The sequence below is a fragment of the Terrabacter sp. P2_E3 genome, from assembly GCF_056403915.1.
The window spans coordinates 1-101636 of record NZ_JBFUEN010000016.1 but is presented as its reverse complement, the minus strand read 5'-3'; the positions used below and the strand labels follow the sequence as shown (position 1 = coordinate 101636).

Here is a 101636-nt window from a genome sequence, read left to right as displayed (position 1 = left end):
GTGCACCTGGTGGCCTCACTGCTCAAGCGCTGGCTGATCGGCACCCTGCACTTCCGCGTCGAGGAGGCACACCTGCCCTACTACCTCGACGAGTACACCTTCCGGTTCAACCGCCGCAACGCGAAGTCACGAGGACTGCTCTTCTATCGGCTGCTCGAGCAAGCCGTCGACACCGACCCGCACCCGCTCAAGGGCCTGCTCAAGCCAGAAACCGGCATACCGGACTTCACCTAAGCAGATATGCAGAACTGGTGTTCGAATGACCAGACAAGAGTTGTCCACACCAAAGACATTGTGCTGCAGGCGAATTGGTCCTGCATCACCTGAAGCGTGACGCGAACTCGCCCGGCGTCATGCCGGTCGCCTTGCGGAAGTCCCGGGTGAAGTGCGCCTGGTCGGCATAGCCGAGTTCGGCCGCGATGCCGGCCAGCTCGGCGTCGGAGTCGCGCAGCCGGTCGGCCGCCTCCTGGAGCCTCCGGCGGCGGATCAGCCACTTGGGCCCGAGCCCGATCCGCTTGTGCAGCAGGCGCTGCAGCGTCCGCTCGCTGATGTCGAAGCGCGCACACAGGTCGTCGACCCGCAGGAGCTCGGGAGAGGTCTCGACGTCCTCGATGATGGCGTTGACGAGGAGTCCCTCGTCGTCGACCGGGAGGAGCGGCCGCAGTGCCTCCTCGACCACCTCCCGCGCCTCGGCCTGCGCCTCCGCCGAGGTCGGGTCGGGTCGCATCGCCGAGCGCACCCGCCGGCTGAGACCGGTGCCGTCGAGGGTCGCCAGCGTCGACAGGTCGACGTAGCGGTCGGTCATCCGGCGCACCGGCTCCCGCGTCATGAGATGGCCCGCGGCCGGCTGCAACATGACGCCGACGGCCCAGCCGCGTCCCGTCAGCATCTGGTGCGAGAGCCCGGACACGACGCCGTAGAAACGCGCGTAGCTGTCGGACACGACGACGAGGCAGACGGGGTACTGCAGGACCCGCTGCACCGAGTCGCGTCCCGCGGGCACGTCCCACACCGGGATCCAGAACCGGCGGGCGAGGCCTTCGAGGTCCGGCGAGACGGAGCTGCGGGCGATCGACCACGTGTGGTCGGTGGGGTCGACGAGATGGGCCCGTTCGATGTCGTCGCGGGCCGCTGTCCGTCCTGCCCCGGCAGACGTCGTCACGTGTCGGAAAGTATCAAGACCCACCGACGCGCGGTTTCCTATGGTGACGGCATGACCTCACCGAGCACTGACGTCCTGGCCTCCTACCTCCGTCTCGCCGACCCGTTCGCCTCCGTCGTCGACCGGGTGCCGAACCACGCCTGGGACGGCTCGAGCCCCTGCGCGGGCTGGAGCGCACGCGACGTGCTGACCCACGTCGTCACGACCCAGCGTGACTTCCTCGAGCAGCGCGGTGTCGATGCCGCGACCACGGCCGACCACGAGGACCCCACAGTCCTCTGGCGGGCTCACGACGAGCGGATGCGTGAGCTGCTCGCCGACCCGGACGTCGCCGGCCGGGAGTATGACGGCGTCTTCGGCCGCACGACCGTGGGCGCGTCGATCGTCACCTTCTACGGGTTCGACCTCGTCGTCCACCGCTGGGACATCGCCGTGGCCGCTGGGCTCGACGAGCACCTGTCGGACGAGGAGCTCGAGATGCTCGACAGGTCGGCCGACGGGTTCGGGGACCACCTCTACGACGACGGTGTCTGCAAGCCGGCCGTGCCCGTCCGGAACGGCGCCGACCGTCAGGAGCGCGTGCTCGCCCGGCTCGGTCGACCGACGCCGGCGAACGCCTGAGCCGTCACCGCGCCCAGAGGTACTCGACCTCGGGGCGGCCGGCGCCGGCATACCTCGACCGTCGCACGACGACCCGTGTCTCGCAGAGGTACTCGGCATACCGGCGCGCGGTGACGCGACTGACGCCGAGCTCGTCGCCGAGCTCGGACGCGGAGCGTCCGCCGTCCGCCTCGCGGAGCAGCCGTGAGACGCGGGCCAGCAGCTCCTCACCCATCCCCTTCGGGAGCCGTGCCTCGGCCGCGACACGGGCGCCGGCGAAGACCTCGTCGACCTCGGCCTGGGTGCCGACCTCGGCGCCGCTCGTCACCTGGTCGCGGTAGGCGCGGTAGGCGAGCAGCCGCTCCCGCAGGGTCGCGAAGACGAAGGGCTTGAGGACGTACTGCACGATCCCGAGCGACACCGCGGCACGGACGACGTCGAGGTCGCGCGCGGACGTGACGGCGATGACGTCGGCGCGGTGGCCGGCGGCACGCATGGCGCGCACGACGTCGAGCCCGTGCCGGTCGGGCAGGTTCATGTCGAGCAGGACCACGTCGATCTCCCTGTCCTGCAACGTCTTCAGCGCGGCCTGCGACGTGCCCACCGTCGCCACCACCTCGAACCCGTGGACCCGGCCGACGTAGGCCGTGTGGGCCTCCGCCGCGATCGGCTCGTCCTCGACGACGAGGACGCGCAGGACCTCAGTCATCGTCGCTCCCGCCGCCGTCGACCCCTTCATCGGCGGGCCCTTCACCGGCGGGCAGCCGCACGGTGAAGGTCGCACCCGGCGGCCCTGACACCGCGAGCGTCCCGCCGAGCCGGTCGACCGTCTGGCCCACGAGCGCCAGCCCGATGCCGCGGCGACCCGCGCTGCCCTGCTCCTTCGTCGACCACCCACGCCGGAAGGCGTCCTCGACCGCACCCGGCGGCAGACCCGGCCCGTCGTCGGCGACCTCGAGGACGGCATACGCCTCCTCGACCCTCGAGTCGAAGCGCACGTGCCGCTCGGGGCGCGGCGTGCCGGGCTCGTCGGCCACGGCATCGAGCGCGTTGTCGATGAGGTTGCCGACGATCGTCACGACGTCACGGGTGGGTGCGACGTCGCGCGGCCAGCGCGCGCCCGGCTCGATCTCGAAGGCGATGCCGCGCTCGTGCGCCTCGGCCGCCTTGCCGAGCAGCAGCGCCGTCAGGGCCGGCTCGTCGACCGAGCCGACGACGCGGTCGGTGAGCAGCTGCGAGACCTGCAGCTCGTCGGTGGCGAAGTCCAGCGCCCGGTCGCTGTGCCCGAGCTCGATGAGGCTGACGATCGTGTGGAGCCGGTTCGCCGACTCGTGGGCCTGCGAGCGGAGCGCCTCGGTCAGGCCTCGGGCCGAGTCGAGCTCTCCCGTCAGGGCTTCGAGGTCGGTGCGATCGCGCAGCGTCGCGACGTGGCCGAGCAGCCGTCCCTGCCAGCGGGCCGGTCCGCGGTTGAGCACGAGGACCCGCGCTGACGTCACGTGCAGCTCGTCCTCGTGCGCGGCGTCGTCGGTGAGCGCGGCCGTCAGGGCCGGCGTCAGCCCGAGCTCGGCGACCGGGCGTCCGACGGCGTCGGCGGGCAGGGCGAGCAGCCGGGTCGCCTCGTCGTTCGCCAGCCGGAGGTGACCGTCGAGGTCGGTGATGACGAGGCCCTCGGTGACGGCGTGCAGGACGGCGTCGTAGTACTCGTACATCTCGCGCAGCTGCTGCTCGCCGAGGCCGTGGGTCTGGCGCCTGATCCGGCGCGACACGAGGCCGGTCCCGAGGCCCGACAGCAGGGCGGCCACGAGACCCGCGAGAAGCAGTCCCGGCAGCTGGGCGCGCACCCGCTCGCCGACGGCCGACTTGCGGATGCCGACCGAGACGAGGGCGACGACCTTCCCCTGGTCGGTGACGGGCACGACGACGCGCGACGACGGCCCGAGCGTGCCCGTGTAGTCCTCCTCGACGACACCACCCGCGAGCGCCTCCTCCGTGTGTCCGAGGAACTTCTTCCCGATCTGCGTCGGGTCGGGGTGGGTGTAGCGGATCCCGTCGCGGCTCATGACGACGACGAAGTCGGTGCCCGACTCGACCCGCACGCGCTCGGCGTAGGGCTGGAGCACCGCCGACGGGTCGGGACCCTGGACGCCGGCGATGACGTCGGGCGTCGCCGCCATCGTCTCGGCGACCGCGAGGGCCCGGGCGATGGCCTCCTGGTCCCCTGCGCGCTGGGCCTGGCCGTACGCCCCGGCGAGCCCGGCGACGACGACGAGCACCGCGATGAGCACCTGGAGCGCGAAGGTCTGCCCCGCGACGCTCCATCGCCCCGGGGCCGTCAGCACCCGTCGCGAGAACTCAATGAACACAACCGTGACCCTAGTCACTGGCCGCGGGAGCCTCGTCACATTCACCGGTCCCACGCCCAGCGTGGGACCCAGCCAACGGAGGTCACCGTGAGTTCCACCGCCGACAGCGCCGTCGACGCCCAGCCGGGCTCGGCCCCCAAGCGCGACCGCACCCATTTCCTCTACATCGCCGTCATCGTCGCCATGGTGGCGGGCATCCTCGTGGGGTGGGCCTTCCCCGAGGTGGGCAAGAACCTCAAGCCGCTCGGCACCGGCTTCGTCAACCTCATCAAGATGATGATCACGCCGATCATCTTCTGCACGATCGTGCTCGGCATCGGCTCCGTCCGGAAGGCCGCCCAGGTCGGCAAGGTCGGTGGCCTCGCCCTCGGCTACTTCATCACGATGTCGACGGTCGCCCTCGCGATCGGTCTCGTCGTCGGCAACATCATCAAGCCCGGTGACAGCCTCAACCTCACGGCCGCGATCGCCGAGTCCGGCCAGTCGCAGATCGCCGCCGAGTCGGAGGGCACGGTCGACTTCATCCTCGGGCTCATCCCCGACACGCTCGTCTCCGCGCTGACGTCGGGCTCGGTGCTCCAGGCCCTGCTCATCGCGCTCCTCGTCGGCTTCGCGCTCCAGCAGATGGGCAAGACCGGCGAGCCGATCCTCCACGCCATCAAGTACCTCGAGCGCCTCGTCTTCCGCCTCATGGCGATGATCATGTGGGCTGCCCCGATCGGCGCGTTCGGCGCCATGGCCGCCCTCGTCGGCGCCACCGGCATCGGCTCGCTCAAGAGCCTCGGCCTGCTCATGCTCGCCTTCTACGCGACGTGCGCGATCTTCGTCTTCGCCTTCCTCGGCAGCATCCTCAAGGTCGTCACGGGGATGAACGTCTTCTCGCTCTTCCGCTACCTCGGCCGCGAGTTCCTCCTCATCCTGTCGACGTCGTCGTCGGAGTCGGCCCTGCCGCGCCTCATCGCCAAGATGGAGCACCTCGGCGTCTCCCGCCCGGTCGTCGGCATCACCGTCCCGACCGGCTACTCCTTCAACCTCGACGGCACCGCGATCTACCTGACGATGGCGAGCCTCTTCATCGCCGAGGCGATGGACAAGCCGTTCAGCATCGGCGAGCAGATCAGCCTCCTCGTCTTCATGATCATCGCGAGCAAGGGCGCGGCGGGCGTCAGCGGTGCGGGCCTCGCGACCCTCGCCGGTGGCCTCCAGTCGCACCGCCCCGACCTCGTGCCGGGCGTCGGCTTCATCGTGGGCATCGACCGCCTCATGAGCGAGGCCCGCGCGCTGACGAACTTCGCCGGCAACGCCATCGCGACCGTCCTCATCGGCACGTGGGTCGGCGAGATCGACCGCGACAAGGCGTCGCGCGTCCTCTCCGGCCAGGACCGCTTCGACGAGTCGAGCATGCTCGACCACGACGACGAGGTCCAGGACGACCTGGTCCCGGACGCCCGCGGTCACGAGCCGGAGCTCGTCGGCTCCAGCCGCTGACCCGTCCCTTCGAGGGGCCGTGAACCACCCGGTTCGCGGCCCCTCGTCGGCGTCGTGTCCCATCTCACGCCGCGCGTCGGAACTTACGGGAACCATTGGCATGCAAGAGGATTCATGCTCGCGTATGCCGCCCTACGCCTCCCGGCGGGAGGCTCGTTTTGCGCTCGTCCCCCCATCTTCGAGAGGGTGGTCGCTTCATCGAGACATCTGTGACACGTAACTGTGAGGAGACAGACGGCACCTCGTCGGGGTGCCGTCCATGACGTATGAGTGAACTGACCAAGAGTCCCGACGACGCGCTGCACCCGGCGCTCGAGCCACCACCGGTGAACCACGAGGAGGCCGCGCCCTCCCGGGTCGACAAGGTCGTCTTCGGCGTCGCCGCCGCCGTGGCGATCGCCTTCGTCCTCTGGGGCGCGCTCAGCACCGAGAGCCTCAGCACGAGCGCCTCCGCCGGCCTCGACTTCGTCGTGCACAACACCGGCTGGCTCTTCTCGCTCGTCGCCTCCGGCTTCGTCGTCTTCGTCATCTGGCTGGCGGCGAGCAAGTACGGCAACATCCCGCTCGGCGGTGACGGCGAGGCTCCCGAGTTCCGCACGTCGTCGTGGGTGGCGATGATGTTCTCCGCGGGCATGGGCATCGGCCTGATGTTCTACGGCGTGACCGAGCCGCTGACCCACCTCGTGAAGCCGCCGCCCGGCACCGGCGCAGCAGGCAACCCCGAGGCCGTGCAGACCGCGATGGCCACGACGATGTTCCACTGGTCGCTGCACCCCTGGGCCATCTACGCGGTCGTCGGCCTGGCCGTCGCGTACGGCGTCTTCCGCAAGGGCCGCTCGCTGCTCATCAGCTCGGCCTTCGCCCCGCTCTTCGGCGAGAAGCGCGCCAACGGGCCGGCCGGCAAGGTCATCGACATCTTCGCGATCTTCGCGACGCTCTTCGGCTCCGCCACGTCGCTCGGCCTCGGCGCCCTGCAGATCGGCTCCGGCCTCGAGATCGTCGGCGGCATCGGCAAGGTCGGCAACGGCGTGCTCATCGGCATCATCGCCGTGCTGACCGTCTGCTTCATCCTCTCGGCCGTCTCCGGCATCGAGAAGGGCATCCAGTGGCTGTCGAACATCAACATGGTGCTCGCGCTCGCCCTGGCGTTCTTCGTCTTCGTCGTCGGCCCGACGGTCTTCATCCTCAACCTCGTCCCGACGACCATCGGGTCCTACTTCAAGGACCTCGCGATGATGTCGGCCCGCACCGACGCCGCGGGTGGCGACGGCATGAAGGACTGGCTCGCGGGCTGGACGATCTTCTACTGGGCCTGGTGGGTCAGCTGGACCCCCTTCGTCGGCATGTTCATCGCTCGCATCTCGCGTGGCCGTACGATCCGCCAGTTCGTCTCGGGCGTGCTGCTCGTGCCGTCCGTCGTCTCGCTCATCTGGTTCGCCATCTTCGGTGGCGCCGGCATTAACCAGCAGCAGAACGGCCAGGACATCGCCGGCCAGTCGACCCCCGAGGGCTCGCTCTTCGCGATGCTCGGCAACCTGCCGTGGCCGACGGTGACCGCGATCGTCGTCATGCTCCTCGTCGCGATCTTCTTCGTCTCGGGCGCCGACGCCGCGTCGATCGTCATGGGCACGCTCTCCGAGAAGGGCACGCTCGAGCCGTCGAAGAAGACCGTGATCTTCTGGGGCGCCGCCACCGGCGCCGTGGCCGCGATCATGCTGCTCATCGGTGGTGAGGACGCCTTGTCGGGCCTCCAGAACGTCACGATCGTCGCGGCCCTGCCCTTCCTCGTCATCATGATCGGGCTGGCGGTCGCGCTCGTGAAGGACCTGTCGCGTGACCCGCAGGTCGTCCGTCGGCAGTATGCCGTCGCGGCCGTCGAGCACGCCGTCGTCGCGGGCGTCAGCGAGCACGGTGACGACTTCTCGCTCACGGTCCAGGAGACCGCGCCCGGCGAGGGTGTCGGCGAGATGGTCCAGACCGACCCCGTCGCGGAGCCGGTCGAGGCGAAGGACGTCGAGGTCGAGGACGGTCTCGGCGGCCACGTCGACGAGCAGACCGACAAGGTCGGCGCCTCGATGCGCCTCTGACCGAGGTCACGTCACACCGTCACCGCAGTCACCTCGAGCGCCGCGTCATCCGCCTGGTCGGATGATGCGGCGCTCGATCGCTGCCGCGACCGCCCCGGCGCGGGTGTCGACGCCGAGCTTGGTGTAGACGTGGCTGAGGTGGGACTTCACGGTCGCCTCGGAGACGAGCAGCTCGCGCGCCATCTCGCGGTTGCCGAGCCCGCGCGAGAGCAGCTCGAGCACCTCCACCTCGCGCTCGGTGACGACCGGCCCGGGTGAGGCCGCGCGCCGCACGAGCCGCGCCGCGACCGACGGGGCGAGCACCGTCTCGCCGCGGGCCGTGGCCCGGATGCCGGCGAAGAGCTGGTCGGCCGGGGCATCCTTGAGCAGGTAGCCGAGCGCGCCCGCGTCGAGGGCCCGCAGGATGTCGGCCTCCGTGTCGTAGGTCGTGAGGACGAGGACGTGCGGCGGCTCCGGCAGGGCGCGCAGCCGCGCCGTGACCTCGGCCCCTCCCGGCCCGTCCCCGAGGTTGAGGTCCATGAGGACGACGTCCGGCCGTTCCGTTGCGACGACGCGCTCGGCTCCCGCGAGGTCGCTCGCCTCACCGACGACCTCGATGCCGTCCTGGCCGTCGACGAGGGCGCGCAGTCCCGCGCGGACGACCGGGTGGTCGTCGACGAGGACGACCCGGACGGCGCCGGTGCCGTCAGCCACGGGAAACCCCCGCGGTGATCGGGAAGCGGACCGACACGGTCGTGCCCTCGCCGGGCGCGCTCTCGACGTCGGCGCTGCCCCCGAGGTCACCGGCCCGATGGCGTATGCCGTCCAGCCCGCGCCCGCGGTCCCCGCGCGCGTCCGGTCGGCCGGGTCGCGTCGGGTCGAAGCCGCGACCGTCGTCCCGGACGTCGAGCAGCACCTCGTCGGAGAGGTAGGTCAGGCTGATGTCGGCGCGGGTGGCGTGGGCGTGCTCGACGACGTTGGCCAGGGCTCCTCGGGTGGACCGGACGAGAGCGCTGGCGACGTCGGCCGGCACGGCGACGGGGTCGCCGTGGACGCGGACCCTGACGTCGAGGCCGTGGGAGGCAGCCGTGGCGCCCGCGCGTTCGAGCGCGGCCGGGAGGGCGTCACCTGTCGTGTCGTCCTCGAGGTCCGCCGGGGCGAGGTCGCGCACGACGCGGCGCACCTCGTCGAGTCCCTCGCGGGCTGCCGTCCCTGCAGCCACGACGTGCTGGCGGGCGACGAGCGGCCGTCGGTCCCAGTCCTGCTCGGCCGCGGCGAGGAGCAGGGTGATGCTGGAGAGCCCCTGACCGACGGAGTCGTGGATCTCGCGCGACAGGCGGGTCCGCTCGGCGAGGGCACCGGAGCGGTGCTGTGCGGCAGCGAGATCGGCCTGCGCGTCGGTCAGCTCGTCGATGAGCGCCTGCCGGGAGCGGGCCTCACGCTCGAGGGCTCGGTAGGACAGCACGGTGACGAGGGCGATGCCGACCGGTCCGATCAGCACCGTCGGGTCGAGGTCGTCGGTGATGCGGCTCCACGCCACGCTGACGACGGCGGTCATGACGACGACGACCGTGACGGCATACGCGAAGGGGAGCACCTGGAGCACGGCGAAGGCCACGGGCACGGCGGTCCACGCGAACGAGGGGGCGGCGAGCGTCAGCGCCACCCAGAGCACGACGACGACCGCGATCCACACGTAGGGCCACGCGGCACGGTCGGCGACGAGCCGACGCGTGAGGTAGGCGGCGCCGAGGAGGGTGGCACCCGCGAGGACGAGGAGCGCGGTGCCGTCGAGGTCGTGGCGCAGCAGGTAGCGCGCCGAGCACGTCACGAGGAGCACGACGAGGACGGCGTCGAGCCATCGGTCGAGTCGCGCCACCGGCGCGAGGATGCCCTCTTCCATGACCGGCAGCCTAGGGACGGGGCGGGCCGTCGGCATCATCCGATCGGCTAGTCCGGTGTGGCCGGTTGCCCGACGCGGTGGGTGGGCTGGATCGGCGACGGTGGTGGGGACCGCACGACCACCCTCGTCCTCACGATCACCTCACACCGGGAGACCCACCATGAAGCGCAGCCTCGCCGTCGTCCTCGTCCTCGCCGCCGCACCCCTGCTGGTGGGGGCGCCCGCACAGGCCGACCCGCCCGGCCACGGTCGGCCGGGCACCTATCGGCTGACCGGCGACGTCGGCGGCTCGAAGTTCGAGGGCATCGGTGCCGACGAGCGGCGCGGCGTCTTCTACGTCAGCGAGGTGACGGGCGGTGAGATCCACCGTGGCTCGGCCGGCACGGCCCAGACCGAGCAGTGGCTGGGCGGCGACGGCAGCGACGGTCGGTTCACGGCCCGCGGGATCACGACCGACGCGGCCGGTCGGGTCTACGTGGCCGGCGGCCCGAACGGCATCGGCACCGGTCGGCCCGACCTCTGGGTGTACGCGCCGGACGGCCGACTGCTGGCCGCGCTGCGTGCTCCGGGGGAGAACGTGTTCCTCAACGACGTCGCGATCGGTCCCGACGGGGCGGCCTACTTCACGAACTCGAACGCGCCGCAGGTCTTCCGGGTGGCGGTCGACGGGAGGGCCTGGGGATTGACCCGCTGGGCCGACGCGACCGGCACCGTCGAGCAGCGAGCCGGCTTCAACCTCGGAGGCATCGTCGTCAGTGCCGACCGCTCCGCCCTCGTCGTCGCCCAGGGCAATGCCGGTCTGCTCTGGCGCTTCGACCTGCGCACGGCCGCGGTGTCGCCCGTCGCGACCGGCGGGGCGTCGCTCACCGACGCCGACGGCCTCGTACGGCAGGGGTCGCGGCTCACCGTGGTGCGCAACTTCGCACGGCTGCTCGCCACGCTCGAGCTGCGGGCAGACGGCCGGGCCGCCCGGCTCGTGTCCCAGGTCGCCACGGACCCCGAGCGGGTGCTGACGACGGCCAAGGAGCTCCGGGGCCGGACGCTCTTCGTCGACAGCAAGTTCGACGAGCCGGTCGCGTCCGGGCCGTACGAGGTCGTGACCGATCCGCTGGCACGATGAGGACCATGCGACGGGGCAGCAGGACGAGCGCCGCGGTCGCGGCGGCCGCCGGTCTGGCCGCGGCGACCACCCTCGCCGCCTGCACCTCGAGTGGCCCCGCAACCACACCAGCCACTCCAGCCACCTCCGTCACCACGACGGGTGTGACGACGGGGCCACTCGACGGGGGAGAGGCCAGCACGGGAGGAGCCAGGATGGCGACGCCGTCGGCGGCCGAGCAGGCACGGCTCGACGCTGCGCTGCGGGATGCGGTGTGGAAGGACGACCTGCCGCGAGCGAGAGCTCTCGTCGGCCGGGGCGCGGACGTCAACGCCAAGGACGAGACCCAGCAGTCGGCATACCTCGTCGCCACGAGCGAGGGCCACCTCGGGCTGCTGCGCCTCGCACTCGCCCACGGCGCCCGCGTCGACGACAAGGACAGCTGGAACGGCACCGGCCTCATCCGGGCGGCCGAGCGCGGGCACGCGCTCGTCGTCGGCGAGCTGCTCCGCGCCGGGATCGACCGCGACCACGTCAACCGGATCGGCTACCAGGCGATCCACGAGGCCGTGTGGCTCGGACGCGACACGACCTCCTACGTCGACACCGTGCGCGTGCTCGTCGCCGGCGGTGTCCAGCTGACCCGACCCTCGCGCGACGAGGGGTTCACCCCGCTCCGGATGGCCCGTGAGCGCGGATTCGACCGACTGACAGGAGTTCTCGTGACTGCAACCACGGCCGACCGTGTGGACGACCCTGATGCGGCACTGCTCTCGGCCGCTCAGCGCGGCGACGCAGACGCCGTGTCGCTGGCCCTGCGCGCCGGAGCCGACATCGAGGCCCGCGACGCGAAGCGGCGGACCCCGTTGCTCCTCGCCGTCACCGGCGACCATGTCGACGCCGCAAGGGTGCTCGTCGCGATGGGTGCAGACCCCGACGCGCTCGACGATCGCCACGACACCCCGTGGCTCGTCACCGGGGTGACCGGCAGCGTCGCGATGCTCGAGACGCTGCTGCCCGCCGGTCCCGACCTCACGGTCCGCAACCGCTTCGGCGGGGTCTCGGTCATCCCGGCGAGCGAGCGCGGGCACGTCGACTACGTGCGTCGCGTCGTGCAGACCGGCATCGACGTGAACCACGTCAACGACCTCGGCTGGACGGCCCTGCTCGAGGCCGTGATCCTCGGCGACGGCGGCGAGCGACACCAGCAGATCGTGCGCCTCCTCCTCGATGCCGGCGCCGACCGGTCGATCGCCGACAAGGACGGCGTCACCGCGCTCGAGCACGCCCGCGAGAAGGGGTATGCCGCCATCGCCCGGATCCTGGAGCAGTTCTAGCTGCGGTCGGTGCGGCCGGGGCTGTCGCGCAGCGAGAGGACCATGCCGCGCAGGATGCGGAAGGCGTCCCTCTGCTCGGCCTCGGTCAGGCCGGCCAGCATCCTGACCTCGACGGACCGGACCGCCGCGCTCGCCGTCTCCAGGCTCCGTCGGCCGCGGGGTGTCAGCCGGGTCGGAAGGGCCTTCCCGACCGGCGCCTCTGCGGGGCGCGTCACGAAGCCGTCTCGTTCGAGGGCCCGGAGCAGCACGTTCATCGACTGCCGGGTCACGAAGGCCCCACGCGCCAGCTCGGAGTTCGACAGGCCCGGTCGCTGTGCCAGCAGCTCGAGGCACGAGTAGTGGGTCACCGTCATCCCGAGCGGCCGCAGCACGTCCTCCATGGCGGCGCGCAGAGCACTCGACGCCTCCTTCAGCAGGTAGCCCAGGGACGTCTCGAGGTCGACGCCGGCATCGTCTTGACTCATGTCAGTATTCTGACATACGGTCATTCGTGTCAGATAACTGACACGAACTCAAGGAGGCGATCGTGCCCGTCACCGGTCCCGACTTCATCTCGCTCCAGGCAACCGACCTCGACGCCTCGCGGGCGTTCTACGAGCAGTACCTCGGTCTCGTGCGGTCCCAGGCCGGGCCTCCGCACGCCGTCGTCTTCGAGACGACGCCGATCGCCTTCGCGCTGCGCGACGTGGTGACCGGCACCGATCTCGCATCAGCCGCCCAGCCGGGCATCGGTGCCGCGATCTGGCTCCACGCCACGGACGTCCAGGCCATCCACGACGCCCTGGCCGCAGACGGTCACACCATCGTCTCCGCGCCGATAGACGGTCCGTTCGGTCGGACCTTCACCTTCGCGGACCCCGACGGCTACCACGTCACCCTCCACGACCGCGCCTGATGCCGGCCGGCCCGGACTCCGGTCGATCGGCCGTGTGACACGATCTCCGGGTGCTACGACTGACCGATGTCATCATCGACTGCCCGGACGCGATGATGCTGGCGGCCTTCTATTCGGAGGTGACGGGTCTCCCCGTCAAGGCGGGCAGCCACGACAGCTGGGCCGGCATCCAGCTCGGTGAGATCGAGCTGGCCTTCACGCCGGTCGAGGACTACCGCGCCCCACAGTGGCCGGACGGTGACCACCCCAAGCAGTTCCATCTCGACTTCGAGGTCGATGACATCGAGGCCGAGCACCGCCGTGTCGTGGCCCTGGGCGCGACCCTGCACCAGGACTCCGTCGGCCGCGACGGCTTCGGCTGGCGCGTCTACACCGACCCCGTCGGTCACCCGTTCTGCCTCTGCCGCAACAAGGGCGTCACGTGGACCGACGAGGGCCCCGTCTGGCAGGCGGGCGACTAGCGCGAGCCGGACCTGCTCCCGAACCGCGGCGCGTTGCCGCTGGCCGTCAGTGGGCGGTGGTGGGCTCGACTCGATCCCTGGAGTCCACGCCGGCGCCGAGGTAGGTGAGGGCGACGGTGGCTGCCACCCACGCGGCGGCAGCCCAGACCCAGACACCGTGTACGGCCCACACGCACAGTGCGAGAGCCACGATCTGAACGGCCGTGAAGACATATCGGAAGTCGCGGTACCTACGGTGCAGACCGACGGCCACACCGAAGAACAGGGCCGCGACCGTGACGCCGAATCCGGCGACCAGCAGGGCCAGGGCCGTCCCGAGCCCGGCGAAGCCGCTCGTGCCGCCGGTGTTCGCGTTCGGGCCGAGCAGGACGGCGGCGATGACAGCTCCCGCCAGGAGTGCGGCAGCCCCTTGGAGCGCGGCGACCACGACGACCGCTCGCCCAGCGGCGAGGTTGCCACCGACCGTGCCAGGTCCCGAGGCCGTGGGTCCTGTGGGTCGGTGGAGCTGGAAGAGCGCGCGGACCAGCGCGACGAGAGCGAAGCCGAAGGGCAGCGCGAACAGCGACATCGGACCAGCGAACCGTGACGGTGCCGCGAGTACGGCGCAGGCGACGAGAACGGTCGCCGGGACCGCCCACCTGGCCCACGGCCTGGACCACGGCAGGACCGACGGCACGAGCAGGTACCCGAACGGGACGACCACGACGCCCAGCAGGCCGAGACCACCCCAGGCAGGTCCGACCAGGGCGGCGACGGTTGCGACGGGACCGGTGAGCAGCAGTGCAGCCTGTCCCGCGGTCGGGCGCCACACCGCGGCAGTCATGACGAGCGCGAGCGCGCACGTGGCCGCGACGAAGGGCCAGGCGTTCGTCATTTCGCGGATCCTCCTGGGTTCAGGTCGTGCGCTGCGTCCGCCGTGTCGGTCGCGGCCGTGTGGGTCGTGGGCGTCCGGCAGGGCCCGCCCGGATGCCCAGTGTCCCGCTGCCGACGCGCATCTGGATGAGTGTGCGAACCCACCTGACCCGAGCGGGCCACCACGGTGGCCCGAAGCCGTGACCATGCGTCCATCCGAGGGGCTACCTGACGGCCCTTCGGTGTCAGGCGAACTCGGCGACCAGGTCGGGGCTGACCTGGGCCAGGACGGCATACGCCATCTCGACCGGGAGGTCGACGACGTCGTAGTGCTGGGCTCCGGCAGCAGTGGTGGCGACGAGCGTCGCGACGCCGACGCGTCGCTGGAAGAAGGACTGCTCGACCTTCCAGCCGATGATGCCGTCGCGGTCGAGCACGACGCGCTGCCGGTCGAGCGAGCCGTGTCGCGTCACGAGGTGGTCGGGGGTCACGGCGTGCCCCAGCGCGCGGTAACGGTCGCGACCCAGGGCGACGGCACCGACGAGCAGGAGTGGCACGAGGACGAGCAGTGAGCCGTGCCAGTCCCACAGCAGCCGTGCCACGACGAGGAGCGCGGCGACGAGGAGCGCCGGCACGACGGCGCGCGTCAGGCGACGGCGCCGGGCGGCGGGGCCGTGTGGCGTGAGCGGCCCTGAGACCGCGGCCTCGTCGGGGCGGATGCGCAGCGCGAGGGGCGTCACGACGCCGGCCGGCGCGGGCGGGCACAGCCAGTCGGAGCCGCCCTGCTCGCGGAGCAGGCCCGACGTGACCACCTTGAGCCGGCTGGCCCCGGCCAGACGGAGCCCGAGCGGCTCGTCGAGCCGGACGCCGCGGACCCGGGCGGCGTCGATGCTCGTCTCCCGGTTCGTCAGCAGGCCGCGGCGCGTGTGCAGGGTGCCGAGCCGGTTGCGGGTCAGCCGGAAGCCCCAGAAGGTCAGGACGTAGGCGCCGACCGCGAGGAGCGACACGACACCGAGCAGGAGCAGCACGTCGACCCACCAGGCCAGACGCGACACGAAGGACGCGCCGTCCCGGAAGACCGACCGCTCCTGCGAGAAGCGCGAGAAGCCCTGCGACGCGAAGCCGACGATCGCCGCGGCGCTCGCGAGCCCCGTCACGGTGAGCGGCGCATAGCGGATCCATGACGGGTCGAGGCGCACGAGCACCTCGTCGTCGACGGGCGGTGGTGCTTCGTCGGGCACGTCGTCGACGGCCACCGGCGCGCCGGTCGGCGCGGGCAGACCGGTCACGGCCGGGTCGACGCGGTGCAGCAGCTCGGCCCGCAGGCGACGACCCGCGTCGACGCCCAGCGAGTCGAGGACGAGCCGGTCGTGCTGGCCGCCGGCGGTCGAGATCTCGACCTTGGCCAAGCCGAGGACGCGGTGGTAGACCCGCGCCGTCAGGTCGATGGTGCGCACCTTGTCGAGGCGCGCCGTCGTCGTCTGCTTCGTGAAGAGGCCGCGCCGCAGCTCGATCTGGCCGTCGGCGATGCGGTAGCGGGTCGTGACCCACCGCAGCACGCCGAACGCGACGATGAGCGGAACGGCATACAGCTCCCACCGGTCGTTGTCCTCGGAGCCGGCTCGGAAGACGACGAGCGCGAGCAGTGCGGGCAGGAAACGGATCAGCGTCTCGAGGGGGTGGACGAGGAGCATCCGGGCGTCGAGCCGGCGCCAGCCCTCCGCGTCCTCGGTCACGTCGCGTCGCCCGTCTCGGCCACGGCCGCAGCCGTCAGCGCGTCGACGAGCTCGTGGGCGACGGGCAGGTCGAGACCGTGGATGGTGACGGGCCCCGCGGCGGACGCCGTCGTGATCGTGACGGCGGCCAGGCCGAGCAGCTGGGCGACGGGACCGCGTTCGAGGTCGACGGTCTGCACGCGGCCGAGCGGCGCGATGCGACGCTCCTGCCACAGCCAGCCGCTCTGCGTGTAGATCGCGCGGGGGGTCGCCTCCCACCGGTGCACGCGGTAGCGCCACTGCGGCATCGCGACGGCGTACGCGGCGCCGGCGACGAGCCACACGGCTCCGACGACCCAGTGCGGAGTGCGCGACGGGGCGTCGTCGACGAGCCACCAGACGACCTGCCCCGCGAGCAGGAGGGCGAGGACGACGAGGGCCTGCAGCGTCCACATGAGGACGGCCCGGCGCGAGACCCGGTGGGCGGGTTCGCGGAGCACGGCACCGGGGGCGACCGGCACGTCGAGGGGTTCCACGGCCCCCACGGTGCCACACCGGTGCCGGGGGGCCGCATCCGACCGAGGTATGCCGCCCTGCCGACCTTCGTCGGGTCGTGCCCTCCGCTCGGGGTCAGGCCGCGAGCGCCTCACGGGCCGAGCCCTCGCGGGCCTGCACGAGCCGCGCGTAGCGGCCACCGCGGGCCATCAGGTCGTCGTGGTCGCCGAGCTCGGCGACCCGACCGTGGTCGAGCACGGCGATCTGCTCGGCGTCGCGGATCGTCGACAGGCGGTGCGCGATGGTCAAGGTCGTGCGGCCGGCCATGAGCCGGTCGATCGCGGCCTGCAGCTCGCGCTCGGTCTCGTTGTCCAGGGCGCTCGTCGCCTCGTCGAGCACGAGGACGCGCGGGTTGCGCAGGAGCGTGCGGGCGATCGCGAGGCGCTGCTTCTCCCCTCCGGAGAAGCGGTGGCCGCGGGCCCCGACGACGGTGTCGAGGCCGTCGGGAAGGCTCGCGACGAGGGGTGCGACCTGGGCCGCGGCGAGGGCCTGCCACAGCGCGTCGTCGGTGGCGCCGGGGGCGGCGAGCAGGAGGTTGTCGCGGATCGAGGCGTGCACGAGGTACGTGTCCTGCGAGACGACGCCCACGATCCGGGCGAGGTCTGCAGGGTCGAGGTCGCGCAGGTCGACGCCGTCGATCGTCACGCGCCCGGACTGCGGGTCGTGCAGCCGCGCGAGGAGACCGGCGAGGCTCGACTTGCCCGAGCCGGTCTCGCCGACGAGGGCCAGCGTCGTGCCTGCGGGCACGTGCAGCGTGACGTCGGAGACGGCATACGCCCTCTCGGTGGGGGAGGCGGTGGCGTCGTGGCTGAAGGTGACGCCCTCGAAGCGCACCTCGCCGCGCAGCCGGTCGTGCTGCACCGCAACGGGATCGGCGGGAGGCGCGACCTCGACGGGCAGGTCGAGGTAGCCGAAGATGCGGCTGAAGAGCGCCATCGAGGTGACCCACTGGGCTCCGACGTCGAGCAGTCCCATGAGCGGTCGGAAGATGCCGGCCTGCAGGGTCGTGAAGGCGATGAGCGTGCCGATGGTCATGCCGCCCGAGGTCGCGGGCAGTCCGGCGGCGAGGTAGATCAGCGCGGGGATCGCGGCGAAGATGATCTGCATCGTCGCCATCCGCCAGCGGCCGGCGAGCTGCGAGCGCAGCTCGAGGTCGATGAGGTCGGTGGACGTCTCGGCGAAGCGGTCGGCCGTGGCCTCCCCGGCGCCGAGCGTCTTGACGAGGGTGGCGCCGCTGACGGTGAGGCCCTCCTCGACCTGGCTGTGCAGGTCGGCGAGTCGACGCTGGCGCTGGGCGGTGATGTCGCGGCGCAGCAGGGCGACCTTGCGGGTCATGAGGACGGCCGGCGGGATGACGAGCAGGGAGAGCAGCGAGAGGCGCGGGCTCAGGGCCACCATGGCGATGGCCGTCGCGACGGCGGTCGTGAGGTTGCTCGCGATCGACGTCGCCGTCGACGTGATGACCGACTGCATGCCGCTGATGTCGTGGGTGAGGCGCGACTGCACCTCACCGCTGCGGGTGCGGGTGAAGAAGGCGACGGACTGGCGCTGCAGGTGGCGGAAGACGTCGGTGCGCAGCCCGTGCATGACGCGCTGGCCGACGGAGGTGGTGAGCCACGTCTGGACGACGCCGAGCAGCTGGCTCACGACGGTGACGGCGAGCATGCCGCCGACGGCCCAGAGCAGGAGGCGGACGTCCTGGTGGGGGAGGGCGTCGTCGATGACGGCGCGCAGCAGGAAGGGCTGGGCCATCGAGACGACCGAGATCGCCACGATGATCGCGGTGACGACGGCGACGGTGCGGGTGTGGGGGCGGAAGAGACCCGCGACCCGTCGCAGGGAGACGGGGGACTCGGCGAGCTGGGCGCGGTCCTGCGGGTCGATCTTCTCGGGCTGGCGGCCGCCGCGGTGGGTCGGCCTGAGGGTGGTCGTGGTGTCGGTCATGCGGTCACTCCATCTGTGGACTCCGGTTCATGATGCTGAGGTTACCTCACTATGAGGTCAGTCTACAAATCAGGCCGTATGCTGCTCCCCATGCGTGACGCCGACGAGCCCTCCCTCGACGAGCTGCTCATGGGCGCGGCGCGGGCGCTGCGGCGGCGCTGGGCCACCGGGCTCGGGTCCGACCTGTCGCCCCACGACGCGCGCGCGCTGCGCGTCATCGGGCACCACGGGCCCACGCGTCTCGGCGTCGTCGCCGACCACCTGCGCATCGCGCCGCGCTCGGCCACCGACGTCGTCGACCGGCTCGAGTCGCGGGGCCTCGTCCACCGCAGCCCCGACCCCGACGACCGCCGCGCCATGACCGTGGCCCTCACCGCGGTGGGGGAGTCGGTCCTCGCCGAGGTCGACGAGGCACGGCGCGAGGGTGCGGCCGACTTCTTCGGGTCGCTGAACGACCGCGAACGCACGTCGCTCGCGGCCCTCCTCGCGCGGCTCGACCCCCGAGAGGAGTGAGGTCGAAATGTCCGCTGACATACACTTCCCTGCCGGCAACCGACGGCACGTGAGGCCGGGGCGAGCGCCGGCGAGGAGCTGCTGGGTGGCTGACGTGAACGGGCTCGTCATGGTCGAGGGGCGCCCGGGGTCGGGCCGCACCTCGACCGCCGAGGACATCGTCGAATGGCTGGCCGGCGAGCACGTCGCCGTCGAGCACCGGGCCGAGGGGCAGGCCGACCACCCCGTCGACGTCGACCACGTCGTCGTGCTCGACACCGCGCAGCTCCTCGCACTTGCGGCCGAGTCGACCGAGACGTCCCGGGCCCTGCTCGGCGCCGCCGAGCAGCACGGGGACGCCTGGGTCGTGCGACCCGCGTCGCAGGCGGCCCTGCCCGAGCCGCTGCGTCAGCGGGTCCGCGAGGTCGCGAGCCGGGCGCGAGTCCCCGCCGAGCTCACCGCCTCCCTCGTCGCCGATGCGTGGGCCCGCTTCGGAGCGAACAGGCCCGGTGGCGTCCACGTCTGGGAGTCCGCCCTGCTGCGGTCGCCCGACGTCGCCCTCGTGCGCCGCCTCGTCGACGCCGTGCGCGCGCACCGACCGGTCGTCGTCTACCTCGACGACGACCGCGAGATCGGGTCGAGCCGGCAGGGCCAGCGGCGCGAGCTCGACCTCCTCGTCGTCGCCGGCCTCGACGTCCCGACGCTCGTGGTGCCGGTCGGTGACGGTCGCCGGGACGATCACTCGGCGGCCGTGCGCGACTTCGTCGCCGACCACCTCGGCCTCACCGGCCGGCGTGACTCGCAGCAGGTCGCCTGACCATGCCCCTGCACGCGGTCGAAGGCCTGCTCGACGCCACCTCCGACACGGAGGTCCGGCGTGAGTGGGCGGCCCTGGCCGCGGCGGGACTGCCGAGCCAGTCGCAGCACCAGGGTGCGACGAACGCGCCGCACATCACCCTGGCGCTCGCCGGGGTCGTCCCCGACTACGTCGAGGCCCGGATCGCCCGCGTCCTCGAGACGATGCGGCCCGTGCCGATCCGCCTCGGGTCACTCCTCGTCATGGGCTCGCGCCGCTACGTCCTCGCCCGGCTCGTCGTGCCCACGCCCGAGCTGCTCGACCTCCAGCGGTCGCTGGCCGCCGCGACGGTCGGAGCGCCCGACGTCCCCGACCAGGTGCGTCCGGGCCGCTGGACCCCGCACGTCACCATCGCCCGCGGGCTCGGCTCGCGCCAGGTCGGGGAGGCGCTCGCCGTCCTCGGCCGCGCCCGCCCCCTCGACGGCACGATCGAGTCGGTCCGACGCTGGGACCCCGACGCCGGGCGCACGTGGCAGGTGGGCGGCATACCTACGATGGGCGCATGAGCCTCGAACTCGGCCTCGACACGTTCGGCGACATCGCCAACGGCCCCGACGGTGCCCCGCTCCACCCCGCCACGGTGATCCGGGAGGTCCTGGCCGAGGGTGAGCTCGCCGACCGGCTCGGCCTCGACTTCTTCGGCGTCGGCGAGCACCACCGCGACGACTACGCCGTGAGCGCCCCCGACGTGCTGCTCGCCGGCCTCGCGGGGCGCACCGAGCACATCCGGCTCGGCACGTCGGTGACGGTCCTCTCCAGCGACGACCCGATCCGTGTCTTCCAGCGCTTCTCCACCGTCGACGCGATCAGCCGCGGCCGTGCCGAGATCACCGTCGGCAGAGGCTCGTTCATCGAGTCGTTCCCGCTCTTCGGTCTCGACCTCGGCGACTACGAGACGCTCTTCGAGGAGAAGCTCGACCTGCTCGCGGCCGTCGTGGCCGAGCGGCCGATCCGCTGGGAGGGTTCGATCCGCCCGCCCGTCCAGGTCGAGAAGGTCATGCCCGCGACGGAGTCCGGCCACCTTCCCGTGTGGGTCGGCGTCGGCGGCACCCCGCAGTCGGTCGTCCGCGCCGCGCACTACGGCTTCCCCGTCGTCATCGCCATCATCGGCGGCTCCGCGCGCCAGTTCGCACCGCTCGCCGACCTCTACCGGCGCGCGCTGTCCGAGATGGGCAGGCCCGAGCTGCCGATCGGGGTGCACTCGCCCGGCTATGTGGCCGCCACCGACGAGCAGGCGCGTGACGACTTCATGCCGCACTTCCTGCCCTACATGAACAAGCTCGGCCGCGAGCGTCGCTGGGCGCCCATGGGCAAGGACCAGGCCCTCCAGCAGCTCGGCCCCGAGGGGGCCGTCTACTGCGGGTCGCCCGACACCGTGGCCGCCAAGATCGTCGACACCGTCCGCGTGCTCGGCCTCTCCCGCTTCCAGCTGAAGTACTCGTTCGGCACGCTCCCGCACGACCAGCGGATGGAGTGCATCCGCCTCTACGCCGAGGAGGTCGTGCCGCGCGTGCGCGCGCAGCTCGACGAGGACTGACGGGGGCTGACGTGCGGATCCTCTTGATGGGCATGGGATCCCGTGGTGACGTCCAGCCGCTCGTCGCGCTCGGGCAGCGTCTCCGGCGGATGGGGTATGCCGTGTCGCTCGCTGCGCCGGCCGACCTCGGTCACGTCGTGGCGGGCAGCGGCGTCGACTTCGAGCCGTTGTCGTTCGACCTCGAGGGGCCGTTGCGCGAGGGGCTCGGGCGTGACGCACTGCGCGGGTCGGCGCGGACGCAGGTGCGTGAGGCCCGGCTCATGCGGCAGGTCATGGCCGACACCGCCTCGGCGCTGGCCGCGGACGTCGCGCGGCTCGTCGACGGTGCTGACGGCGTGCTGTCGGGGGCGCTGACCTTCGACCTCGTCGACGCGCTGCTGACTCCTGACGGCCGAGGTGGCCGTCCGACCAAGCCGCACCTCTACGCCGTCTTCGCGCCGGTCTGGCCGAGCGCGCACGGTGACTCGGTCGCACTGTCCCTGCGCCCCCGCGCGACATCGTGGGTCAACGACGCATGGAGCACCCTCGCGGGCCGGGTCGCACTCGACCTCTTCCGCCCTGCCGGTGACCTCGTCCGCGCGCGACGAGGCCTGCCACGACAGCGGTTCCGCCACTACACGGCCGCTGCGGAGCGCACGCCGACGCTGCTCGCCGCGAGCCCGCACGTCGTCCCGCCGGCCGCGGACTGGCCCCCGGCGCTGCGGCAGACCGGCTACTGGGTGCGCGACGACGTCGGCGGTGGCTCGCTGGACCCGGCTCTGGCGGCGTTCCTCGACGACGGGCCCGGCCCGGTCTTCGTCGGCTTCGGCTCGATGCCGACGCCCGACCCGGAGGGTGTCGTGCGTGATGCGGGCCGGGTGCTCGGCCGTCTCGGGCTGCGTGGTGTCGTCAGCGAGGGTCTGGCCGGTCTGTCGGTCGGCACGACCGCAACGACGATCGGGATCGGCGCTGCACCGCACGACCTGCTCTTTCCACGGTGCGCCGTCGTCGTCCACCACGGCGGAGCGGGCACGACCGCCGCTGCGGTCCGGGCCGGGGTGCCGCAGGTCGTGGTGCCGCACGCCGCCGACCAGCCCTACTGGGGCCGCCGGATGGCCGACCTGGGGGTCGCCGCACCGCCGATCGCCCGCAAGGACCTGACGGCGGCTCGGCTCGAGCGGGCGCTCGAGGTCGCTCTGTCCCCGGGAGCCCGCGCGGCGGCATACGCCCTCGGTGAGCGCGTCCGCGCAGAGGACGGCGCCGGCGACGCCGCGCGACTCGTCGACACCTACCTCAAGGGTGCCGGGCCGTCCTGACACACCGAGGTCGGCTGAGGCCGACCGCCCACGCTCCGGAGCCCACGGGACGGAGGACTTCGTGGGTCACGCGGTCACGCCTCCCGCGGCGTCGAGCAGGTAGGCGCTCATCGGGCCCTTGCTCTTGACGAGGATCGTCCCGCGAGGGCGGAGCGTGAACTCGGGCCCGAGTGCAGCGGCGACGCGGTCGGTCACGTGGATCTGCCCCGGCAGCCCGTGGGACTCCATCCGGCTCGCCGTGTTGACGGTGTCGCCCCAGAGGTCGTAGATGAACTTCCGCCGCCCGATGACCCCTGCGACGGCGGGTCCCGTGTCGACGCCGATGCGCACGGCGAGCCACTCACACCCCGGTTCACGCGCGATCGACGCGATTTCCTCGCGCATCGCGATCGCCACCCGGGCCACCGCCTGCACGTGGTCGGGCCGCCGCTCCGGCAGACCGCCCGCGACCATGTAGGCGTCGCCGATGGTCTTGATCTTCTCGACCTGCTGCGCGTCGGCCTCGCGGTCGAAGGCCGAGAAGATGCGGTCGAGGAGCGCGACGAGCTCGTCGGCGGGCATGACCTGGGTCCGCTCGGTGAAGCCGACGAGGTCGGCGAAGAGCACGGTGACGGCCTCGTAGTGCTCCGCGATCGTGCCGGGGCCGCGCTTGAGACGTTCGGCGATGGGGGCCGGCAACACGTTGAGCAGCAGGCGCTCCGACCTCGCCTGCTCGGCCTCGAGGGCGATGCGGGCCCGCTCGCGCTGCTCGACGAAGTAGCCGAGCATCGCGTAGGCGCTGACGGTCACCCCCATGACGTTGAGCACGAAGAAGGTGACGACGAAACCGGTCGGCAGGGCCGCCGGCTGCGCCGATAGCCGGGGGTCGAGCAGGGCCAGCGTCACGAGCGCGACGAAGAAGGCCAGGAGCCAGCCGACCGAGCGCCGCACCCCGAGCAGCGCCAGCGCGGCGAGCGGCACGAAGATCGCCCACAGGACCATCCCGCTCGAGGCGATGAAGCCGCCGAGCGACGCCTGGAGCAGGCACGGGAGGACGAGGAAGGCCACGAGCTGCGTCGTGCGGAACACGGCGAACCTGCCGGTGCGCGAGAGGACGAGCAGCCCCACCACGGTGATCACCTGGTAGGCAGCCGGGATCGCGGCCGACAGCGGGTGGCCGTACGCGAGGTAGGTGCCGACCCAGATGAAGGAGATGAGGGCGATGAGCACCGACGCGAAGATCAGCATGCCCTGGCGCAGACGCTCGTCCTGGGACCGGTCGGGCCGGGCGCCGATCTCGGCGAGGCGCTCGACGATGCGGACGACGGCCCCGCTGAGGCCGGTCCGGGGAAGGGTGAGCACGTCGGATGCGCCCATGCCGCGATGGTACGGCCGAGGACACGCCTCCCGCGGCCTAGATCGTCGCTGCGAGCTCGGTGCCCTGGCGGATGGCGCGCTTGGCGTCGAGCTCTGCCGCGACGTCTGCGCCGCCGATGACGTGCACCTTCACCCCGGCGGTGGCGAGCGCGGGACCGAGCGTGTTCACGGACTCCTGGCCGGTGCAGAGCACGATCGTGTCGACGGCGAGGACCTGCGGGTCGGAGTGGTCCTCGCCGTGGGTGATGTGGAGCCCCTCGTCGTCGATGCGCTCGTAGTTGACGCCGACGTGGTGATGGACTCCCTTGGCCTTCAAGGCCGCCCGGTGCACCCAACCGGTCGTCTTGCCGAGGCCCCTCCCGATGGAGGTGGCCTTGCGCTGGAGCAGGTGCACCTCCCGCGGCGAGGGTGACGGGTGCGCCTCGACGAGGCCGCCACGGGAGGCGTCGGGCTCGCCGACGCCCCACTCGGCCATCCACTGCTCGATCGTCATCGGCGACTCGACGTGGGTGAGGAACTCGCTGACGTCGACGCCGATGCCGCCCGCGCCCATGACGGCCACGCGCTGACCCAGCGGTGCCTCGCCGCGGACGGCGGCGGCATACGTCACGACCGTCGGGTGGTCGACGCCCGGGACGTCGGGCACGCGGGGCTCCACCCCGGTGGCGACGACGACCTCGTCGAAGTCGGTGAGGTCCCCGACGTCGGCGCGGCGACCGAGGTGGACCTTGACGCCGCTCAGCTCGAGTCGCCTCCGGTAGTAGCGGATCGTCTCGGCGAACTCCTCCTTGCCGGGGATCCGCATGGCGATGGCGAACTGGCCGCCGAGGTCGGCGGCCGCCTCGAAGAGCTCGACCCGGTGGCCGCGCTCGGTCAGCGCGACCGCGGTCGCGAGCCCGGCAGGACCTGCGCCGACGACGGCGACGTGCTTGCTGCGGCGGCTCGGGGCGAGCACGAGGGTCGTCTCACGGACGGCGCGCGGGTTGACGAGGCACGTCGCCGTCTTCTTGGCGAAGGTGTGGTCGAGGCAGGCCTGGTTGCAGGCGATGCAGGTGTTGATCTCGTCGGCCCGGTCGCCCGCCGCCTTGGCCACCCACTCGGGGTCGGCGAGGAAGGGGCGCGCCATCGAGACGAGGTCGGCGCTGCCGTCGGCGATGACCCGCTCGGCGAGGTCGGGCATCGAGATGCGGTTGGACGTGACGACGGGAACGGTGACCTCGGGGCGCAGCTTCGCGGTGACGCGGGTGAAGGCGCCGCGCGGCACCGACGTGACGATCGTGGGGACGCGGGCCTCGTGCCAGCCGATGCCGGTGTTGATGATCGTCGCGCCGGCCGCCTCGACCTCGTGGGCCAGTGCGACCACCTCGTCCCACGACTGCCCGTCGGGCACGAGGTCGAGCATCGAGAGGCGGTAGACGATGACGAAGTCGGGGCCGGCCGCCTCGCGCACGGCGCGGACGACCTCGACGGGCAGGCGGCGCCGGTTCTCCGGGGTGCCGCCCCACGCGTCGGTGCGCTGGTTGGTGCGTGGCGCGAGGAACTGGTTGAGCAGGTAGCCCTCCGAGCCCATGATCTCGACGCCGTCGTAGCCGGCCTCGCGGGCGAGGCGGGCGCAGCGGGCGTACGCGTCGACGGTGCTACGGATGCCGCGCGGGGTCAGCGCGCGGGGCGAGAAGGGGGAGATCGGGGACTTGAGCGCCGACGCCGACACGGCGAGCGGGTGGTAGGCGTAGCGGCCGGCGTGCAGGATCTGGAGGGCGATCGTGCCGCCCTCGCGGTGCACGGCGTTCGTGATGACCCGGTGGCGCCGGGCCTGCCGGCTCGTGACGAGGACGGAGCCACCCGGGTAGAGCGCGCCGGCGAGGTTGGGCGCGAAGCCGCCCGTGACGATGAGGCCGACGCCGCCGCGGGCGCGCTCGGCGTAGTAGGCCGCGAGCCGGTCGAAGTCCTTGGCGCGGTCCTCGAGGCCGGTGTGCATCGAGCCCATGACCACGCGGTTGCGCAGCGTGGTGAAGCCGAGGTCGAGGGGTTCGAGCAGGTGGGGGTATGCCGTCGTCACCCGCCCGAGGGTAGCCGCTGGTTACCGTCCGGTAGCCGATCGCGCGGCCTGCGTCACAGTGGGTGAGAATGGCCAGGTGAGCGATCTCGAGCACCTGGACGTCCTCGTCGTCGGAGCCGGCCTGTCCGGCATCGGCGCCGGCTACCGCCTGTCGACGATGAGCCCGACGCGCTCGTGGGCGATCCTCGAGGCCCGGGACTCGCTCGGTGGCACGTGGGACCTCTTCCGCTACCCGGGCGTCCGGTCCGACTCGGACATGATGACGCTCGGCTTCCCGTTCGAGCCGTGGACCGACCCCGACGCCATCGCCGGCGGGCCGAAGATCCTCGACTACCTGCGCCGGACGGCGGAGAAGCACGGGATCGCGGAGCGGATCCGTCTGGGCCACAGGGTCGTCGCGGCCGACTGGTCGAGCGAGGACGCGCGCTGGACGGTCACGGTCGAGCGCAGGGGCGGCGAGCGCGAGCAGCTGACCTGCGGATTCCTCTACCTCTGCAGCGGCTACTACGACTACGACCGGCCCCACGACCCGCAGCTGCCCGGCCTCGCCTCGTTCGAGGGCGACGTCGTGCACCCGCAGTTCTGGCCGGACGACCTCGACGTCTCCGGGCGCACGGTCGTCGTCATCGGGTCAGGCGCCACGGCGGTGACGCTCGTGCCCTCGCTCGCCGAGGCCGGTGCCGACGTGACGATGCTCCAACGGACGCCGACGTGGATCGCGTCCCTGCCCCGCCGCGACCGGTCCCGCGACGTGCTCCAGCGGGTGCTCCCGACGAAGGCCGCGGGGACGGCTGCTCGCTACAAGAACGTCCTCGGGACCATGGGCGTCTACGAGCTGAGCCGTCGGCGCCCTGCCGTGATGAGGTCGTTGCTGTCCAAGGGTGCGGCCAAGTCGCTCGGCTCGACCGACCTCGTCAGCGACCACTTCACGCCGACCTACGACCCGTGGGACCAGCGCCTCTGCGTCGTCCCGGACGGTGACCTCTTCGAGGCCGTCCGCAGTGGACGCGCCCACGTCGTCACCGACACGATCGAGACCTTCGTGCCACACGGCATACGGCTGCACTCGGGACGCGAGCTCGACGCCGACGTCGTCGTGACGGCGACGGGGCTGCGGATCAAGATCGCCGGCGGCATCGCGATCACCGTCGACGGGCAGGCCCGCCCCACCGGGGATCTCACGGTGTATCGCGGCCTGATGTTCGCCGACGTGCCCAACCTCGCCGTCTGCGTCGGGTACGTCAATGCGTCGTGGACGCTGCGGGCCGACCTCGCGAGTCGTTACGTGTGCCGGCTGCTCAACCACATGGAGCACCACGCCTGGCGGAGCGCGACGCCGCGGGCACCCGAGGGGATGGACGGACAGCCGCTGCTGCCGCTCGCGTCGGGCTACGTGCAGCGGGCGGCCGACGACCTGCCCCAGCAGGGCGACGGCGCGCCGTGGCTGATGCGCCAGAACTACCTGCTCGACCGACGCGACATGCTGGGCAGCGACGTCACCGAGGCGATGTCCTTCGCCCGCTGAGCGCGTGTCGAGGGTTGTGTCTGGCAGCGGCCGACCGGGTACGGACCCCCCATGAGCGAATCGAACACATCTTCGACCGACGACGTCATCGGCGCCACCACCCCCACGACTGCCGGAACCCCCGGCGACTCGACGGTCAAGGACCCCGAGGACTGGGTCACGGGCGACGAGGCCATGACCGGCGCCCAGCGCAGCTACCTCGAGACCCTGGCCCGTGAGGCCGGCGAGACGTTGCCCGGCGACCTCACCAAGGCCCAGGCGTCCGAGCACATCGACCGTCTCCAGTCCGTGACGGGCCGCGGAGTCACCGACGGGCGCACCGAGGGCCACGGCAGCGAGGTCTGACCCGAGCGGGCCGCTTCAGGGGATGTCGAGGCGGTCCGAGACGAGACCGTCCGCGGCGAGCAGCCGCAGCCGCGTGACGGTGCGCTCTCGCACTGCCCACGGGTCGATGGTGTTGACGTAGATCTTCGTGCCGCCCTCGAAGCCGGCCAGGGTCGACACCCGCCACTTGAGCACCACCCGGAGCGGCACGGGCAGGTCGAGCGACGGGGGGCCGTGGTGCCATTCCTCGTTGGTCGGCACGTCGGCGCCCGTCGCGGCGTGGCACGCGTGCACGAGGTCGGAGAAGTCGCGCACCTCGTCGTCCGAGAGCTCCCACGGCCGGCACGCCGTGTTCGACGTGTAGACGACGAGCGACGGGTACTGGTGGCCGATCCCGGCGAAGGCCATGGCCGTGGGGGTGCGCGCCACGACGAGACCCTGCGTCTCGGCGTACTGCGGCCCCCAGCGCGCGAAGAGGTCCGGCTCGGCCCGCACCCGCTCGGTCTCCCGCTCGAGGTCGACGCCCGGCTCGTCGATGGCGACGAGCTGCTTGTGCAGGTGGTCGAACGACGCGCCGGCCGGTCGCAGCCAGTTCTGGAACGCCGAGACGTAGCGGGCGTGCGGGTTGCTCCGGTAGAGGTCGCGGACCCCAGCGATCGTGAATCGCGTGTACTGCCAGTGCTCCTCGGGTGTGAGCGTGCCGGCGCCGGCACTCTGGGTGTCGTCCGTCGCGCCGTCGACGAAGTGCCGACGCGAGACGACGACCTGGTGGTTGCCGGCGAAGAGGCCGACGGCCTCGCGCTCGAGGTCGTCCTCGTCGAGCGGCTCGACCTCGGCACCAGCCGCACCGCGCGAGCGCATCCGGATGCGCGCCAGCGCGGTCACGTGTGCACGCCCTGCGGGCGTCGAGAGGTATGCCGCCCGGTGCGCGAGCGACTCGGGCGTCGGCTCGTAGCCGTGGGCGAGGTGCCAGTAGTCGTAGCTGAGGATCTCGAAGAGGTTCGGGAAGAGCCGCAGCTCCGGCACCGTGTCGTGGAGCTGCTCGGCGACGAGCCCGCGCACCTCGCGCCACGACGACCCGTCCCGGACGACCCGGGCGATCTCGGGAGTCGTCTCGATCATCCGGCCCCAGCAGAAGGCGCAGTGGCGCTCGTGCTCGGCCGGGTCGAGGGGCTTCGGGTCGGGCCGAGCGATGCCGAGAGGCCGGGCCGCGCGCCCCGGCAACGTCCACACCTTCGTGCCGGTGAAGGGGTTGACCTGCTTGATGGTCCCGTCGGGCAGTCGCGTCAGGGGCTCGATCACCCTGCCAGCCTAGGTCTGCCGGTCGGCTAGCGTCGGGACGTGCCCGACGATGCTGCCGCCGCTGCCCCCACCGACGCTCCCTACCGCGATCCGTCGCTCTCCGTGGAGGAGCGCCTCGACGACCTCATCGGTCGGATGACGCTGCCCGAGAAGGTCGGCCAGATGCTCCAGCTCGACGCGCGCGGCGACCTGACCGAGATCGTCCACACGAAGCTGGCCGGCTCGATCCTGCACACCTCCCCGGACGACCTGCCGCGCGCCATCGAGCTCGCGGCCCGGACGCGTCTGGGCATCCCGCTCCTCACCGCCGACGACTGCATCCACGGCCACTCCTTCTGGCCGGGTGCGACGATCTTCCCGACCCAGCTCGGGGTGGCCTGCTCGTGGGACCCCGACCTCGTCGAGCAGGCGGCACGAGTCACGGCCGTCGAGGTGTCGGCGACCGGCATCCACTGGACCTTCTCGCCCGTCCTCTGCATCACCCGCGACCTGCGCTGGGGCCGGGTCGGCGAGACCTTCGGCGAGGACCCGCACCTCATCGGTGAGCTCGGCGCGGCCATGATCCGGGGCTACCAGGGCGACGGCCTCACCGACCCGACGGCCGTCCTCGCGTGCGCCAAGCACTTCGCCGGCTACTCCGAGACCCAGGGCGGCCGCGACGCGAGCGAGGCCGACCTCAGCCGTCGCAAGCTGACGTCGTGGTTCCTGCCGCCCTTCGAGCGAGCCGTGCAGGAGGGCTGCCGCACCTTCATGCTCGGCTACCAGGCGATCGACGGCGTCCCCGTGACGGCGAACGGCTGGCTCCTCGACGAGGTGCTCAAGGGGGAGTGGGGCTTCACCGGCACCCTCGTCACCGACTGGGACAACGTCGGTCGGATGGTCTGGGAGCAGAAGGTCTGCGCCGACGACGTCGAGGCCGCGACGGTCGCGGTCCGCGCCGGCAACGACCTCGTCATGACGACCCCGGCCTTCTTCGAGGCCGCCCAGGAGGCCGTCGCGCGCGGCCTGCTCGACGAGCGCGCCATCGACGAGGCCGCCCGCCGGGTGCTGCGCGTCAAGCTCGAGCTCGGACTCTTCGAGAACCCGCGGCCGCCGGACGCCGAGCGCCAGCGCGTCGACATCGGCTCCGCCGAGCACGCCGCCCTCAACCTCGACGTCGCCCGCCGCTCGCTCGTGCTCCTCACCAACGACGGCACGCTTCCGTATGCCGTCACGGACGTCCCGCGCACCGTGGCCGTCCTCGGGCCGAACGCCGACGACCCGCAGGCCAATCTCGGCGACTGGGCCGGCGCCTCCGGCCAGGTCGACTGGATGCCCGACGGTCACCCGCGCGAGACGGTCGAGACCGTGCTCGACGGCTTCCGCGCCGTCGTCCCGTCGACCTGGGCCGTCACCCGTGCTCGGGGCGCCGAGATCGAGACCCTCGTGCCCGACCCCGAGGGGCCGCTCTTCCCCGACGGCCAGCCCCGTCCGCCGGTCTCAGCACCCGCGCCCGTCGACCCGGCCCAGCTCGCCGAGGCGGTGGCTGCAGCACGCGCCGCCGACCTCGCCGTCGTCGTCCTGGGTGACACGATCGCCCTGACGGGAGAAGGCTGCTCGACGGCGACGCTCGACCTTCAGGGCGGTCAGGTCGCCCTGCTCGACGCCCTCGTCGACCAGCTCGACGGCACCGGCGTCCCCGTCGTCGTCGTGCTGCTCCACTCCAAGCCCAACGTCCTGCCGCCCAGCGCGCTCCGGGCGGCCGCGGTCATCGAGGCCTTCAGCCCCGGCATGCGCGGCGGCCGTGCCGTCGCCGAGCTCGTCCTGGGCCACATCGAGCCCGCCGGGCGCCTGCCCGTCTCGATCCCGCGGCACATCGGGCAGCAGCCGACCTACTACAACCAGGTGCGCGGGCAGCACGGCCACCGCTACGCCGACCTCACCCAGGAGCCGCAGTTCGTCTTCGGGGAGGGCCTGACGTACACGACCGTCGAGTGGTCCGACCTGACCCTCGACGCCACCGACCTCTCGCCCGACGACGTCGTGGCCGCGGAGGTCACGCTCACCAACACGGGCGAGCGGACGGCATACGAGGTCGTGCAGGCCTACATCACCGACGTCGTCACGAGCGTCACGTGGGCAGCCAAGGAGCTCAAGGCGTTCCGCCGCGTCACCGTCCCGCCGGGTGAGTCGGTGACCACCCGCATCGAGGTCCCGGCCACAGCCTGCTCCATCGTCGACGCGTCCGGTCGACGCGTCGTCGAGCCGGGCGAGTTCGAGCTGCGCGTGGGACCGAGCTCGCGCGACACCGACCTGCTCAAGGCATCCTTCACGATCAGGGCGCCGCGGACGTCGGCGCTCGCGGGGTCAGCGCAGCCAACGGGATGACGCGCCCGGCGGCCTTGGCCTCGTAGCCGCCGAAGAACGGCGCGACCTCGAGCAGGCGACGCCACAAACGGTCGCGCTCGGCGCCGCGAGCGACCTCGACGTCCACCTCGATCCGCTCGTCGCCGACCTCGATGACGGCCGTGTCGGCGTGGCGGAGGTTGCGGAACCACTGCGGCTCCGCCGCCGCGCCGCCGGCGCTCCCGCAGACGACGTAGGCGCCGTCGTCGCGGAAGTAGCCGACCGGGCTGGTCCTCAGCGTGCCGGACGACCGACCGGCCACGGTGAGCAGGAGGACCGGCATCCCCCGGATGGAGCGGAGGAAGCCGACGTCGAAGCGACGGTAGAGCGCCACGTGCGCCGCGTTGGCCGCACGCATCATCCGGTTGGCCACGCCCATGGCCGCCTCCTGGGTCCCGCGGCACGCATCGGCCGACCCGTCCAGTGTGGCCCTGCGGGCGGCTAGGGTCGAGGTCCCCCGACGATGAGGAGCAGCATGCGCGCGGCACGAGTCACGAGCCTCGACGGGCCGTCGTCCGTCACGGTCGGCGAGGTCGACGAGCCTGCCCTGACCGCCGGCCACGTCCTCGTCGACGTCCACGAGGCGGGGGTCAGCTTCCCCGACGTCCTCATGAGCCGCGGGCTCTACCAGATGCGCCCGGACCTGCCCTTCGTCCCCGGCGCCGAGTGTGCGGGCGTCGTGCGCGAGGTCGGCGAGGGCAGCGCCTTCCGCGTCGGCGACCGCGTCGCGGCCTTCCCGGTGCTCGGCGGCTTCGCCGAGACGGTCGCCGTGCCCGAGGCGATGGTCTTCCCGCTGCCCGATGCCGTCTCGTTCGAGACCGGCGCCGCGCTGCCGATGAACTACCTCACCGTCCACTTCGCCCTGACCCGTCGCGGCCAGCTCGAGCGCGGCGAGACCGTGCTCGTCCACGGCGCCGCGGGCGGCATCGGCACCGCCGCCATCCAGCTGGCGCGCGCCATGGACGCCCGCGTCATCGCCGTCGTGTCGTCCGACGACAAGATCGGGACCGCCCGCTCGGCCGGCGCGCACCACGTCGTCCTCGCCGACGGCTTCCTCGCGGCCGCGAAGGAGCTCACCGACGGACGCGGCGTCGACGTCGTCGTCGACCCGGTGGGCGGCGACCGCTTCACCGACAGCCTCCGCAGCCTCGCGCCCGAGGGCCGCCTGCTCGTCATCGGCTTCACCGCCGGCCAGATCCCCGAGGTCAAGGTCAACCGGCTGCTCCTGAACAACATCAGCGTCGTCGGCGTCGGCTGGGGTGCCTTCTGGATGCCCGACCCGACCTACCTGCGCACCCAGTGGGACGCGATCCTCCCGCTCCTCGAGAGCGGCGCGCTCGCTCCGCCCATCGGCACGCGCCACCGGCTCGACGACGTCGCGGCGGCGCTCACGGAGATCGACGAGCGCCGCGCCCACGGCAAGGTGACCCTCACCGTCCGCCAGTAGGTTGGGGCGCATGCCGTCCCGCTCGCTCCGTGCCTCCGCTCCCACGTCCCCCCGCCGCGTCCTCGTCACCGGTGGTGCCTCAGGTCTCGGCCTCGCACTCGTCCGCGCCCTCGTCGCCCGCGGCGACCACGTGCTCGCGACCGACGTGCAGACCGACCGGCCCGATGCGCTCCCGGAGGCGGCGGCATACCTCCCGCTCGACGTGCGCAGCGACGAGGCGTGGGCTGCGGCGCTCGCCCACGTGCGCGGCACGTGGGGCGGGCTCGACCTGCTCGTCAACAACGCCGGCGTCGCCGCGGGTGGCCGCATCGACGTCGCGACGATGGACGAGTGGCGCTGGATCGTCGACATCAACCTGCTCGGCGTCGTCCGCGGCTGCCGCACGTTCACCCCGCTCCTCAAGGAGCAGGGCAGCGGCCACATCGTCAACACCGCCTCGCTCGCCGGACTCGTCCACGCCCCCGGCATGTCGGCGTACAACACCGTCAAGGCCGGCGTCGTCGCCCTGAGCGAGACGCTCTCGCACGAGCTCGCGCCGCACGGCATCGACGTGTCGGTCGTGTGCCCGTCGTTCTTCCGGACGAACCTCGGCTCGTCGTTCCAGGGTGCCGACACCGAGATGGAGGAGGCCGGCAAGAAGATGGTCAGCGGCTCGAAGCGCACCGCCGACGAGATCGCCTCCATCGTCGTGCGCGGCATCGACGCCCACCGCGACGTCATCCTCACCGACCGTGACGGGCACGTCGCCTGGCGCGCCAAGCGCTTCGCCCGACCGGCCTACACCGCGGTCATGAAGCGCGCGGCGAAGCGGGTCGCCGCCGGCCGCTGAGCGGAAACGGTGGAGCCGGGGCCGGGCCGCGATTGACTCGCTCGGGGCCGGGCGCGACATTGGGACGGTGAACCGGGCCCTGTCGGCGCTGGCCGTAGCAGCGTTGCTGGTGATGCTGCTCGAGGCCGCTCCCAGCGGCTCGGTCATGCCGGCCGGTGCCCTCGGGGTGGTGTTCGTCGCCTGGTCGGTGGTCGGCTACCGCTGGGCGCTCAGTCGGGGGCGCGCGGCCGCAGTCGCCTACCTGACGGTCGCCCTGGCGCTCGGGTTCGTCGTCTTCAACGTGGCCGGCGCAGGGGTCGGCAGCACCTTGCTCCTGGTGGTGGTGGTCGTCCAGGCCGTCATGCTGCTACCGCTCGGATGGGCGGTCGTCGTCGCGGTGCTCGTCCCGTTCGTCCACGTGGGGATGCCCATGCCCGACGCGGTGCGCCAGGTGGTCAGCACCGGACTCGCGTGTGCCTTCGCCTTCGTCCTCGCAGCGCTGCACCTGCGTGAGCAACAGGCACGGTCGGAGCTCGCCGACGCCAACCGCCGGCTGCGTGAGCTCGGCGAACAGGCCGAGGAGCTGGCCACCATGCGTGAACGCACGCGCGTCGCGCGCGACATCCATGACGGGCTGGGGCACCATCTCACGGTGGTCGGCATGCAGGTGCAGGCCGCAAGGGCGGTGCTGAGCAGCGACCCGGCGAGGGCCGACGGGCTGCTCAGCCAGGCGGAGGACCAGGCGCGCCGCGCGTTGGTGTCGGTCCGCGAGTCGGTGGCCGCCCTGCGGGAGGCGAGGCCCGAGCCGTGGCTCTCCGCGCAGCTGGAGAGCCTGGCCGCCGAGGGTGTGTCGTCCGGTCCGTCCACCTCCGTCGAGGTCCGAGGGCGCGAGCGCCGGCTCGACGACGAGGTCCAGGTGGCGCTCTTCCGCGCCGCTCAGGAGGGCCTCACCAACATCCGCAAGCACGCGAATGCCCACGCCGCCGTCATCCGGCTGACCTACCGCGCAGACGTGGTGAGCCTGGAGGTCCGCGACGACGGGCGTGGCCTCGACGGCACCGCCGGCGGGTTCGGCCTCGTCGGCATCCGTGAGCGCGTCGAGGATCTCGGCGGCTCCCTCAGTGTCGAGTCGGCACCGGGCAGCGGTGTGGCCGTCCGGGTCGAGATGCCGGGATGAGCCTCGATCGCCCGGTGCGGGTGCTTGTCGTCGATGACCAGACCTTGTTTCGTGAGGCCCTGACGACGCTCCTGGAGATGCGCGCAGAGGTCGAGGTCGTGGGCGCCGCGGAGGACGGGGTCGAGGCGCTGGAGCTCGTCGAGAGGCTCCGACCCGACGTCGTGCTCATGGACCTGCGGATGCCCGTGCTCGATGGCGTGGACACGACCCGGCGGCTGCGTGTCGAGCATCCCGAGGTTCGCGTGCTCGTGCTCACCACCTTCGACGGCGACGACGAGGTCTTTCCCGCCCTGCGTGCGGGTGCCGTCGGATACCTGCTCAAGGACGCCACCGCCCCGCGGCTGGTCGAGGCCGTGCTGGCGGCGGCCCGCGGCGAATCGGTTCTCCAGCCGTCAGTGGCCGCCAAGGTCCTGGCTCGGATGAGCCAGCTGCCCGAACTCCCGAGCGAGCCGCGTTCGCAGCCCCTCGTCGATCCGCTCACCCAGCGCGAGCTGGAGGTCCTACGGGCCGTCGCCGACGGGCTCAGCAACAGGGAGGCCGCCGAGCGTCTCTACCTGTCGGAGGGCACGGTCAAGAACCACGTCACCCACGTGCTGGGCAAGCTCGGCGTCCGCGACCGCACGCAAGCCGCGTTGAGGGCCCGCGCGCTCGGCCTGCTGTGAAGGTCATGCCCCACGCGTGACCCGGTTCGTGACCTCTGGCACGTCCGGGATCGGCCCTCTGGGATCGACCATCGTCGGCATGACCACCTTCACGACCCTGTATGCGGACCGCTCGCCTCGCGCGGCCGTCCGCCGGCTCCTGCGCTCCCGGCCCGCCCGCTTCCTCGTCGCCTACCTCGAGATGACCCTCTCGATGGTCGTCGGCATGGGGCTGTTCGGTGCGATCTGGGACGGCGTCTGGCCCGGCCTGACCGGCCGGCCGGACGCCATGGCCCTCACCATGGCCTTCGACATGACCCTCGGCATGGCGTCCTGGATGTGGGTGCGACGGCACCCAGCACGCCACATCGTCGAGATGTCGGTTGTCATGGCTCTGCCTTTCCTCGTCCTGTTGTGCCCCTACTGGCTCGGCGTTCTTCCCGGCGATGCACTGCTCACGTGGGGTCACGTCGCGATGTTCGCCCTCATGGGCATCCTCATGGCATGGCGACCGCACACCTCCACCGTCACTCCAGCTCTGAATCCGAGAGCTCACTCGCCCATGTCGCGTCCTGCCCTCCTCTCCTCCGCACTGCTCGTCGGCGGCGCAGGTCTGGCAGTCGCCGGAGGCATCCTTCACCCGCACGACCAGCCTCCGAACTCCCATGCGGCCGTGTTCGCCGAGTACGCCCACAGCACCGACTGGGTATGGGTCCACGACCTGCAGTTCCTGTCGGCAGGCCTGGTGGTCGCAGGGTTCGTCATCCTGGGTCGCACCCTGAAGCGGGTGGGGGCGTCCCCGGCGCTCGTTCGGCTCGGCGATGCGGCCGCCGCCGCCACCGTGGCCCTCATCGCGATCAACATGGCTGTGGACGGCGTCGCCCTCAAGCACGCTGTCGACTCCTGGGCCGCCGCTCCACCGGAGGACCGGGCGTCCCGGTTCGCCGCCGCGGAGGCAGTCCGCTGGGTGGAGTGGGGTGTGAACTCGTTCTTCACCATCCTGCTCGGAGTCACTCTGCTGATGTCCGCTGCAGCGATGTTGCGCCTCGGGCACCTCGGCAGTCGTGTCCGACTGGCCGGTGTCACCGGAACGCTGGGAGGCGTCCTCCTCGTCGTCAACGGCGTGGCCGTGGGCGCGCACGGCTTCGAGCCGAGCCCCGTGCCCCTCGTCGCCACCGGCCTCTACATCGTCATGGCGTTCGGCATCCCTTCCCTGGACCGAGCCGTCGTCGGGACGGCTCCGACCGAACTGTCCTCCGGCCAGGGCCAGCTCGCCGCGAGGTGATCTCTGGGCCGCAGCCGAACCACGTGCTTGGGCGGTGGTTCGGCTGCGCAGGCGCCGGCTCCGGGGTCACGGACGCGGCGCGCGCCGGAGGTCGACGTCGGCGGGCGTGGCGGCACCCAGCACCTGCGCGAGGCTCGCGCGGAGCAGCTCCGCCGCCTCGGCTGCGCGGTCGAACGCCCGGCTGAACTCCGGCTCGTCGCCGTCGCGCGTCCATCCGAGCCCCTCCAGTGCCTCCTGCGCCTCGCGCGTCAGGTCGGTCAGGCCCTCGAACTCCGTGTCGCCGATGCACTCGAGCGCGAGCACGCCCTCGAGCCGCCGCGCCTGGACGAAGACGTCAGGCACCCGTGCCCGAGGAGCCGGCCTCGCGCCGCCGCGGCGCCACGATCGGGGAGCCCGCTCGGCGGCATACGTGCTCGACGCCCGTGACGCCACGTGGACGGTGAAGGTCAGCCAGTCGTCGTCGGTGAGCGCGGCGAGGTCGGCGGCGACGCGGGAGGTCCACGACTCCCACGTCTCCTCGAGGGGGCCGTCGCTCATGCGGGGCTGCCCTCGTGCGACACCACCGCCGTCTCCATCAGGGCGCGGAGGTGGTCGGGGATGGGGGTCGGGCGGCGGGTCGCGGCGTCGATCTCGACGTGCACCCAGCCCCCCAGGGCCTTGATCGAGGGGTCGGCGACGGCGCTGCGCTCCGGGTCGACGAAGAGGCCGAGCTCGTAGGTGACGCTGCTGCGCCCCAGCCGGACGACGCGGACGCCCACGACGAGCGGCGCCGGGAACGCCACCTCGGCGTAGAAGGCGCACGACGACTCGGCCACGACGCCCTGGGTCGCGTCGGTCATCGGGTCGACCGTCACGTGTTCGGCCTGCCACCCGTTGATCGCCGAGTCGAACAGCTCGTAGTAGACGGCGTTGTTGAGGTGGCCGTACATGTCGTTGTCGCTCCACCGGGTCGTGACGGGACGGTGGACCGGGAAGTCGGCGAGCGTCAGCTCGCGGGGGTCGGGCGTGCTGGGCATGCGCCCATCCTGCCCGACCCTGTGGACGACGCCCGGCGGTGTCGGCGGGCGAACGTACAGTGCTCGGGTGGTGTGGAGCGTGGGGCGGGCGACGTGGGTGGGTGATGTCACCGACCCCGACATCGCCCAGCAGGTCGGCACGCGTACCTTCGAGCGCGGGCAGGCGTATGCCGCCGAGCGCCGGGTGCGCTCGCTCGCCACGCGCCCCGACGGGCTCATGCTGCTCGGCACGATCGAGGGCAGCGGCCACGAGACCTACCAGACCTTCATCGAGGCCCGGCCGCACCCGAAGGGGCGCTCGCACCTCTGGAGCGGCACGTGCAGCTGCCCGGTCCGCAGCGACTGCAAGCACGTCGTGGCGCTCATGCTCACGGCGCGCGACGTCGCTCAGGGCAAGGTCGTCGAGCCGCGGCCACTGGCCGAGGGCGAGGGCGTCGTCGAGCCGGCCGCAGCCGAGCCGGCGCCGCTCGTCGTGCCGCCGCACTGGTCCGACGTCTTCGGTCACGTCCGGCCGCGCGCCGTCGAGCCGTCCCCGGTCGCCGAGCGGCCCGAGCCCCGGGGCGACCTCATGCCGGCCGGCCTCTTCGTCGACACCGTCTACCGCGACCAGCGGGGGCGGAGAGGGGTGCCCGAGCTCAGCTACGGCCTCCGACCGACCCGCTGGACCCGCGCCGGCACGTGGCACCGCACCCTCTCGTGGCACGACGCGCTGCCCCAGTGGCGCGCCGGCATCCGCTTCCTGCCCGAGCACGAGCGCATCATGGGGCGCCTGCACGACGTCGCCCGGCACGGCTCGGGCGGCACGACGTACTTCTCCGCGACACCGCCGCTCTCGCTCGACGCGAGCCCCGAGGTCTGGCCGCTGCTGCGCGAGGCCCGTGCGGCCGGCATCGAGGTGCTGCCCGGCGAGGGCGTCACCGGTCCGGTCCACGTCGCCGACGACGCGGCCACCCTCGTGCTCCTCGTCAAGCGGGCCCCCGACGGCAGCGGTGACCTCGACCTCGACGTCGACATCGAGGGGATGCCGGCCGGCGCCACCGGCGAGCGGCTCTACCTCGGTGACCCGGTGCACGCCGTCGCCGTCGAGGGTGACGACGACTCGCTGACCTTCGTGCCCCTCGACCAGGACCTCGACCTCGGTCCCGACGCCCTCGCCTCGGCGCTCGCCGGCCTGCGGGTGCCGGCCGACGAACGGGGCCGCTTCCTGCGCTCCGTCGTCCCGGGCCTGCGCCAGCGGCTGCGGGTCCGCTCCGAGGTGCCCCTGCCGGCGCCCGAGCTGCCCGAGGACGTCCAGCCCGAGGTCGTCACCGTGCACGTCCGCGTCGTCAGCGACGTCCCCGGCGAGCTGCGCCTCGACCTGAGCCACGCCTACGACGGCACGCCGCGGCCCTTCACGACGGCGCGCTTCGGCACCGTCGGTGGCCGCGACCGGGACGCCGAGGCCGCCGCGGTGCAGGCCGCGACGTCGCTCCGCTCGGTCCCCGGCGCACTGCGTGCCGACCTCGGCGGTCACGCCTACCTCGTGCCGCGCGTCGTCCTCACCGGCATGGCGGCCGCGCGGTTCGTCGTCGACACGCTGCCCCTGCTCGAGGCCGACGAGCACGTCACCGTCGAGGTCGACGGCGACGTCCCGGCCTACGAGGAGGTCACGTCGGCTCCCGTCGTCCGGCTGGGCACCGGCGAGCGGCGCGAGCAGGCGGAGCCCGGCGACTGGTTCGACCTGCGGGTCTCCGTCGAGGTCGACGGTGAGGACGTGCCCTTCGAGCCGCTCTTCGGGGCGCTCGCGCGTGGCGACGAGATCATGCTCCTCGAGTCCGGCGCGTTCTTCCGGCTCGACCGGCCCGAGCTGCACCGGCTGCGCGACCTCATCGAGGAGGCCCGCGACATCGCCGACCCCGAGACCGGCGGACTGCGCCTCAGCGCCCACCACGCCGACCTCTGGGACGAGCTCGTCGCCCTCGGCGTCGTCGACGAGCAGAGCGCGCGCTGGGCGGCCAACGTCGAGGCGCTCGGCTCCCTCGAGTCCGGCCCGCTCGCCGAGGTGCCACCCGACCTCCGGGCGACCCTGCGTCCCTACCAGCTCGACGGCTACCGCTGGCTCGCGCGTCTCTGGGACGCCCGAATCGGCGGCATCCTCGCCGACGACATGGGACTCGGCAAGACGCTCCAGGTCATCGCGGCCCTCGTGCGCGCGCACGACCGCGGCGAGCTCGGCGACGCCGGTCCGGAGGCGCGTGGGCCGGTGCTCGTCGTCGCGCCGACGAGCGTCGTCGGCACGTGGATGGGCGAGCTCGAGACCTTCGCGCCGCACCTCGCGGCGGTCGCCGTCACGGCCACCGAGCGCAAGCGCGGGGTCACCCTCGCCGAGACCGTCGCAGGCGCCGAGGTCGTCATCACGTCGTATGCCGTCCTGCGCCTCGACGACGCCGCCTTCCACGGCGTGCGGTGGGGTGGGGTCGTGCTCGACGAGGCCCAGTTCGTCAAGAACCGCCAGGCCAAGACCCACGTCGCGGTCCGCCGGCTGGGGGCGCCCTTCACCGTCGCCGTCACGGGCACGCCGCTCGAGAACTCCCTCATGGACCTCTGGTCGCTGCTCTCCCTGACGGCCCCCGGGCTCTACCCGCGACCCGACGTCTTCACGAAGAGCTATCGCAAGCCCATCGAGTCCGGCGAGCGCCCGGAGCTGCTCGACCTGCTCCGCCGCCGGATCCGGCCCCTGATGTTGCGTCGCACCAAGGAGCAGGTCGCGATCGACCTGCCGCCCAAGCAGATCCAGGTCATGGCGCTCGATCCGCACCCGGTCCACCGGCACATCTACGACCAGCACCTCCAACGCGAACGCCAGCGCGTCCTGGGCCTGCTCGGCGACCCCGAGTCCAACCGTGTCGCGATCCTCGCCGCGCTGACCCGGCTGCGCCAGCTCGCGCTCGACCCGGTCCTCGTCGACGAGGTCCACGCGGGCAAGGCGACGGCCGCCAAGATCGAGTTCCTCGTCGACCAGCTGCGCGAGCTCGCCGCCGAGGGCCACCGCGCCCTCGTCTTCAGCCAGTTCACCGGCTTCCTGCGCCGCGTCGAGGCCGCGCTGACGCGCGCGGGGCTCGCGACGGCATACCTCGACGGGTCGACGACCGACCGGCAGGCGGTCGTCCGGGGCTTCCGCGAGGGCGATGCCGTCGCGTTCCTCATCAGCCTCAAGGCCGGCGGTTTCGGGCTCACGCTGACCGAGGCCGACTACGTCTACGTCCTCGACCCGTGGTGGAACCCGGCCGCCGAGGCGCAGGCGATCGACCGCGCCCACCGCATCGGGCAGAGCCGTCCCGTCACCGTCTACCGGCTCGTGTCGGCCGGCACCATCGAGGAGAAGGTCGTCGCCCTCCAGGAGCGCAAGCGTGACCTCTTCCAGCGCGTCGTCGACGAAGGCGGCTCGCTCTCGGGTGCCATCACGGCCGATGACGTGCGCGACCTGCTCGGACTCGCCTGACTCGAAGCGTGATTCGCATCCGGCCCCACGTCCGGGGATGAAGCCCTAGCGTGGAGGTGAGCCGCTTCGGATGGCGGCGCGTGCACGGCTCTGACAACTCACCCCTCGGAGGACTCACATGAGCACCGTCACCCCCACCACCAGCACCACGTCCAATCGACTCGGCTCCGTCGCCGTCATCGGGACGATCGTCATCGTCATCGGCGTCATCATGGTTCTGGCCGGCGGATTCACCTGGTACCAGGTGCAGTCCCAGCTCGCCAGCGAGAAGATCACCGTCTCGGAGGATGCGGCGAGGTTCGCCGGTCAGCCCGTGAACTCGCCGTGGACCGCGTACTCGGAGGCCGAGACCATCGAGAAGCACGCCCTCGCGGCGAGCGGCGGCAAGACGTACGCCGAGCTGCCCAAGGACGACCCGAACCGTCAGGTCGTCATGACCGGCTCGTTCCTGCGCGCCTCGCTCTTCACGTCGGTCCTGGCCTTCGGCGTCGCGTTCATGGCGTTCGGCGTCGGCATCGTCCTCGTCCTCGTCGGCATCGCGTTCCGGCGGGTGGCGCGCGCGTGACCGACCAGCCGACGCTGGAGCAGCTGGCGGACCAGGAGGCGCGGCTCGTCTTCGACCGCTTCGACGACGACACGGCCTGGGCGCTGGGCGTCGCGCTGCGTGACGCCGCGCGGGCCGCGCGCGCCCCGGTCGCGATCTCGATCCGTCGCAACGGGCAGCGCCTCTTCCACGCCGCGCTGCCCGGGGCGACGGCCGACAACGACGGCTGGCTCGAGCGCAAGAGCGCCGTCGTCGACCGCTACGGTCACTCGTCCCTCTACGTCGGCGAGGAGTTCCGTTCCGCCGGCAAGACGTTCGAGGACAGCTCACGCCTCGACCCGGGATCGTATGCCGCCCACGGTGGCGCCTTCCCCGTCATCGTCCGTGACGTCGGCTGCGTCGGCACCATCGCCGTCTCGGGCCTGCCTCAGCGGGAGGACCACCGGCTCGTCGTCGAGACCCTCGAGGCCTTCCTCGACCATCCCTGAGCCGTAACGGTTTGACCTCAAGTGGGGTTGACGTCGGAGGGTGGGTCAAGTGGGTACGTGACCCACACCCCGTGCTCACGGACACCCTGTCGACGCCGATCCGGTGCGGCATAGAGTGGTCGGAGCCGGACGGTCTCCAGAAAGGAACGACAAGTGGCTTACACGCTTCCCGAGCTCGACTACGACTACGCCGCCCTCGAGCCCCACATCAGCGCTCGCATCATGGAGCTGCACCACAGCAAGCACCACAAGGCCTACGTCGACGGCGCCAACGCTGCCGTCGCCAAGCTGGAGGAGCTGCGCGAGTCGGGTGACTACGCCTCCGTCAACGGTGTGGAGAAGAACCTCGCCTTCCACCTCGGTGGTCACACCAACCATTCCGTGTTCTGGAAGAACATGAGCCCCGACGGCGGTGGCCAGCCCGAGGGTGAGGTCGCCGCGGCGATCACCGAGTACTTCGGCGGCTTCGAGAAGTTCCAGGCGCACTTCAACGCCAACGCCAACGCGATCCAGGGCTCCGGCTGGTCGATCCTCGCGTGGGACACCATCGCCGAGCGGCCGCACATCATGCAGCTGTTCGACCAGCAGGGCAACATCCCTGTGGGCCAGATCCCGCTGCTCCAGCTCGACATGTGGGAGCACGCCTTCTACCTGCAGTACGAGAACGTCAAGGCCGACTACGTCAAGGCCTGGTGGAACCTCGTGAACTGGGAGGACGTCGCCGCACGCCTCGAGCGCGCCAAGGCCACCAAGGGACTCATCATCCCCGGCTGAGCGACATCGACACGACGAGGGCGGGCACCGCGAGGTGCCCGCCCTCTCGCGTACCCGGTCGCCGCCGTCGGTCAGGCCGGTGGGGTCGGGCGGGCGAGTCGGTCGACGACACCGAGGAGCAGCACCTCGCGCACGGCCGGCGGCAGCTCGTCGAGCAGGGCGTTGACCGGGGCCATCCGCTCGGGCAGCACGAGCCCCCCGTCGCCCCCGGCCAGCCCGGCCGCGGCGAGCAGTCCAGTGAACGTCGCCTCGTCGAGGGTGGTCGGGTCGAGGGCCGAGGCCATCGCGACGAGCTCGGCCGGGGCCGTGGCCGGCCCGGAGACGCGGGCCGCCGCCGTCGCGTCGGCGAGGTCGGTGGCGATGAGGTCGGACGACGCAGCCGTCGCCGCGCTGAACGTGAGGTGCAGGGTGGCCTGGAGGTCGCGGAAGCGCATCTGCGGCTGGACGAACCACCCGCGGTCCAGCATCTCGTCGCTGATCGTGAAGACGTCGCACGAGCCGTCGGCGACGAGGGAGAGCAGCGTCGAGTCCGGGGGAGCCGCCACCGACAGACCGGGTATGCCGTCCACCGCGGCCGCCAGGTCGAGAGTGGCCGTGCGCGCGTCCCGGGCGAGCGACGTGTAGCGCTCGGCGCCGATGTGGTGCACGACGGCCCAGGCGGCGGCCACCGGACCGCCGGACTTCGTCGACTGCGCCGTCGTGTTGAGCATCGTGTAGCCCGGCCAGCGGGCCGACGCGAAGAGGTGCGTCCGGCGCAGGTCGGCCGAGGCGTGGAGCAGCACCGACACGCCCTTGGGGGTGTAGGCGTACTTGTGCAGGTCGAGCGACAGGCTCGTCACGCCCGGGGCGGCGAACGTCCACGGAGGCTGCCCGGGCTCGGAGTCGCGCAGGTGGGGCAGCACCCAGCCGCCGATGCACGCGTCGACGTGGCAGCGCACCCCGGCGGCCGCGGCGGCTGCGGCGATCGGCGCGACGGGGTCGATGACGCCGTGCGCGTAGGACGGGGCCGAGGCGACGACGAGGACGGTCCGGTCGTCGATGGCGGCGGCCATGGCCTCGGGGTCGGCGCGCTTCGTCACGGGATCGACGTCGATGAGGACCGGCTCGACCCGCAGCCAGTGCGCGGCCTTGTGGAAGGCCGCGTGTGCCGTCGTCGGGAGGATCATCCTGGGAGCCACGATCTCGGGCCGCGCGTCACGGGCGGCCAGGACGGCGAGCAGGATCGACTCGGTGCCGCCCGACGTGACGGCACCCGCGAATCCCGCTGGGGCATCGACGAGCCGACCCGCGATGCCGACGAGGTCGTTCTCCATCTGGAGCAGGGACGGGAAGGCCGTGGGGTCGAGCCCGTTCGTCGACGCGAATGCCGCGAGGGCCTCCCGACCGATGGCGTCGGCCGAGGCCAGGCCGGAGTCGTAGACGTAGGCGAGGGTGCGCCCGCCATGGGTCGGCAGGTCCCGGGCGCGCATCGCCGTCAGCGCCTCACGGATCTCGTCGTGGTCCATCGTCATGGTGCGTCCTTTCGGGTCGACGGGAAGGCGCGCAGAGAGAAGAACGAGAGCGCGACGAGGGCGGCGGGCACGAGCGAGAAGCCGAGCGCGATCGCTGTCAGGGCCGAGTCCGACTGTGGCACGGTCGATCCCGTCGAGGAGACGTAGCCGCCGAGAGCCAGCACGGCGGCATACGTGGCCGGCCCGAGCGAGAGGCCCAGCGTCTCTCCCGCGGTCCACACGCCGGTGTAGAGCCCGACGCGCGTGCGCGCCTCGTCCGTGCGGCTCGCGACGTCGGCGAGCATGGCGAGCGGGAACATCTGCGCCCCCGCGTAGCCGACGCCGACGACGGCGACGCAGGCGTAGACGACACCGTCGGGCAGGGAACGCACGAGCACCAGGGCGAGCGCGCCACCGCCGAGGAGGAGTGACGCGACGAGGTAGCCGACCTTCTTGTCGCGAGCCGTGCCGAAGCGCTGCCACAGGGGCGTGACGACGAGGGCCGGGGCGACGAAGCAGACGAAGAGCAACGTCGCCGACAGCGGGGTCCCGATGACCCAGCGGGACACGTAGTCGACCCCCGCGAGCATCGCGCCGGTCGCGAGAGCCTGGAGCACGAAGGTGGTCAGCAGCAGCCGGAACGGCCGGTCGGAGCGGATGATCCGCAGCTGGTCACCGAAGGTGGCGCTCGTCGCGACGCCGGTCCGGACCGGCGCCGACCGGGTGCCCCGCCACGCACCGTAGGCCCCGAGGGCGATGAGGGCGGCGACGAAGAACCCGACGACGCGGTAGCCCCAGACGGGCCCGAACGCGTCACGGATGGCCGGCGACGCCCCACCGCTGACGAGGATCGCGAGGGCGAGGATCGCAACCCGCCACGTCATGAGCCGGGTGCGCTCGTCGTAGTCGTCGGTGATCTCGGCCGGCATCGCGACGTAGGGCACCTGGAAGAAGCTGTAGGCCGTCGCGCACGCGAGGTAGGCGACGGCCACCCAGCCGGCGGCGAGCCACTGCGGCGCGGTCGGCCCGAGGAAGAGGAGCGCGAAGGCTGCCGCGAGGAGCAGTCCGGCGCGGATGAGGAAGGGTCGCCTCCTCCCGTCCGGGTGCGTCGACCGGTCGCTGATGCGGCCCGCGATCGGGTTGAGCACGACGTCCCACGCCTTGGGCGCGAAGACGATGACGCCGGCAGCCGCGGCCGGCACGCCGAGCCGGTCGGTGAGGTAGGGCAGCAGGAGCAGGCCGGGCACCGTGCCGAACGACCCCGTGGCGACCGACCCGAGGCCGTAGCCCCGGCGCACGGCAGCGGGAAGGGTCGTGCCGGGGGCGGGCGGCGTCGCCGAGGTCATGGACGCACCCTAGTGAGCGCGGGGGGTCAGCGGTCGCGGTCGGCCGGACCGGACGCGGTCACCGTGAACGACACCGGGGCCGTGAAGCCCTCCGCCTCGAAGGTGGCCGCGATGGCCTCGGCCACCGCCTCGGCGTCGACGGCCCGGACGATCGCGATGCACGAGCCGCCGAAGCCACCTCCGGTCATCCGCGCGCCCAGGGCGCCGTGCGAGCGAGCCGTCGCCGTCGCGACGTCGAGCTCCTCGCAGGAGACCTCGTAGTCGTCGCGCAGCGAGGCGTGCGAGGCGTCGAAGAGCCGGCCGACCTCGTCGGGGTCACCCGCCTCGAGCGCCGTCACCGCGAGCGTCACGCGATCGATCTCGGTGACGACGTGGCGCACCCGGCGCCGCACCTCGTCGGAGCCGAGCTGACCGAGCGCGGCGTCGAGCCCGGCGGGATCGATCTCGCGGAGCGTCTCGACGCCGAGGTCGCGGGCGGCCGCCTCGCACGCGTCACGTCGGGCGGCGTACTGGCCGTCCACGAGGGCGTGCTCGGCTCTCGTGTCGGTGACGAGCAGGACGTAGCCGGCGGCGTCGAGGTCGAAGGGCACCTGCCGCGTCTCGCCGGACCGGCAGTCGAGCAGCAGGGCTGCGGCGTCGTCGCAGAGCAGCGAGGCCGACTGGTCCATGCCGCCCGTCGGGGCCCCGGCGATGACGTTCTCGGCCTCGACGCAGCGCGCGGCCAGCCGGGCCCGCCCCTCGGGCGAGGCGAGCAGGTCGAGGTCGAAGAGGTCGCTCGCGGCCGCGGCGACGGCGCACTCGAGGGCGGCCGAGCTCGACAGTCCGGCGCCGAGCGGCACGGTGGAGTCGACGAGCACGTCCAGGCCGTCGACGGCCAGGCCGTCACGGCGCAGGGCCCAGAGGACTCCCGCGACGTAGGAGGCCCAGCCGCCCGGCCGCTCCGGCGAGATGTCGTCGAGGGCCACCTCGACGACGCCGTCCTGCTGGACGGACGCCATCCGGAGGACACCGTCGTCGCGACGGGACGCGGCGGCATACGTCCGCTGCGGCAGCGCGATCGGCAGGCACAGGCCACCGTTGTAGTCGGTGTGCTCGCCGATGAGGTTGACCCGGCCCGGCGCCGACCACACGCCCGCCGGGGCGCTGCCGAACGTGCGCGCGAAGGCGTCCGAGACCGACTCGACGACCTCGTCGGGGGTGCGGTCGCTCACCGGGCGACCTCGCGCAGACGGGCAGCCGCCTTCTCGGGGGCGACGTCGTTGACCCAGCCGCCGACCCCGGACTCGGATCCGGCGAGGTACTTCAGGCGCCCCGGGCCGCGCAGGACCGACATGACCTGCAGGTGCAGCCGCGAGACGTCACGCCCGGTCTTCGCCGGGGCCTGCTGCCACGCCGCGATGTAGGGCAGCTTGACGGGTGACCCGTCCGCGTCGACGTAGTAGCGGTCGAGGCGCCCGAGCAGGTCGCGGTAGACGACGGCCAGCTCGTCGCGCTCGTCGTCGTCGAGGGCGGCGAGGTCGGGCACGTCGCGGTGCGGGGCGAGGTGCACCTCGACCGGCCAGCGTGCCGCGAAGGGGACGTATGCCGTCCAGTGCGTCCCCGACACGACGACCCGCGAGCCGTCGGCCCGCTCGGCAGCGAGGATGTCGGCGCCGAGGAGCCGACCGGTGCGCTCGTGGTGGCGTCGCGCGGCCTCGAGCAGGGCCTTGGTGCGGTCGGGCAGGTACGGGTAGGCGTAGATCTGGCCGTGCGGGTGCGGGAGCGTCACACCGATCTCGCGGCCGCGGTTCTCGAAGGCGAAGACGTGCTCGACCTCGGGCAGGGCGCCGAGGGCCTCGGTGCGCTGGGCCCACGTGTCGATGACGGTGCGCACCCGCTCGACGGGGAGGTCCGTGAACGACGACTCGTGGTCGCTCGTGAAGCACACGACCTCGCAGCGCCCGACGGCCGGGCGGGTGCCGAAGATCCCCCTCGGGTCGGGGACGTCGGCGCCGACGGAGGTGACGGCATACGACGGGAAGCGGTTCTCGAAGACGACGACCTGGTAGTCGCGCTCGGGGATCTCAGACGGCACCGACCCGTGGCCGGCGGGGCACAACGGGCACTCGTCCTTGGGCGGCATGAACGTGCGGTGCTGGCGGTGCGCGGCGACGGCGACCCAGTCGTCGACGAGCGCGTCATGGCGCAGCTCGCCCGACTGCACGCGCGGCTCGACGGGCCGCGGGTCCTCGGCCGTGCGCTCGGCCGTGCCCGGCTCGTCGACGTAGATGATCTCGCGCCCGTCGGCGAGGTGCCTCGTCGTGAAACGGGCTGCCGTCCGGCTCTCGGTGGGCATCAGGCCTCCACGATCTCGAGGGAGCCGACGCTCTCGCGGGCGGCCTCGCGGGCCCGCTCGGGGAAGGCGGCGTCGGTGACGAACAGGTCGACGTCGGCGAGGTCGGCGAAGGTGCTGAGGCCCACGGTGCCCCACTTGGAGGAGTCGGCGAGGAGGCAGACGTGGCGCGCCGAGGCGACGAGCGCGCGGTTCGTCTCGGACTCGACGAGGTTGGGCGTCGTGAGGCCCGTGCGACCGTCGACGCCGTGCGCGCCGAGGAAGAGCAGGTCGACGTGCAGCGAGCGCAGGGCCGACACGGCGACCGGGCCGACGAGGGCGTCGGACGGGGTGCGGACGCCGCCGGTCAGCACGACCGTCTGGCCGGGCGCCCCGGACTCGTGGAGCAGCTGGGCCACCGGGACCGAGTTGGTGACGACGGTCAGCTGCGGGATGTCCTTGACGGCGCGGGCCAGCTCGTAGGTCGTCGTCCCCGCGGAGATGCCGATGGCGCTGCCCGCCTCGACCCGCTGTGCGGCGGCCCGCGCGATGGCCTGCTTCTGGGCGAGCTGGAGCAGCGACTTGGCGGAGAAGCCGGGCTCCTCGCTGCTCCGGGTGCCGCCGAGGGCCAGGGCGCCGCCGTGCACGCGCTCGAGCAGCCCGTCGGTCGAGAGGCGCTCGATGTCGCGGCGGATCGTCATGTCGGAGACGCCGAGCCGCTCGACGAGGTCCGAGACCTTGACGGCCCCGGACTCCTCGACGAGCTCGAGGATGACGGAGCGCCGCTGGCTGGCGAGCATCGTCAGTCCTCCCTGAGCACGGCCACGCCACCGGGGGCGAGGCGGACGCTGCCGTCGACAGGGGCGTCCGCGACGAGGTCGTACCCAGTTGCGGCGATGGTCTGCTCGGCATCGGTGTGGTTGAGCAGGAAGAGCCACGAGCCGTCGCCGTCGCTGCGCCGACGCGTCGTCTCCACGCCGCGGGGCAGGCCCGCGACGGTCGGCTCGACGCCGGCGGCGGAGAGGACGTCGTCGAGGAGCGCCCCGAGGGTGGTGTCGTCGGGGAGCGTGCTGACGTACCAAGCGGATCCGGCGCTGTCGGTGCCCGCCCGACGCGTGACCGCGGGGCGTCCGGTGAGCGGCCCGGCGGCATACGTCGACAGCACCTCGGTGCCGGGCAGGGCGGTCACGTCCTCGCTCCACCACGTCCCGGTGCCATCGGCGAGCGCGACCGTGTCGTCGGGGCCGAGCGGGAAGAACTCCTCGACGCGGACGCCGAGCAGGTCGCGGAACGCACCAGGGTAGCCGCCGAGGCGCACGTGGTCGTTCTCGTCGCTGATGCCGGAGAAGTACGTGACAAGCACCTCGGCGCCCGCCTCGGCGGCCGCGGCGACGGCGGCCGCGTGCTCGTCGGTGACGAGGTAGAGCTGCGGCACGACGACGAGGGCGTATGCCGTGAGGTCTGCCGAGGGGTGCACGACGTCCGCCGTGACCCCGCGGTCGTGGAGGGCACGGTGGATCGCCTGCGCCGCGGTCAGGGCGTCGAGCTCGGAGCTCGGCATGCACGGACCCTCGGCGGCCCAGATCGCCTGGTAGTCATGGAGGATCGCGACCCGGGACTCGACGCGGCTGCCGACGAGCTCGCCGAGGCGGCCGGCGATCCGGCCGAGCTCCTCGACCTCGCGGAAGCGCGCGCTGTCCGCACCGGCGTGCGGCACGAGGGCGCTGTGGAACTTCTCCGAGCCGGCGCGGGACTGGCGCCACTGGAACCACCCGATCGTGTCGGCGCCGCGGGCCACGTGGGCCAGGGCGTCGCGGATCGTCTGGCCGAAGTCCTTGGCGTGGTTGGTCGGCTGCCAGTTGACCGCACTCGTCGAGTGCTCCATGAGCATCCACGGCGCGCCGCCCGCGAGGCCGCGGGTCAGGTCGCCGCTGTAGGCGAGCTCGGCGCGCGGGTGCGCGAGCGTGTCGACGATGTAGTGGTCGGTGCTGACGACGTCGACGGTGGGCGTCCACTGCGAGTAGTCGAGGTGGCGGAAGTGGTCGAGCGTCATGAAGTTCGTCGTCACGGGGACGCCGGGGGAGAGCTCGTCGAGGACGGCCCGCTCGGCGCGCATGTGGTCGAGGAGCGCGTCGGAGCTGAACCGCTTGTAGTCGAGCACGTGGGTCGGGTTGTTGAACGTCGTCGACCGGCGCGGCGGCAGGATCTGGTCCCAGTCCGTGTAGCGCTGGCTCCAGAAGGCGGTGCCCCACGCGTCGTTGAGCGTCTCGAGGGCGGTGTAGCGGCGCTGCAGCCAGGTGCGGAAGTGCCGCGCGCACTCGTCGCAGTAGCAGGGCAGGTTGTGGCACGCGTACTCGTTGGAGACGTGCCACATCGCGACGGCCGGGTGCTCGTGGTAGCGCGTCGCCAGCTGCCGGGTGAGCGCGACGGCGTACTCGCGGAAGACGGGCGACGTCGGGCACCACGTCTGGCGGCTGCCGGGCCAGAGCGTGTGGCCGTCGACGTCGACGGGGAGGATCTCCGGGTGGGCGGCCGAGAGCCACGGGGGCGGGGTGGCGGTGGCCGTGGCGAGGTCGACGGCGATGCCGCCGGCGTGGAGCTTGTCGAGGATCGTGTCGAGCCACTCGAACTCGTACTCGCCCTTGGCCGGCTCGAGCCAGCTCCACGAGAAGATGCCGAGGCTGACGAACGACACGTTGGCGCGCCGCATCAGCTCGATGTCCTCGTCCCAGACGGGGCGGGGCCACTGCTCGGGGTTGTAGTCGCCACCGAGTGCCAGGGTCTTCGTCGGCCATGAGCGCATGGGACACAGGGTGTCGCTTTGCTCGCCGCGATGTCAACATTTTCAAACACATCGGACGTGGCGAAGTGCGGATGTTCGTCAACGGTCTCGGCCCGTGGGACGCCGCCGGCGCTGTCGGGACGGGTCGCTGGACCGGCTCCCCATGCGGCGCGAATCGCGTTACAACGGTGTAAAGCCGGAGGTCAGCGCCCTGTGAAGGTCTCGGTTCGGTCGCAGACGGCTGTGGGTCTCGACGAATCCCTTGACAGCGCCACCGGGCGCCGACATCCTCTGTTTGTTGTTGAAGGTTTCTGGTGGCAGATGTTCGACTCTGTCGCTTCCTATCGACAACGAACCCGGCACAGCGTCAAAGGAGACCGCAATGACCCGCCCCTCGAGCGAGGCCGAGTACCTGGCCCGCATGGTTCCCCCCTCCGTCCGCGGCGTCGACCGTCGGACCCTGCTGCGCGGCGCCCTCGGCGTCGGCACCCTGCTCGGAGCGGGCGGCCTCGCCGCGTGCAGCTCCGGCAGCACGGGCAGCACCGGCGTCCCGACGGGGGCCGTCACCGGCACCGTCACCGTCGGCTCCAACCAGTCGGACGCCGTGCCGAAGGCCGCCGTCCAGTCCTACATGGACGCGTTCGCCAAGGCCAACCCCGGCACGACGGTCAAGATCAACACCGTCGACCACAACTCCTTCCAGGAGAACATCAACAACTACCTGCAGGGCTCGCCCGACGACGTCTTCACGTGGTTCGCCGGCTACCGCATGCAGTTCTTCGCTGAGAAGGGCCTCGTCGGCGACGTCTCCGACGTGTGGAAGAACATCACCGGCATGTCCGACGCCCTCAAGAAGGCCTCGACCGCCGCCGACGGCAAGCAGTACTTCGTGCCGATCACGAACTACCCGTGGGCGGTCTTCTACCGCAAGAGCGTCTTCCAGGAGAAGGGCTACGAGGTCCCCAAGACCCTTGACGACCTCAACGCCCTCGGCGCCCAGATGAAGAAGGACGGCCTTTCGCCGATCGCCTTCGGCGACAAGGACGGCTGGCCCGCGATGGGCACGTTCGACCAGATCAACCTGCGCGTCAACGGCTACGACTTCCACGTCAGCCTGATGGCCGGCAAGGAGGCCTGGACCGACCCCAAGGTCAAGAAGGTCTTCGACACCTGGGCCGGCATCCTCCCCCTGCACCAGGCCGACTCGCTCGGTCGCACGTGGCAGGAGGCGGCACAGTCGCTGCAGCAGAAGAAGTCCGGCATGTACGTCCTCGGCTCGTTCCTCGCCCAGCAGTTCACCAAGGGTGCCGAGCAGGACGACCTCGACTTCTTCACCTTCCCGGAGATCGACTCGACGATCGGCACCGACGCCATCGAGGCACCCATCGACGGCTACATGATGAGCGCCAAGCCGAAGAACGAGGGCGGCGCCAAGAAGCTGCTCCAGTACATCTCCCAGCCCGAGGCGCAGCTGCTCGCGCTCAAGGCCGACCCGAGCGTCATCGCCACCAACCAGACGGCTGACACGAGCGGCTACACGGCCCTGCAGAAGAAGTCGCTGGAGTACGTCAAGTCGGCCAAGTCGATCGCGCAGTTCATGGACCGCGACACGCGCCCCGACTTCGCCTCGACGGTGATGATCCCGGCGATCCAGAGCTTCATCAAGAACCCCAAGGACATCGACGGTCTCCTCACGAGCATCGAGGCCCAGAAGAAGAGCATCTTCGGTTCCTGACGGGAGGCGAGCCGCCATGGCGAGCAAGCGCAAGTACAGAGGTATCGACCAGCTGTCGACACGCGACAAGGTCGTCGTGTCGCTGATGGTCATCGTGCCGACCCTCATCGTCCTGTGGCTCGTCTGGCTGCCGGCGATCGGCTCGGTCCTGCTCTCCTTCACCAACTGGGACGGGATCGGGCCGCTCTCCGGCATCAAGTCGGTGGGGCTGCAGAACTACCGGGACATCGCGACGATCTACCCGCCGTTCTGGCCGGCCATCCAGCACAACCTGATCTGGCTCGCCGTGATGTTCCTCGTCGCGACGCCGCTCGGCATGCTCTTCGCCGTGCTCGTCGACCGTGGCGTGGCGGGCACGCGGTTCTACCAGACGAGCATCTACCTGCCGGTCGTGCTGTCGCTGGCCCTCATCGGCTTCATCTGGCAGCTCATCTACTCGCGCGACCAGGGACTGATCAACGCGATCACGGGTGGCACGACCGACTGGTACGGCGACCCGAACGTCAACCTGTGGGCCGCGCTCGTGGCCGCGAGCTGGCGCCACGCGGGCTACATCATGCTGCTCTACCTGGCCGGTCTCAAGGGCGTCGACCCGTCGCTGCGCGAGGCGGCCAAGATCGACGGTGCGAGCGAGTCGCAGACGTTCTTCAAGGTCGTCTTCCCGGTGATGCGGCCGATCAACATCATCGTCCTCGTCGTCACCTTCATCGAGTCGCTGCGCGCCTTCGACCTCGTGTGGGTCATCAACAAGGGCCGCAACGGCCTCGAGCTGATCTCGACGCTCGTGACCCAGAACGTCGTCGGCGAGGCGAGCCGCATCGGCTTCGGGTCAGCGCTCGCGACGATCATGCTGCTCATCTCGAGCGTGCTCGTCTTCATCTACCTGCGCATCGCCATGAAGGAGGACTGACATGTCCCTCGCCGCCGACCCGGTGGAGGAGCGCAGCCAGGCGCTCCTCAAGCCGCACGAGGGGGGCCCGCAGTCCGGCCGCCGCTGGCTGCTGCCGGTCATGCTCACCCTGATCTCGCTGATCTGGCTCTTCCCGCTGCTCCTCGCGCTCGTCAACTCGTTCCGCGACTACGCCTTCACGGCGAAGAACGGCTACGTCTCGTGGGGCGGGTTCACGTTCGACAACTACACGAACGCGTGGCAGCAGGCCGACTTCGGGCTGCACTTCGCGAACTCGGCGATCATCACGATCCCCGCCGTCATCCTCACGCTCTTCCTGTCGTGCTGCGTGGCCTTCGTCGTCGCGCGCTTCTCGTTCAAGTTCAACCTCGCGCTGCTCGGCTTCTTCCTCGCAGCGAACCTGCTGCCGCCCCAGGCGCTGCTCATCCCGGTCTACCGGATGTTCCGCGCCATCGAGGTGCCCCTGTGGATCAGCGACTCGGGCACCCTGCTCAACAGCTTCGTCGGCCTGATCCTCGTCAACATGGCCTTCCAGATCGGCTTCTGCGCCTTCGTGCTCAGCAACTACATGAAGGCGCTGCCGAAGGAGCTCTACGAGTCCGCCGTCATCGACGGTGCGAGCGTGACGCGGCAGTTCTTCCAGATCACGCTGCCGCTGTGCCGGCCGGCCCTCGCCGCGCTCGCGGTGCTCCAGACGACGTGGATCTACAACGAGTTCTTCTGGGCCACCGTGCTGCTCCAGCAGGGCGACAAGTTCCCGGTGACGAGCTCGCTCAACAACCTGCGGGGCCAGTTCTTCACGGACAACAACCTCGTGGCCGCCGGGTCGATGATCGTCGCGATCCCGACCCTCGTGATCTTCTTCGTGCTCCAACGACACTTCGTGGCCGGCCTGACGCTCGGCGCGACCAAGGGATGACGTGACCGACCTGACCGACCAGTCCACCCAGTCCACCGTCCACCTGGAGTCCGCCGGGACCGCGCTCGTGCTCGAGCCGCGCCCCGGCGGCTCGGGGTTGCCCGAGGTCATCCACTGGGGGCCCGCGCTCGAGGGCGGGGCGAGCACGTATGCCGCCCTTCCCGCGCTGACGCTCGCTCCTGTCGGCCACAGCGCGCTCGACGTGCCGTGGCCCCTCACCGTGCTGCCCGGCGAGGCCGACGGTTGGTCGGGCACGCCCGGCTGGGCCGGCCACCGCGCCGGCTCCGCGGGTGCCGTGCGCTGGCACGACGTGACCTGCGAGCCCGACGGCACGACTCTCGTGACCCGCGCGAGCTCGCCGGACGGCATACGCCTCGAGCTGCGGCACGCGCTCGACGAGCACGGCGTGCTCCGCGTCGACGCGTCGGTGACCAACACGGGCGAGGACACCGCTCCGCTCGACGTCTCGGCGCTGCGCGCGATCCTGCCGCTGCCGCTGCGCGCCGACGAGGTGCTCGACCTCACCGGCCGCTGGTGTCGCGAGCGCTCGCCGCAGCGCAGCCGCCTCGACCACGGCACCCACCTGCGCGCCAGCCGCCGCGGCCGCACCGGCCACGACGCGACGCTGCTCATGATGGCCGGCACGGCCGGGTTCGACTGGCGCTCGGGCGAGGTCTGGGCCGTGCACACCGCGTGGAGCGGCAACCACGAGCACCTCGTCGAGGCGCTGCCCGAGGGTGCCGGCCGCCACCACGCCGTCATCGGCGGGGCCGAGCTGCTCGCTCCCGGCGAGGTGCGCCTCGCACCCGGGGAGTCGTATGCCGCCCCGACGGTCGTCTTCGTGCACTCGACCGAGGGGCTCGACGGCCTCTCGCGCCGCCTCCACCGCAGCCTTCGTGCCCGCGCCGGCCACCCGTCGCGGCCGCGTCCCGTCGTGCTCAACACGTGGGAGGCCGTCTACTTCGAGACCGACCTCGAGCACCTCCGAGCCCTGGCCGACACGGCCTCCCGGATCGGCGTCGAACGCTTCGTCCTCGACGACGGCTGGTTCGGCGGGCGTCGCCACGACCGCGCCGGTCTCGGCGACTGGGTCGTCTCCAGCGACGTGTGGCCCGAGGGGATGGGCGCGCTCGTCGACCACGTCAAGGGCCTCGGCCTCGAGTTCGGGCTGTGGTTCGAGCCCGAGATGGTCAACGAGGACAGCGACCTCGTGCGGGAGCACCCCGAGTGGGTGCTGCGCCCGGCCGCCGGCTCACCGCGCGAGTGGCGTTGGCAGCAGCTGCTCGACCTGACGCACGACGCCGCGCGCGAGCAGCTGCTCGAGCGGATCAGCGGGCTCGTCACCGACATCGGCATCGACTACATCAAATGGGACCACAACCGCGACCTGCTCGAGGCGGTGCACACCGTCGACGGCTCGTCCGGGCGCCTCGTCGACGTCCCGGCCGTCCACGCGCACACGCTGGCCTTCTACCGCCTGCTCGACGACCTCCGGGCGCGTCACCCGCAGCTCGAGATCGAGTCCTGCAGCAGTGGTGGGGCGCGCGTCGACCTGGCCGTGCTCGACCGCACCGACCGCATCTGGACGAGCGACTGCAACGACGCGCTCGAGCGGGCGAACATCCAGCGCTGGACGAGCCTGCTCGTGCCGGCCGAGCTCATGGGCACGCACGTCGGCCCGGCCACGGCCCACACGACGCACCGCACGGTCGAGTTCGGCTTCCGCACGCTCATGGCGCTCCAGGGTCACGCCGGTCTCGAGTGGGACATCACGGAGTGCTCCGACGAGGAGCTCGAGGCGCTGACGGGGTGGACCGCGCTCGCGCGCGAGCTGCGGCCGTTGCTCCACACCGGCGACCTCGTGCGCTCCGACAGCCCCGACGGCACGGTCATCGTCACGGGCACCGTCGACGGCGACCGCAGCCGGGCGGCCTACACCGTGGCCCGTCTCGTGACCGGCCGCGACGCCGCGACCGGCGCGCTGCCCCTTCCGGGCCTCGACCCGAGCAGGTCGTATGCCGTCCGGGTGCGTCCCGAGGCCGGCCTGCCCGCCGTCGTGCAGAACACCCCGCCGGGCTGGTGGGAGCCGGCCCTCGGCGAGGACGGCGTCGTCGTCCCGGGGTCGGTCCTGACGACCGTCGGCCTGCCGGTCCCGATCATGGGCCCGGCCCAGGGCTACCTCCTCGACCTCCGCGCCCTCTGACCCGCGGTCAGGGCGTCGCGCAGTCGCCGCAGGTGCCGAGCAGGGCCGCGTGACCGGTGTCGAGGGTGAAGTCGAGGTCGGCTCGCAGCCGCGCGGCCACCTCGTCGAACACGTCCGGTGCCACGTCGAGCACACGCCCGCAGACGTGGCACTGGACATGGGCGTGTCCGTGGTCGTGGGCGGCGTGCTCGTGCTGCTCGGTGGGCGACGGCTCGGTGAGGTGGTAGACCGTCGCCGTCCCGCCGAGGTGCACGTGCGAGAGGACGCCGGTCTCGACGAGCGAGGTCAGCGTGCGGTAGACGGTGGCCCGGTGCACGCTCGGCTCGACGTCGGCCACGCGGGTGCCGATCTGCTCGGCGGTGAGGTGCTCGTCGGCGAGGTCGGCGGCGTCGACGACGTGCAGGACGGAATACCTCGCCGGGGTGACGCGCTCACCGGCAGACCGCAGCCGCGCGACGGCGGCGGCCACCCGGGGGCTCGGGGCGGGGCTCTCGGCAGAGGGGGGCACGCTCCCATTATCGGCAGTGGCAGACTCTCCCCGTGCGCGCACTCACCAAGCTGACCGCAGGCCCCGGCCTCTCGCTCGTCGACCGTCCCGAGCCCGAGTGCGGGCCCGCCGACGTCAAGATCCGCGTCCTGCGGGCGGGCCTCTGCGGCACCGACCTGCACCTCGCCGGCTGGGACGACTGGGCCGCCTCGACGGTCACGCCGCCTCTCGTCATCGGCCACGAGTTCTACGGCGAGGTCGTCGAGATCGGCGAGGACGTCACGGGCATCTCCGTCGGTGACCGTGCCTCCGGCGAGGGCCACATCGTGTGCGGCCGCTGCCGCAACTGCCGCGCCGGCCGCCGCCACCTCTGCATCCGCACCGAGGGCATCGGCGTCAACCGCGACGGCGCCTTCGCCGACTACGTCGTCACCCCGGCGAGCAACGCGTGGATCCAGCCCGCAGACCTCGACCCCGACCTCGGCGCCGTCTTCGACCCGCTCGGCAACGCGACCCACACGGCCCTGCAGTGGCCGATGGTCGGCGAGGACGTCGTCATCACCGGCGCCGGCCCGATCGGCGTCATGGCCGCCGCGATCGCACGGCACGCGGGTGCCCGCTACGTCGTCGTCACCGACGCGAGCGACTACCGCCTCGCGCTCGCCGAGCACGCCGGTGCCGACCTGACGATCAACGTGACGCGCGAGAGCCTCGCCGACGCTCAGGCCCACCTCGGCATGAAGGAGGGCTTCGACATCGGGCTCGAGATGTCCGGTGCTGCGCCGGCCGTCACCGACATGATCGCCAACATGAACCACGGCGGGCGCATCGCGCTCCTCGGCCTGCCGCACCAGTCCTACGAGCTCGACTGGGGCAAGGTCATCACCCACATGATCACGCTCAAGGGCATCTACGGCCGCGAGATGTACGACACGTGGTACGCCATGTCGCAGATGATCGCGACGTCCGAGCGCTTCCGGTCCGCGGTCGCCCAGGTCATCACCCACCGCTTCCCGGCCGAGCAGTGGGAGGAGGCCTTCGAGACCGCCCGGTCCGGCCAGTGCGGCAAGGTCGTCCTCGACTGGAGCTGACGTGGCCCCTCGCCCGCTCGTCCTGCTGCACGGTCTCGGCCAGTCGCCGATCGCGTGGCAGGACTTCGTGTCGGCCTACGGCGCCGGCCGCCCGATGACGGCCCCCTGGATGAAGGGGCTCAAGCCCAAGGACCCCGTCGGCTTCGACCTCGGAGACGCGGCGTCGGGCGTCGCGGACGAGCTCGAGCTCCAGGGCGTCAAGCAGGCCGACTTCGTCGGGGTCTCGGTGGGTGCGAGCGTCGCGCTGCGCCTCGCCGTCGAGCGGCCCGAGCTCGTCGGGCGTCTCGTCCTCGGCGGTGCGCTCGTGCGCCCGGGCCGGGGGGCCCTGCGGATGCAGCGCCTCGCGATGCGTCTCGTGCCGGAGAGCAGGCTCGTCGACGGGGGGGTCTCGCGCCCGCGGATGCTCGCGGTCCTGGACGCGCTCAAGGGCTTCGACGGCACGGAGTCGCTGCGTGCCGTCGCGGCGCCGGTGCTCCTCGTCGCCGGGTCGAGGGACAAGGCCGGGATCGTCGCGGCGCAGGAGCTCTCGCAGCACCTGCCGACCGCACGTCTGCAGGTCGTCGACGGGGCCGGAGCGCTCGTCAACACCGAGTCGGCGCGCGAGCTCGCTGACCTCACGCACGCCTTCCTCGACGAGCCGGACCCGTGACCGCGCGCTCCGTCGCCGGCGTCAACGCCAATGACGTCATCGCCTTCGGCGTCGAGGTGCTGGCCGTCGTCCTGCTCGCGGTCTGGGGAGCCGGGCTCGGGACCACCACCGCCGCCCACGTGCTCGGCGGCGTCCTCGTCCCCGCGGCCGCCGTCACCCTCTGGGGACTCTTCGCGGCGCCCAGGGCGGTCGTGCAGGTGCCCGTGCTCGGCGTCCTGACGAAGGTGGTCGTGCTCGGAGGCGCTGCGGTCGCAGCCTTCGCGGTCCTGCCGCGCGCGTGGGCCGTCGTCGTCGCCGTGGTGATCGTCGTCAACACGGTGCTGACGTGGTTCGGTCCCTTCGCCCGCCGGGACGCGGCTCCTTCGTCGTCCTGAGCTGCGGGGTGGGCGGGCTCAGCAGAGGTTGATGCCGCCGGCGTCGAGCAGCTTGGCCACGACCTTCTCGTCCGTGACGGCGGGGACCATCCAGTTCTTGCCGGCCACGGACTTCACGCCGTTCGTGCACTCGAACGTGCTGACCCGCCGGTCGAGCTCGACGGCCTGGTCGTAGAAGGCCGCCTCGAGCGGCTTGCCCTGCGCTCCCGTGCACGTGATCTTGTGCTCGGCCAGCGACCCCTGGGTGTCGCCGCTCGACGGGCAGACGAGCTCGGCGACGGCGGCCCAGTCGGGATGCGCGGCGGCCTCGGGGGACGAGGCGGGCGAGCTGCCACTGCAGGCCGCGAGGGGGAGGGCGAGGGCGGCCGTGGCGCAGGCGAGGGTGAGGCGTCGGAGCACGAGAGCGTTCCCTGAGGGTGGGGGATGGAGGGGGATCGGCCCGGGGTGGCCGGGCGCAAACCCCGGTAATGCTAGACCTCGGGCAGGCGCAGGACCCACTCGAACGAGGTGCCCTGAGCGTGCGTGAGTGACAGAGTCAACACATGGCCCGCCTCATCTACACGACCATCGCCTCGCTCGACGGCTACGTGAACGACGACGCCGGCGGCTTCCGGTGGGCCGCACCCGACCGGGAGGTGCACTCGTTCGTCAACGACCTCGAGCGCGACGTCGGCACCTATCTCACCGGACGCCGCCTCCACGACGTGATGGTCTACTGGCAGACGGTGCCCACCGAGGACTCCGACGATCCGGACGACGCCGTCGAGCACGACTACGCCCGCATCTGGCAGGCGGCCGAGAAGGTCGTCTACTCGCGCACCCTCGAGGCCGTGTCGGGGCCGAGGACGCGGCTCGAGCGCGACTTCGACCCCGCCGCCGTCGCCACGCTCGTGGCCTCGGCCGACCGCGACGTCAGCATCGGCGGCCCCGCCCTCGCGGCCGAGGCCCTGCGCGCCGGCATCGTCGACGAGCTGCGCCTGCTGACGGTGCCCGTCGTCGTCGGTGGCGGCACGCGGACCCTGCCGGACGGCATACGCCTCGACCTCGAGCTGCTCGAGCACCGCCGCTTCGCCGGCGGCACGACCTACGCGAGGTATGCCGTCACGCGGTGACCGTGCCGTCCGTGTCGTCCGTGCCGGGCGGAGGAGCGTCGAGGGCCACGAGACCGTCGCGCAGGGTCTGGAGGAACTCGGCGCGGCGCTGCGCCTCCGTGCCGGCCATGACGATGAGGAAGTCCACCTGGTCGCGCACCTGGCGCAGCTGCTCCTCGCTGCCGAGATCGCTCGCCCGGCGGTAGAGGTCGAGGGCCTGCTGGGCCTCCGCGTCGGTGGCGCGGGGGCTCCACAGCGCGTCGAGGACGAGCAGGTCGCCGTAGACCGCGACCGTCCAGAAGGTCGGCGCGAGGTAGGCCTCCTCGCGGGCGGCACCGATCGACTCGTCGATGAGCCGGCGCGCCTCGGAGCGGTCGAGGCCGGTGCGTCCCTCGACCGGTCGCCAGCGCAGGGCCAGCTCGGCGGCGAGCCAGTTGGCGAGCGCGCCGTGGCGACGTCGGTCGGTCGCTCCCGAGGCGGTCCGGGCCGCGGCGTACCAGTCGGACATCTTCGTCAGCGCGTCGTGCGTGCGCGTCCAGTCGCCGCTGCGGGTCGAGCCGGGGCGCTCGGGACACGCGACGAGGGCGAGCCGCTTGTAGGCGCTCGCGACCCGCCACAGCCGATCGATGCCGACGCCGCCCGACGCCCCGGGGGCGTCGCCCGGGAGGAAGCCGACCCGTTCGGGTGCGTGCGACCCGAGCACGAGGGACGCGGGGTTGTCGAGGAGCGTGCGCAGGCGGTCGATGGCCGACTCGATCGTCGCGACCGCGTCGTCGACCGGGTCGTCGCTCGCCGCCGCCGCCCGGACGACCTGGTCGATCCAGACCTCGAAGTCGCGCACCGTCAGGGCCGTCCCGCCCCGCTCGAGGGTCTGCTCGAAGTACTGCGTCGCGTGCCCGAAGTCGCCGAACTTGTTGTACGTCCGGGCGATGAGCACCTGGAGCGCGTCGTCCTCGCGGTCCTCGGGCGAGAGGGCCTCGTAGAGCTCGCTCAGCCGGTCGAGCCCGAAGCGGGTGTTGCGGCTGACGTCGACCGACTGCCCGAGGTTCTCGATCTCGACCCTGGCCTGCTCGGCGCTCGCGGGTGCCCGCCGCACCGTCGTCGCGCGATGCACGACCGCGTCCGGTGCCAGGCGGTAGTCGGGGTCGCCGTAGCACTGGTAGGCGCCCCACGTGTTGACGGCCGGGTGGTCGTTCCACGTCTGCCAGCGGGCCGCGGCGATCGCCTCGCCGAACGTCAGCCCGGAGAGCAGCCGGTCGTAGAGCGTCGCCGCGAAGGTCGAGGCCGCGGCGTCGTCGACGGCCCAGCCGCACGCGACGACGGCCCGCACGCCGATGTCGATGAGCTCGGTCGCGAAGCTCGCGGCGAGCCGGTGGTAGTTGCCGGCGCGCTCGGTCGGCATGCCCGGAGCACCCGGGACTGCCGGGCCGACGGGAGTGCTCGGCCCCATCGACCCGAGGTGGCAGCAGTTGACGACGACGAGCTCGGGCACCTGCCGCATCTGGCCGACCTCACCTGCCGTGAGGTACATCCCGTTGCCGAGCACCATGCCGGTGACCGTGGCGTCCGTCCCGTCGCCGAGCGGCCACTCGAAGACACCGTGACCGGCGAGGTGGACGACGCGGTAGGACGTCGCGAAGAGGGCCTGGATGACCTTGGTGCCGCTCTCGGCGATGAGCGGCTCGGCCTCGAAACCGCTCTGTCGCAAGGCATCTGCGACCCCGCGGGCCTCTCTCTGGGCGGCGGGGAGGGCGCTCAGACCGCTCGCGGTGTCGCCGACGACCAGGGCTCGGCTGCTCGTGGCCGAGAGCACGTGGCTTCGCATCGAGGAGCCCTCGAGCTGGCGGACGAGCCCGCGCCGGACGCCGAGCGGCTCGCGGTCCTCCTCGGTGCCGTGGTCGTCGAGCAGCTCCCACGGGTAGTGCGCCGAGCCCCGGTCGACGAGCAGCACGAGGTTGTCGGTGTCGGGCGCCTGCGCCTTGAGGTCGTTGGGGAAGAGCAGCTCGAAGAGCGTCCGGGCCGCCGACGGGTCGGGTGACGGGGAGTCGACGAGCGACTCGACGAGCCGGTCGACGAGGGCCCGCTGCGTCGGGACGGTGCGCGTCGGCGTGCCCGCCCGTCGCATCGACGCCTCGAACGACAGACCCCCGTCGGGCTCGCTGCGCACCCGCACCTGCTGCCACCAGCCGGTCGGCTCCTGGAAGAGCAGCCGACGCTGGCGGCCCGGGCGCTCCTCGAGGCGCAGGTCGGCCGTGAAGGAGTCGGCGAGCTCGCCGCTCGTCAGCGACGACCCGAGGGCCTCGACCGCCTGGAGCGCGCGGTCCTGCCACAGCTCGATGATCTCGAGCTCGGCGATGTGCACCCCGAGGTCGGTGTCGGCGAGCCGGTCGTTGGCTCGCTGCACCCCGGTCAGCAGGGCCTGCACGCTGTCGCGGACCGGGAGTCCGCCCTGACCGGTGCCGATGAGCAGGCTGGAGAGCCTCAGCTGTCGCACCTCGGTGCTCGTCGCCGACGCCCCGGCCGTGAGGTGGCCGAGGGCCGACGTCAGCACCGCGTGGGCGGTCGCCCGCGCCAGCGACGCGGCGCTCAGGCCGCCGATGGGGCCGAGCCCGGCCACGACCGCCCCCGGCGGGCGGGTCCACTCGTCGGGGTCGGTGAACACCTGGCACGTCTCGATCGGCCCGGGGTAGATGCCGAGCAGGGCGGCCCGCGAGAGCCGGCCGTCGAGCAGCTCGTCGAGGGCGCCCTCGCCGCCGACCAGGGTGCTGCCCGGGTAGTGCCCGACGAGGACGTGGTGGCGGGCGAAGCGCAGGTCGCCGTGCGAGATGCGGACCCGGGTCAGCGGCCGCGACGGGTCGGCGTCGGGGTCGGCGTCGGGGGCCGGGGTGGGGACGGCATCGGCGGCCGGCTTCGGCTCGGGTGGCGGGGTGACCACGTGCTGGGGTGCCGGCTCCGTGGCCTCGGCGCTCGGCGGGTCGGGCAGCGGCTGCTCGGGAAGGACAGGCGCATGCGCGCCGGTCGGGACGGCATACGGCTCGTGGTCTGCGGGGGGCGTGGCGCCCACGAGGGTCGACACGGCTCAGCCCACCCCCGACAGGAAGGTCTGGTCGAGGCGCGGGGCGCGCCCCTCGAGCTGCGGCACCTGGTCGTAGTTGCCGCGCAGACCGGCGAGCGTGCGGGCGTGGAGGGCCCGGTAGGTCGACTGCGGGTCCTCGCGCATGGCCCGGACGAGGTAGTAGGTCAGGGCGCCGTTGTAGTCGCCGTCGATGTGCGCATCGGCGGAGGTCTGGTCGTCGCGGCACCCGCTGACGAGGGTCTCGGCGATGTCGACGACGTGCACGTTCTCGGCGCGGCGACGGCGGCGGACGCGTCGTGGCGTCCCCGTGAAGCCGCCGCCGCGGGCCTCGTCGTCGGGGTTGGGCAGGAAGCGCGACACGACCTCCGGCGCTGGGCCGCCGAGGAGCACCGGCTCGCGGGTGTTGCTGCCGGAGTGGCAGCAGTCCATGACGACGGTGAGCGACGCGCCCGGGTCGAGCCGGTCGAACGTCGTGCGGAGCCAGTCGTCGGTGAGCGGGTCGTTCCAGTCGAGGTCGTGCGGGCAGAGGATCTCGTCGCGGTGGTCGGTCGTCTCGTCCCCGCTGGTGTCGGGGACGTTCGAGCCGTGGCCCGAGTAATGGAGGTAGAGGACGTCACCGGGCCGGGCCGTGTCGACGAGGTCGGCGATGCCCTGCGTCATCGCGGCCTTGGTCGCGGCGCCGTCGAGGAGCATCGTGATGTCGGACTCGGCGAAGCCGTAGAGGTCCGTCAGCGCGCCGGCGACGGCATGGACGTCGTTGACGCAGCCCCGGAGGTTCGCCCCCGGGATCGCGTACTCGTTGACCCCGATGAGCAGCGCGCGCTTGGACATGGTGGACTCCTTCGACCCGGGCCGCGCAGTGGGCGCGACGGCCCCTGCGATCCAGTGTTCTCCTGAGGGGCTGCTGATACAGCCGGTTCAGGAGGAACGGTTGGGGCCGGTCGACGGGGTCTGCAGGCTCAGGCCGTGACCGTGATCTCGTGGATCTCGTCCGCCGGGTGACCGGTGCGCTCGTGGATGCGCCTCACGGCGTCGGCGCTCGGTCCCTCGGACAGGCAGAACACATGGCCGCTCGTGGGGTCGGCCCAGGCGTGCTTGAACACGACGCCCTCGTCGTCCTGGATGTCGAGGTCGGCCTGGTGGGCCTCCATCAGTGCTTCCGATGTCACACCCGGCATGTTGGTGTGAACGTCCATGAACTCTGGCATGTGATCGCCTCGCTAGGTCGTCGATCCCCCGATGAACGGTGGCTCCACGCTACGCCGCGTCGCGTGCGCCGGTAGGGACTTCGGCGTGAGACCTTCAGGCGCTCGCCGCCTCCTCCATGGCCCGCTCGATCGCACTCGGGAAACGGGTCTCGAAGTCGAGGATCGCGACCCACTCGGGCGTGACGAAGACGCGGCTCATGTGGGTGGTGATGGCCCGGAGGTTCGTGAGCCACGCGCGCCCCTGCTCCTCGCCGAGCATGCGGACCGTCGTCTCCTCGTACTCGGGGGCGATCCCCTCGACCGTGTCGGTGCGCACCCGCCCGCGGATCTGCAGCACCTTGTAGGGCATCTCGTCCGTGTCGATGGACACGGCCGCGCGGTCACCGTCCTTGAGAGCCCTCATCTTGGGCGCATCGGGCGGCGTCCCGAACACGAGCTCCTTCCCGTTCCAGTGGAAACCGATCGGCACCACCCGTGGTGACCCGTCGGTCCACGAGTACGCCAGCCGCGCGGGCAGCGGAGACCGCAACAGCCGCTGCGCCACCTCGTCCTCGAGCAGTGCGAGGCTTCCCTGTCGTGTCGTCATGACCTCACTCCTTCCTCCGGCCCGCGGACGCGGGCGTCCTTCCAGCGTCCTCCGCTGTCGCCCAGGACGTCAGCGGTTCCGCGAACACGGCCGGGCATACGCTGGGTGGCGCCACACGCCCCACCGACCCGCGAAGGACACCGATGTACGGCTCAGTCAAGGACGAGATCGCCGCGACGCTGCAGGAGATCAAGGACGCCGGCCTCTACAAGAACGAGCGGGAGCTGACGTCGCCGCAGTCGGCGCACGTGACGACCCTCAAGGCGGAGGCGCTCAACTTCTGCGCCAACAACTACCTCGGTCTCGCGAACGACCCGGGCGTCGTCGAGGCGTCGAAGAAGGCGCTCGACGAGTGGGGCTTCGGCATGGCCTCGGTGCGCTTCATCTGCGGCACCCAGACGCTGCACACCTCCCTCGAGCACAAGATCAGCGAGTTCCTCGGCACGGAGGCGACGATCCTCTACTCGTCGTGCTTCGACGCGAACGGCGGCGTCTTCGAGGTGCTCTTCGGCGCCGAGGACGCGATCATCAGCGACGAGCTCAACCACGCCTCGATCATCGACGGCGTGCGACTGTCCAAGGCGATGCGCTACCGCTACAAGAACGCCGACATGACCGACCTGCGGGCCCAGCTCGAGGCGGCCCGGGTGGCCGACGCGAGGCGGACCGTCGTCGTCACGGACGGCGTCTTCTCGATGGACGGGTCGTATGCCCCGCTCGACGAGATCTGCGACCTGGCCGACGAGTTCGGCGCGCTCGTCTTCGTCGACGACTCCCACGCCGTGGGCTTCGTCGGTGACGGCGGTCGGGGCACGCCCGAGCTCTTCGGTGTGATGGACCGCGTCGACATCATCACGGGCACGCTCGGCAAGGCGCTCGGCGGTGCGTCCGGCGGCTACGTGAGCTCGCGACAGGAGATCGTCGACCTGCTCCGCCAGCGCTCGCGTCCCTACCTCTTCAGCAACTCCGTCGCGCCGTCCGTCGTCGCCGGCTCCATGGCCGCCCTCGAGCTCGTCGAGAGCTCGGCCGAGAAGCGCGAGACGCTCAAGGCCAACACGGCGCTCTTCCACACGCTCATGACAGAGGCCGGCTTCGAGCTGCTCCCGGGCACGCACCCGATCCGTCCCGTCATGTTCCCCGGCGAGGACGGCGCCCGTCAGGCCGCGCAGATCGCCGACCACATGCTCGGCAACGGCGTCTACGTCATCGCCTTCAGCTTCCCGGTCGTCCCGCGGGGCAAGGCCCGCATCCGCGTGCAGCTCTCGGCCGCGCACTCGGAGGCCGACGTGCGCGCGTGCGTCGACGCCTTCGTCGCGGCCCGCGACGCCGTCGGCTGAGCGCTCGGGCGGGTGCGCGCCCGTGCCAGAGGTGCGGGTTCCCGCGAGGAGTGCGCGCTGCACCGCGCACTCCTGCGGGGACCGGGCACCTCTGGGGTGAGCGTGCACCTGTCGTGACCGCTACCGGTCGGCGGTGTTGAACGCCTGGCGCAGGCGCGGCACTCGCCGGATGACGACGCGGTCGAGCAGCAGCACGACGACGAGTGACGCCCCGAAGACCGGCAGCAGGACCGCCAGCCCCACGACGAGCACGGCGAGCAGCGGCGAGGAGGCGAGCGGCATACGCCCTCGGGGTGCGCCGACGGCACCCGAGCCGCGCGGACGGCGGCGCCACCACATGACCGGCCCGGTCACGCACGACACGACGACGGCCACGCAGAAGAGCGCGGTGAGCCAGAAGTTCAGCGTGCCGAAGCGGCGCCCCTCGTGGACGGCGATGCCCTGGCTGACGACCTTTGCGAGCGCCGGGTAGTCGTCGTAGCCGTACGTGCTCACGACCTGGCCGCCGAAGCGGTCGACGTGCACGGTCCGCTCGGCCCCGGGGTCCTCGAAGGCGTAGCCGATGACCGAGTAGACGCCGCGGTCGTCCGACGGCAGCGCGACCGTCACCGGGTGCGCCAGCCCCGAACGGTCACCCACCTCCACTGCGGTGTCGAGGTTCGCGACGCTGACCTCGTCTCCGGCCGAGACCGGATCCGACTGCGGCACAAGGCTCTTGCCCTGTGCCCATGGGACGGCGTGGTGACTGTGCGGTAGCGACTCGTCCAAGGTCGAGGTCGGGTTGGACAGGGCGCCCGGGTCCTCGGCCCACATCGACGTGCCGCGGTCGGTGGCCAGCTTCTGCACCTGCTCGCCCCAGATGCCGGTCCACGGCAGGCCCGAGACGACGAGGAGCAGCAGCCCGGCGCCGACGAACGCTCCGGTGCGGGCGTGGGTCGTCCGCAGGCAGGCGCCGGGTGCATCGACCTCACGCTGCCGACGCCGCGCCCGCCGACCGCGGACGAAGAGGTAGTAGCCGGTGACGGCCATGACGATCGCCCAGCACGCGCCGAGCTCGATGACGGTGTCGCCGATCCGGCCGGCCATGAGGTCGGCGTGCAGGCGCACGGCGGTGCCGCTGATCGTCGAGTCCGGGTCGAGCGAGCCGAGCACCCGCACCGTATAGGGGTCGACGAAGACATCGCGGGTCAGGCCCTCGGCCGTCTCGACGGTGAAGCGGGCGCTGGCGTCGGCGCCGGTCGGCTCCGTGAACGAGACGACGGTGGCCCCCGGAGACGCCTCCTGGACCGCCTCGAGCTGGGTCTGCCACGGCTGCGTCAGCTGACCCTCCGCGTGGTCGACGCGCATGAGGTCCGGGTGGACGAGCGGCTCGATCTGGAAACGGAAGAGGTAGACGAGGCCGGTGACGGCGAGGACGAGCAGGACCGGGACGACGACGACGGAGGCGTAGAAGTGCCACCGCCAGAAGGCGCGGAACAGGCCGGTGGTCGGGCGGGCACCCTTGCGGGCGAGGGGTTTCGGACGTGCGGGATCGATGACGGACATGGTGCTCCTCGGGCATGACGGTAGGGGGCAGCGGCCGGGTGGTGGCCGGCGCTGCGAGGTGGTGTCAGGTGAGGAGGAAGGCGGGCGGGCCGCGACGCACCGGGGTGCGGGCGCGCCACACGTCGGCCGGGACTCGCACGTCCGACGGCCGAGGTCGCGGGTCGCGGAGTCCCGCACACCTGGCAACGACAGCGTGGATCAGGGCACCGGCGCCGTGGGCGAGTGACAGCACCGCACGGGTCAGCGCGACGCCGACCGTGGCCACGAGTGCGCAGGCGACCCGCCACGACTCCTCGCTGCGGGTCAGCAGGACGCCGATCGTGACCGCAGCCGCGACGTGCGCGAGCAGCATCGTCGGGGAGGGGAGCAGGTCGGTGAGCGCGCTCGTCGCGACCGCGCCACCCGGGTCAGCCGCGCCGGCGACCGTGCCGCTGCCCGTGTCGATGCGACCGAGGGGGCGTATGCCGTGTGCCGCGTGGGAGGGGCCGCCGCCGGTCCCGTGGACGGGGGAGCCCACGGCCATCGCCGCGAGGCCGTGCACGACGTGCGCAGCCACCTGGAGGGCGGCGAGCAGGACCGCGGACCGGACGGCCGTCAGGCCGAAGCGCACGAACGGCAGGGTGGCGCCGGTCAGGAGGGCCGTCGCCACGAGGACGCCGACGCCCGAGACGAGGTGGCCGCCACCGACCGCGTGCGCGGCCGTGGCTCCGCCGGAGGCGACGAGCGCCAGCACGAGCGCGCGCAGGGCCTGCGCGCGCGGGCTCCGGGCGGACGTGGGCACGCGCCAAGGGTAGACGAGGGCGCGTGCCTGCCCAGCGGTCAGGCGGTCAGGCGGTCAGCCCGTGGGCAGGTCCCGCAGCCACGGCCTCGTGAGGTCGAAGCGGCGTCCGGAGATCTCGTCGACCTCGATCGCGACGACGACGGACTTCGGGGTGTCGACCCACGGCCGCACGGGGAGGCGCTCGACGACGTAGGCGGCCTGTCCCTCCAGGGTGCGCGCCCGGCCCCGGCAGATGACGCTCGTGGCGCGCTCACCGACGATCTCGTCGACCTCGAAGGCGACGTCGGGGTTGGCCGTCACGCCGAAGAGCTTGCTGCCCTCGGCCGTCATGAAGACGATGCGCTCGCCGTCGAGGGCGTAGTTGATCGGCGTCAGGTGCACCTCACCGACGAGGTGGAAGGCCAGGCGGCCGAACTCGTGGGCGCGGAGGAAGCCCCAGGACTCCTCCGGGTGAAGGACGTGGACCGGGTTCTGGTCCGACATGGTGACCTCCTCGGTTGCTCGTCGGGCGAGTGTCCGACTACTACTGATGGTAGTAAAGATGGTCCCGGACACGCCCGCGCTCGCGGCGAGTCCCGCGTCACACGCACTGCCCGCACGGCGTGCGATTGACTGTGCCCATGGACTTCTACAGCTCCTGGGCCCAGGGCTTCGCCCGCGTTGCCGCGTGCACCCTGCCGATCGTGGCGGTCGACCCCGAGCGCAACGCCGACGCCGTCATCACGCAGCTGCGCGAGCTCGACGACGAGGGTGTCGGCCTCGTGCTCTTCCCGGAGCTGTGCCTGTCGGGCTACGCCATCGACGACCTGCTCCTGCAGGACCCGCTCCTCGACGCCGTCGACGACGCCCTGGCCCGCATCGCCGAGGCCACCGCTGACCTCCGCCCCGTCGTCATCGTCGGCGCGCCGCTGGAGAAGGGCTCGCGCGTCTACAACTGCGGCGTCGTCATCCACGGCGGTCGCATCCTCGGTGTCGCGCCGAAGTCCTACCTGCCGAACTACCGCGAGTTCTACGAGCGGCGGCACTTCGCGCCCGGCGACGACCAGCGCGGCCAGACGATCGACGTCGCGGGCGACCGGGTGCCGTTCGGCCCCGACCTGCTCTTCCGGGCCACCGACGTGCCGGGCTTCGTCCTGCACGTCGAGGTCTGCGAGGACATGTGGGTCCCCGTCCCGCCGAGCCACGAGGCGGCGCTCGCCGGCGCGACGATCCTCACCAACCTCTCCGGCTCGCCGATCACCGTCTCGCGCGCCGAGGACCGTCACCTGCTCGCCCGCAGCGCGTCGGGCCGCTGCCTCGCCGCCTACCTCTACGCCGCGGCCGGCGAGGGCGAGAGCTCGACCGACCTGTCGTGGGACGGCATGACGATGGTCTACGAGAACGGCGCCCTCCTCGCCGAGAGCGAGCGCTTCCCCGAGGGTGCCCGCGCCTCCGTCGCCGACATCGACCTCGACCTGCTGCGCCAGGAACGCCAGCGGCAGGGCACCTTCGACGACAACCGCCGCACCCACGCCGCGCGCACCGACGGCTTCCGCACCGTCGAGCTCGAGCTCGACCCGCCGGCCGGCGACCTCGGCCTGCTCCGCAAGGTCGACCGCTTCCCCTTCGTGCCCGACGACGAGGACCGCCTCGCGCTCGACTGCTACGAGGCGTACAACATCCAGGTCTCCGGTCTCGAGCAGCGCCTGCGCGCCATCGGCCAGCCCAAGGTCGTCATCGGCGTGAGCGGCGGCCTCGACTCCACCCACGCGCTCATCGTCGCGGCCAAGGCCATGGACCGGCTCGACCGGCCCCGCAGCGACATCCTCGCCTTCACGATGCCCGGCTTCGCGACGAGCGACCACACGAAGAGCAACGGCATCGCGCTCATGGAGTCGCTCGAGGTCACGTGGGAGGAGCTCGACATCCGACCGGCGGCGACCCAGATGCTCGAGGCGATGGGCCACCCGTTCGGCCGGGGCGAGGAGCTCTACGACGTCACCTTCGAGAACGTCCAGGCCGGCCTGCGCACCGACTACCTCTTCCGCATCGCCAACCAGCGCGGCGGCATCGTCCTCGGCACCGGCGACCTGTCCGAGCTCGCCCTCGGCTGGTGCACCTACGGCGTCGGCGACCAGATGAGCCACTACGGCGTCAACACCGGCGTGCCCAAGACCCTGATGCAGCACCTCATCCGCTGGGTCGTGTCGTCGAGCCAGTTCGACGAGGAGGTCGCCGGCACGCTGACCTCGATCCTCGACACCGAGATCACGCCCGAGCTCGTGCCGGCCAAGGAGGGCGAGAAGCCGCAGAGCACGGAGGCGATGATCGGGCCCTACGCCCTGCAGGACTTCACGCTCTTCCACGTGCTGCGCCGCGGCTACCGCCCGTCCAAGATCGCCTACCTCGCGTGGAACGCGTGGCGGGACAGCGAGGCGGGGGAGTGGCCCGCGGGCTACCCCGAGGCCGACCGGACGGCATACGACCTCGCGACGATCCGGCACTGGCTCGAGGTCTTCGTCAAGCGCTACTTCGCCAACCAGTTCAAGCGCTCCGCGCTGCCCAACGGGCCCAAGGTCGTGGCGGGAGGCTCGCTGTCGCCGCGGGGTGACTGGCGTATGCCGTCCGACGCGACGTCGGTGGCGTGGCTGAGTGAACTGGACGCGAATGTTCCTGAGAAGTAGGGCGATTCGAGTGGCTTCCACCATCACTGTCCGGGATTTCGACGAGGCCGACTGGCCGCTCGTGTGGCCCGTCATCGAGCAGGTCGTCCGCGCGGGCGACACCTTCCCCTTCCCGACCGACCTCACCGAGACGGAGGCGCGCGGCATCTGGCTCGAGAACGGTCCCGGGGGGCGTGTCACCGTCGCGGTCGACGGCGACCGCGTCCTCGGCACGGCGAAGATGGGGCGCAACCGTCCCGGCCCCGGGTCGCACGTCGCGACGGCGAGCTACATGGTGTCGGCCGAGGCCCGAGGTCTCGGCGCCGGGCGCGCGCTCGTCGTCGACTCCCTCGACTGGGCCCGCGAGTCCGGTTATGCCGCCATGCAGTTCAACGCCGTCGTCGCCACCAACACCGGCGCGGTGCGGCTCTACGAGAGCCTCGGCTTCACGGTCGTCGGCACCGTGCCGCGGGCCCACGAGCTCCCGACCGGGGAGCGCGTGGGCCTGCGGATCATGCACGTCGACCTCTGACGTCGCGTGCCCCTCAGCGCGTCAGCACCACCTTGAGGGCTCCGGTGTCCGCCGCGCGGGCGAACGTGTCGTAGGCGTCGAGGAAGTCGGCCATCGGGAAGCGGTGCGTCACGAACTGCGCCAGGTCGATGTGGTGGGTGGCCAGGAGCCGGAGCAGGGTCGGCGTCGAGTAAGTGTCGACGAGACCCGTCGTGATGGTGACGTTCTTGATCCAGAGGTCCTCCAGGTGCAGGGTGGCCGGGCCGCCGTGCACGCCCACGTTGGCGACGGTGCCACCGGGGCGCACCAGAGCCGCGCACTGCTCGAACGTCGATGCCACCCCCACCGCCTCGATGGCGACGTCGGCGCCGAGACCCTGCGTCAGGTCCCGGACGATCGTGACGGCGTCCTCGCGGGAGGGGTTCACCGTGATGTCGGCCCCGAACTGCTTGGCCGCCTCGAGTCGGGCATCGGCCAGGTCGATGGCCACGACGTGCGCCGGACTGAAGAGCTTGGCACCCATGATGGCGGAGAGCCCGACCGGGCCGGCGCCCACCACCGCTACGACGTCACCGGGACGGACCCGGCCGTTCAGCACACCGACCTCGTAGCCCGTGGGCCCGATGTCGGCGAGCATGAGTACTTCCTCGTCAGTCACTCCTTCGGGGACGGCATACGTCGACGTGTCCGCGAAGGGGACGCGGACGTACTCCGCCTGTGTGCCGTCGATCGTGTGGCCGAGGATCCAGCCCCCGCCGCCGATGCACTGGCCGTAGCTGCTCTCACGGCAGTAGCGGCACGCGCCGCAGGCGGTGATGCAGGAGACGAGCACGCGGTCGCCGGGCTTGACGTTCTTGACACCCGGGCCGACCTCCTCGACGGTGCCGACCGCCTCGTGGCCGAGGATCCGACCCTCGGTGACGGCCGCGACGTCACCCTTGAGGATGTGCAGGTCGGTGCCGCAGATGGTCACGCTGTCGACCCGGACGACGGCGTCGGTGTCGGCCTGGACCGTCGGCTTCGGGACCTCGTCCCAGGTCTTCCGGCCGGGGCCGTGGTAGACGATCGCGTGCATGGTGCTCATGTCTCCTCCTCGGGCCGCAGGTCAGCGGCGCGGGTCCAGTCCATCGCGGGGACCGGTGAGGAGGTAGGGCCATACGTCCCGCCCCGGGGCTGCCGGGACGGGACCAGGGTCCCGAGTCAGCTGGGCGTCAGGGCTCGACGAGGGCCTGGCGCAGCAGCTCGACGAGGGCGTCGAGCTGGAGCGTGTCGCCCGACGTGATGTCCTCGTCGCTGCCGTCGAGGGCGCGCGCGGCGAGCCCCTGCTTGGCGTCGATGAGCTCGGCGATCTTCGAGTCGATGGTGCCGGACGCGAGGATGCGCCAGGCCGTCACGGGCTCGTCCTGGCCGATGCGGTGCACCCGGTCGATCGCCTGCTGCTGCTCGGCCGCGGTCCACGACAGCTCGGCGAGCACGACGTTGGAGGCGGCGTGCAGGTTGAGCCCGACGCCGGCGGCGGTGAGTGAGCAGACCGCGACGGCGACCTCGGGGTCCTTCTGGAAGGCGTCGATCGCCTCCTGGCGCTGCTTCGAGGTCTGCTCGCCGCGCACCGACACGGTGCGCAGGCCGGCCGAGGCGAGGACGCGCTCGGCGGCGTCCATGACGTCGATGTGCTTGGCGAAGAAGACGACCTTGCCCACCGAGTGCGACAGCTGCACGGCGTAGTCGGCGGCGAGCGTCGACTTGGCCTGGCCGATGCGGCGCACGAGCGAGAAGACGTTGTCGGTGCCCTTCTCGGCCGACGCGGCACGCAGCTCCGCGGCGGCGACCCGACGCATGAGGGCGGTGTCGGGCTCGCCGTCCTCCTCGCGACCGTCGCCGGCAGCCAGGAGGGACTGGTAGCGCTGGGCCAGACGGCGACCCAGGGCGCGCTCGGCCTCGCGGATCGACCGACCGAGGTCGTCGTCGAGCTCGACGGTGATGTCGGCGATGCGCTTGTCGGGCAGGTCCTTGGCGACGTCGACCTTGCGGCGGCGCACGATGCCCATGTCGATGACCGCGCGACGGGCCTCCGGGTAGAAGGCGCGGTCGGCGGGCGTGTGCCCGGTGTCGTCGAGGCGCCGCGTGATCTCGGCGGTCGGCTTGCCGTCCTTGATCCAGCCCAGGAAGCGCCAGATCGCGTCGAAGTCCTTGACGTCGTTGATGAGCGGCGTGCCGGTGAGGGCCATGAGGAGCGGGTCGCCGCCGGGCGTCGTCGACCGCAGCCGGTCGCCGAGCGCCAGGACCTGCTGGGAGCGCTGCGACTGGAGGTTCTTGATGAAGTGGGCCTCGTCGACGACCATCGAGCGGAAGCCGAAGCTCGAGAGCCACCCGAAGTGCCGGTCGAGGATCTCGTAGTTGACGACGAAGACGTCGGCAAAGGCGTCGACGTCGTTGCCGTCGCCGTGGATGACGGTGACCCGGCGCTGCGGCGTCCACCGCTCGACCTCACGGGCCCAGTTGATCTTCACGACGTTCGGCACGACGGCGAGCATCGGGTAGGCGCCGGCGATCGAGGCGGCCATGACCGACTGGGCCGTCTTGCCGAGACCGGGCTCGTCGGCGAGCAGGAAGGTGCGGTGGCCCTCCTGGACGCTCTGGAGGAAGCGGGACTGGTGGACCATGAGCTGCGACCCGGGTGGGGAGAAGCGGTCGATCTGCGGCGTCGGCGGCAGGTCCATCGACGCTGCCTCTCCGCCGGCGCCCTGCTCGAAGGCGCGGTACAGCGGGCTGAGCAGGTCCCACCCGGCGAGCCGGTTGGGGAGGTAGTCGCTCTGGGCGCGACCGACGTCGGGCGTCAGGAACGGGTTGGCGAGCGCCCGCGACGGCACCGACTGCGGCATCACCTGGCGGGCCGCGATCTGCGGCGGGACGACCGGCCGCGGGGGCTCGGGCGCCTGGATGACGAGGTCCTCCTCGGCGAGCTCGGCGCCCGACTCGAGGAGCCAGTCGCGCCGCATCTGCTGGGCCGCGGGGCCGGGCTTGGCGTTCGCGTCGAGCAGCGTGAGCAGGCTCGTGTCACGGGCCGCGATCTGCGCGAGGATCGTCGCGATGCCGTCGAGGCGCTTGAGCAGGTCGGCTCGCGTGGCCGACGGGATCGACGCGTCCTCGCGGACCCGGGCGCGCTCGGACCGCATGAGTGTGGCCACGACGAGGAACTTGGTCCGGTTCGTCGGGCTGGCCTTGCCCTTGCTCGAGACGCGGGACTCGACCTCGCGGACCCGCCGTGCGAGCACGGGGATGAGCGGCGCAGGGTCGTCCTTGCGCTGGGTGGCCTTCCGCTGACCCTGGTTCTGGCCGTTCTGCCCCTGCTTGGGGCCCTGGCCGTCGGTCGGTCGGCGGCGGACGCGCGTTGCCATGTTCCTCCTGATGACGCGGAGGACGTCGAGCGGGCTGGGCCCCCGGACGACACCGTGCCTGACTGGGTCGGTGTCGGCGGCGGACTCGGCTCGAGTCCCGGTGGACGCGCATCGCGCGCCCTGTGCCCCGAGCGCCGGACCGGCGGTTGCGCCACGGACGGGCGCTTGGGACACCTCGACTCTACAGCCCGCTGGGCGCTGATCGGGTCGTATGCCGCGTGCAGGCCGTGAAGTGGCCGCGCGCTCAGCCGATGTTGACCCCGACGACCGCGCCGATGGCATACGTCACGCCCATGGCGAGCAGGCCGCCGGCGACGTTGCGCAGGACCGCCCGGGTGGCCGGGCTGCGTCCGAGGCGGGCGCTGACCGCGCCGGTGAGGGCGAGGGCCGCGGCGACGCTGACGACGGTGACGTGGATCCGGATCGAGGCCGGGCTGAAGGTGATGGTGAGCATCGGCAGGATGGCGCCGACGACGAAGGCGAGCATCGAGGCGCCGGCGGCGTGCCACGGGTTGGTCAGGTCGGTCGGGTCGATGCCGAGCTCGGCCTCGGCATGCGCGGTCAGCGCGTCGTGGGCCGTGAGCTCGCGCGCGACCTCGGCGGCCAGCTCGCGTCGCATCCCCTTGGCCTGGTAGAGCTGGGTCAGCTCCTCGAGCTCGCCCTCGGGGTCCTCGTGCAGCTCCTTGCGCTCGAGCGTCAGGAGCGCCCGCTCCGAGTCACGCTGGGTGCTGACCGAGACGTACTCGCCGGCAGCCATCGACATGGCACCCGCGGACAGGGCGGCGATGCCCGCGAGGATGATCGCGGCCTTGTCGGCGGTCGCACCCGCGACGCCGACGACGACGCCGGCGGTCGACACGATGCCGTCGTTTGCGCCGAGGACGCCGGCCCGGAGCCAGTTGAGGCGCGCGCCGACGTTGGCGTCGTGCGGCTCCTCCCGGTCGTGGCCGTTGTCGAGGGGCGTGGGCTCGTCGGACGCTCGCACGTCGGACATGGGTGGTGCTCCGATCGACGGTGGGGCGGTGCCCGTCGATCGTGGCACCCGCCGGGGACGCTGTCACCGAAGGCGAGGCTCACCTGCGCCTCGCCCGGCCTCCCGGGCCGAAAAGAGCGCGCCATCCGGGCGCCGCGGCCCCACATGCGCGAGGATCGGGACATGTCGGGCATTGCGGGCGGTCGCGAGTCGGCGGGGGACGACCTCTTCCGCTGGATGGTCGCCGCCTCGCCCGACGGGTTGTGGGTCTTCGACGGGGAGGGGCGCACCCTCTTCGCGAACGCCCGGATGGCCGAGCTGCTCGGTCGTGACCCCGACGACATGGTCGGTTTCTCGGTCTTCGACGCCGTCGACGACATCGGCAAGGAGCAGTTCCGCCACCACCTCGGGGAGCTCGCGGCCCGGGGCGAACCCGGCGACAACATCGAGTGCAGCCTCCTCGACGCCCACGGCAACCGCTTCTGGGCGCTCGTGTCGCACACGCCGCTCGTCGACGACTCGGGCGCGCGGTGGGGCTGGATGCACCGGGTCAGCGAGCACAGCGCGCAGCGCAAGCTGCTCGACCAGCTCGCCGAGGCGCAGTCGATCGCCAAGATCGGCAGCTGGGAGTGGGACGTCACGGCCGACCGCGTGTCGTGGTCCGACGAGCTCTACCGCATCTACGGGCTGGACCGCACCGACCTCACCCCCACCTACGAGGGCTTCCTCGCCCGCATCCACGCCGACGACCGGGCCCACGTGTCCGAGGTCGTCGGCGCGGCGCTCGTCGCCACGGACTCGTTCGAGTTCGACGCCCGCGTGGTCCGCACGTCCGGTGACATCGCCTGGATCCGCGGTCGAGGGCTCGTCACGCGCGATCCCGAGGGTCGTGCGATCCGGATGGGCGGCACGACCCAGGACATCACGGAGAAGAAGGACGCCGAGCAGGCACTCGGCCTCGTCACGGCGATGGCGACCGCCGCCAACGAGGCCGCGACGCTGGACGAGGCATTGCCCGCCGTGCTCGTCGAGGTGGCCCGCCACACGACGTGGCGCCCCGTGCTCGCAACCGTCGTCGACGCCGAGGGAGCCCTCGGCGAGCCGGTCCGGGCCCCTGAGGGCACCGAGTCGAGCCGGCTGCCGGTCGAGGTCGGCCTGGACTTCGCCGCCCGTGCCGCCCAGAGCCGCGCCGTCGTGGCCGAACCGTCGCCGGAGGGCTCGACGATCGTCGCCGTGCCGATCGTCCACGAGGGCCGGGTGGCGGGCGTCGTCGTGCTCGACATGCGCAGCGCGGCGCCGCCGGTCGAGTCCGACGCCGTGACGATCACGCAGATCACCGCGCTCTTCGCCCGGGTCGCCGACCGCGAGTGGACCGCCGAGCACCTCGCCGCGGCCCGCGACGCCGCCATGGAGGCCTCCCGGGCCAAGTCGGAGTTCCTCGCGACGATGAGCCACGAGATCCGCACCCCGCTCAACGGCGTCATCGGCCTGAGCGAGCTGCTCGGACGCACCGAGCTGACCCCGCACCAGCGACGGCTCTCCGACGGCATCGACCAGGCGGGCCACGTGCTGCTCGAGCTCGTCAACGACATCCTCGACCTGTCCAAGATCGAGGCCGGCCGGCTCGAGCTCGAGTCGGTCGACTTCGACCCGGCCGCGGTGCTCGAACGCGGCGTCGCGCTGCTCGCCGAGCGGGCCCGGGCCAAGTCGCTCGACCTCTCGGTGACCCACGGTCCGGACGTGCCGTTCATGGTCTCGGGCGACCCGGTGCGCTTCGGGCAGGTCGTCGCCAACCTCACGACCAACGCCGTGAAGTTCACCGACTCGGGAAGCGTCGTCATCCACCTCACGCTCGACCACGTGACCGACACCGGACCCGTGCTGCGGGTCGAGGTCACCGACACCGGGGCGGGCATCGCACCCGAGGTGCGGTCCCGGCTCTTCGAGTCCTTCTCCCAGGGCGACTCGTCGACGACCCGCGAGTACGGCGGCACCGGGCTCGGCCTGGCCATCAGCCGGCAGATCGTCACGGCGTTCGGCGGTGAGATCGGCGTCGAGAGCGAGCCGGGGGAGGGCAGCACCTTCTGGTTCACCGCGGCGTTCGAGCCGGCCTCGGCCCGCAGCCTCGGCCGCTCCGAGTCGCAGGCCGCGGCCGTGTCGGGGCTCCGAGCGCTCGTCGTCGGCTCCAACGTGCCGCACCGCGCCCGCGTCGAGGAGCAGCTCTCCGCGTGGTCGATGTCGGTGACGTCGGCCGGCTCCGGCGTCGACGGTCTCGTCCAGCTCGACCGGGCCGACCGCGGTGGCACCCCGCTCGACGTCGTCGTGCTCGACGACCCCGGCTCGGGCGCAGGCGGGCTGCAGGTCGCGCGGATGATCCGTTCCGACGAACGCTTCGCGGGCGTACGCGTCGTGCTCGTGTGCGCGCACGTCCCGCCTCCTGACGTGGCGACGCTCAAGGAGGCCGGCGTCGACGCGACGCTGACGGCGCCCGTCATGCCGTCCTCGCTCTTCGACGCCATGGCCGACGTCGCCGGTCGCCACCTCGTGCCCGAGCCCCCGACGGCCAGGTCCGTCGTCGCGCCGCCGGGTCCCGACGGGCACCTCGGCACGGTCCTCGTCGTCGAGGACAACGAGGTCAACCAGCTGGTGGCGCAGGGTGTCCTCGAGAGCCTGGGCTACGCCGTCGTGCTCGCCGGCAACGGTGTCGAGGGGGTCGCGGCCCATGCCGCCCGGGGTGACGACGTCGTCGCGGTCCTCATGGACTGCCAGATGCCCCAGATGGACGGCTACGAGGCGACCCGGGCGATCCGGGCCCAGGAGGAGCCGGGTCATCGCCTCCCGGTCATCGCGATGACCGCCTCGGCCATCGCCGGCGAGCGGGAGCGGTGCCTGCAGGCGGGCATGGACGACTTCCTGACCAAGCCCATCGACGTCGCGCTGCTCGCCTCGACCCTGCAGCGCTGGACCGGCTCGGGACCCGCGCCGCGCCCGCGTTCCGGGGCGGCTGCTGCGCCGGCGGCCGGCGCCGAGGTGCTCGACCTGAGCCGCCTCGACGAGCTGCGCGACCTCGACCCCGGAGACCCCTCGATGCTGCTGCGCTTCATCGATCGCTTCGGCTCGGGTGCGCGTCAGCGGTTGTCCGACCTCGTCGACGCGCGCGCCGAGGGCGACGCCCAGATGCAGGGCCGGATCGCGCACGGGCTCAAGGGGACCGCCTCCAACCTCGGGGCCTCGGCCCTCGCCGACCTGTGCCACCAGGTCGAGGACCTCGGGGCGGCGGGACGCCTGGCCGACGAAGCCCTCGTCGCCCGGGTCGAGGACGAGGTCGACCGGGCGGCGAGGGCGCTCGAGGAGTACGCGGCAGCGCTGCGTGGCTGATCAGGTCGTCGTGGTGCTTCCCGACGAGCTCGAGTCGTCCTGGCCCGGGTCCTGGCCCGGGTCCTGGCTCGGGTCCTGGCTGGGGTCCTGGCCGGAGAACGGGTCGATGCCCTGACCGAGCTGCTGGAGCAGGTCCTGCGGGTCGAGCTGGCCCAGCTGGTTCGGGTCGATGCCGCTCAGTCCGCCACCCGGCACGCCGTTCTGCAGGTTGGGCAGCTGCTGCGGGGTCGTGCCCTGCTGGTTGGGGTTCTGGTTCGTCAGGCCCTGCTGACCCTGTTGACCCTGTAGGCCTTGCAGGCCCTGCTGGCCCCCGGGGAACTGGAAGCCGCGGCCGCCGCCCGGGCCGCGGAAGCCCGTGTCCCCGCCCGTCGACCCGGCCGGCATGGCGGCTGCAGCACCGATGGCGCCCGCAGACGTCAGCACGAGCGCGAGCCCGGCGGTCACCGCGGTCTTCTTCGCGTTCCAGCGAGGACCGTCACCGGTCCCCGCGACGCCGGCCGGGTTCTCGCGGACCGCCTTCTCGCGGACCGCCCTCTCGCGGACGGGCAGGCCGGTGGGTGAGAGCGGCACGTCGGGACCGGCGAGGGGGGTCGCGGCCCCCGGCGACACGGCATACGCGTACGGCGTGGCCGGCGGGGTCACCGGCATCTCGGTCGTCGTCGCCGACGGGAGCTGCTGGGTGTCGTCGGTGTGGTGGGCGGCCGGCGCGTTCGGGTCGAACTGCGGCAGCGCGGGCGTCGGCTGCGACGCCGGGACCTGTGGCGTGGACTCGTTGCTCATGGGGCCAACGGTCGGGCGGCTGCCTGTGCGGGTGCTGTGGCGCAGCCATCGAGCCGCTGGGACTTCGGGACAGTCACTCCACAGGATTCGCACAGGAAGGTACTGGTCACGGCACAGGCCCAGGGGTTTCACTGGATGACATGAGCGAGAAGACCAAGCCTGCAGCGGCCCGACTCCAGCGACTCGACGGATCCCCGGTGCGGGTGCTCGTCGTCGACGACGAGGCCAACCTCACCGAGCTGCTCGGCATGGCCCTGCGCTACGAGGGCTGGGAGGTGCGCGCCGCCGGCACCGGCATGGAGGCCGTGCGCGCGGCCCGCGAGTTCGACCCCGACGCCGTCGTGCTCGACATGATGCTCCCCGACTTCGACGGCCTCGAGGTGCTGCGACGCATGCGTGCCGACAACAGCAACGTGCCCGTCCTCTTCCTCACCGCCAAGGACGCCGTCGAGGACCGCGTCTCGGGCCTCACCGCCGGCGGGGACGACTACGTCACGAAGCCGTTCTCGCTCGAGGAGGTCGTCGCACGCGTCCGTGCCCTCATGCGCCGCACGACCATCGCCGTGTCGGCGTCCGACTCGGTGCTGGTCGTCGGTGACCTCACCCTCGACGAGGACAGCCACGAGGTGATGCGCGGCAGCGAGGAGATCCACCTGACCGCAACGGAGTTCGAGCTGCTGCGCTACCTCATGCGCAACCCCAAGCGGGTCCTCTCGAAGGCGCAGATCCTCGACCGCGTGTGGAACTACGACTTCGGCGGCCAGGCCAACGTCGTCGAGCTCTACATCTCCTACCTGCGCAAGAAGATCGACGCGGGTCGCGAGCCGATGATCCACACCATGCGAGGAGCCGGGTATGTCCTCAAGCCGGCCGCCTGAGGCAGGCACCGAGCTGCCGGACCGCGCGGACCTGCCCGACGACGACGGTGCGGGCGCGCCCGACATCTTCCCCGAGGGCGTCGGCTTCCGTGACGAGACCGACGACCCGATGACGTATGCCGTCTCGGCACCCTCCGGGGCCACGCCGCGTCCCGAGGACGGCGTGGACGGCGTGAACGGCGTGGACGGCGTGGACGGCGACGCCGACGCCCGGGTGCCGCTGGGCCGGCGGCTCGCTGACGCGCGTGGCCAGGCGCGGCCGTGGTCGGCCTGGACGCTGCGCGCCAAGCTCGTCGCCTCGATGCTCGCACTCTTCACCGTCCTCAGTCTCGCGACCGGAGCCTTCACCGTCGTCGCCCTCGACCGCCAGCTGACCGGACAGGTCGACGACCAGCTCCACGAGTCGTTCTCGCGCATCCTGAGCGGGGGCCCCCTCCCTGACTTCAGCGTGAGCGGGGACGATGAGCGGCGCTTCGGGGGGCCGGGCGACGAAGGGCTCAACGCCTTCCTCCCCACGAAACCGACGGGTCTGTTCCCGACGGACATCGGGAAGGCAACGTCCCTGGACAAGCAGCCGACCAACCTCACCGCAGCCCAGCTGCAGGTCCTTGCCGGGGCGGGACTCGGTCCCAACGCCACGGACATCGACCTCGGTGGAAACCTCGGGACGTACCGCGTCATCGCGACCTACCAGACTCTCCGGCCGAGGGGGAGCCTTCCAACGTCACCTGATGCGTCGCCGGGTGTCCTCGTGGTCGGACTACCGATGGCGCAGCAGCAGCGCACCGTCCAGCAGATGGTGGTCCTCGCGATCAGCACGGTCGCGGCGGGCCTCATCCTCGTGGCCCTGATCGGGACGTGGCTGGTGCGACGCAACCTCGAGCCGCTCCGTCGGCTCGCCGCGACGGCGACGAAGGTCTCGCAGACCCCGCTCGACTCCGGCCAGGTCGCGCTCGCCGAGCGGGTCGACCCCGCCGACACCGACACCCGAACCGAGGTGGGCCAGGTGGGCGCCGCCTTCAACGAGATGCTCGACCACGTCGACGAGGCGCTCAACGCGCGCCACCAGAGCGAGCAGCGGGTGCGGCAGTTCGTCGCCGACGCCTCGCACGAGCTGCGCACGCCGCTGGCCTCGATCAAGGGCTACGCCGAGCTGTCGCGCCGCGAGCCCGACCCCGTCCCGCCGACGGTGACCCACGCGATGGGCCGCATCGAGTCGGAGGCCGACCGGATGAGCTCGCTCGTCGAGGACCTGCTCCTGCTCGCGCGCCTCGACGCCGGCCGCCCCCTCGAGGAGACCACGGTCGACATGTCGATGCTCGTCATCAACGCCGTGAGCGACGCGCACGCAGCATCGCCGGGCCACCGCTGGGACCTCGACCTGCCGCCCGAGCCCGTCGAGGTGACGGGTGACGGTGCCCGCCTGCACCAGGTCGTGGCCAACCTGCTCGCCAACGCGCGTACGCACACCCCGGACGGCACCCGCGTCACGACGTCGGTGCGCCCCGAGGGTGAGTGGGTGCGGGTCGCCGTCCACGACGACGGCCCGGGTGTGCCGGATGCCTTGCAGCCCAACGTGTTCGAGCGCTTCGCCCGTGGCGATGACGCCCGCGTGCGAGCCGGTGGCAGCACCGGTCTGGGTCTCTCGATCGTGGCCGCCGTCAGCAAGGCGCACGGCGGTCACGTCGAGCTCGACAGCCGCCCCGGCGACACGACCTTCAGCCTGCTCCTCCCCGCCGCCCCCTGACCGCGCCCCGGGGGACCCTCCCGGCCGACCAGCGCCGTGGCGCACTTCCCGCTGTCATCCCGACCTCGACGCCGCCGGACGTGCGCCATGGCGCGCTTCCGGCGTGAGCCCGGAGTGCGACCCGGACCTCATGCCGGCACCAAAGTCGGGTCATAGGAACGGCACAGCCGCCCGCCCGAACGTTGAGCCATGGACACGATGACCCTCACCACCACGGGCGCGACCGGCACAGCGGGCAGCACCGCGCCGGCGCCCGTCGGGCCGGCGGACGCCCGCCCCCAGACCACGCATCCCGCCAGCCGTGCGGGTCGTCCCGGCCGACTCCAGCGTCTGTGGCGCGGAGCCGACGCCGACCCGTCGTGGGCGCGCCCCGCGCTCCTCGGCCTCCTGCTCGTCACGCTCGTGCTCTACATGTGGAACCTCACGGCGAGCGGCTACGCGAACTCCTTCTACTCCGCGGCCGTCCAGGCCGGCAGCGACAGCTGGAAGGCCTTCTTCTTCGGCAGCTCCGACGCCGCGAGCTCGATCACCGTCGACAAGCCGCCGGCCTCCCTCTGGGTGATGGCCCTCTCGGTGCGGCTCCTCGGCCTCAGCTCCTTCGCGATCCTGCTGCCGCAGGCGCTCATGGGCGTCGCGACCGTCGGCGTCGTCTACACGACGGTCAAGCGCCACTTCGGTGCGGCGGCCGGACTCATCGCCGGTGTCGTCCTCGCGCTGACACCCGTCGCGGCCCTGATGTTCACCTTCAACAACCCCGACGCGCTCCTGACGCTCCTCATGGCGCTCGGCGCCTGGGCCACGATCAAGGCGATCGAGCAGGCCTCGCCGAAGTGGATGATGATCGTCGGCGTCTTCATCGGCCTCGGCTTCCTGACCAAGACCCTCCAGGTCCTGCTCGTCGTGCCCTTCTTCGGGCTCGCCTACCTCATCGCCGCCCCGACGACGCTGCGCAAGCGGATCGTCCACTCGCTGCTCGCCGTCGGCACGATGGTGCTCTCGGCCGGCTGGTGGGTCGCGATCGTCGAGCTCGTCCCGGCCTCGGCCCGTCCCTACATCGGTGGCAGCCAGACCAACTCGTTCCTCGAGCTGACCTTCGGCTACAACGGCCTCGGTCGCCTCAGCGGTGACGAGACCGGCTCGGTCGGCGGCGGCGGCGCGACCGCGGGTGGCGGCATGTGGGGCTCGACCGGTCTCTTCCGGATGTTCTCCTCGAGTGTCGGCGACCAGATCTCGTGGCTCATCCCGAGCGCGCTGATCCTCCTCGCGGCCGGCCTGTGGCTGCGGGGCCGTCGCCCGCGCACCGACCTGCGCCGCGCCGCCTACCTCGTCTGGGGAGGCTGGCTCGTCGTCACGATGCTCGTCTTCTCCTTCATGGCCGGCATCTTCCACGAGTACTACACCGTGGCCCTGGCCCCCGCGATCGGTGCCGTCGTCGGCATGGGTGCGGTCGAGGCCTGGCAGCGCCGCTCGAGCGCGGTCGGCACCATCGCCCTCGCCGCCGCGACCGCGGCCGCCGCGACGTGGAGCTTCATCCTCCTGTCGCGGACGACGGCCTACGGCGACTGGCTGCGCATCTCGGTCCTCGCGGTCGGCATGGCTGCCGCCCTGCTCATCCTCGCGACCCGCTGGATGCACGCCCGCGCCGTCCCGTTCGTCCTCGCCGCCGCGCTCGTCGCCGGCCTGGCCGGCTCGGGGGCGTATGCCGTCTCGACCACCGCCCAGGGCCACAGCGGCTCCATCGTGACGGCCGGTCCCGCCGGGTCGAGCCGGGGCCCCGGTGGCGGCGGCATGGGTGGCACGCCGCCGCAGCTGCCGGGCCAGACCGGCACGACCCAGCAGGGCGCCAACGGCACGACGCAGGGCGGTCCGCAGACGGGTGGAACCGGTGGCGGCATGGGCGGTCTGCTCGACGCCTCGACGCCGAGCACCGCAGTCGTCGCGGCCCTCTCGGCCGATGCCGGAAGCTACACGTGGGTCGCCGCAGCAGTCGGATCCCAGACGGCGGCCGGTCTCCAGCTCGGCACGCAGCTGCCCGTCATGGCGATCGGCGGCTTCAACGGCTCCGACCCCAGCCCCACGCTCGCGCAGTTCCAGCAGTACGTCGTGAACGGCCAGATCCACTACTTCGCCGGTGGCGGAAGGGGATTCGGCAACCAGAACGGTGGCAGCAGCGCCTCGTCGGAGATCAGCTCGTGGGTGCAGGCGAACTTCACCTCGGTGACGATCGACGGCTCGACGTTCTACGACCTGACCCAGCCCCTCCAGTGACGACGGCGACGACGGTGACGAGGGTGACGAGCATGTCGGACTCCACGTCGGTGTCCCGAGCCCGCCTCTCGCAGCAGGTCATCCGCTTCGCCGGCGTCGGAGTCATCTCCACCGCCCTGCACCTCGGCCTCTTCGCGGCCCTGGTGCGGGGCGGTGCCCCGTCCCAGCTGGCCAACGGCATCGCCCTCGTCATCGCCACCGTCGTCAACACCGGACTCAACCGGGCCTGGACCTTCGGGGTGTCGGGACGCCGCAACCTTGTGACGCACCACGGCCAGGCGCTCGTCATCTTCGCCATCACGTATGCCGCCACGACCGTCGCGCTCGCCGTGCTCGGCACGGTGGCCCCCTCCGCGGGGACGCTCGTCCAGACCCTCGTCGTCGCCGTGGCCAACGTGCTGTCGACAGCGGCGAGGTTCCTGGCGATGCGCCGGTGGATCTTCCGCGCGCCGGGCGAGCCGACGGACCGTCACGACCCGGCATACGCGAGCGGTGGCGTGCTCGAGAGCCCGCAGGGCGAGCGCTGACGGCGCTCCGTCGGAGCGGATGGGCTCCTAGTCGTGGTCCTCGGGGTCGGCGCACGACTCCCACCACGGGTCTTGGTGCGCGGCGACGACCTCGTCGATGTCGTTGTCGCTCAGCTGGATCCGCGTCCCGACGCGAGGGGAGACCATCCGCACTCCACGCTCGGCGGCAGCCCGTCGCGCCCAGCGGATCGGCTCGCTCCACCAGTGGGTCGCGAGGTTGAAGGTGGCCCAGTGGATGGGCAGCAGGACCGCGTCGGTCTCGCCCTTGTTGACGTCGAGGTGCGCGTCGATCGCCTCTGCGGGGTTGAGGTGGATGTCGGGCCAGTGCACGCTGTAGGCGCCGATCGGGATGATCGTGAGGTCGAACGGACCGAGGTCGGCACCGATGTCGGCGTAGCGGTGGGTCGGCCCCGAGTCGCCCCCGAAGAAGACCGCGTGGCGTGGCCCGCGCAGCGACCAGGCCGCCCAGAGCGTCTGGTTGCGCACGAAGCCGCGGCCCGAGAAGTGCCGGGCCTCGGAGCACGTGATGCGGATGCCCGCGATCTCGGTCTCCTCGCGCCAGTCGAGGCTCGTGATGCGCCCGATGGGCACGCCCCACGCCAGCAGGTGCGCGTCGACCCCGAGCGGCACGACGTAGTGCGGGCGGTGGGTGCGTTCGAGCTGCCGGATCGACGGCTCGTCGAGGTGGTCGTAGTGGTCGTGGCTGATGACGACCGCGTCGAGGTGCGGGATCTCGGCGATGCGGCCCGGGACCGGGTGCAGACGCTTGGGCCCCGCGACGAGCGACGGCGAGGCCCGCTTGCCGAAGACGGGGTCGAGCAGGAAGCGTCGCCCGTCGAGCTCGACGACGCTCGTCGCGTGGCCGTACCACGTGACCGCCAGGTCGGCGGGCTCGTGCGGGTGCCGGGGCGTCACGAGCGGGACGGTGCCCCGGGGTCGGCCGCGGCCGAACTCGCGGACCATCGTCGTCAGGATGCTGCCCGGGCCCTCGGCCTCGGACGTCGCGACGACGTGCGTGGGCTCGTGGGAGCGGAACTCGCCCTCACGGTAGTTCGGCGACGCGCTCGCGCGCTGACGCTGGGTCGCGGTCGACGCGCCCATCCGTCGGAGGATCGGGAGCTGCACGGGCTTCTCCTGCCTGTCGTGCCTCACGGCTCGGGCGGCCACGCGAGTGCGGGCTGCCGTCATTCTCGTCCAGCGTCGGGCGGGCCGCCCGAGTTCCCGACCCTCAGTCGCGGTCCTCGGGCGCCGCGCAGTCCTCCCACCACGGCTCGGCGTGGGCGGCCGCGACGCTGACGGCGTCACCGGTCGTGAGGTCGACGCGCTCGCCGACGCGGGGGAAGGCGACGGGGACCCGCGCCTCGACCGCGGCCCGGCGGATGCGGCGTACGGGCTCGGCCCACCAGTGCATCGAGAGGTTGAAGGTGGCCCAGTGGATCGGGATGAGGAGCGACTCTCGTGCGGCGGTCTGCACGGTGCGGGTCGTCTCGGTGGGATCGCCCTCCTCGTGGGTGCCGCCCGGCGTGTCGATGCGCTGGTCGCCCTCGATGAAGTCGTCGGCCACGCCTGCGGCGTCCTCGGTGAGGGCGTGGGCCTCGTCGCCGATGCGGTTGACGTCGCGGTGCGCGGCGAGGGCCTGCTCCGGGTCCATGTGGATGTCGGGCCAGAACGAGTCGTAGGCCCCGACCGGCATCAGGGTGACGTCGAACGGGCCGAGGTCCGCGCCGATCGCCGCGAAGCGCTTCGACGTGCCCGAGTCCCCGGCGAAGTAGGCCGTGTGGCGCGGGCCGTGCAGGGCCCAGCCCGCCCACAGCGTCTGGCTGTCGACGAGCCCGCGGCCGGAGTTGTGCCGCGCCTCGGTGCACGTGAGCCGGATGCCGGCGACCTCGGTCTGGCCGCGCCAGTCGAGCGCGGTGATGCGCGACTCGGGCACGCCCCAGGCGAGCAGGTGGGCGTTGACGCCGAGGGGCACGACGTAGTGCGGCCGGTGCGTCTCCTCGAGCCGGACGATCGACGGCTGGTCGAGGTGGTCGTAGTGGTCGTGGCTGATGAGGACGGCGTCGATGCTCGGGAGGTCGGCGATCGACCCGGGGACCGGGTGCATCCGTTTCGGCCCGGAGTGCCGGATCGGCGAGACGCGCTCGCTGAAGACGGGGTCGATGAGGAAGCGGGCACCGTCGATCTCGAGGACGCTCGTGGCGTGGCCGTACCACGTGACGGCGAGATCGCCCGGCTGGCGGGGCGGCTTCGCGGTGACGACCGGCACGGTGCTCGCCGGCTGGCCGCGGCCGCTGACCCGGATCGCCGCGAGCAGGGCGCTGGTCTGGGCCTTGACCCGCGGACGCAGGGACGGCTCCTCGCCCTCGAAGCGGCGGTTCGTGAAGTTCGGGGAGTCCTGGACGAACGGCAGGATCGCCGCGGGCGACGCGCCCATCCGGTTCATGACCCGCACGAACTGGCGCGCCCGGGTGCGCGAGGAGACCTTCTCGATGGCGGACGAGACGGCGCGGACGGACGGGCGGTCGGAGGTTCCGAGGCTGCGCATCGGGCACCTTTCAACGAGGGGCGAGGAGTGGGGTGAACGTACCCCGCGACACGTCGGCGTCATCATGGTGTTGACGTGACACCACAGTGGTGTCATAGTGATGCACATGGACATCACCGAGTACGTCGACGCACTGCGTCGGGATCTCGCCCAGGCGGCCAGGGCGATGGGTCCGGAGACCGAGCAGGCCGCCGAGCGGATCGGCTTCGCGCTCGACTCGTCAGCACGCCTGGCTCTCATGGACGCCCTCTCGCACGCTGCGGCCGAGATCACCAACGAGCTCGACGGCACGTCCGTCGAGGTCCGCCTGCAGGGCCGCGAGCCCGTCTTCGTCGTCGTCGGGGGCGGCCCGTCGGCCCTCGCCGACGACACCCAGGCGATCGACACGGCTGACACCACCGTGGTGTCACCCGAGGACGAGGGCGCCGAGACGTCGCGGATCACGCTCCGACTGCCCGAGGCCCTCAAGGTCCGGGCCGAGGAGCTCGCGACGAGCCGCGGCCAGTCGCTCAACACGTGGATCGTCAACGCGGTCCGCGCCGCCACGGGGAGCGGCGTGCCGCCGATGCCCGGCTTCCCGCCGATGCCGCCCGGCCCGCAGTTCGGGCCCGGCGCCCCCGGCCGCAACCGTTCCTCCAACAAGCGCGTGCAGGGCTGGGTCCGATGACCGGCACCGAGACGCCTCACGGCCAGCGCACCGACAGCACGACCGCCACCCTCACGACCACAGAGCAAAGGGGATTTCCCATGGGCACCACCCTCGAGACCCGCTTCGACACGACGGGTCCCATCACCCTCAAGGCCGAGCTCCTCGTCGGCGACCTGACGCTGACCGTCGGCACCGGTCCGACGACGACCGTCCGCCTGAACCCGCACGGCAAGCACGGCGCCGAGATCGCCGAGAAGTTCACGGTCGAGGCCCACGGCAACGACGTGTCCGTCCTGGCGCCGAAGCTGCGCGACAGCTTCTTCTCGCTCGGCACCAAGGGCTCGGTCGACGTCGAGGTCGAGCTGCCCGCCTCGAGCACGGTCGATGCCAAGACGGGGGCCGGCGACATCACGGCGGCCGGGCTGCTCGGCGAGGTCCGCGCGGCCACCGGGGCCGGTGACCTCACCTTCCACGAGGTCGGCTCGGCCCGGCTCAAGTCCGGCTCCGGCGACATCACGCTCCAGTCGGCGAGCGGCGACCTCGACGCCAAGACCGGCTCGGGCGACATCACCGTCGGCACGGGCGGGGGGCGCCTCGACCTGACGTCCGGCAGCGGCGACATCTCCCTCCGCCGTTCCGACGCGGCGGTCAAGGCCAAGACGGGCTCGGGCGACCTGCACATCGGCGCCTCGACCGGCGACCTCGAGCTGACGACCGGCACGGGCGACGTCCGCCTCGACGGTGTGCACGGCGGCGAGGTCCGGGCCAGGACCGGCACGGGCGACGTCACCATCGCCGTCGCCCACGGGGTCGCGGCCTACCTCGACCTCAACACCGTCACCGGCGACGTCGACATCGACCTCGAGGAGACCTCGGGACCGGGGGACTCCGAGGCCCAGGCGCGCCTCGTCGTGCACTCGGGCAGCGGCGACATCCGGGTCAAGCGGGCGCAGGTGAGCCTCGCATGAGCACCGGGACCCTGAGCCTGTCGCCCCAGGAGGCGATCGCCCGCGACCGCATCGTCGAGCGCGTCGCCGCCCGTCACCACGCCCCCAAGGTGGGTCGCACCCGCCGGCACGTCCGGGCCGCGCTCCTGCTGCGCAGCCTCGCCGAGCGGCTCGACCCCTCCGCCGAGCGTCCCGGGCGCGCCGACCTGCACGTCGTGCCCGCGCCGCACGCCGGCAGCCCGCGTCCCTGGACCGCAGCACCCCGCCGGGCCCCGCACCGGCACGGCTGAAGTCCATCCCTCCCCACGGAGCCCGTCGACCCCCGTCGGCGGGCTCCGTGCATCTCCGCCCACCGGGCGCGTGGCACCATCGGAGGATGTACGTGCCCACGGCGAACGCCATGGCCGGACCCGACGTCACGGCCTTCCTCGCGACCCATCCGGCCGCCCGCCTCGTGACCGTCGGGCCCGACGGTCGTCCGGACTCCACCCTGCTGCCCGTCATCGTCGACGGCGACCGCGTCGTCGGCCACCTCGCCCGGGCGAACGAGCACTGGGCGCGCATCGCGCCGGGGTCGCCGGGACTCGTCGTCGTGGGCGGTGCCGACGCCTACGTCTCCCCGGGGTGGTACGCCAGCAAGGCCGAGCACGGACGCGTCGTGCCGACGTGGAACTACACCGAGGTCCAGCTGCGTGGCGCCGTCACCGTCCACGACGACCCCGACTGGGTGCTCGACGTCGTCACCCGGCTCACCGAGCGGCACGAGTCCGGGCGCGAGCTGCCGTGGTCCGTCACCGATGCCCCGTCGAAGTACGTCCGCGGGCGGTTGCGGGCCATCGTCGGCATCGAGGTCGTCGTCGAGTCGGTCGAGGGCAAGGCCAAGCTGAGCCAGAACCGGTCGGACGCCGACCGCGAGGGAGCGATCGCGGGGATGCGTGCCGAGGGCTCCGGTGCCGCGCTCGTGGTGGCCGACGAGATGGAACGCACCCTCCGGGGCTGAACGCCGCTGCGGCACAAGGCCGCCCAGCCCATGCCGAACGCATCACCTGGGCACAGACGCCCCACAGGCGCCGGCGCGAACGTGGGGACATGGACACGACACCCCGCCCCGGAAATGCTCCCTCGACCTTCCGTGCCACGCTCCGTCGCGGCCTCGGCGCAGCCGGCGCTGCCGTCGCCGTCGCCTTCGTCGGCACCACGGCCCTGGGGGCCGGGGAGGCACACGCCGCAGGGGTCTCCGGCGGTCTGACGCCCGTCCGCACGGCGTCCGCGCCGACGCCGCACCCGCACCGCAACCACGCGGCTCACCCGGCCAACCTGCCGGCGGCGACGACGACGGCCTGCCGCTACTCGTTCCGCGACGGCCAGCTCATCCGCCTCTGACCACTCGTCCCCGTCCCGGTCGTCAGTGCGACGGGTCGAGCCAGGCGTGCACGAGCGGCACGACCGAGGCGCCCTCGCCGCTCGCCGACGCCACGCGCTTCATCGAGCCCGCGCGGATGTCCCCGGCCGCGAAGACGCCCGGCACCGTCGTCTCGAGGCTCTCGGGCGGCAGCCCGTCGCGCCAGCGGTCCTGCGGCACGTCGCGGCCGGTCAGGACGAAGCCCCGTTCGTCCCGGACCACCTCGTCGGGCAGCCAGTCGCAGTGCGGCGCCGCGCCGATGAGCAGGAAGAGGCCGCGGCACTCGCGCCGCTCCTGCGTGCCGTCGGCGGTGTTGCGCACGGTGACCCATCCGAGCCGGCCGTCCTCGCCGGGCCCACCCTCGAGGACCTCGGAGCAGGCGAGGACGGAGATCCGAGGGTTGTAGGCGATCTCGCCGACGAGGTAGCTCGACATCGTCTCGGCGAGCGATGCGCGCCGCACGAGGATCGTCACCGTGCGGGCGAAGCGGGCCAGGTGGATCGCCGCCTGCCCCGCCGAGTTGCCGCCACCGACGACGACGACGTCGGCCCCCTCCATCTCGCGGGCCGCCGTCATGGCGCTGCCGTAGTGCACGCCGAGCCCGACGAGGCGCTCGATGCCCGGCGCGTCGAGACGGCGGTACTTCACCCCGGCCGACACGACGACCGCGCGGGCGAGCAGGTCGCCGCCCTCGGTGCGGAGGCGGTGCGGCGCGAGGACGCCCTCGGCGTCCACCTCGCCGGGCACGAGTGACGTCACCGGCCAGCCGGAGAAGAACTGCGTGCCGAAGCGGATCGCCTGGTTGCGCGCCCGCTGGGCGAGCCGCATACCGCTGATGCCCCTCGGGAAGCCGAGGTAGTTGCGGATCATCGACGACGTGCCCGCCTGTCCGCCGACGGCCTCGGCCTCGAGCACGACGGTGCTCAGTCCCTCGGACGAGGCGTAGACGGCGGCCGCGAGACCCGCCGGGCCGGCTCCGACGATGGCGACGTCGACGACGCGGTCGACATCGACGTCGGCCGGGCGGCCGTAGATGGCGGACGCGACGTCGCGCACGCTCCTGGCACTGCCGACGCGCTGGTTGAGGTCCATGAAGAGCGGGAACTCCGCCTCGCCGCCCTCGGCAGCGACGAGCGCGAGGACGTGCCGGCCCTTCTCGCTCTCGGGCGCGTAGACGCGGTTGGGCAGGCCCATCCGGTCGAGGTAGTCGCGGATGCTCAGGGTCAGGGCATCCTCGACGGGCGAGACGAGGGCAACCGCCACGACCTCGGGCTCGGCCACCGTCGAGCCCCAGTCGGACAGCAGCTCGCAGATGGCGGTGTGGAACTCCTCGTCGCGGGCGCCCCGCGGCGCGAGCAGGTAGGCGTCGTACTTGCCCTTGGCCATGCCACCGCGGAGGCGCTCGGCGTCCTCCCTGAAGGTCGACACGTGCGCGGCGATGACCCGGCGGGCGGTCGGCACCGTCTGGCGCCACCAGTGGAAGGCCTCGTGCACGTCGGCGTCGGGCAGGCGGGACTCGGTGACGAACATCGCCACCTGGCCGCCTTCGGCGACGACGCGCTTCGCGGCCAGCTTGGCCTCGTGCGCGGAGGTGGCGGTGGGCAGTTCGTAGTCGCGGGCGTAGCGCCCGAACTCGTCGAGCAGCTCGTCGCAGCGGTTCTCGGACACGAGGATGATCGCCGGCTTCACCCTGCCGATCCTAGGAGCCCAGGCTCCCCGGGAACATGACGTGGAGTATGCCGTCGCCTCAGTCGGTGACGACCGTGACCTCGTCGGGTGCGCTGAGCACCTCGACGTCACCGTCGGCCGAGACGGCGAGGTCGACGCGCCCGCCGCAGAAGCGCAGTCCCTCGACGCGCAGCGCCCCGTAGGGGGCGGGGCGCACGGGGGAGAGGCGCAGCGTGCGGGTGGCCGCGTCGGGTCGGGGACGCAGCGCCACCGTGAGGAGCGCGACGGCGGAGGCCGCCGACCACGCCTGCGGCCGGCACGACGCAGGGTAGGGCGTCGGCGCACCGGCCAGCGCGAGACCGGAGTAGAGCTCGGGCCAGCGGTAGGAGAAGGCCTCGGCCGACGCGAGCAGCGTCCGCGCGACCTCGCTCGCCTCGACGCCGAATCCCTCACGGGACAGGCCGATCGCCGTGATCGCGGTGTCGTGGGTCCAGATCGAGCCGGTGTGGTAGCCGATGGGGTTGAAGCCGCCGTTGCCGGTGCCGAAGGTGCGCACGCCGAAGTCGTCGAGCAGCTCGCGGCCGGTGACGGTGGCCGCCACCCGGGCGGCCTCGTCGGGGGACAGGGCGCTCGTGCCGAGCACGTGGCCCATGTTGGAGCCGAGCCCGTCGACCGCTCGGCCCGCGCCGTCGAGCGCGATGGCGAGGTGGTGGCCCGCGTCGGTGTCGACCCAGAAGCGGGCGCGCAACCGGCCCTCGAGAGCGGTCGCCGCGGCGTCCGCGGCGTCGGCCTCGGTGGCTCCCGCGGTGTCGTCACCGAGCGACCGGTGGAGGCGTGCGGCGGCGCGGAGGGCCTCGACGGCATACGCCTGCGCCTCGACGAGCGCGATGGGGGCGTCGGCGACGGTGCCGTCGCGCCAGCGGATCGAGTCGCCGGAGTCCTTCCAGCCCTGGTTGGCGAGGCCGGTGCCGGACGTGTCGAGGTACTTGAGCAGGCCGTCGTCGTCGGGCTGCCCGTCGCCCGTGAGCCAGGCGACTGCTGCCCGCAGGGCCGGCAGCAGGGGGCGGGCGCGCTCGAGCGGGAGGCCCCAGTCGCACGCGTCGGCGAGGAGGCAGACCCAGAGGGCGGTCGCGTCGACGGTGCCGTAGTAGACCTGCGGCAGCGTCATGCCGGTGGTCGTGTCCCGGTGCACGTGGCGCCGCAGCTCGTGTGGGATCTTGCCGGGCGCCTCGCCCGTGACGGGGTCGTGCGTGGTGCCCTGGCGTCGGGCGAGGGTGTGCAGCGTGCCCTCGGCGAGTTCGGTGCCGAACGGCAGCAGCATGCGTGCCGTCCAGATGGAGTCGCGGCCGAAAAGCGTGAGGTACCAGGGGGTTCCGGCGGCCGCGAAGACGTGCTCGGGCGATGCCGGGTCGCGCAGGACGAGGTGGCGCAGGTCGTCGAGGCCGCGTTCGACGGTGCGGGCGAGCCGGTGGTCCTGGGCGGTGACGCGCACGTCGTCCCACGCCAGCGCGTCGGAGCCGGGGTCGGCGTCGAAGGCGGAGGCCTGCAGCCGCTCCGTCGTGATGCGCAGGCAGGCCGAGGCGGTGAGTCCGGGCTCGACGACGAGCGTCGTCTCGAGAGCGACGGAACCGTCGTCACCCGGACGCACGGCCACGGTGGCGCCCGGGGGGAGCTCCTCGAGGGCGACGGTCGTGCGGTGCCAGTCGTCGGTGAGGACGAGACCGTCGGCCGTCGCGGTGGCCGCGGTGGCGGGCCCGCTGAGGTGGCCGGACTTCACGGCGCCGATGTCGAGGCCGTCGCCGGCGACGACGAGGCGAAGGGGAGCGTGCACGGTCTGCGCGGCCCGCGAGGTGATGGCGACGTGCTCGGTGAGGGTGCGGGTGCCCGACCCGAGCAGGCGCCTGCTGCGGAGCACCTCGACGGTCGGGTCGGGGCCGGGGTTGCCCAGCGCGCGCGCGGCCGCGGCGTAGTCGGCGGCGGCGCCCGACGCGCGCTCGGCCACGAAGGCCGGCGTCTCGCCGGCGATCTCGAGGCGCAGCGTGCCGAGGATGCGCCGGTCGTCGACGTAGAGCCCCTGGCTCGTGCCGGGGAGCACGTCACCCGAGCGGTCCGAGAGCACCGTCGCGTTCCCGTCGACGACGATGGACAGCTCGTGCAGCCAGGGCTGGCGAGGGGGGAGCGGCGCGTCGCGCTCGGACACCGAGGGGCCTTCCGTCGGGAGCAGGGGTCGTTGCCGGAGAGGTGCTGGGGGACGCCGAGGGCGCCCGACCAACCTGTCACGGAATGGTCAAGCACGCTTGACCATCGGGGCAGACAAGAGCATGCTCCCTCACGTATGAACGTTCAAGTCTGTTCCGTTTTGAACGATCAACACGGCCCGTGGCGGGCCGCGACCAAGCGCAAGGGAGCGTGACGGGTGAGCACCGACGAGAGCCGAGAGGCCCGGCGAGACGCTGTCGCCGCCCCGTCGCGCCCGACGATCGTCGACGTCGCCGAGGCCGCGGGCGTGTCGCGCCAGACGGTGAGCAACGCCCTCAACCGACCGCACAAGGTCGCCCCCGACACCCTCGAGCGGGTGCTCCGGGAGATCGAGCGGCTGAGCTTCACCCCGCACGTGTCCGCGCAGCAGCTGCGCCGTCAGCGTGCCTCGGCCTACGGCTTCGAGGTCAACCCGTCGGGCCACCGCCGCCTCGGCCACATCCTCGACGAGTTCCTCGTCGAGCTCACCGTGTCGGCGCCCTCGCACGCCAGCCACCTCGTGGCCTTCGCACCCGACCCCGATGACGTCATCGCCGGCTACCGGCAGACCCTCGCGAGCGGTCTCGTCGACGGCTTCGTCCTCGCCGACACCCGGCACTCCGACCCCCGTCCGCCCTGGCTGCTCGAGCAGCACGTGCCCTTCGTGTCCTTCGGACGCGTCTGGGACCTGCCGGAGCTGACCCGCTGGGTCGACGTCGACGGCCACGCCGGCGTGCTCCAGGCCGTGCGGCACCTCGCCGAGGCCGGCTACGCCCAGATCGGCTGGCTCGGCTGGCCCACCGGCTCACCCGTGGGTGACAACCGCCGGCAGGGCTGGTCCGACGGCCTCGCCGAGCTCGGCGTCACGGGCGACGCCCCGACCGCCGAGGCGGTCCAGGACCTCGACGAGGCGACGGACGCCGCCGCCCGACTGCTCGACCGGCTCGGTCCGGACTCCGCCGTCGTCTGCGCCTCCGACCTGCTCGCCCTCGGGGTGCTGCGCGCCGTGCGCAACCGCGGCCTCGAGCCCGGACGCGACGTCGGGGTCGTCGGCTTCGACGACACCGACGTGGCTGCCGCCATGCAGCTGACGAGCGTCCACCAGCCCGTCGCCGAGGCCGCCCGCACCGCCTGGGACATGCTCGTCGACCCCACGACCACACCCGGACCGGTGCTCCTCGAGCCCTCCCTGACCGTGCGCGCCTCGAGCGTGCGCGAACCGGCCGCCCCCGCGCGTGCCGACACCCGACCCACCGCCAAGCAAGCGCGGCCCGACGAGGACCCACCCGGCATATGCCCGTGATCCACGGGTACGTGCCGCTGACCACACCACACCCGAAAACAGGAGAGAACGATGTCACGCAAGACCACCACGGCCGCCGCAGCGGCCTGCCTCACCGGAGTGCTCGCCCTGAGCGCCTGCGGCGGGGGCGGCTTCAGCGGTGGCAACAACGCGCCGCAGGCCACCGCGAAGGGCCCGGTCAAGCTCACAGTCATGATCGGCAGCTCGGGCGACGCCGAGACCAACGCGGTCAAGGCGGCCACGGAGGCGTGGGCCAAGAAGACCGGCAACACCGTGGAGGTCATCGCCGCCTCGGACCTCGGCCAGCAGCTGGGTCAGGCCTTCGCGTCGACGACGCCTCCCGACGTCTTCTACACCGACGCCTCCAAGGTCGGCACGTTCGCCAAGGCCGGAAACCTCTACGCCTACGGCGACCAGGTCAAGGACGCCGGCTTCCTGCCGGCCCTCGTCAAGGCCTTCACCTACGACAACAAGTTCTACTGCGCCCCCAAGGACTACTCGACCCTCGCTCTTGAGATCAACCCCGACCTGTGGACCAAGGCCGGGCTCACCGACGCCGACATCCCCAAGGACTGGGCCGGCCTCGAGGCCGTCGCCAAGAAGCTGACGTCGGGCAAGGTCACCGGTCTCGTCATCGGCAACGACATCAACCGCAGCGGAGCCTTCATCAAGCAGGCCGGTGGGTGGATCGTCTCCGAGGACGGCAAGACGATGACGGCCGACAGCGCACCCGCCAAGGCGGGCCTCGCCGAGGTCCAGAAGATGATGAAGGACGGCGTCCTCAAGTTCAGCTCCGACACCTCCCCGGCCACCGGCTGGGGCGGCGAGGCGCTGGGCAAGGGCGTTGCGGCCATGACCATCGAGGGCAACTGGATCAGCGGTGCCAAGAAGGACTTCCCCGACCTCAAGTACAAGGTCGTCGAGCTCCCCGCGGGCCCGGCCGGCAAGGGCACGCTGCTCTTCAGCAACTGCTGGGGCATCGCCGCCAAGTCGCAGAACCAGGCGCAGTCCGTCGACCTCGTCAAGTCGCTCATCACGACTGAGCAGCAGATGAAGTTCGCCGACGCGTTCGGCGTCATGCCCTCGACCGAGGAGGGCGCCAAGGCGTTCGCGGCGAAGTTCCCCGACCAGCAGGCCTTCGTCGCCGGCGGCGAGTACGCGCAGGGCCCGGTCAACCTGCCGGGCTTCGACGAGGTCATGACGAAGTTCAACTCGCAGCTGGCGACCCTGGGCAAGGGCGGCGACCCGATCGCCTGGCTCGCGGAGCTTCAGAAGAACGGCACCTCGGCCATCTCCGACTGACCCAGCCACGGCGTCCGCCCGCCCCAWGGCGCGGCGGGCGGACGCCCTCTCCCCACGGTCGCCGATCCCCAGGAGGGCTCCATGGCATCCATCGACGAACGTCCGCAGGACGACGTCTCCGCGTCCGGCGCGCGAGCCGGACAGGTGGCCGCGGCCTCCGCGGGCACCCCGACCGGGCCGGCCGGCGCCCCCGGAGCCCGACGTGCCCCACGCCGCAGCGGTAGCGGCATACGGGGGCGTGAAGGTGCGGCAGGCTGGATCTTCGTCGCTCCCATGATCGTCATCCTCGGGCTCTTCCTCGTCATCCCGATCGGGATGGCCCTGTGGGTGAGCTTCACCAACTGGCAGGGCAACACCAACCCGTTCGTGGTCGGGCAGGGCACCGACGTCGTGGGTCTGAAGAACTACACCGACCTCTTCGCGCGTGACGGCCTGACCCGCGACAACTTCATGCAGTCGATCGGCAACACCTTCTACTACGTGCTGCTCGTCGTCCCGCTGCAGACCGTCCTCGCACTCGCGCTCGCGCTGCTCGTGAACAACACGATGCTCAAGGGCCGCAGCTTCTTCCGCACCGCCTTCTACTTCCCGTCGGTGACGAGCTCGATCGCCATCGCGACGGTGTTCCTCTTCCTCTTCTCCAACACCGGCGCCGTCAACGCCTTCCTCGGATTCTTCGGCATCGACGGCCCACAGTGGTTCAGCGACAGCCGCGGCCTGCTCCACCTCGCCTTCAACGCCGTCGGGATCGACAACCCCGCGTGGGCCCAGGGCGAGATCTTCGGACGCAGTCTCTGGGACTGGCTCTCCGGGCCGTCGGTCGCGATGTTCGTGATCATCTTCCTCGTCATCTGGACGACGTCGGGCACCTTCATGCTGATGTTCATCGCGGCGCTGCAGGACCTGCCCGTCGAGATCGACGAGGCGGCGGCGCTCGACGGCACCTCGCGCTGGCAGAAGCTGCGGCACGTGACGCTGCCGATGATCAAACCGGCGCTCTTCCTCGTCATCACCCTCGGGCTCATCGGCACGTGGCAGGTCTTCGACCAGATCTACGTCATGGGCAAGGGCGCTCCCGCGGGGACGACACTGAGCCCCGCCTTCCTGTCGTACCAGCAGAGCTTCGGCAACTTCCGCTACGGCTCGGGCGCGGCCATGGCGTTCGTCGTGTTCCTCATCATCGTCGTCCTGACGCGCGTCCAGCGGTACGTGCTGACCGACAAGGACGAGCGCAAGCCCTTCTTCCGACGCGGAGGCCGCAGATGAACGTTCGCAGGTCCAACCCCGTGAAGACGATCCTGCTCTACGTGGCAGTGCTCGCGTTCGCCGTGCTCTTCATCTACCCGTTCCTGATCCAGATCGCGACCTCGTTCAAGACCGATCCGGACGCCGCGAACAACCCGCTGTCGCTCGTGCCCAATCCCTTCACCACCCAGGTGTGGCAGCGCATCTTCGGCCAGACCGGCGACTCGTCGGTGCCGATCACCACCTGGGCACAGAACTCGGTCCTCATCACCCTCGTCGTCACCGCCTGCCGGGTCTTCCTGGACTCGCTGGCCGGGTATGCGCTCTCGCGGCTGCAGTTCCGTGGCCGCAAGGCCGTCTTCGCCGCTCTCCTCGCGGTGATGGCGGTGCCGGGTGTGGCCCTGCTCATCCCGAAGTTCCTCATGGTCAACTACCTCGGCATCTACGACACCTACACCGCGATGATCCTGCCCCTCATCGTCGACGCCGCAGGCATCTTCATCATGAAGCAGTTCTTCGACTCGGTGCCGATCTCGATCGAGGAGGCGGCCCGGATGGACGGCGCGAGCATCTTCCGCACCTTCTGGTCGGTGGTGCTGCCGATGGCCAAGCCGGCGCTCATCACCCTGACCATCCTGTCGTTCCAGGGTTCGTGGAACGAGTTCTCACACTTCCTCGTGGTGACCAAGGGCACCCCCGAGCACCAGACGCTCGTCACCGGTCTGGCCAGCATGACGAGCGGACAGCTCGGCGCCGGCACGCAGTACCCGCTCAAGCTCGGCACCGCCCTGCTGACGACGATCCCGGTCGCGCTGCTCTTCTTCGCGCTCCAGCGCTACTTCATCCGGGGTGCGAACGAGGGAGGCGTCAAGGGGTGATGGGCCCACCCGCCGCCTGAGGTCGCTGGCGCAGCGTGAGCCAGAGGCGGTGCGCGGTGATGACCGCGAGGGCCCAGGCGAGGCCGATGAGCCAGCCGGCGAGCACATCGGTGAGCCAGTGGTGCCCGAGGAAGACCCGGGAGAGCCCCATCGTGAGGACGAAGAGGGTGCCGAGCGTGATCGCGAGGGTCCGCTGCCAGGCGGCCGTCGTCTCGATGAGGACGAGGTAGACGACGATCGTCGTCAGCACCGTCGCGTTGAGGGTGTGGCCGCTCGGGAACGACGGCGAGAGCTCGAGCGGTGGCACGGCGAGCGAGGCCGGAGGGCGGGCGCGGTCGACGACGTTCTTGCCGACGATCGTCATGGCGAGCGATCCGGCCGCGGCGATGACGGTGAGGACGATCGGCGTCCACCGGCGACGGCGCCACGTGATGATCGCGACGGCGACGAGGGCGAGGATCGGCATGCCGACGGGGCCGCCGACGTCGGTGAAGGCCGTGACGGCGGAGTCGAGGCCGGGCGAGCGGAGGGTGATCGCCGTGTCGAGCACCGGTTGGTCGACGGCCGTCAGGCCGTCGCGCCCGACGACACCCTCGTAGACCGTCTCGATGCCCTCGACGAGGGCGATCATGACGACGAGCGCGATGACCGCGAAGACGACGAAGGCCACGTGCGCGGAGGACCACGACCGGATGCGGCGGGCTGCCGGTCGGGACACGCGGGCCAGGCCGGCGAAGACGTCGACGAGCCACCGCCCGAAGCGGGTGTGCCAGGTGGTGAGGTCGCGTGCCCCGATCGTGTCGTCCGGGGTCGGCGGGCGCGTGGGCTCTGGCATGCCCCATCCTTACCCAGCAGCGGTCACCGGGCGCGGAGGTATGCCGTCCGGCGCGTCCCGTTGAGACGTAAACCATTGTGGGACAGTCGTTTTCGGTGTGGACAACTCTGGTGCAGCCAGTCGAACACCTGTTCTGCATATCTGCTTGGGTGAAGTAGGATCTGTGGATGACCGCGAATCCGGTTCGGGGAGTGGACTACCCGTCCACCTACCAGCAGCTGCTGGAGTGGTTCCCGGACAACCAGTCCTGCCTGGACTACCTGGCCGGACTGCGCTGGCCCGACGGGTTCGTGTGCCCGAAGTGCGAAGCCACTGAGTTCTGGCGCACCGGTGCCGGGCTGTGGATGTGCCGGGCCTGCGGGCGGCGCA

At 72.1% G+C, this 101636-nt stretch carries 90 protein-coding genes and 1 pseudogene; 51 read left to right on the top strand and 40 right to left on the bottom strand.

The genetic code is table 11. The annotated features are described in order from the left end of the window. Nucleotides 1-234: pseudogene (locus AC1DW8_RS19205) on the top strand (IS1595-like element ISUnb3 family transposase); the annotation flags it as partial. Between the two features lie 85 nt (nucleotides 235-319). On the opposite strand, the gene AC1DW8_RS19200 reads toward AC1DW8_RS19205, so the two are convergent. Continuing rightward, nucleotides 320-1162, bottom strand: a complete 843-nt coding sequence (locus AC1DW8_RS19200) for a helix-turn-helix domain-containing protein (protein WP_478095531.1) — start codon at nucleotides 1160-1162, stop codon at nucleotides 320-322. Between the two features lie 51 nt (nucleotides 1163-1213). Here AC1DW8_RS19200 and AC1DW8_RS19195 point away from each other — a divergent pair, with 51 nt between their 5' ends. After that, on the top strand, nucleotides 1214-1783 hold the full coding sequence (locus AC1DW8_RS19195; RefSeq protein WP_056775545.1) for a TIGR03086 family metal-binding protein: 570 nt from the start codon (nucleotides 1214-1216) through the stop codon (nucleotides 1781-1783). 4 nt (nucleotides 1784-1787) lie between these two features. Here the strand turns inward: AC1DW8_RS19195 and AC1DW8_RS19190 are convergent, their stop codons facing one another. Together AC1DW8_RS19190 and AC1DW8_RS19185 are read right to left on the bottom strand one after the other, a co-directional pair. Beyond that, complete coding sequence (locus tag AC1DW8_RS19190) at nucleotides 1788-2471, bottom strand: response regulator (RefSeq protein WP_478095530.1); 684 nt, start codon at nucleotides 2469-2471, stop codon at nucleotides 1788-1790. Further along, nucleotides 2464-4125, bottom strand: a complete 1662-nt coding sequence (locus AC1DW8_RS19185; protein WP_478095529.1) for a sensor histidine kinase — start codon at nucleotides 4123-4125, stop codon at nucleotides 2464-2466. The genes AC1DW8_RS19190 and AC1DW8_RS19185 overlap by 8 nt, the downstream gene beginning before the upstream one ends. Before the next feature lie 87 nt (nucleotides 4126-4212). Between AC1DW8_RS19185 and AC1DW8_RS19180 the strand changes: the two genes are divergently transcribed. Continuing rightward, the gene (locus AC1DW8_RS19180) at nucleotides 4213-5613 is read left to right on the top strand and encodes a cation:dicarboxylate symporter family transporter (protein WP_478095528.1); all 1401 of its coding nucleotides are present in this window, start codon (nucleotides 4213-4215) and stop codon (nucleotides 5611-5613) included. A 266-nt stretch (nucleotides 5614-5879) separates the two neighbouring features. After that, on the top strand, nucleotides 5880-7700 hold the full coding sequence (locus AC1DW8_RS19175) for a BCCT family transporter (protein ID WP_056775540.1): 1821 nt from the start codon (nucleotides 5880-5882) through the stop codon (nucleotides 7698-7700). Between the two features lie 45 nt (nucleotides 7701-7745). On the opposite strand, the gene AC1DW8_RS19170 is transcribed toward AC1DW8_RS19175, so the two are convergent. Both AC1DW8_RS19170 and AC1DW8_RS19165 read right to left on the bottom strand, forming a co-directional pair. Beyond that, entirely contained in the window at nucleotides 7746-8393 is a 648-nt protein-coding gene (locus AC1DW8_RS19170) for a response regulator (protein WP_056775538.1), read from the bottom strand. Next, a complete protein-coding gene (locus tag AC1DW8_RS19165; RefSeq protein ID WP_478095527.1) occupies nucleotides 8386-9582 on the bottom strand; it encodes a sensor histidine kinase in 1197 nt (398 codons plus the stop codon). Before AC1DW8_RS19165 ends, AC1DW8_RS19170 begins: the two co-directional genes overlap by 8 nt. 160 nt (nucleotides 9583-9742) lie before the next feature. Between AC1DW8_RS19165 and AC1DW8_RS19160 the strand changes: the two genes are divergently transcribed. Together AC1DW8_RS19160 and AC1DW8_RS19155 are read left to right on the top strand one after the other, a co-directional pair. After that, the gene (locus AC1DW8_RS19160) at nucleotides 9743-10702 is read left to right on the top strand and encodes an SMP-30/gluconolactonase/LRE family protein (RefSeq protein ID WP_478095526.1); all 960 of its coding nucleotides are present in this window, start codon (nucleotides 9743-9745) and stop codon (nucleotides 10700-10702) included. A gap of 194 nt (nucleotides 10703-10896) precedes the next feature. Further along, nucleotides 10897-12018 carry an ankyrin repeat domain-containing protein gene (locus AC1DW8_RS19155; protein WP_478095525.1) on the top strand — a complete coding sequence of 374 codons (1122 nt, stop codon included), beginning with the start codon at nucleotides 10897-10899 and terminating at the stop codon, nucleotides 12016-12018. On the opposite strand, the gene AC1DW8_RS19150 is transcribed toward AC1DW8_RS19155, so the two are convergent. Next, complete coding sequence (locus tag AC1DW8_RS19150; RefSeq protein WP_056822892.1) at nucleotides 12015-12482, bottom strand: MarR family winged helix-turn-helix transcriptional regulator; 468 nt, start codon at nucleotides 12480-12482, stop codon at nucleotides 12015-12017. The genes AC1DW8_RS19155 and AC1DW8_RS19150 overlap by 4 nt on opposite strands. 62 nt (nucleotides 12483-12544) lie before the next feature. Between AC1DW8_RS19150 and AC1DW8_RS19145 the strand changes: the two genes are divergently transcribed. Together AC1DW8_RS19145 and AC1DW8_RS19140 are read left to right on the top strand one after the other, a co-directional pair. Continuing rightward, a complete protein-coding gene (locus tag AC1DW8_RS19145) occupies nucleotides 12545-12913 on the top strand; it encodes a VOC family protein (protein ID WP_056822887.1) in 369 nt (122 codons plus the stop codon). 50 nt (nucleotides 12914-12963) lie between these two features. Continuing rightward, nucleotides 12964-13374, top strand: coding sequence for a VOC family protein (locus AC1DW8_RS19140; protein WP_056822884.1), 411 nt, complete (start codon nucleotides 12964-12966; stop codon nucleotides 13372-13374). A gap of 46 nt (nucleotides 13375-13420) precedes the next feature. Here AC1DW8_RS19140 and AC1DW8_RS19135 read toward each other — a convergent pair whose 3' ends face one another. The 4 genes from AC1DW8_RS19135 to AC1DW8_RS19120 all read right to left on the bottom strand — a co-directional run bounded on the left by AC1DW8_RS19135 (nucleotide 13421) and on the right by AC1DW8_RS19120 (nucleotide 18440). Further along, complete coding sequence (locus AC1DW8_RS19135) at nucleotides 13421-14248, bottom strand: hypothetical protein (protein ID WP_478095524.1); 828 nt, start codon at nucleotides 14246-14248, stop codon at nucleotides 13421-13423. Nucleotides 14249-14471: 223 nt separating this feature from the next. Continuing rightward, nucleotides 14472-15962: a PH domain-containing protein gene (locus tag AC1DW8_RS19130; protein ID WP_478095523.1), complete on the bottom strand. Its 1491-nt coding sequence runs from the start codon at nucleotides 15960-15962 to the stop codon at nucleotides 14472-14474. Further along, nucleotides 15959-16477 (bottom strand): PH domain-containing protein, encoded by a 519-nt coding sequence (locus AC1DW8_RS19125; RefSeq protein WP_056775503.1) that lies wholly within the window; start codon nucleotides 16475-16477, stop codon nucleotides 15959-15961. The genes AC1DW8_RS19130 and AC1DW8_RS19125 overlap by 4 nt, the downstream gene beginning before the upstream one ends. A 94-nt stretch (nucleotides 16478-16571) precedes the next feature. After that, nucleotides 16572-18440 carry an ABC transporter ATP-binding protein gene (locus AC1DW8_RS19120; protein ID WP_056822875.1) on the bottom strand — a complete coding sequence of 623 codons (1869 nt, stop codon included), beginning with the start codon at nucleotides 18438-18440 and terminating at the stop codon, nucleotides 16572-16574. Between the two features lie 90 nt (nucleotides 18441-18530). Between AC1DW8_RS19120 and AC1DW8_RS19115 the strand changes: the two genes are divergently transcribed. From AC1DW8_RS19115 to AC1DW8_RS19095, 5 genes are all read left to right on the top strand, one after another. Further along, complete coding sequence (locus tag AC1DW8_RS19115; RefSeq protein WP_478095522.1) at nucleotides 18531-18953, top strand: MarR family winged helix-turn-helix transcriptional regulator; 423 nt, start codon at nucleotides 18531-18533, stop codon at nucleotides 18951-18953. Between the two features lie 85 nt (nucleotides 18954-19038). Next, on the top strand, nucleotides 19039-19749 hold the full coding sequence (locus tag AC1DW8_RS19110) for a P-loop NTPase family protein (protein ID WP_056775494.1): 711 nt from the start codon (nucleotides 19039-19041) through the stop codon (nucleotides 19747-19749). Between the two features lie 2 nt (nucleotides 19750-19751). Next, nucleotides 19752-20294, top strand: coding sequence for a 2'-5' RNA ligase family protein (locus AC1DW8_RS19105; protein WP_478095521.1), 543 nt, complete (start codon nucleotides 19752-19754; stop codon nucleotides 20292-20294). Beyond that, nucleotides 20291-21325, top strand: a complete 1035-nt coding sequence (locus AC1DW8_RS19100) for an LLM class flavin-dependent oxidoreductase (RefSeq protein WP_056822861.1) — start codon at nucleotides 20291-20293, stop codon at nucleotides 21323-21325. Before AC1DW8_RS19105 ends, AC1DW8_RS19100 begins: the two co-directional genes overlap by 4 nt. A 26-nt stretch (nucleotides 21326-21351) precedes the next feature. Then, nucleotides 21352-22620: a glycosyltransferase gene (locus AC1DW8_RS19095; RefSeq protein WP_478095532.1), complete on the top strand. Its 1269-nt coding sequence runs from the start codon at nucleotides 21352-21354 to the stop codon at nucleotides 22618-22620. Between the two features lie 66 nt (nucleotides 22621-22686). Here the strand turns inward: AC1DW8_RS19095 and AC1DW8_RS19090 are convergent, their stop codons facing one another. Beyond that, nucleotides 22687-23976, bottom strand: a complete 1290-nt coding sequence (locus AC1DW8_RS19090; RefSeq protein WP_478095520.1) for an adenylate/guanylate cyclase domain-containing protein — start codon at nucleotides 23974-23976, stop codon at nucleotides 22687-22689. Between the two features lie 37 nt (nucleotides 23977-24013). Beyond that, nucleotides 24014-26035, bottom strand: coding sequence for an oxidoreductase (locus AC1DW8_RS19085; RefSeq protein WP_478095519.1), 2022 nt, complete (start codon nucleotides 26033-26035; stop codon nucleotides 24014-24016). Nucleotides 26036-26111: 76 nt separating this feature from the next. Here AC1DW8_RS19085 and AC1DW8_RS19080 point away from each other — a divergent pair, with 76 nt between their 5' ends. After that, nucleotides 26112-27560: a flavin-containing monooxygenase gene (locus AC1DW8_RS19080; RefSeq protein ID WP_478095518.1), complete on the top strand. Its 1449-nt coding sequence runs from the start codon at nucleotides 26112-26114 to the stop codon at nucleotides 27558-27560. 51 nt (nucleotides 27561-27611) lie between these two features. After that, nucleotides 27612-27905, top strand: a complete 294-nt coding sequence (locus AC1DW8_RS19075; RefSeq protein ID WP_056775477.1) for a DUF3072 domain-containing protein — start codon at nucleotides 27612-27614, stop codon at nucleotides 27903-27905. Nucleotides 27906-27920: 15 nt separating this feature from the next. On the opposite strand, the gene AC1DW8_RS19070 is transcribed toward AC1DW8_RS19075, so the two are convergent. Further along, a complete protein-coding gene (locus AC1DW8_RS19070) occupies nucleotides 27921-29186 on the bottom strand; it encodes a DUF4921 family protein (RefSeq protein ID WP_478095517.1) in 1266 nt (421 codons plus the stop codon). Between the two features lie 39 nt (nucleotides 29187-29225). Here AC1DW8_RS19070 and AC1DW8_RS19065 point away from each other — a divergent pair, with 39 nt between their 5' ends. Beyond that, nucleotides 29226-31553: an exo-beta-d-1,3/1,6-glucosidase gene (locus tag AC1DW8_RS19065; RefSeq protein WP_478095516.1), complete on the top strand. Its 2328-nt coding sequence runs from the start codon at nucleotides 29226-29228 to the stop codon at nucleotides 31551-31553. On the opposite strand, the gene AC1DW8_RS19060 is transcribed toward AC1DW8_RS19065, so the two are convergent. Beyond that, nucleotides 31501-31950 carry a nitroreductase/quinone reductase family protein gene (locus AC1DW8_RS19060; protein ID WP_478095515.1) on the bottom strand — a complete coding sequence of 150 codons (450 nt, stop codon included), beginning with the start codon at nucleotides 31948-31950 and terminating at the stop codon, nucleotides 31501-31503. The genes AC1DW8_RS19065 and AC1DW8_RS19060 overlap by 53 nt on opposite strands. A gap of 96 nt (nucleotides 31951-32046) precedes the next feature. Here AC1DW8_RS19060 and AC1DW8_RS19055 point away from each other — a divergent pair, with 96 nt between their 5' ends. The 5 genes from AC1DW8_RS19055 (at nucleotide 32047) to AC1DW8_RS19035 (ending at nucleotide 36929) form a co-directional block, all read left to right on the top strand. Further along, complete coding sequence (locus AC1DW8_RS19055; RefSeq protein ID WP_478095514.1) at nucleotides 32047-33018, top strand: NADPH:quinone oxidoreductase family protein; 972 nt, start codon at nucleotides 32047-32049, stop codon at nucleotides 33016-33018. A 10-nt stretch (nucleotides 33019-33028) separates the two neighbouring features. Further along, entirely contained in the window at nucleotides 33029-33847 is an 819-nt protein-coding gene (locus AC1DW8_RS19050) for an SDR family NAD(P)-dependent oxidoreductase (RefSeq protein ID WP_478095513.1), read from the top strand. A gap of 67 nt (nucleotides 33848-33914) precedes the next feature. Further along, on the top strand, nucleotides 33915-35003 hold the full coding sequence (locus AC1DW8_RS19045) for a sensor histidine kinase (protein WP_478095512.1): 1089 nt from the start codon (nucleotides 33915-33917) through the stop codon (nucleotides 35001-35003). After that, nucleotides 35000-35665: a response regulator gene (locus AC1DW8_RS19040; protein WP_478095511.1), complete on the top strand. Its 666-nt coding sequence runs from the start codon at nucleotides 35000-35002 to the stop codon at nucleotides 35663-35665. Before AC1DW8_RS19045 ends, AC1DW8_RS19040 begins: the two co-directional genes overlap by 4 nt. Before the next feature lie 79 nt (nucleotides 35666-35744). Beyond that, nucleotides 35745-36929 (top strand): hypothetical protein, encoded by a 1185-nt coding sequence (locus tag AC1DW8_RS19035; protein ID WP_157623304.1) that lies wholly within the window; start codon nucleotides 35745-35747, stop codon nucleotides 36927-36929. Nucleotides 36930-36995: 66 nt separating this feature from the next. Here the strand turns inward: AC1DW8_RS19035 and AC1DW8_RS19030 are convergent, their stop codons facing one another. Both AC1DW8_RS19030 and AC1DW8_RS19025 read right to left on the bottom strand, forming a co-directional pair. After that, nucleotides 36996-37466, bottom strand: coding sequence for a TY-Chap domain-containing protein (locus tag AC1DW8_RS19030; protein ID WP_478095510.1), 471 nt, complete (start codon nucleotides 37464-37466; stop codon nucleotides 36996-36998). Then, a complete protein-coding gene (locus tag AC1DW8_RS19025) occupies nucleotides 37463-37945 on the bottom strand; it encodes an acyl-CoA thioesterase (RefSeq protein ID WP_056822837.1) in 483 nt (160 codons plus the stop codon). The genes AC1DW8_RS19030 and AC1DW8_RS19025 overlap by 4 nt, the downstream gene beginning before the upstream one ends. A gap of 67 nt (nucleotides 37946-38012) precedes the next feature. On the opposite strand from AC1DW8_RS19025, the gene AC1DW8_RS19020 reads away from it, so the two are divergent. The 4 genes from AC1DW8_RS19020 to AC1DW8_RS19005 all read left to right on the top strand — a co-directional run bounded on the left by AC1DW8_RS19020 (nucleotide 38013) and on the right by AC1DW8_RS19005 (nucleotide 43232). Then, nucleotides 38013-41426 carry a DEAD/DEAH box helicase gene (locus AC1DW8_RS19020; protein WP_478095509.1) on the top strand — a complete coding sequence of 1138 codons (3414 nt, stop codon included), beginning with the start codon at nucleotides 38013-38015 and terminating at the stop codon, nucleotides 41424-41426. Nucleotides 41427-41544: 118 nt separating this feature from the next. Next, nucleotides 41545-41991: a hypothetical protein gene (locus tag AC1DW8_RS19015; RefSeq protein WP_056775446.1), complete on the top strand. Its 447-nt coding sequence runs from the start codon at nucleotides 41545-41547 to the stop codon at nucleotides 41989-41991. Beyond that, the gene (locus AC1DW8_RS19010; RefSeq protein WP_478095508.1) at nucleotides 41988-42458 is read left to right on the top strand and encodes a heme-degrading domain-containing protein; all 471 of its coding nucleotides are present in this window, start codon (nucleotides 41988-41990) and stop codon (nucleotides 42456-42458) included. Before AC1DW8_RS19015 ends, AC1DW8_RS19010 begins: the two co-directional genes overlap by 4 nt. Before the next feature lie 153 nt (nucleotides 42459-42611). Beyond that, nucleotides 42612-43232 carry a superoxide dismutase gene (locus tag AC1DW8_RS19005; protein ID WP_235508525.1) on the top strand — a complete coding sequence of 207 codons (621 nt, stop codon included), beginning with the start codon at nucleotides 42612-42614 and terminating at the stop codon, nucleotides 43230-43232. Between the two features lie 71 nt (nucleotides 43233-43303). Here AC1DW8_RS19005 and AC1DW8_RS19000 read toward each other — a convergent pair whose 3' ends face one another. From AC1DW8_RS19000 to AC1DW8_RS18975, 6 genes are read right to left on the bottom strand one after another with little or no spacing between them, the layout of a single operon-like run. Further along, complete coding sequence (locus tag AC1DW8_RS19000; RefSeq protein ID WP_478095507.1) at nucleotides 43304-44743, bottom strand: pyridoxal phosphate-dependent decarboxylase family protein; 1440 nt, start codon at nucleotides 44741-44743, stop codon at nucleotides 43304-43306. Further along, nucleotides 44740-46068, bottom strand: coding sequence for an MFS transporter (locus AC1DW8_RS18995; protein ID WP_056775434.1), 1329 nt, complete (start codon nucleotides 46066-46068; stop codon nucleotides 44740-44742). Before AC1DW8_RS18995 ends, AC1DW8_RS19000 begins: the two co-directional genes overlap by 4 nt. 26 nt (nucleotides 46069-46094) lie before the next feature. Then, entirely contained in the window at nucleotides 46095-47279 is a 1185-nt protein-coding gene (gene galK, locus AC1DW8_RS18990; protein WP_478095506.1) for a galactokinase, read from the bottom strand. Further along, nucleotides 47276-48403, bottom strand: a complete 1128-nt coding sequence (gene galT, locus AC1DW8_RS18985) for a galactose-1-phosphate uridylyltransferase (RefSeq protein ID WP_478095505.1) — start codon at nucleotides 48401-48403, stop codon at nucleotides 47276-47278. Before galT ends, galK begins: the two co-directional genes overlap by 4 nt. After that, nucleotides 48403-49179: a DeoR/GlpR family DNA-binding transcription regulator gene (locus AC1DW8_RS18980; protein ID WP_082619668.1), complete on the bottom strand. Its 777-nt coding sequence runs from the start codon at nucleotides 49177-49179 to the stop codon at nucleotides 48403-48405. Before AC1DW8_RS18980 ends, galT begins: the two co-directional genes overlap by 1 nt. 2 nt (nucleotides 49180-49181) lie before the next feature. Next, nucleotides 49182-51182: a beta-galactosidase gene (locus tag AC1DW8_RS18975; protein WP_478095504.1), complete on the bottom strand. Its 2001-nt coding sequence runs from the start codon at nucleotides 51180-51182 to the stop codon at nucleotides 49182-49184. Between the two features lie 361 nt (nucleotides 51183-51543). On the opposite strand from AC1DW8_RS18975, the gene AC1DW8_RS18970 reads away from it, so the two are divergent. Genes AC1DW8_RS18970 through AC1DW8_RS18955 form a run of 4 tightly spaced genes read left to right on the top strand, consistent with a single transcriptional unit; the run spans nucleotide 51544 to nucleotide 56928 of the window. Next, nucleotides 51544-52896, top strand: coding sequence for an ABC transporter substrate-binding protein (locus AC1DW8_RS18970; RefSeq protein WP_056775421.1), 1353 nt, complete (start codon nucleotides 51544-51546; stop codon nucleotides 52894-52896). Between the two features lie 16 nt (nucleotides 52897-52912). Further along, nucleotides 52913-53806: a carbohydrate ABC transporter permease gene (locus AC1DW8_RS18965; RefSeq protein ID WP_056775419.1), complete on the top strand. Its 894-nt coding sequence runs from the start codon at nucleotides 52913-52915 to the stop codon at nucleotides 53804-53806. Between the two features lies 1 nt (nucleotide 53807). After that, nucleotides 53808-54725, top strand: coding sequence for a carbohydrate ABC transporter permease (locus AC1DW8_RS18960; protein WP_200958958.1), 918 nt, complete (start codon nucleotides 53808-53810; stop codon nucleotides 54723-54725). Nucleotide 54726: 1 nt separating this feature from the next. After that, nucleotides 54727-56928 carry an alpha-galactosidase gene (locus tag AC1DW8_RS18955; protein WP_478095503.1) on the top strand — a complete coding sequence of 734 codons (2202 nt, stop codon included), beginning with the start codon at nucleotides 54727-54729 and terminating at the stop codon, nucleotides 56926-56928. A 7-nt stretch (nucleotides 56929-56935) separates the two neighbouring features. Here AC1DW8_RS18955 and AC1DW8_RS18950 read toward each other — a convergent pair whose 3' ends face one another. Continuing rightward, the gene (locus AC1DW8_RS18950; protein WP_478095502.1) at nucleotides 56936-57436 is read right to left on the bottom strand and encodes a Fur family transcriptional regulator; all 501 of its coding nucleotides are present in this window, start codon (nucleotides 57434-57436) and stop codon (nucleotides 56936-56938) included. A 32-nt stretch (nucleotides 57437-57468) separates the two neighbouring features. On the opposite strand from AC1DW8_RS18950, the gene tdh reads away from it, so the two are divergent. From tdh to AC1DW8_RS18935, 3 genes are read left to right on the top strand one after another with little or no spacing between them, the layout of a single operon-like run. Continuing rightward, on the top strand, nucleotides 57469-58506 hold the full coding sequence (gene tdh, locus AC1DW8_RS18945; protein ID WP_478095501.1) for an L-threonine 3-dehydrogenase: 1038 nt from the start codon (nucleotides 57469-57471) through the stop codon (nucleotides 58504-58506). A 1-nt stretch (nucleotide 58507) separates the two neighbouring features. After that, complete coding sequence (locus tag AC1DW8_RS18940; RefSeq protein ID WP_478095500.1) at nucleotides 58508-59155, top strand: alpha/beta fold hydrolase; 648 nt, start codon at nucleotides 58508-58510, stop codon at nucleotides 59153-59155. Beyond that, a complete protein-coding gene (locus tag AC1DW8_RS18935; RefSeq protein WP_478095499.1) occupies nucleotides 59152-59529 on the top strand; it encodes a DUF2568 domain-containing protein in 378 nt (125 codons plus the stop codon). The genes AC1DW8_RS18940 and AC1DW8_RS18935 overlap by 4 nt, the downstream gene beginning before the upstream one ends. A gap of 18 nt (nucleotides 59530-59547) precedes the next feature. Here AC1DW8_RS18935 and AC1DW8_RS18930 read toward each other — a convergent pair whose 3' ends face one another. Then, nucleotides 59548-59928: a hypothetical protein gene (locus AC1DW8_RS18930; protein ID WP_478095498.1), complete on the bottom strand. Its 381-nt coding sequence runs from the start codon at nucleotides 59926-59928 to the stop codon at nucleotides 59548-59550. 143 nt (nucleotides 59929-60071) lie between these two features. On the opposite strand from AC1DW8_RS18930, the gene AC1DW8_RS18925 reads away from it, so the two are divergent. After that, entirely contained in the window at nucleotides 60072-60641 is a 570-nt protein-coding gene (locus AC1DW8_RS18925) for a dihydrofolate reductase family protein (protein WP_478095497.1), read from the top strand. Here the strand turns inward: AC1DW8_RS18925 and AC1DW8_RS18920 are convergent. The 4 genes from AC1DW8_RS18920 to AC1DW8_RS18905 all read right to left on the bottom strand — a co-directional run bounded on the left by AC1DW8_RS18920 (nucleotide 60631) and on the right by AC1DW8_RS18905 (nucleotide 65490). Continuing rightward, entirely contained in the window at nucleotides 60631-63696 is a 3066-nt protein-coding gene (locus AC1DW8_RS18920) for a CHAT domain-containing protein (RefSeq protein ID WP_478095496.1), read from the bottom strand. The genes AC1DW8_RS18925 and AC1DW8_RS18920 overlap by 11 nt on opposite strands. A 3-nt stretch (nucleotides 63697-63699) precedes the next feature. After that, the gene (locus AC1DW8_RS18915; protein WP_478095495.1) at nucleotides 63700-64527 is read right to left on the bottom strand and encodes a caspase family protein; all 828 of its coding nucleotides are present in this window, start codon (nucleotides 64525-64527) and stop codon (nucleotides 63700-63702) included. Nucleotides 64528-64655: 128 nt separating this feature from the next. Next, entirely contained in the window at nucleotides 64656-64892 is a 237-nt protein-coding gene (locus tag AC1DW8_RS18910) for an SCO4226 family nickel-binding protein (protein ID WP_200958956.1), read from the bottom strand. A gap of 106 nt (nucleotides 64893-64998) precedes the next feature. Further along, nucleotides 64999-65490: a pyridoxamine 5'-phosphate oxidase family protein gene (locus AC1DW8_RS18905; protein ID WP_056772368.1), complete on the bottom strand. Its 492-nt coding sequence runs from the start codon at nucleotides 65488-65490 to the stop codon at nucleotides 64999-65001. Between the two features lie 143 nt (nucleotides 65491-65633). Here AC1DW8_RS18905 and AC1DW8_RS18900 point away from each other — a divergent pair, with 143 nt between their 5' ends. Further along, complete coding sequence (locus AC1DW8_RS18900) at nucleotides 65634-66827, top strand: glycine C-acetyltransferase (protein WP_478095494.1); 1194 nt, start codon at nucleotides 65634-65636, stop codon at nucleotides 66825-66827. Nucleotides 66828-66947: 120 nt separating this feature from the next. Here AC1DW8_RS18900 and AC1DW8_RS18895 read toward each other — a convergent pair whose 3' ends face one another. From AC1DW8_RS18895 to AC1DW8_RS18885, 3 genes are all read right to left on the bottom strand, one after another. After that, on the bottom strand, nucleotides 66948-68372 hold the full coding sequence (locus AC1DW8_RS18895) for a PepSY-associated TM helix domain-containing protein (protein WP_478095493.1): 1425 nt from the start codon (nucleotides 68370-68372) through the stop codon (nucleotides 66948-66950). 64 nt (nucleotides 68373-68436) lie between these two features. Next, complete coding sequence (locus AC1DW8_RS18890; protein ID WP_478095492.1) at nucleotides 68437-69153, bottom strand: hypothetical protein; 717 nt, start codon at nucleotides 69151-69153, stop codon at nucleotides 68437-68439. 54 nt (nucleotides 69154-69207) lie between these two features. Then, complete coding sequence (locus tag AC1DW8_RS18885; RefSeq protein ID WP_056772360.1) at nucleotides 69208-69636, bottom strand: pyridoxamine 5'-phosphate oxidase family protein; 429 nt, start codon at nucleotides 69634-69636, stop codon at nucleotides 69208-69210. Nucleotides 69637-69773: 137 nt separating this feature from the next. Here AC1DW8_RS18885 and AC1DW8_RS18880 point away from each other — a divergent pair, with 137 nt between their 5' ends. Further along, nucleotides 69774-71816, top strand: coding sequence for an NAD(+) synthase (locus AC1DW8_RS18880; protein ID WP_478095491.1), 2043 nt, complete (start codon nucleotides 69774-69776; stop codon nucleotides 71814-71816). 10 nt (nucleotides 71817-71826) lie between these two features. Continuing rightward, nucleotides 71827-72327, top strand: a complete 501-nt coding sequence (locus tag AC1DW8_RS18875) for a GNAT family N-acetyltransferase (RefSeq protein ID WP_200958954.1) — start codon at nucleotides 71827-71829, stop codon at nucleotides 72325-72327. Nucleotides 72328-72340: 13 nt separating this feature from the next. On the opposite strand, the gene AC1DW8_RS18870 is transcribed toward AC1DW8_RS18875, so the two are convergent. The 3 genes from AC1DW8_RS18870 to AC1DW8_RS18860 form a co-directional block, all read right to left on the bottom strand. Further along, the gene (locus tag AC1DW8_RS18870; RefSeq protein ID WP_478095490.1) at nucleotides 72341-73390 is read right to left on the bottom strand and encodes a zinc-dependent alcohol dehydrogenase family protein; all 1050 of its coding nucleotides are present in this window, start codon (nucleotides 73388-73390) and stop codon (nucleotides 72341-72343) included. Nucleotides 73391-73517: 127 nt separating this feature from the next. Next, nucleotides 73518-75704: a DEAD/DEAH box helicase gene (locus tag AC1DW8_RS18865; RefSeq protein WP_478095489.1), complete on the bottom strand. Its 2187-nt coding sequence runs from the start codon at nucleotides 75702-75704 to the stop codon at nucleotides 73518-73520. Between the two features lie 244 nt (nucleotides 75705-75948). After that, nucleotides 75949-76698, bottom strand: a complete 750-nt coding sequence (locus AC1DW8_RS18860; protein WP_478095488.1) for a VIT1/CCC1 transporter family protein — start codon at nucleotides 76696-76698, stop codon at nucleotides 75949-75951. Between the two features lie 162 nt (nucleotides 76699-76860). Between AC1DW8_RS18860 and AC1DW8_RS18855 the strand changes: the two genes are divergently transcribed. Beyond that, nucleotides 76861-80055: a response regulator gene (locus AC1DW8_RS18855; RefSeq protein WP_478095487.1), complete on the top strand. Its 3195-nt coding sequence runs from the start codon at nucleotides 76861-76863 to the stop codon at nucleotides 80053-80055. On the opposite strand, the gene AC1DW8_RS18850 is transcribed toward AC1DW8_RS18855, so the two are convergent. Continuing rightward, nucleotides 80056-80835 carry a hypothetical protein gene (locus tag AC1DW8_RS18850; RefSeq protein WP_478095486.1) on the bottom strand — a complete coding sequence of 260 codons (780 nt, stop codon included), beginning with the start codon at nucleotides 80833-80835 and terminating at the stop codon, nucleotides 80056-80058. A gap of 140 nt (nucleotides 80836-80975) precedes the next feature. On the opposite strand from AC1DW8_RS18850, the gene AC1DW8_RS18845 reads away from it, so the two are divergent. From AC1DW8_RS18845 to AC1DW8_RS18830, 4 genes are all read left to right on the top strand, one after another. Continuing rightward, nucleotides 80976-81713, top strand: a complete 738-nt coding sequence (locus AC1DW8_RS18845) for a response regulator transcription factor (protein ID WP_020142123.1) — start codon at nucleotides 80976-80978, stop codon at nucleotides 81711-81713. Continuing rightward, nucleotides 81691-83460, top strand: coding sequence for a sensor histidine kinase (locus tag AC1DW8_RS18840; protein WP_478095485.1), 1770 nt, complete (start codon nucleotides 81691-81693; stop codon nucleotides 83458-83460). The genes AC1DW8_RS18845 and AC1DW8_RS18840 overlap by 23 nt, the downstream gene beginning before the upstream one ends. 189 nt (nucleotides 83461-83649) lie before the next feature. Beyond that, nucleotides 83650-85728 (top strand): ArnT family glycosyltransferase, encoded by a 2079-nt coding sequence (locus tag AC1DW8_RS18835; protein WP_478095484.1) that lies wholly within the window; start codon nucleotides 83650-83652, stop codon nucleotides 85726-85728. A 32-nt stretch (nucleotides 85729-85760) separates the two neighbouring features. Next, complete coding sequence (locus tag AC1DW8_RS18830; protein ID WP_478095483.1) at nucleotides 85761-86255, top strand: GtrA family protein; 495 nt, start codon at nucleotides 85761-85763, stop codon at nucleotides 86253-86255. Nucleotides 86256-86282: 27 nt separating this feature from the next. Here AC1DW8_RS18830 and AC1DW8_RS18825 read toward each other — a convergent pair whose 3' ends face one another. Then, nucleotides 86283-87380: an MBL fold metallo-hydrolase gene (locus AC1DW8_RS18825; protein ID WP_235509532.1), complete on the bottom strand. Its 1098-nt coding sequence runs from the start codon at nucleotides 87378-87380 to the stop codon at nucleotides 86283-86285. A 103-nt stretch (nucleotides 87381-87483) separates the two neighbouring features. Continuing rightward, entirely contained in the window at nucleotides 87484-88800 is a 1317-nt protein-coding gene (locus tag AC1DW8_RS18820; protein WP_056822763.1) for an MBL fold metallo-hydrolase, read from the bottom strand. A gap of 106 nt (nucleotides 88801-88906) precedes the next feature. Between AC1DW8_RS18820 and AC1DW8_RS18815 the strand changes: the two genes are divergently transcribed. The 5 genes from AC1DW8_RS18815 (at nucleotide 88907) to AC1DW8_RS18795 (ending at nucleotide 91779) form a co-directional block, all read left to right on the top strand. Next, nucleotides 88907-89467, top strand: a complete 561-nt coding sequence (locus AC1DW8_RS18815; protein WP_056772334.1) for a toxin-antitoxin system HicB family antitoxin — start codon at nucleotides 88907-88909, stop codon at nucleotides 89465-89467. 80 nt (nucleotides 89468-89547) lie between these two features. Then, the gene (locus AC1DW8_RS18810; protein WP_056822761.1) at nucleotides 89548-90417 is read left to right on the top strand and encodes a DUF4097 family beta strand repeat-containing protein; all 870 of its coding nucleotides are present in this window, start codon (nucleotides 89548-89550) and stop codon (nucleotides 90415-90417) included. Next, entirely contained in the window at nucleotides 90414-90686 is a 273-nt protein-coding gene (locus AC1DW8_RS18805; protein ID WP_478095482.1) for a hypothetical protein, read from the top strand. The genes AC1DW8_RS18810 and AC1DW8_RS18805 overlap by 4 nt, the downstream gene beginning before the upstream one ends. Nucleotides 90687-90772: 86 nt before the next feature. Beyond that, entirely contained in the window at nucleotides 90773-91396 is a 624-nt protein-coding gene (locus AC1DW8_RS18800) for an FMN-binding negative transcriptional regulator (RefSeq protein ID WP_056772326.1), read from the top strand. Nucleotides 91397-91485: 89 nt separating this feature from the next. After that, entirely contained in the window at nucleotides 91486-91779 is a 294-nt protein-coding gene (locus tag AC1DW8_RS18795) for a hypothetical protein (RefSeq protein ID WP_478095481.1), read from the top strand. 22 nt (nucleotides 91780-91801) lie between these two features. Here AC1DW8_RS18795 and AC1DW8_RS18790 read toward each other — a convergent pair whose 3' ends face one another. Together AC1DW8_RS18790 and AC1DW8_RS18785 are read right to left on the bottom strand one after the other, a co-directional pair. Beyond that, nucleotides 91802-93487, bottom strand: a complete 1686-nt coding sequence (locus AC1DW8_RS18790; RefSeq protein ID WP_478095480.1) for an NAD(P)/FAD-dependent oxidoreductase — start codon at nucleotides 93485-93487, stop codon at nucleotides 91802-91804. Nucleotides 93488-93545: 58 nt separating this feature from the next. Next, nucleotides 93546-95666, bottom strand: a complete 2121-nt coding sequence (locus AC1DW8_RS18785) for a glycogen debranching N-terminal domain-containing protein (protein WP_478095479.1) — start codon at nucleotides 95664-95666, stop codon at nucleotides 93546-93548. 216 nt (nucleotides 95667-95882) lie between these two features. On the opposite strand from AC1DW8_RS18785, the gene AC1DW8_RS18780 reads away from it, so the two are divergent. The 4 genes from AC1DW8_RS18780 to AC1DW8_RS18765 all read left to right on the top strand — a co-directional run bounded on the left by AC1DW8_RS18780 (nucleotide 95883) and on the right by AC1DW8_RS18765 (nucleotide 100432). Then, complete coding sequence (locus tag AC1DW8_RS18780; RefSeq protein WP_478095478.1) at nucleotides 95883-97007, top strand: LacI family DNA-binding transcriptional regulator; 1125 nt, start codon at nucleotides 95883-95885, stop codon at nucleotides 97005-97007. Between the two features lie 51 nt (nucleotides 97008-97058). Further along, the gene (locus AC1DW8_RS18775; protein WP_478095477.1) at nucleotides 97059-98309 is read left to right on the top strand and encodes a sugar ABC transporter substrate-binding protein; all 1251 of its coding nucleotides are present in this window, start codon (nucleotides 97059-97061) and stop codon (nucleotides 98307-98309) included. 81 nt (nucleotides 98310-98390) lie between these two features. After that, nucleotides 98391-99575 (top strand): carbohydrate ABC transporter permease, encoded by a 1185-nt coding sequence (locus AC1DW8_RS18770; RefSeq protein WP_235508521.1) that lies wholly within the window; start codon nucleotides 98391-98393, stop codon nucleotides 99573-99575. Then, on the top strand, nucleotides 99572-100432 hold the full coding sequence (locus AC1DW8_RS18765; protein WP_056772310.1) for a carbohydrate ABC transporter permease: 861 nt from the start codon (nucleotides 99572-99574) through the stop codon (nucleotides 100430-100432). The genes AC1DW8_RS18770 and AC1DW8_RS18765 overlap by 4 nt, the downstream gene beginning before the upstream one ends. On the opposite strand, the gene AC1DW8_RS18760 is transcribed toward AC1DW8_RS18765, so the two are convergent. After that, entirely contained in the window at nucleotides 100422-101267 is an 846-nt protein-coding gene (locus tag AC1DW8_RS18760) for a phosphatase PAP2 family protein (RefSeq protein ID WP_478095476.1), read from the bottom strand. The two genes, AC1DW8_RS18765 and AC1DW8_RS18760, sit on opposite strands and share 11 nt — an antisense overlap. 167 nt (nucleotides 101268-101434) lie before the next feature. Between AC1DW8_RS18760 and AC1DW8_RS18755 the strand changes: the two genes are divergently transcribed. Next, nucleotides 101435-101636 (top strand): transposase (locus AC1DW8_RS18755; protein ID WP_478095475.1); only part of this gene is annotated, 202 nt, incomplete at its 3' end.

Coding starts and splice junctions, on each gene's coding strand:
- AC1DW8_RS19050 (WP_478095513.1), top strand. CDS start 33,029: ATGCCGTCCCGCTCGCTCCGTGCCTCCGCTCCCACGTCCCCCCGCCGC.
- AC1DW8_RS18960 (WP_200958958.1), top strand. CDS start 53,808: ATGTCCCTCGCCGCCGACCCGGTGGAGGAGCGCAGCCAGGCGCTCCTC.
- galT (WP_478095505.1), bottom strand. CDS start 48,403: ATGCCCACCGAGAGCCGGACGGCAGCCCGTTTCACGACGAGGCACCTC.
- AC1DW8_RS19175 (WP_056775540.1), top strand. CDS start 5,880: ATGAGTGAACTGACCAAGAGTCCCGACGACGCGCTGCACCCGGCGCTC.
- AC1DW8_RS18775 (WP_478095477.1), top strand. CDS start 97,059: ATGTCACGCAAGACCACCACGGCCGCCGCAGCGGCCTGCCTCACCGGA.
- AC1DW8_RS18850 (WP_478095486.1), bottom strand. CDS start 80,835: ATGAGCAACGAGTCCACGCCACAGGTCCCGGCGTCGCAGCCGACGCCC.
- AC1DW8_RS18760 (WP_478095476.1), bottom strand. CDS start 101,267: ATGCCAGAGCCCACGCGCCCGCCGACCCCGGACGACACGATCGGGGCA.
- AC1DW8_RS18810 (WP_056822761.1), top strand. CDS start 89,548: ATGGGCACCACCCTCGAGACCCGCTTCGACACGACGGGTCCCATCACC.
- AC1DW8_RS18885 (WP_056772360.1), bottom strand. CDS start 69,636: ATGTCGGACCAGAACCCGGTCCACGTCCTTCACCCGGAGGAGTCCTGG.
- AC1DW8_RS19135 (WP_478095524.1), bottom strand. CDS start 14,248: ATGACGAACGCCTGGCCCTTCGTCGCGGCCACGTGCGCGCTCGCGCTC.
- AC1DW8_RS18795 (WP_478095481.1), top strand. CDS start 91,486: ATGGACACGACACCCCGCCCCGGAAATGCTCCCTCGACCTTCCGTGCC.
- AC1DW8_RS19095 (WP_478095532.1), top strand. CDS start 21,352: ATGGGCATGGGATCCCGTGGTGACGTCCAGCCGCTCGTCGCGCTCGGG.
- AC1DW8_RS18910 (WP_200958956.1), bottom strand. CDS start 64,892: ATGGACGTTCACACCAACATGCCGGGTGTGACATCGGAAGCACTGATG.
- AC1DW8_RS18835 (WP_478095484.1), top strand. CDS start 83,650: ATGGACACGATGACCCTCACCACCACGGGCGCGACCGGCACAGCGGGC.
- AC1DW8_RS19115 (WP_478095522.1), top strand. CDS start 18,531: ATGCGTGACGCCGACGAGCCCTCCCTCGACGAGCTGCTCATGGGCGCG.
- AC1DW8_RS18865 (WP_478095489.1), bottom strand. CDS start 75,704: ATGGCAACGCGCGTCCGCCGCCGACCGACCGACGGCCAGGGCCCCAAG.
- AC1DW8_RS18845 (WP_020142123.1), top strand. CDS start 80,976: ATGAGCGAGAAGACCAAGCCTGCAGCGGCCCGACTCCAGCGACTCGAC.
- AC1DW8_RS18765 (WP_056772310.1), top strand. CDS start 99,572: ATGAACGTTCGCAGGTCCAACCCCGTGAAGACGATCCTGCTCTACGTG.
- AC1DW8_RS18815 (WP_056772334.1), top strand. CDS start 88,907: ATGGACATCACCGAGTACGTCGACGCACTGCGTCGGGATCTCGCCCAG.
- AC1DW8_RS19040 (WP_478095511.1), top strand. CDS start 35,000: ATGAGCCTCGATCGCCCGGTGCGGGTGCTTGTCGTCGATGACCAGACC.
- AC1DW8_RS18880 (WP_478095491.1), top strand. CDS start 69,774: ATGGACTTCTACAGCTCCTGGGCCCAGGGCTTCGCCCGCGTTGCCGCG.
- AC1DW8_RS19015 (WP_056775446.1), top strand. CDS start 41,545: ATGAGCACCGTCACCCCCACCACCAGCACCACGTCCAATCGACTCGGC.
- AC1DW8_RS19165 (WP_478095527.1), bottom strand. CDS start 9,582: ATGGAAGAGGGCATCCTCGCGCCGGTGGCGCGACTCGACCGATGGCTC.
- AC1DW8_RS18915 (WP_478095495.1), bottom strand. CDS start 64,527: ATGTCCAAGCGCGCGCTGCTCATCGGGGTCAACGAGTACGCGATCCCG.
- AC1DW8_RS18800 (WP_056772326.1), top strand. CDS start 90,773: ATGTACGTGCCCACGGCGAACGCCATGGCCGGACCCGACGTCACGGCC.
- AC1DW8_RS19100 (WP_056822861.1), top strand. CDS start 20,291: ATGAGCCTCGAACTCGGCCTCGACACGTTCGGCGACATCGCCAACGGC.
- AC1DW8_RS18895 (WP_478095493.1), bottom strand. CDS start 68,372: ATGTCCGTCATCGATCCCGCACGTCCGAAACCCCTCGCCCGCAAGGGT.
- AC1DW8_RS18905 (WP_056772368.1), bottom strand. CDS start 65,490: ATGACGACACGACAGGGAAGCCTCGCACTGCTCGAGGACGAGGTGGCG.
- AC1DW8_RS18965 (WP_056775419.1), top strand. CDS start 52,913: ATGGCGAGCAAGCGCAAGTACAGAGGTATCGACCAGCTGTCGACACGC.
- AC1DW8_RS19075 (WP_056775477.1), top strand. CDS start 27,612: ATGAGCGAATCGAACACATCTTCGACCGACGACGTCATCGGCGCCACC.
- AC1DW8_RS18830 (WP_478095483.1), top strand. CDS start 85,761: ATGTCGGACTCCACGTCGGTGTCCCGAGCCCGCCTCTCGCAGCAGGTC.
- AC1DW8_RS19105 (WP_478095521.1), top strand. CDS start 19,752: ATGCCCCTGCACGCGGTCGAAGGCCTGCTCGACGCCACCTCCGACACG.
- AC1DW8_RS18870 (WP_478095490.1), bottom strand. CDS start 73,390: ATGAGCACCATGCACGCGATCGTCTACCACGGCCCCGGCCGGAAGACC.
- AC1DW8_RS19025 (WP_056822837.1), bottom strand. CDS start 37,945: ATGCCCAGCACGCCCGACCCCCGCGAGCTGACGCTCGCCGACTTCCCG.
- AC1DW8_RS19090 (WP_478095520.1), bottom strand. CDS start 23,976: ATGGGCGCATCCGACGTGCTCACCCTTCCCCGGACCGGCCTCAGCGGG.
- AC1DW8_RS19190 (WP_478095530.1), bottom strand. CDS start 2,471: ATGACTGAGGTCCTGCGCGTCCTCGTCGTCGAGGACGAGCCGATCGCG.
- AC1DW8_RS18770 (WP_235508521.1), top strand. CDS start 98,391: ATGGCATCCATCGACGAACGTCCGCAGGACGACGTCTCCGCGTCCGGC.
- AC1DW8_RS19055 (WP_478095514.1), top strand. CDS start 32,047: ATGCGCGCGGCACGAGTCACGAGCCTCGACGGGCCGTCGTCCGTCACG.
- AC1DW8_RS18980 (WP_082619668.1), bottom strand. CDS start 49,179: ATGCTCGCCAGCCAGCGGCGCTCCGTCATCCTCGAGCTCGTCGAGGAG.
- AC1DW8_RS19000 (WP_478095507.1), bottom strand. CDS start 44,743: ATGACGATGGACCACGACGAGATCCGTGAGGCGCTGACGGCGATGCGC.
- AC1DW8_RS19195 (WP_056775545.1), top strand. CDS start 1,214: ATGACCTCACCGAGCACTGACGTCCTGGCCTCCTACCTCCGTCTCGCC.
- AC1DW8_RS18970 (WP_056775421.1), top strand. CDS start 51,544: ATGACCCGCCCCTCGAGCGAGGCCGAGTACCTGGCCCGCATGGTTCCC.
- AC1DW8_RS19120 (WP_056822875.1), bottom strand. CDS start 18,440: ATGACCGACACCACGACCACCCTCAGGCCGACCCACCGCGGCGGCCGC.
- AC1DW8_RS18820 (WP_056822763.1), bottom strand. CDS start 88,800: ATGCGCAGCCTCGGAACCTCCGACCGCCCGTCCGTCCGCGCCGTCTCG.
- AC1DW8_RS18805 (WP_478095482.1), top strand. CDS start 90,414: ATGAGCACCGGGACCCTGAGCCTGTCGCCCCAGGAGGCGATCGCCCGC.
- AC1DW8_RS19035 (WP_157623304.1), top strand. CDS start 35,745: ATGACCACCTTCACGACCCTGTATGCGGACCGCTCGCCTCGCGCGGCC.
- AC1DW8_RS19150 (WP_056822892.1), bottom strand. CDS start 12,482: ATGAGTCAAGACGATGCCGGCGTCGACCTCGAGACGTCCCTGGGCTAC.
- AC1DW8_RS19030 (WP_478095510.1), bottom strand. CDS start 37,466: ATGAGCGACGGCCCCCTCGAGGAGACGTGGGAGTCGTGGACCTCCCGC.
- AC1DW8_RS18855 (WP_478095487.1), top strand. CDS start 76,861: ATGTCGGGCATTGCGGGCGGTCGCGAGTCGGCGGGGGACGACCTCTTC.
- AC1DW8_RS19155 (WP_478095525.1), top strand. CDS start 10,897: ATGGCGACGCCGTCGGCGGCCGAGCAGGCACGGCTCGACGCTGCGCTG.
- AC1DW8_RS18925 (WP_478095497.1), top strand. CDS start 60,072: ATGGCCCGCCTCATCTACACGACCATCGCCTCGCTCGACGGCTACGTG.
- AC1DW8_RS18975 (WP_478095504.1), bottom strand. CDS start 51,182: ATGCGCTCATGGCCGACGAAGACCCTGGCACTCGGTGGCGACTACAAC.
- AC1DW8_RS18900 (WP_478095494.1), top strand. CDS start 65,634: ATGTACGGCTCAGTCAAGGACGAGATCGCCGCGACGCTGCAGGAGATC.
- AC1DW8_RS18860 (WP_478095488.1), bottom strand. CDS start 76,698: ATGTCCGACGTGCGAGCGTCCGACGAGCCCACGCCCCTCGACAACGGC.
- AC1DW8_RS19160 (WP_478095526.1), top strand. CDS start 9,743: ATGAAGCGCAGCCTCGCCGTCGTCCTCGTCCTCGCCGCCGCACCCCTG.
- AC1DW8_RS18995 (WP_056775434.1), bottom strand. CDS start 46,068: ATGACCTCGGCGACGCCGCCCGCCCCCGGCACGACCCTTCCCGCTGCC.
- AC1DW8_RS19060 (WP_478095515.1), bottom strand. CDS start 31,950: ATGGGCGTGGCCAACCGGATGATGCGTGCGGCCAACGCGGCGCACGTG.
- AC1DW8_RS18840 (WP_478095485.1), top strand. CDS start 81,691: ATGTCCTCAAGCCGGCCGCCTGAGGCAGGCACCGAGCTGCCGGACCGC.